The organism is Novosphingobium sp. MD-1 (genome assembly GCF_001014975.1).
Lineage (GTDB): Bacteria > Pseudomonadota > Alphaproteobacteria > Sphingomonadales > Sphingomonadaceae > Novosphingobium.
In genome coordinates, this window is the sequence record NZ_BBXA01000031.1 from 55,717 (window position 1) to 170,493 (window position 114,777).

Below are 114,777 nucleotides of genomic sequence, written 5' to 3' on the forward strand. Positions count from 1 at the left end.
TGGAACACTACCAGGCCATGCTCGAGCACTACGGCGCGGAAACCGGCGTGAAAATGGCGCGCAAGCATCTTGGCTGGTACACCAAGGGGCTGCCCGGATCGGCCGAATTCCGCAACCGGGTGAACTTCATCGATGACCCGCGCGAAGTGCTCGATAGCCTGGCACGCTTCTACGCGCCCGCGGAGCATCGCGCGGCGGCATGACCGGGGCGGCGGACTGGCGCCTGCCCGACGCGGCCAGGCCGGATGCCAAGCGCCTGATCGGCAGCATGCCGATGGCGGTTCTGCTGATCGCGCCCGACCTGTCGATCGTCTCCGCCAACCCGGCCGCCGAACAGTTGACGGGGCAGGGAGCGAGCCGCCTCGTGGGGCGCCGCGTGTCGAGCCTGTTCGAGTTCGACGAACCACTGATCATGAACCGTCTCACGGAAGGCGAGGCGCAGCTTTCCGCGCGCGACGCGCAAGTTCGGATCAACAACCAGCCCGCGCGCAGGCTTGACGTCATGACCGCGCCGGTGGCGCATACCCCGGGCTGGCAATTGCTCGTGCTGCACGAACCCATCGGGGTCGAGGCGCTGGGCGGCAGCGTGGGCGGGGCAAGCGATCAGGGCGGGGTAACGCTGCGCGCGCCCGAAGTCTTGGCGCACGAGATCAAGAATCCGCTCGCGGGAATCAGGGGGGCGGCCCAGCTTCTCAATCGCAAACTGGAAGGAAGCGACCGGGCGCTGACGGAATTGATCACCTCGGAAGTCGACCGCATTGCGAAACTGATCGACCAGATGCAGTCGCTTTCTCGGCGCAGCCAGGAACCGGCGGTGCCGTGCAATCTGCATGAAGCGGTGCGGCGCGCGCAGGCGGTTATCGCGGCAAGCGACCCGGGCCGGGTGGTGATCGAAGAGGAGTTCGACCCGTCGCTGCCGCCGATCATGGCCAATCCCGACGCTCTGGTGCAGGTCCTGCTGAATCTTCTGACCAACGCGCGTGAGGCGTGCGAAGGGCAGACGGACCGCCGCATCGCGGTGCGCACGCGCTTCGCCAGCGGTATCCAGTTGCACACGGGGCCGGAAGGCAAACCCTTGCGCCTGCCGATCGAACTTCGCGTGAGCGATAACGGGCCTGGCATAGACCCCGCGCTGCGCGACCATATTTTCGAGCCGTTCGTCACCGCCAAGAAGCAGGGGCAGGGGCTGGGACTGGCGCTGGTGCAGAAGCTGGTGCGTGAAATGAACGGGCGGATCAGCCATGATCGGGACGAGGCACGGGGCTGGACGCATTTCCGCCTGCATCTGCCGGTGGCGGGAACGGTGAGAGGACAGGCATGAAGAAGTACGTCCTGCTGGTGGAGGACGACGCCTCGATCGCCCTGGTCATCACCGCGGCGCTGGAAGCGGAGGGCTTCCTCGTCGACCGCTGCGACAGCATCGCCGAACGCGACCGGCTGCTGGCCGGCCAGCGCTATGGGCTGATGCTGACCGACGTGATGCTGACCGATGGCGACGGCATCGAAACGCTGGGACGCGTGCGGCAGGGCTATCCGCGGCTGCCGATCATCATCCTGTCCGCCCAGAACACGCTGGATACCGCCGTGCGTGCCAGTGATACCGGCGCCTTCGAATATTTCCCGAAGCCTTTCGATCTTGAGGAACTTGTCCGCACCGTGCGCCAGGCTTTTGCCTCGGCGGCGACCACGGAAACCGAGAACGAGCACGAAGACGTGCCACAGGCGCTGCCGCTGGTCGGGCGCAGCCAGGCCATGCAGGCGGTCTATCGCATGATCACGCGCGTCCTGCGCAACGATCTTACCGTCCTGATCCTGGGTGAGTCCGGAACGGGCAAGGAACTGGTCGCCGAAGCGGTCCATCAACTTGGCAATCGCTCCGCCGGGCCGTTCGTGGCGGTGAACACCGCGGCCATTCCCGGAGAACTGATCGAAAGCGAACTGTTCGGCCACGAAAAAGGCGCGTTCACAGGCGCGGTGGCGCGCCATGTCGGCAAGTTCGAGCAGGCGAGCGGCGGCACGCTGTTCCTCGACGAAATCGGCGACATGCCGATGCAGGCGCAGACCAGGTTGCTGCGCGCGCTCCAGTCCGGGCGGATCCGCCGCGTCGGCGGGCGTGACGAAATCACGCTGGATTGCCGTATCATCGCGGCCACCAACAAGGATCTGCTGCCGATGATCGCGGCCGGGCAGTTCCGCGAAGATCTGTACTACCGCCTTGCGGTCGTGCCGATCGAATTGCCCCCCTTGCGCGATCGGGCGGACGATATCGAGGCGTTGTCGCGGCATTTCCTGTTCCAGGCCGCGTCCGAAGGGCTGCCGCGCCGCCAGCTTTCGCCCGGCGGCGTGGCCTTGCTCGCCCAGCAACCGTGGCGCGGCAACGTGCGTGAACTGCGCAACTTCATCTATCGCCTCGCGCTGCTGGCGCGCGACGAAGTGATTGACGCCAGCGCGATCGAGCCCCTGCTGATCCAGGACGGTCCGGCATCCCCTCGGCCAGTCGAAGACATCGGCGCGCACGCCACGGCCAGCGGCGGCACGACGGGTGAGGGCGGGGCGACCGATTTCGCCTCCGCGCTGGCGCACTGGTTGGAGCAGGCGCGTCCCGCAGCTGGTGCTCTCTATGATGAGGCGCTGGCCGCCTTCGAAAAGCCGCTGTTCCTTCATGCCTTGTCGCAGACCGGCGGAAACCAGCTGCGCGCGGCCCACTTGCTGGGGATCAATCGCAACACCTTGCGCAAACGTCTGGCCGAACTGGGCATCCATCCCGACGAGGCGATCCAGCGCGTCTGATTTCCGGATCGTTCCACTTCCGGCCGAACGGCAGAATTTACTTGCGCTTGTGCAACAGCGGTGTTGTATATGAGCAACTATGGTTGGTGAAGGCAAAGCTGGCGTGAACCGCTCGCCGCGCTGGTGGCGGCGCTTGCTGATCGGCCTGCGGCGCGCCAACGTGTTCTTTCTGTTGGAACTCGTCGCCACGACCGCGCTTGTCGCCATGCTGGCGGTAAGCTGGATGGCGGTCAGCGCCAATACTGCCAGCAACCAGTTGCTGCCTTCGCGGCTGACGTCCACGCTGCTGATCGGCACGCTGGTTCCGGCCATGGCGCTGATCGTGCTTGTGGGCCGGCGGATCGCGCTGCGCCGTGCCAAACAGAGTGGTCTGGGCGCCAGTGGGCGCCTGCACGTCCGCCTTGTCTGGCTGTTTTCGCTGATCGCCGCGATCCCGACCCTGCTGGTGGTGATCTTCGCCTCGCTGCTGTTCCAGTCGGGCGTGGAGTTCTGGTTTTCCGACAACTCGCGCGGAATGCTGGAGAACGCCAACAGTCTGGCGCGCGGATACTACGCGGACAAGCTGCGCGATGTCGGCAACGAAAGCGTAGCCATGGCCAGCGATATGCGCGCCTATCTGAACCAGACGCCGATCACCAGCCAGGACTTTGCCGAGGGGTATTCGTGGCAGGTGATAAGCCGCAAGCTGAACGAATCCGCGCTGATCGAAAAGGGACCGGACGGCAATTTGCGCACCGCCGCCATTGTCGATCCCAACAGCGACGAGAGCCGCGAGCGGATCACGCCCGACGATATGAAACGGCTCAATGCGGGCGAAGCCGTGGTGGTCAAGGCTTCCGCCCAGCGGATCGAGGCGATCTCCACGGTCGATCCCGTGCGGGGCATTTATCTTTATGTCGCGCGCAATTCCGATACCTTGGCGCTCAACCAATGGGCGCGCGCGCAGAGCGTGCTCAAGGCCTATGACATTCTCAGCGGCCGCGCGCGCGCGCTGCAGTTGCGATTCAACCTCGCGCTGCTCACGATCAGCCTGGCGCTCGTGGGGCTGGCGGTGTGGGTGGCGCTGCGCTTCGCCGACCGGCAGGTTTCTCCGCTGGTGGAACTGGTGTCCGCCGCGCGGACGGTGGGTAGCGGCAATTTCTCCATGCGCGTGGCGCATCGCGGTGGCACCGACGAAATCGCGCTGCTTGCGCGCGCGTTCAACCGCATGACCGCGCAACTTGAAGGACAGACGCAGGCGCTGGTCAGCGCCAACAGCCAGCTCGAGGTGCGCCGCGCCTTCATCGAGGCGGTGCTGGAATCAATTACCGCCGGCATTATTTCGGTCGGACCTGACGGGACCATCCAGCTCGTGAACAGTTCGGCGCAAAAGCTCCTGCAGGCGGCGGGCGCGCCCGATCTGCTCGGCCGCCCGCTGGACCGGATCGCCCCGCAGTTCTCCCAGCTTGCCGCCAGCGGCCAGCACGGTGGCATCGTTCAGTATGCCAAGGGCGGCGATCTGCTGACGCTGGCAGTGAAAATCACCGCCGATCGCAACGGCCACGTCATCACCTTCGAGGACATCACCCGCCAGTTGCTGGACCAGCGGCGCGCGGCCTGGTCCGACGTGGCGCGCCGGATCGCGCACGAGATCAAGAACCCGCTGACGCCGATCCAGCTTGCCACCGAACGCCTGCGCCGCCGCTATGGAAGGCAAATCACCACCGACCCGGAGCTGTTCGAGGAACTGACCAGCACCATCATCCGGCAAGTGGGCGATCTGCGGAAGATGGTCGACGAATTCTCGTCGTTCGCGCGGTTGCCCAAGCCCGTGTTCAGGGCCGAGGATGCGAGCGATCTCGTGCGGCAGGCGCTGTTCCTTCAGGAAGTGGCGCATACCGAGATCACCTATAGCTTCAGTTCCGACGGGGATTCGGCCGCTATCCAGTGCGATCGGCACCAGTTCGGCCAGGCGATGACCAACGTGCTCAAGAACGCGGCGGAAGCGATCGACAGCCGGGCGCGCAAGGAGGATGTCGATTTCAGGGGGCGCATCGCCGTGCACCTGGCCAGCACCGATACCGCCGTTACCGTCACCGTCACCGACAACGGGATCGGCCTTCCGGCGGAGCGCGAGCGCATCCTGGAACCGTATATGACCACGCGCGAGAAGGGCACCGGTCTGGGGCTCGCCATCGTGAACAAGATCGTCGAGGAACACGGCGGGGAAATGACGTTCTCATCGGCGGATGAAGGTGGCACGTGCGTCTCCATGCGCTTCGCGCGCGAGCCGCAATCCGAAGCGGCGGCGGCACCGGAACCACCTGGCGTCGTCACGGTCTCCTGAACCGGCGCGTGAAATCAAGATTTACGGAACCTGCTCGATTTACGGAACCCGCACATGGCACTCGATATCCTGATCGTTGACGATGAACGCGATATTCGCGAACTCGTCGCGGGCGTCCTCAGCGACGAAGGCTATGGCTGCCGTCTTGCCGCCGACAGCACCGCCGCGCTGGCGGCGATCGACGAGCGCCGGCCCAGCCTCGTCCTGCTCGACGTATGGCTTCACGGCAGCCCGATGGACGGGCTGGAAGTGCTGGACGAGATCAAGAAGCGCGAGCCGGAACTGCCGGTGATCATCTTTTCCGGTCATGGCGGCATCGATACCGCGGTATCCGCGATCAGCCGCGGCGCGATGGACTTCATCGAAAAGCCGTTCGAGGCGGAACGCCTGTTGTTGCTGGTCGAGCGCGCCACCGAGACCGAAAGACTCCGTCGCGAGAACGCGCGGCTGCGCAGCGGCTTTGCCACCGCTGACGAGTTCACCGGCAACAGTTCCTCGATCAATGCGGTGCGCGCCACGCTGAAGCGCGTGGCCAACACCGGCAGCCGCCTGCTGATTTCAGGCCCGGCGGGATCGGGCAAGGAAGTGGCCGCGCGCCTTCTTCACAGCTGGAGCCCGCGCGCGCAAAGCGCGTTCGTCACGGTCAATTCCGCCCGGATCACGCCCGAACGGTTCGAACAGGAACTGTTCGGGGAAGAAGCCGATGGCAAGCTGGTTCGGGCCGGGCTGCTCGAAATGGCCGATGGTGGCACGCTGTTTCTCGATGAAGTCGCGGACATGCCGCCTTCCAGCCAGGCGCGCATCCTGCGCGTGCTGACGGAACAATCGTTCGTGCGCGTGGGCGGGCATCGCCAGATCCGCGTGGACGTGCGCGTGGTCTCGTCGTCGTCACGTCCGCTGGAAAAGGAAATCGCCGAACGACGCTTTCGCGAGGACCTTTACTACCGGCTCAATGTCGTGCCGGTGACGATTCCCTCGCTGGCGGAACGGCGCGACGATATTCCCGCGCTGGTGGACCATTTCTTCACCCGCTACGCCACCGAGCAGGGAATTACCCCGCCGGCCATATCGCCAGAGGCCATGGCCGCGCTGCAAAGCCACGACTGGCCCGGCAACGTGCGCGAACTGCGCAATGTCGTGGAACGGACCGTCATCCTGGCACCGCGCGACCGGTTGGGACGGATCGATTCCGACATGCTGCCGTCCGAAATCGTCAGCGGCCGCCTGGGGGCGGAAGCGGGTACGCCGGCGCTGATGGGCGTGCCGCTGCGCGAAGCGCGCGAGAACTTCGAGCGGGAATATCTCAAGGTCCAGATCCGGCGCTTTTCGGGCAATATCTCGAAAACCGCGAACTTCATCGGCATGGAGCGCTCGGCGCTGCACCGCAAGCTCAAGCTGCTGGGCATGGTCGACCGGCGCGAAGACGAAATCGACGACTGATTTCCGACGGCGAGGGGGCAATTGCGTTTTCTGTCGGAACTCTTGCGCATTTTCCAAGTTTACGCGCAAGGGTTCCCGCAATAAGAGAGTCATCGAAACCGGCTTGAACGGGTTCCGGCGACGGAGCTTCGAACACGCCAGATCGCGACGCCACAAAGGGCGCGCCAATACGAAGGAGTCACAAGAATGACCGGCAAGACACTTTCCGCACGTCCGCGCGCCAAGGCCGAAGCGGCTCCCGCGGCCGAAACGGCCCCCGCACCCCAGTCCGGCGCGCCGGCAGGCGGGGCCAAGGGCCAGAACCTTCAGGACCTTTTCCTGAACCACCTGCGCAAGAACAAGATCCCCGTCACCATGTTCCTGGTGAAGGGCGTGAAGCTGCAGGGCATCGTGACGTGGTTCGACAATTTCTCCATCCTGCTCCGCCGGGATGGGCAATCGCAGCTTGTCTACAAGCACGCGATTTCCACGATCATGCCGGGTCAGCAGCTTTCCGTGGCGCACTTCCAGGGCGCGAATGACGAAGGCGGCCGCAAGCGGCTGTTGCAGGAAGTGTTCCTGTCGAGCGTGCGCGATGCCGGCGTGCAGGTGACGATGTTCCTCGTCAACGGCGTGATGCTGCAGGGCAAGGTCGCGGCCTATGACCTGTTCTGCATGCTGCTGGAGCGCGAAGGCTACGTCCAGCTTGCCTACAAGCACGCGGTTTCCACCATCCAGCCCGCAGGCCATGTCGACCTGACCGGCGATTGGGACGGCGAAAGCGCCTGACCCGGTGGCTTCGGACGCGTCCTGATGAGTTCGTTCGAGTTCGGGAACCGCTCCGAAGAACAGCGCAATGAAGTGGCCCGCGGCGCCCGCGCGCTTGTCGTCCTGCCGGATATCCGGCAGCGCGGCGGCGGGCTGGGCGACGATACCGAGGCGCGCCTGGAAGAAGGGAAGGGGCTGGCCCTCGCGATCGGAATCGAGGTGGTCGACGCTTTCGTCCTGCCGATCCGCGCGGTGCGTCCCGCCACCCTGTTCGGCGAAGGGCAAGTGGAACGGATGGCGGTTGCCGCCAACCAGTCCGATGCCGAACTCGTCATCGTCGATGGCGCGCTTTCGGCGATCCAGCAGCGCAATCTCGAAGACAAGCTCAAGCGCAAGGTCATCGACCGCACCGGCCTGATCCTCGAGATCTTCGGCGAGCGTGCGGCGACTGCCGAAGGGCGCTTGCAGGTCGAACTCGCCCATCTCGATTACCAGGCGGGGCGGCTCGTGCGCAGCTGGACCCACCTTGAACGCCAGCGCGGCGGCTTCGGCTTCCTGGGCGGTCCGGGCGAGACCCAGATCGAGGCCGACCGGCGCCTGATCCGCAACCGCATGGCGCGCATCCGCCGCGAACTGGAGCAGGTCCGCCGCACGCGCGGGCTCCACCGTGACCGGCGCCAGCGCGCGCCCTGGCCGATCATCGCGCTGGTCGGCTACACCAACGCGGGCAAGTCCACGCTGTTCAACCGCCTGACCGGCGCCGGCGTCATGGCCGAAGACCTGCTGTTCGCCACGCTGGACCCCACGATGCGGGCGATCCGCCTGCCGGGCGTTGAAAAGGCGATCCTTTCCGATACCGTGGGTTTCATTTCCGATCTGCCGACCCAGCTTATCGCCGCTTTCCGCGCCACGCTGGAGGAAGTGACGGCGGCGGACGTCATCGTCCATGTCCGCGATATCGCCAACCCGGCCACGTCCGCGCAGAAGAAGCAGGTCGAGGAAGTCCTCGCCGATCTCGGCGTGATCGGGGAGGAGGGGGCCACCATTCCGATCATCGAGGCGTGGAACAAGTGGGACCTGCTCCCGGCCGACGAGCGCGCGATGCGGCTGGACCTGATCGCGGCCGACGTGCCAGACCGTCCGGTCGTGCCGATTTCCGCGATGACGGGCGAGGGTGTGGACGACCTGCTTGCGAGCCTGGGCACGATGCTGACCGGCGGCGCGACCGAGCTGGAACTCTCGATCCCGATGGGCGACGGCCAGAAGCTGGCGTGGCTCCATGCGCATGGCGAGGTTCTGTCGGAACGTGAAGTCGAAAGCGCAACCGGCGAACCGCAGGTGCGCCTGAAAGTGCGGCTGACGCCGCGCGAACTAGGGCGCTTCAACAGCCTCTGACGCCTTGACCGCCTGCCACAGCGCTTCCTGTTCATCCAGCGTCAGATCGGCAAAGCGCCCCCCCGCCATGGCTTCCATCGCCCGGAAGCGCCGCTCGAACTTTGCGTTGGCGGCCCGCAGCGCGTCTTCGGGCGCAATGCCGTGGCTTCTGACCACGTTGACGGCGGCGAACAGCAAATCCCCCGCTTCTTCCAGCCGTTCCGCATCGTTCCGCGCGGCTTCCAGTTCAGCGGCTTCCTCGGCCAGCTTGACTGCCGGCCCGACGGTGTCGGGCCAGTCGAAGCCTTGCCGCGCGGCCCGTTTCTGGAGCTTTTCCGCACGCATCAGCGCGGGCAGGGCAACGGCCACGCCGTCCATGGCGCTTTGTTCGCCCTTGGCGGCCCGTTCGCCCGCCTTGAGCGCTTCCCACCGGTCCTCGCGGGACTGGTCCGGATCGCCGTCCCCAGTGCTGGCATCGCCGAAGATATGCGGATGCCGTTTCTCCATCTTGTCCGAAATCGCGTTGGCGACGTCGGCGAAGGCGAACAGGCCGGCTTCCTCGGCCATGCGGCTGTGGAACACCACCTGGAACAGCAGATCGCCCAGTTCCTCGCGCAGCGCCGCCATGTCGCCGCGCGTGATCGCATCGGCCACTTCGTAGGCTTCCTCGATCGTGTAGGGGAAGATGGTGGCGAAAGTCTGCGCCCGGTCCCATTCGCACCCCGATTGCGGATCGCGCAACCGCGCCATGATCGCCAGAATGCGGGATATCGCGTCGGCGGGCAGGGGAGTGGATGCTGGCGTTGTCACGGGGAATCGTCCTGGCCGGGGAAGGGCAGTTTGTTCCCTATGCCAGCGCAACGGCGATGTCACCGGCGGCGCATCGATCATCGGATCTGGGGCGGAATGGAGCATTCTCGCCCACCGCTCCCTTGATCCGATCCGGCGCATGTGAAACCGTCGGGGAGCACTTCGGGAAAGGACGTTCGACCATGGCGGAACACGATCAGCAGCGGCGTATGGTTCTGGCGGGCATGGCGTCCATGGCCGTGGCACCCCTGTTCGGCGCAACCGCGCAGGCGCAGGTCCTCGGCAGCGGCCTGACCGGCATTCTCGGCAATGCCTCGGACAGCGCGCTCGACAAGCTGGCTCAGCCCGGCGCGTTCTACAACGATAGCGCGGTGCGCATCCTGCTGCCGCTGGTGGGCAATGCCGGCGGACTGGGCGGTGCGCTGGGATCGGTGTTGGGCGCCGGCGACCGGCTGGGGCTGACGGACGGCATCACCCGCAAGCTCAATGATGCGGCGGGCCTTGCCGCCAAGGAAGCCAAGCCGATCTTCCGCGCCGCGATCAGCCGCCTGTCGCTGAACGACGTTCCCGGCATCGTTTCGCAGAACGACGGGGCCAGCCAGTATCTGCGGCGCAGCGCCGGTGCCGAGCTGACCGGCAAGATGCGCCCGCTGATCAACGCCGCGCTCGGCAAGGTCGGCGCGTTCAACCAGCTCGATAGCCTGTCGCGCCGCTCCAGCCTGATTTCGGCCGCCGGCATCACGCGCGACAAGCTTGGCAATTCGGTGACCGATCAGGCGCTGAACGGCATCTTCAAGTACATCGGCAGCGAGGAAGGCCGGCTGCGCGCCAATCCCGCCGGAACCGCCGGTTCCTTGCTCAAGGGCATTCTCGGAAACTGAGGCACCGGGGGAAGCGATCGGCATCCCCCATCATATCGCCTCATTAAGTGCGATAATAAGTATTATGTAAATTGACGTCGAAGCAGAAGGGCGCTCCGATCACCTCAACCGGCTGAACGCGAGCGCCGCTACAGCGATGATGGCAACCCACGCCAAGGCCATCCAGGCTTTCGTTCCCAGCGGCAATCGTGTCAGCCGACGATTGGAAAGCACCAGGACCAGCGCGGCAAGGATTCCGATAATGCTGATCCATTGATCGGTCACGGTGGCGATCCTTCGGCCTTAGAGTTCGATCTCCATCCCGTCATAACCGGGATCGACATGCGGCGGCGTCTCGTCGCAAAGCGTACGGTAATCCATGCTCTTGTCGAGATGCGTCAGGACGGCGCGCCCGGCGCGGCACGCCTCGACCAGCTCGAGCGCCATGGCCAGATGCGCGTGCGTGGGATGCGGCTGCCGGCGCAAGGCATCGACAACCAGCACGTCCACCCGATCGAACAGCGCCACCATATCCGCATTTATCTCGCTGAAATCTGTTGCGTAACCTATTGATTTTCCGTCTTGATCGAAGCGAAACGCGGTGGATTGCGCGGGGCCGTGCGGCATCTGGCAATGGCTGATGCCGATGCCGGCGATCATGCGCACGCGGTCGAGATTATCGAGATTGCAAATCGTGTGATAGCCGTGCTGGCCGGCAAAGACATAGCCGAAGCGCTGGCGCAGGCGGCGGACCGTTTCTTCGGCTGCATAGCCCGGCAAAGGCCCGCCACGCCCCATGCGCAGCGGTCGCAGATCATCGATGCCATGCGTGTGATCGGCGTGATCGTGCGTCCACAACACGCCGTCGAGCCGGTCAATTCCGGTGGCCAGCAATTGCTGGCGCAAGTCCGTCGGCGTATCGACCAGCAGGCGCGAACCATCGGCGCCTTCCACCACGATCGCCACGCGCGTTCGGCGGTTGCGCGGCTCCTCCGGATCGCATGCGCCCCAGTCGTTGCCGATGCGCGGAACGCCGGTCGACGTGCCGGACCCCAGGACAGTCAGCTTCACGCGGCGGCTTTCACAGGCTGGCCTTGCGGAACAGCCGAAAGAAGTTTTCCCCGGTCACCTCGGCCAGACGCTCGCTGCTGATGCCGCGCAACCCGGCCACGAACGCGCACGTGTCGGACACGAACGCCGGCTCGCAAGTCTTGCCGCGATGCGGCACAGGAGCCAGAAACGGAGCGTCGGTCTCGACCAGCAGGCGGTCTTCAGGCAGTTCCGCCGCAATCGCCTGCAAGTCCTTGGCGTTCTTGAACGTCACGATGCCGGAAAGCGAAATCGTCAGGCCAAGGTCCAGCGCGGTCCGGGCCAGATCGGCCGACGCGGTGAAGCAATGGATCAGCGCGGGGAAGGTCCCCTTCCCCATTTCCTCGGTCAGGATGCGGGCGGTATCCTCCTCGGCATCGCGGGTGTGGATGATCAGCGGCAGCCCGGTTTCGCGCGCCACGCGAATATGCGCCCGGAACAGGTCCTGCTGCACGGCGCGATCCGAATGATCATAGAAGTAGTCCAGCCCGGTTTCGCCGATGCCGATGACCCGGCTGTCGCGCGTCGCCGCGAGCAGCACGCTTTCGCCAAGGTCCGCATGAGCATCGGCTTCGTGGGGGTGGATGCCCACCGTGGCCCAGACATCCGGTTCGCGATGCGCGGTGGCAATGATGTCGGCCCATTCGCGCTCGCGCGTGGCGATGTTGAGAAAGCCCTGCACGCCGGTTTCGCGCGCGCGCGCCAGCACCGCGTCCTGATGCTCGACCAGGCCCTTGTAATTCAGATGGCAGTGGGAATCGATCAGCATCAGGCGTCCGTTTCCGCGCCTTCGGCATCGGCGGGCAGTTCGAGGCGCGGGAACGCGCCGACCGGCTGCGCCAGGCGCTCCCCGGTGGCGACGCGCGCCATGTACCAGTCCGCGTCGGTGAGATTGGCGATGTTGCGTTCGGCCGGCGGAATGCCCAGCTGGTCCAGCACCTTGTTCGCCGCATCGGGAACCACGGGAAGGATCGCGATGGTCAGATCGCGAATGGCCATGAACAGGGTCAGCAGGACGGCGCGCATCCGCTCCGGATCGGTCTTGCGCAAGGTCCACGGAGCCTGCTCGTCGATGTACTGGTTGCAGGCGAACACCGCGCGCATCCAGGCGTCGATCCCGGTCGAGAAGTTCAGATCGGCAAACGCGGCGGGCAGTTCGTCACGGCAGGCGAGCGCCACGATGGCCAGCAAGGCATCGTCCGTCTCGGTGCTCGAAAACGCGCCAAGTTCGCCATCCAGGTTCTTGAAGATCATGGACAGAACGCGCTGGACCAGGTTGCCATAGCTGTTCGCCAGCTCGGCGTTGCAGCGGGTGACGATGGCTTCCGGCGAATAGCTGCCGTCCTGCCCGAACGCGACTTCGCGCAGGAAGAAATAGCGCAGCGGATCGACTCCGAACCGTGCGGCCAGCGCCAGCGGATCGGTGACGTTGCCGAGCGACTTCGATTCCTTCTGCCCCCGGTTGAGCAGGAAGCCATGGCCGAACACCTGGCGGGGCAGCGGCAGGCCCGCACTCATCAGGAAGGCCGGCCAGTAGATCGTATGGAAGCGGACGATGTCCTTGCCGATCAGGTGCAGGTTCGCCGGCCAGTAGGCCTTGAACTCCGCCGTCTCTTCGGGCCAGCCAAGGCCGGTCAGGTAGTTGGTCAGCGCGTCCACCCACACGTACATGACGTGGTTTTCGCTGCCGGGCACCTTGACGCCCCAGTCAAAGCTGGTGCGTGAGACCGACAGATCGCGCAGCCCCTGGCTGACGAAGGCGATCATCTCGTTGCGGCGGCTTTCGGGCCGGATGAAATCGGGATTGTCGCGATAGTGCGCCAGCAATTTCTCGCCATAGGCGGACAAGCGGAAGAACCAGCTCTCCTCCACCGTCCATTCGACCGGCGTTCCCTGCGGCGAGAGCTTCTCGCCCCCTTCCCCCGCCACGAGTTCGCTCTCGTCGTAATAGGCTTCGTCGCGGATCGAGTACCAGCCCTCGTAGCGGCTGAGATAAAGATCGCCGTTGGCCTCCATGCGCCGCCACAGTTCCTGCGTGGCAAGGTGATGCCCCGGTTCGGTGGTGCGCTGGAAGCGATCATAATCGACGTTCAGGGCATCACACATATCAATGAAATATTGTGACATTTCATCGCTAAGCTGCTTTGGTGTCACACCCAGTTCGCGCGCCTTCTGCGCCATCTTCAGGCCGTGCTCGTCCGTTCCGGTCTGCAGGCGCGCATCGCGCCCCATCGATTTCTGGAAGCGCGTGATGACGTCGGCGGCAATCGCCTCATATGCATGGCCGATGTGCGGCTTGCCGTTGGGATAGCTGATGGCAGTGGTAACGTAATAAGGTTCGCCCATCGGGCCGGTCGCTTTCACTCTGGAGACATGCGCTTAATGCGCCCCTTCCCTAGTGCGCGCGACCGATGCCAGCAACCCGCCGATTTCCATCATCAGCAAGGCCGGGTCGAAGTTGTAGGTCGGCGCCTGCCCGGCAAGGCGGACCAGCGCGGCATGGGCATCGGCGATGCGGAAGCGGGAATCGTCGTCCCCATCACGCATATGCTCCACCAGCACCATGCGCGCGCATTCGATCGCGGCGAGCTGGCGCTCCCGGTCGGGCCGCTGCCCCATCGCTCCACTCAAGGCCCCGCGCAGGGCGAAATCGGCATCGCCCTGCGCCACGAGCTTGCGGAACAGGCCGTGCACCTTGCCGAGATCCTGCTCGGCGAAAGCGATGGCCGCGCCCGGCGATCCCCCGGCGACCGCGATCGCGGCCGCACGCGTCGCGCTGTCCAGCCCCGGCGTCGCCGCATCGACCGCCCGCGCGAGTTGGTCCCGGTCGAGCGGGTGGAACCGCATGACAAGGCAGCGCGAACGGATCGTCGGCAGCAGCCGGCCCAGCCCATGCACCACCAGCAGGAAGAAAGTGCCTTGCGGCGGTTCCTCAAGACTTTTCAGCAGGGCATTGACCGCGCTCTTTTCCAGCTGGTCCCCGGCGTCGATGATGACCGCCCGGCGCGCGCCCAGCGTGGGGCGGGTTACCAGGCGCCGCTGCATCTCGCGCACCTGATCGACGGAAATGTTCCGCTTGGTGAGATAGGGCTTGCCGTCCGCCTTCTTCTTCGCCTCGTCATCGTTGGCCGGCAACGGCGACAGCGTGAAAATATCGGGGTGGGAGTCCGGTGGCGGCTGGGGAATGCCCCTTTCCGCGACCAGTTCCGCCGCCGCCATCCGCGCGAAGCTGGCTTTGCCCAGCCCTTCGCGGCCAGCCAGCAGCCAGGCGTGGTGCATCCGGTGCCCGGCCATGGCAGCGCGCCAGGTACGCCAGGGCTCCTCGTGGCCGATCATCGGCGCGTTTGCCGGCACGATCATGGCGAGGGCATCCGGTCGAGCGCGGCAACGATGCGATCGTGCACCGCCTCGGGCGATCCGGCGGCGTCGATCCGAGCAAAACGGGTCGGCTCTTCCTCGGCAAACCGCCGGAACGCGCTGGCCACGCGCGCGTGATAGGGAGCCGCGCGCCCGCCGATGCGATCGGCGCCGTTCGTATCACGCAACGCCAGCCTTCTGTCCGCCTCGTCCGCCGGTAGTTCCAGCAGGAGCGTCAGATCGGGTAGCAGTCCCTCGCTGCCGATCCGGTGCAGGGTGCGGATGTCATCATCCGAAAGCCCGCCACCGCCGCCCTGGTAGGCGCGGCTGCTGTCGAGGAACCGGTCGCAGATCACCCAGGCGCCGCGCGCCAGCGCCGGACGGATCAGCCGTTCGACATGATCGGCCCGCGCGGCGGCGAACAGCAGGGCTTCGGCCCGCGCGCCCCAGCCCTCGCCCTCGGTGGACAGCAACAGCGCGCGGATCGCTTCGGCGCCGGCGGTACCGCCCGGCTCGCGCGTGACGATCACTTCTACCCCGCGCCGGCGCAGCGCCTTGGCCAGCAGACGGGCCTGCGTGGACTTGCCAGCCCCTTCGCCGCCCTCGAATGCGATGAAGCGCCCTGTCATCGCCCGACCAGCGAAAGCAGGCCATCGCGCATTCGCGCTACCGGTCCGCCGGCGTCCACGGCATCCGCCGCGATCAGCGGCAGGCGTTCATCGGGCAGTCCGGGAACCTTGGCGATCAACGTGGCCACTTCCTGCCCCCTCGCGATGGGGGCGCGCAATGGCCCCTTGTAACGGATCGAGAGCGTATAGCCCGCGCGCTCGCCGGCCGGCATCGAAATCGCCAGCGTCCGGGGCGCGATCAGCCGCACTGCCCGGCTTGTCCCGCCGCGCACGCGCGCTTCGCCCACCAGCGCGCCGGGGCCATACAGCGGCCGTTCCCGCCAGGCGGCGAAACCCCATTCCATGAAATCGCGCGACTGCTTCGCGCGCAGGGCCGGCTTGTCATAGCCCCCGACGACCATGATGATGCGCCGGCCGTTGCGGATGGCCGACCCCACGAAACCGTAGCCGGCTTCGTTGGTGAAGCCGGTCTTCACCCCGTCCGCGCCGGCGGTGTAGCCGTAAAGCGGGTTGTGGTTTTCCTGCTCGATGCCGTCCCAGTCCATTTTCGCGTGGCCATAGAAGCGGCGGTAGAGTTGGGGGTGACGCAGGATCAGCGCCTGGCTCAGCGTGGCGAGGTCGGCGGCAGAGACATAAGTCTGCCCCCCGTCGGGCCAGCCGTTGGGGGTGTTGTAGTGCGTATCGCGCATGCCCAGTTTGCGCGCTTCGGCATTCATCATCGCGGTGAAGGCCGGCACGCTGCCGGCCACGCCTTCCGCCAGCACCACGCAGGCATCGTTGGCCGATACGGTGACGATGCCGCGCAGCAGATCCGCCACGGTCACTTCAGCGCCGTCCGCAAGGAACATCGTGCTGCCCACGCCGCGCCACTGTTTGAACGTGTCATGGCGGACCGGCAGCTTGCGATCGAGCGAAAGCTTGCCCTGCGCGACGAGTTCGAAGGCGACATAGCTCGTCATGATCTTGGTCAGCGAGGCCGGAATGAACCGCCGATGGGCATCGCGCTCGAACAGCACGCGCCCGGAACTGACATCGACCATGTAAGCCGTTGGCGCATCGAGCTGCGGCATGGCCATCGCCGGCGGCGCCTGCACCGTGGCGGCTGAAGGCGCCGCGCCAAAGGACAGCACCGTCAGCGTCATCAGCGGTAAAAGATACGGGCGTTCAGGCAATCGGCATCCCCGGAGGCTTGCGGATTCCCTGCCCCTTTCAGGGCGCGCGCAGAATCCGCGCATCCGCATAGCCGGAGCGACGCGCTTTCGCCAAGGCCGCATCTGCTTCCGCCTGTGTGGCGAAGGGGCCGCTGCGCACGCGCCACAGCGATCCCGCGGCCGTCACGCCGCCACCGGCCGCCCGGGCGACCGTTTCGGCCCGTTGCCGCGTGGAAAACGCGCCGACCTGCACGAAGAGGCCGGCGGCCTGGCGCGCGGCGGCGGGTGCCGGCTTGGGCGCGGGTTTCGGAGCCGGCTTGGGTAACGGCGTCGCTGCCGGAGCCGGCCTTGGCGCAGGCGTCGCGCGTGGCGTTGGTGTGGCCACGGGATGCGGTGCGGGTTTCGCTGCCGGGGCCGGCTTCGGCGCGGGCGTTGCAGCCGAGACTGGCACCGGCACGGGCGGAGAGGGGCGCAACACCGGCTTCGGTGCCGGGGACGCCGCCGGCCTTGGCGCCATGGCGGGCGGAGACACGGGGTGCGGCGTGGCCACCGGCGCGGGTGTCGCGGTGGGGACCAGTGTCACGCCGGTCGCGGTGCCCAGTTTGCGGCGCAGCGCGGTGAGCAGGCCCGGCGGCGTATCCATGCGCGCCGGGGCCTGTTCGCCCTGCCGTAGCAAGGCGCGTTCCGGCTCGATCGGATTCACGCGGCGGACGCGCACCGGCGCCTGCGATCCCGGCGCCAACCCCAGTTGCGCCCACGCGGCGGGCGAGAGGTCCAACAGCATTTTGCCCGACATCGGCCCGCGCCGTTCAAGCCGGACGAGGATTGTCTTGCCCGAATCGAGCGCCGTCACTTCCACGTAGCTGGGCAGAGGCAGCGTGCGATGCGCGCCGCTGATGCCTTCGCCTCCGTCCTCGCCGGCATAGCCGACCGCATCGTAGTTCATCGTATCGGCGGGCGTATAGGTAACGCCATCGACCATGAACGGCGCGCCCAGCACCATCGGGTAATCGCCCGCCGGGCCGGCGCGGTCTTCATCGGCTGCGGGCGGGCCTTTCGCCAGCGCCATTTCGCCCATCGCGGGAACCGAAAAGGCAAGGGTGGTCACCGCGATCATCGCGGTGGCGGAAGCGAAGCGGCTAACGGCTGATCTCATCTGCAAGAAGTCCTACGGACAGAGCGTAAAAGTTCGAGCAGTTGTAATCGAGGATAACTCGATAATTTCCGGTTAGCAGATAGGCGGTTCGTCCCCGCCCGTCCGGTTCCAGCAGCGAGGCCAGCACATCGTCGCCCGGCCAGACGCCCGATTTCGGCGCCAGCCCCAGCGCGCGCCATTCGCGCATGGTCTTCCAGCGGCTGTGCCGCGCGAACACCTGGGGGCAGCGCGGGCTGGCCAGCGCCGTGCCCAGCGCGGCGCGGTCAAGCCCGTCCGGCACGCTGACGGCAAGGCCCCACGGCTCGCCCGGACGCCATCCGGCATCGCGGAAATAATTGCCGATCGAGGCCAGTGTATCGGCCCGGCTGCTCCAGATGTCGGCCAGCCCATCGCCATCGGCATCCTGCGCCACGCGCAGATAGACGCTGGGCAGGAACTGCGGATTGCCGAATGCCCCGGCCCAGCTTCCGACCAGCTTGGAGCGCGGCACGCCCCGGTCCATCATCTTCAGCAGCGCGATGAATTCCTCGGTGAACAGATCGCGCCGCCGCCCTTCGTAAGCCAGCGTCGCCAGCGAGCGGGCCAGATCGAAATCGCCGGTATAGCCGCCATAGTGGCTCTCGTGCCCCCAGATGGCGAGGATGATCGGCAGCGGCACGCCATAGCGCCGTTCGAGCGCGCCGGCCTGCCCGGCCACCGCCTCGTACTGCCGCCGGCCACCGCCGATCCGCGCCGCGTCGACATGCTTGCGGCGATAGGGTTCGAACGCCGGAATCGACGAGGACGGGCCGCCGCCGGGCTGGCTCCGGTCGAACGCGATCACGCGCGGATTGAACGTCAGCCCCGGCAGCACGCTGTTGATCGTCGATTCGCGCACCCCTTCGGCGCGCGCCTTGGCGGCGAGAAGCTGGAGATAGCCCTGGAAGCCCGCTTCCTCGCTGCTGTTCTGGGCGCTGGCGGGCGCCCCCAGCGCAAGGGCGGCAACGGCGGCCACGGTCACGCGCCACGATGATCGGATACTGGCAAGAAGCGTCATCCGGCCGACACTCGCACAGGGGGCTGCGATTGGGAATCCCCCGCGGCGCAAATCCTCTTCACGACGGAGCGGTTCGCCGCTATCGCCCCTCCACGCCGCGCGCCCACGGGTCGCGCCGGTGCGGACAGGTGGCCGAGTGGTTTAAGGCAGCGGTCTTGAAAACCGCCGTGGGTGCAAGCTCACCGTGGGTTCGAATCCCACCCTGTCCGCCACATTTCCTCGCAAATTCAACGGCGGCACGCTCTTCAGGGGGCCGGAATGGCGATTTGGACAGGCCAAACATGAACCGGACGAATTCGACGCAAACTTTGCGCGCCTGCTGTCGCCCGCCGCAGGAGCGGCTAGACCGCTCCGAAAGCAGGAGCGATCGATATGCGTCTTGACCCTCTGACTCCCGGCCAGTTGTCTGATACCCAGCGTCCGCTTTTCGAGAGCATGAAGGCAGGCGTCAGCGCCAAGTATTCGAACTTCGTGACGACGCGGGCCGATGGCGCTTTACTCGGCCCCTGGAACGCGTGGCTGCATGATCCGGAGATCGGATCGGGCATCTGGCATCTCTCGCAGACGATGACACAAGCGCGAAGGATCCCGGACCGCGCCCGTCAGGTTGCTATCCTGGTGACCGGTGGGCGGCTGGACGCGGCATACGAAATCTACGCGCATGGCGCCGTTGCGACCGCCATTCACGGGATGAGCGCGGCGCGGGTGGAGGCGATAGCGTCAGGCAATCGGCCGGACGATCTTGACGACGAAGAGGAGGTCGCATTCGAGGTTGCCCATACGCTCGTCAAAGGCGGTGTGCTGCCGCAAGCCCTCTATGATCGCGCTTTGGACGTGTTCGGTCGTGAAGGAGCGACCGAGCTGTTCTACCTCGTCGGCTACTACTGCCTTGTCGCGATTACGCTGAACGCATTCGACATTCGCGTACCCGCTCAACCCTGATCCGTTAGCGGCCCCGCTGACCGGGAGCATCGATCCGGCTTTCCTTCGGGATGGCGGCGGGAAATCGCCATGACGGGCCACGCGCCAGCCAAGGAGGGGTGAATCCCTCCCCCTTCCGGGTGTGAAATGGGCTCCCGCCTTGGGCTATCGCCGAGCCGATGACTGCACCATCATGCAACGATGTCCGTCGGTTTGCATCATAGGATGGCGTTTGCGGCCGATCCGGCAGCTTCAATGGTGGCCGGGACAGGTGTTTCCCGTTCTCTGCCGGTTACGCGGCAGGTTGCGGCGGCCCTTCTCGCCGTGGCAATCTTCTGGGCGGACACTTTCACCGACTTCGGAAGCGCCTTCGCCACTCTTTACGTGCTGGTGCTGCTTCTCGCATGCAATCGGGCGGCGCGAGCGCACATTTTCGGATGGTCCGCCGTCTGCGCGCTATTCACCGTCGCGAGCTTCGCCTTCGTCCATGGCATGACCGCTCACGCCGATGCGACATTGCGCATGGTGATCAGCCTGGGCGCGAATGCGGTAACGACCGCCCTCCTGCTGCATCGGCAAGCGGTGGACGATCGGGCAACTCGCGGCGAGCGCCGTCATGAAGATACGCTCAATTCGCTGGCCGTCGCGATCTGGGAACATGACTTTCGCCCCGTGGCCGCCGCGATCGCCGCGGTGCGAGCGGCCGGGGTCGAGGACCTGCCGGCGTTCCTCGACGAAAATCCCGATTTTGTCGTCTCGGCGCGCTCGCTCGTGCGCATCACCGATGTGAATGAAACTGCCCTCGACCTCATGGGCGTGCCGTCCAAGCAGGCCTTCTTCGAGCATCTGAGCGATTTTCTGCCCGAAAGCGATGCCAGCTTCCGCGAGTGCATCCTCGCGATCGACGAGCGGCGCGATATGTTCCAGGCGGAAACGCAGGTTCGCGCCGCAAACGGGGAGCCGATCGACATCTTCGTCGCCTTCAGCCTGTCGCCCGATCGCGGGCTTGATCGCGTGCCCGGAAGCATTTTCGACATTCGCCAGCGCAAGCGGCTCGAAATGACGGTCGAACGTACGCGATCGGAACTGGACAAGGTGCAGCGCAGCGCCGCGCTCGGAGCAATGTCGGCGATGATCGCGCACGAGATCAATCAGCCTCTGACCGCGGTCCAGGGATTCGCGTTTTCAGCGCAACGCTGGATTGAGCGCGACGTGCCGGATCTGGACGAGGCGCGGCAAGCGCTTGCCGGCCTGCACGACGCGGTGCTCAACGTTCACGAGGTCATGCAGCGCGTCCGGAATCTGGTCGGTAACTCGCAGACCGAAAATGCGCCGGTGAACCTGCATACGCTGATCCGCAATACCGTGTCGTTCGCTTCGCGGGACGTGGAAGCCCAGGGTGCGAGGATAAGCTTTTCCCACTGTGCCCCGGAGGTGATGATCCTGGGGGACCGGGTGCTCCTGAAGCACCTGCTGCTCAATCTCATCGCCAATGCGCTTCAAGCCATGGAAACTCCGTCGCGCGAGGAAAAGCTGATCGAGATCGACCTCAGCCTCGCCGGGAACCAGGCCAGCATCATCGTGCGCGATACCGGACCAGGCTTGCCCGCATCCACGCGCGAGAAGCTCTTTGAACCCTTCTTTACGACGAAACCCGTCGGCATGGGTCTGGGCCTGTCGATATGCAGGTCCATCGTGGAGCTTCACGACGGGCAGATAACGCTGGCGAACCATCCGGAAGGCGGCACGCGGGTTTCTCTAACCCTGCCCGCGCGGGTATGACCTGCCGAGCGGCTTATGCGGGAAGCGCCTGCCGAAGAACCTCGAGAAGCCGATCGGGGTGCAGCGGCTTCTCCAGAAAACCTGCCATCTTCAGCATCCGCGCCTTGGCCCGCACGCCCGGCGATGGAAATGCCGTCATCAGGATCACGGGCACGGAGGACCCCCGTTCCAGAAGGGCAGCACCGAGGTCCAGTCCGGTCAGCCTAGGCATCTGCAGATCGGTCAGAACACAATCGACCGCCGTTTCGGTCGATCCAAGGAAGTCCGCAACCGAGGCATAGGCCATAGCGACACAGCCCAACGAACGCAGCAGGCTGGCCGTGGATGCCCGAACACGCGCATCATCGTCGATGACGGCTATGACTTTATTTCTCAAGCGCATGATCTCCGGCCCTGCCTGCTCCCTCAGAAAGCCTGATGGACCGGATATATGGGCTGCAACCACGCTGTAACCATACGGTAGTCTAAGCCGGCATTTTTGAGCCGTCGGATGCAAATTGTGTTGCGATTGCATCGGCTGCCCGCACCAGATCGGGCACTGTGCGCATTTCCATCTTCCGCATCATGCTGGAGCGGTGCAACTTCACGGTGATCTCGCTGATCCCGATTTTTCCCGCGATCTGCTTGTTCAACAGCCCCCGAACCACCCCATCCATGACCTGCCGCTCGCGCCTCGTCAGCAAGGCATAGCGTTCGCGAAGGGCTTTCGTCTGCTCGCCCGCGCTCCGTTTGACCGTGGCCGACGAGAGGCCCGCGTAGACTGCCTCCAGTATGTCCTGCTCACGGTAAGGCTTGGTCAGGAAATCGACGGCGCCGGCCTTCATCGCCTTCACCGTCATCGGTATGTCTCCATGCCCGGTCAGGAAAATGGCAGGGATGTCGATGCCCCTGTCGAGAAGCTGTCCATGGCATTCGAAACCGCCCATCTGCGGCATCCGCACATCGATGACGAGACAAGCCGGCACGTCAGGCAAATCGGCATCAAGGAGATCGTGGGCGGAGCCAAAGGCAAGGACCGCAAAATCCACCGAACGGAACAGCGATTCCAGCGACCTACGCACGAGGGCATCGTCGTCAACAATGATGACGACGGGGTTGCCGGCCTTGATCTGAATCGTCGCCATGGCGCGTCCTTTCCGGGCAGGAAAGGACAAGGAACGCGCATCCGATACAAGCCCCTGGCGGGTTAATGGCGCACCACCCTATCGAGGGGGTTCGGTATCAGAGGTTGTATACAGTTTTGACATTAAAGGAGAATTTTAGGCTATTGTTTGAGGCGCCGCACGTCGCACCACGGCAGGGGAGTTTCGCTTGCCAAGCTGGACCATGGTTTAATCTTCTCAAACGATGGCGATGATCAACTCAGCCGCCGCTCGATTTCGCACCCTGAAGGATCCGGCGACACTCCCGTCAACCAAGATCGGGAGTCATTATGCTTCAAGAGCTGCAACGCGCGTCCGCGGCGCGCATCCAACCCGCTGGCGTCCAGCAATCGATCTCCCCGCTTCAGGTCGCGTCGCTTCTGGCCGGTGCGCGGCGTTCGCTTGACGACGATCCCGGCCTGGCGCGGCATTATCTGGAGCAGCTCTCGGCCATATTCGACAAGGAGCTCGATGAAGGAACGCCTGACCGGCTTCTCCTTCCGCAGCGTCTTTCGAACGGGATAATCCAGACCAAGGGAGGGCTGGCAAGCTGGCAGGTCCGCCGCGTTACCGATTATATCGACCAGAAGCTGGAAACGCCCCTCATCACGGAGGAACTTGCTGCCGTAGCCAGGCTCAGCACCGGCCATTTCTGCCGCGCGTTCAAGGTGAGCCTTGGGGAGACGCCGCACGCCTACGTCATCCGCCAGCGCCTGCGGCGTGCCCAGACTCTCATGATCCACACGCGCGATACGCTGTCCCAAATCGCGTGCGCTTGCGGCCTGACCGACCAGGCTCATCTGACGCGGCTCTTCCGTCGTATTGTGGGAAAAACTCCGATGTCGTGGCGTCGAGACCACCAATGCGTCGCCTGAGCAGCGCAGGAAGGCTGCTGGGCCGCTGACCGCCCGGTCGCCCGCGACATCGGCCTTTACCGGTTGAGCGTGTAGTTTACCGGGAGCCACTGGTAGGCGCCGTGGGGAAGTTTGGTCACATGCCCGATCCCGGGGAACGATATGTGCGCCGCGGCAACGAGCCACCCCTTGTCGGCTGCTTCGGCCAGGACCGCCTTGCGGGCCGCGATTGCTTCGGGAACGTTCCAGTCATACTTGATCGCGATGTCCGGCTCGGGGAACTGGACCGGCGCCATATGGACGGTGTCGCCCCAGAACAGCATGGTGGCGCTTGCGTCCTGGAGACGGAAGAAGCTGTGACCGGGCGTGTGCCCCGGCGCCGATATTGCTCTCAGCCCTGAACCGAAGTCGGCATCGGGAGCAAAGGGTTTGACGCGCCCGGCAGCGACGTAGGGTTTCAGAACCTTCTGGATCGCCGGGAAGAAGGGCTGCAACAAGGGGCTGACCGATGCCTTGTTGCTGTCGTTGGTCCAGAAATCGAAATCGGCCTGAGAGACGTGGACAATGGCCCTGGGGAAGACCGGCTTCCCGCCCCTGAGCAGCCCGCCGGCATGATCCTCGTGCAGATGCGTAATGTAGATGTCGTCGATCTGGCCCGGGCCGTATCCCGCTGCCGCCAGCACGCCGACGAGTCCGCCACCTTCCTTGCCATAGAGATCCCCCGCCCCCGTATCGATAAGCACCAGGCGATCGCCGAGATTGACCAGAAACGCATTGATCATGCCTTCGAATGGCGCAGGCAGGAACTGGTCGGCGAGAAGGCGCTCGATTTCGCCCGGTCGGGCGTCGACCGCGACCGTCGACGCGGGAAAGGGATGGGTGCCATCGAGCAAAGCGGTCACCTCGAAGCGGCCGACATGCATCCGAAAGAAGCTCGGCGCCTGCCGGATGGGCGATGGCGGCACGGCCGTCGTGGCGGCGAGCGCCGGTGCGTGGGGCGCGGCGGGGGAAAGAGCGAGGCAAGTCGCCATGGCGATGGCCGTCGCTGCTTGCCGATATGGTCCGTTCATCGAGAGGGGCCTCCGGTCGAATAGTGTCCTTATTGGATGGGGATGAACGAACGAAGGCGGGCCGGATTGGACATTAGCCACGCAAACAACAGGTTTTCGACAAGAACGCCGGGACATTCAGGCTGCCCGGCTGGCCTGTGGCGCGCCCGATACGCGGGCGAGATTGGCTCACATATGTCCAAATCCCGTCACTCGGAAACAGGACGCGCGGGGGCTGCGATACGAGTTTGACTGCTTCGCGCGATGAGAATGCCGTGACGGAGGCTGTAAAAAATGGGCGAGATTTCGGCGCGTACATTGGGTGAGCGACGCGGGGTCCGCTTCAAGGTCGCGCAGATCGATGTGCTGACGGAGGATGTCGAACTTCTGGTCGTGGGAATGTTCGAGCACGATGGCAGCAACCTGCCGACCGGCGGCGCCAATCAGCTGGACACCGTCTTCCAAGGCACGCTTAGCCGGCTGCGTGAAGGCGGTATCTTCAAGGGCACGATCGGCGAGACTCTGATGCTGTCGACGCCCCCACCCCCGATCAAGGCGCGTGCGCTGATGCTGATTGGAATGGGCGGCAGCGTGCCCTCCCCGCATTTGTCGATCGGCGGGCTCACCGAACTCGCCATGCGCACGGCGCTACGCATGGACGCCCGATCCGCCGGCTGCTTGCTGACCTGGTCGGAACGGGAAATCCCGTCGGATCTGGTGGAGGAGACCGCCACGGCCATGATGGAAGGGGCGCTCAAGGCAATCGAGGAAGCCGGCAAGGGTGCGTCAGGCGAGATGGACTGGATATTTGATATCCGGAACGGAGACGCCACACGGACGGCCAATGCTCTGGAACAGAGGCTGAAGGGCGGCCGTGCGCAGGATTGAGAGCGCCCGGCGGCGGTCGCTCATGCGCGCCACGCGCAATTCAGGGCGGGCCGGGGCGGGATCGCGGATGACGCGCGGTTTCGCGTGCAGATGCGGGTTGCCATCATTCCGGTCCAAGACGGGTGAAGGCAACCAACCTAGTCTCGGGTGCATGTCAGCCTTCGCCTCTGGAAACGGTGCCGTCGATTTGGCCCGGGCCGGCGCGGCACATGCATGACAATTTTGCCGCGTTGATGCCGCCTCGGCGATTTCCGCGGCCGATCTGAAGTCGTCAGCGTGCTTCGCACGCACCCAGACCGTAGTCGAACGTTGTCCGAAAAGGAAATCCCGCATGACGATCAAAGCCACGCCAACCCCCGGCAGGTCGCTTATCTCGCCCACCGACCATACACTCATCCTGATCGATTTTCAGTCGCAGATGTCCTTCGCGACCAGATCGATAGCGATGGAGGTTTTGCGCAACAACGCGGCCCTGATCAGCCGCGCGGCAAAGGCGTTCAACGTACCGACCATCCTGACCACCGTTGCCGAGAAGAGCTTCTCGGGACCGATGTACAGCGAGATCACCGATGCCTTTCCGGGCCAACCGCTTTTCGACCGGACTTCGATGAATACGTGGGAGGACGCCGCGGTGATCGCGGAGGTCAACCGGATCGGCAAGGAGCGGATCGTGTTCGCCGGCCTGTGGACCGGCGTTTGCATCGTGGGACCGGTCGCCTCGTCGATCGATCAGGGATTCGATGCCTATTTCATCGCGGACGCCTGCGGCGACGTGTCTGACGAGGCGCATGAGCGTGCCTGCCAGCGCATGATCCAGCTGGGTGCGAAGCCGATGACGTCGCTCCAGTATTTGCTCGAACTGCAGCGCGACTGGGCGCGGGCCGACACGTACGACGCCACGACGGGAATCGCGAAGGAATGGGGCGGCGGCTACGGCCTCGGAATTACGTACGCGAAGACCATGTTCGGTGCCTCCGAGGGGCACTGACCTCCCTCGGGACCGGCAGCGCCTTCGCCCCTCTCCCGCCCCCGCGCTGTCGGTCCCGTTCTCTCAACCCAGACAAGAGGAACGCGATTATGAGTTTCGCAACGGCCAAGGACGGCACCCAGATCTACTATCGCGAATACGGCGAAGGCCAGCCATTCGTCTTCTCGCACGGCTGGCCTCTCAACGCCGATGCCTGGGACGGCCAGATGCTGTTTCTCGCGAACAACGGTTTTCGTGTGGTCGCCCATGATCGACGGGGACATGGGCGCTCCGAGCAGCCCGCTAAGAACAACGACATGGACACCTATGCGGACGATCTGGCCGCCGTGATCGAGGCCCTGGATCTTCGGGACGCAATTCTGGTGGGGCATTCCACCGGCGGTGGCGAAGTTGCGCGATATATTGGCCGTCACGGTACGTCACGCGTCGCCAAGGTGGTGCTCGTCGGCGCGGTCACGCCGGTCATGAAGGTTGGCCCCAACAACCCGGATGGTGTCCCGGCGGAGGTCTTCGATGGAATCCGCAAGGCGGTGCTCGACAACCGCTCCGGCTTTTACATGTCGTTTCCGGAAACCTTTTATGGATGGGACATCGGCAAACCAAGGGACGAGAGCCTGCGGTACGCCTTCTGGCAGCAGGGAATGGCAGGCGGCGCCTATGCGCAATATGCCTGCGTGCAGCAGTTTTCCGAAAGCGATTTCACGGAAGATCTCAAGAAGATCGACGTACCGGCCCTGTTTGTCCACGGCGACTCCGATCATGTCGTGCCGATCGATGTCTCCGCGCGCAGGGCGGTCAAGATTGCGCCGCATGCCACGCTTTCGGTGTACGAGGGCAGCACGCACGCGATCCCCACGCTGGATCAGGACAGGTTCAACGCGGAACTGCTCGCCTTCGCGCGCAACTGACGCGGGAATCTGACGGGTCCGCCGGGGAGGAAAGTCCATGAAGCCCTATCTGATCTCGCTGGCCGCCGGCTTGCTGATCGGCCTCATTTACAGCCTCCTCGGCGTCCGCTCGCCGGCGCCCCCGGCGATCGCCCTGCTCGGGCTGCTCGGCATGCTGCTGGGTGAGCAGGCGATCCCGGCCGCCAGGCGGGTCTTCTCCGGGAAAGAAGTCATTCCCTTTCTGCGTTCGGACCACGCCGGGCACGTGCAGGACCTGCCTGCCAACCAGCAGAAGGACGACGTGTGAAGCTCACTCGGCGCAAAACGGTCGTCGGAGCCGGCGCAACCGCGTTTGGCGCCATGCTCCCATCCCCCTTGTTCGGAAGGACTCCTTCGGTGCCACAATCCGACCTTCTTCTCATCAACGCCAAGGTAACGACGCTTGATCGTGCCAATCCGGTTGCGGAGGCCATCGCGATCCGGGATGGCCGGTTTCTGGTGGTGGGGAGCGAAGCGGAAGTCCGCGCCGCGGTCCTGCCCGATGCGCGGGTCATCGACGCCGGGGGCCGCCGCGTCATTCCGGGGCTGATCGACAGCCACATGCACATCATCCGCGGTGGCCTGAACTTCAACATGGAACTGCGCTGGGACGGCGTGCCTTCGCTGGCCGAGGCGATGGCCATGCTGAAGCAGCAGGTCGATCGCACCCCCGCGCCGCAATGGGTGCGCGTGGTCGGCGGGTTCACCGAGCACCAGTTCGCCGAGAAGCGCTTGCCGACGATCGCCGAGCTCAACGCCGTCGCGCCCGATACGCCGGTGTTCATCCTGCACCTCTACGACCGCGCCCTGCTCAACGCCGCCGCGCTGCGCGTGGTGGGCTATACCAAGGACACGCCCAATCCGCCCGGTGGCGAGATCGTGCGCGACGCCGCCGGCAACCCGACCGGCCTGCTGCTGGCCCAGCCCAACGCCACGATCCTCTATTCGACGCTGGCCAAGGGACCCAAACTTCCCGAGGACTATCAGATCAATTCCACCCGTCACTTCATGCGCGATGTGAACAGTCTGGGCGTGACCGGCGTGATCGATGCCGGCGGCGGCTTCCAGAACTATCCCGACGACTACCGGATCATCGAGAAGCTGCACCAGGACGGCGAACTGACCGTGCGCATCAGCTACAACCTGTTCACGCAGAAGCCGAAGGAGGAACTCGCCGACTTCAGCGGATGGGTGAAGCAGGTCAGCCCCGGCCAGGGCGACGACAGCTACCGCCACAACGGCGCGGGCGAGATGCTGGTCTATTCCGCGGCCGACTTCGAGGACTTCCGCGTCGCCCGGCCCGACATGCCGCCCAGCATGGAAGGCGATCTCGAACCGGTGATCCGCCTGCTGGCCGAACACCGCTGGCCCTGGCGCCTCCACGCCACCTACGACCAGACCATCGGCCGCGCGCTCGATGTGTACGAGAAGGTCCATCGCGATATCCCGCTGACCGGGATCAACTGGTTCTTCGACCATGCCGAGACGATCAGCGACCGCAATATCGACCGCATCGCCGCGCTTGGCGGCGGCATCGCCGTGCAGCACCGCATGGCCTATCAGGGCGAATACTTCGTCGAACGCTATGGCGCCAGGGCGGCCGAGCGCACCCCGCCGATCACGAAGATGATCGCCGCGGGCATCCCGGTGGGCGCGGGCACGGATGCCACGCGCGTCGCCAGCTACAACCCGTGGGTGTCGCTGTCCTGGCTGGTCACCGGGCGCACGGTGGGCGGGCTCACGCTCTATCCCGGCGCCAATCGTGTCAGCCGGGAAAAGGCTCTGGCGATGTGGACCTACGAGAATACGTGGTTTTCCAACGAAGTGGGGAAGAAAGGTCAGATCAAGGCGGAGCAGCTTGCCGATCTGGCGGTGCTGTCGGACGATTACTTCAGCGTGCCCGAGCACGCGATCGTCCACATCCGCTCGGTCCTGACGCTGCTGGGCGGCAAGGTCGTCCATGGCGAGGGCGATTATGCGCCGCTCGCCCCGGCCCTGCCGCGGCCGATGCCCGACTGGTCGCCGGTGGCGACCTTCGGCGGCTACCACAAGACGCCCGAGGCACGCGCCAGGCTCGCCTCGGCCTGCGGCTGCCACTCCGCCTGCGGCGTCCATGGCCACGATCACGCCGCCGCGCTGGGCGCGTCCGTGCCGGCGGCCGACGTGCAGACCTTCTGGGGCGCGCTCGGCTGCGGCTGCTGGGCGGTCTGATCCCGGGAATACAGGAGAAATCACATGAGGAAGCTTGCCTATCTTGCTGCTGTCAGCCTGGTTCTGTCCACGCCGGCAGCGTTCGCGCGCGATGCCGCCGGCGCCGACTACGCCGTGGGGCCGCAGTACGACACGACCCATGTCTACGTGCCCGAAGACGCCTTCGACACGTTCGTCGCCAGCTTCGTCGCCACCTTCGGCGGCAGCACCAGCAAGCAGGGCGAATTCCAGGTCACGCCCACCAAGAGCCTGACCAAGTCGCAGCTTGCGCTGACCCCCGCCGGCACGGTGTCCGCCTTCGGCTTCAAGACGCCGATCCCCTACCCCTTCGGCGACGAGCGCACCGGCTATCTGGTCACCGACATGGACGCCGCCATCGCTTCCGCGGTGAAGCATGGCGCGGTGCGCCGGCTCGATGCCTTCCCCGATCCGATCGGGCGCGACGTGGTGATCCAGTGGCCGGGCGGCGTGAACATGCAGCTCTACTGGCACACCGCCAAGCCGAGCTACGCGCCGCTCGCCACCGTGCCTGAGAACCGCATCTACCTGACGGCCGATGCCGCCGACCGCTTCATCGCGAGCTGGACCGGCTTCGCGCACGGCCGGGTCACGGCGGACAATCGCGCCGCGTCGGGGGCCGAGGTGGGCCAGCCCGGCAAGACGATCCGCCGCGTCGCCATCGACAGCGGCTATGGCCGGATGGTGGTGTTCGTCACCGACGGGCAGCTTCCCTGGCCCTATGGCCGCGACATGACCGGCTACGAGACGGCGGATCTGGCCGCCACGCTGACGCGGGCCAAGGCCGCCGGTGTCGAGACGCTGGTTGCCCCGTTCACCGCCAACGCCCGCCAGAGCGCGATCGTGCGCTTCCCCGGCGGCTATATCGCGGAAATCCACGCCGCGGCGGCGCAGTGACATGGCCGCCGATGCTCCGCCGCGCTTCGTGAACCGGTTGCTTGGCTGGGCGCCAACGTGGTTCACCGCCCGCCTGCTGCTGGTCAGCGCCTACCTTCTGGGCGGCGTGACCAAGCTGGCGGACTGGCCGGGCGCGGTGGCCGAGCAGGCGCATTTTGGGTTACATCCCGCTGGTTTATGGGCCGCTCTTACCATTCTTGTAGAGATCATCGGTCCGCTGCTGATCCTTGCCGGCCGCCTCGTCTGGCTGGGCGCCGGCATGCTCGGCGTGTTCACGGTACTGGCCGCGATGGTGGCCAACGCCTTCTGGACCCTGCCCGCCGGCGCGGACCGGTTCATGGCGACCAACGCCTTCTTCGAGCACCTCGGGCTGGCAGGCGGCTTCGTGCTGGTGGCGCTGGTGGCGCGACAGGCGCGGTGACATGGCGCGGTGACATGGCGCGCCGCGTCCTCCTCGCGCTGCTGCTCGCCGTGCTGTCCTTGCTACGGCCCGCCCCAGCGGCCGCCCAGACCGCCGAAGCCTGGCAGGCGCCCACGCTGAGCATCACGCGCTATGACGAGGACTGGTCGGACCTGGCCGACGCGGCAAAGCGCGCCCACCACTGGACCGGCCCCTTCAAATACATCCCGCTGGGCGATGATGCCTGGCTGTCCACGGGCATCGAGGTGCGCCTGCGCAACGAGAACAACCGCAACGCGCTGTGGGGCGGCGCGCAGGCGCCCGACGACAGCTTCCTGTGGGTGCGCGCGCTGCCCTATGCCGATCTCCATGCCGGGCCGGTGCGCCTGTTCGCCCAGCCCATCGTCGCCTATGCCGCCGGCGTCGCTCCCGCCCCCGGGCCGGTCGACCGCACCGGGATCGATCTGCTGCAAGGCTTCGCCGAAGTCGATGCGGGCCCCGTCACGCTGCGCGCCGGACGCCAGATGCTCTCGCTCGGCACCGAACGGCTCGTCGGCACGCGCTATGGCCCGAACGTGCCGCTGGCCTTCGATGGCGTGCGCGCCATCGTTACCCACGGACAGGCCCAGCTCAGCCTGCTGGCGGTGAAGCCGGTGCTCTCGCGCCCCGGCAACTTCGACGATCGCACGTCCCCCGCCAAGGCGCTGTGGGGCGCTTACGCCACGGTGCCGGGCGTCGACCTCTACTATCTCGGCTATTACAACCGCGATGCCCGCTTCGGCGCCGCGCAGGGCCGCGAGCGGCGCCACACGATCGGCGCGCGGCTCCACGGCGCGCGCGCCGACTGGCACTGGAACGTCGAGGGCGTCTACCAGTTCGGCGATTTTGCGGGGCAGCCGATCGCCGCCTGGACGCTGGGCAGCGAAGTGGGCCGCGCCGTGCCGCTGGGCCGCCTCTCGCCCGACGTGACCGTGCGCTTCAACGTGGTCAGCGGCGACCGCAATCCGCGCGATAATCATCTCGGCACGTTCAACGCCCTGTTCCCCAAGGGCAAGTACTTCGGCGAGCTTTCTCCCGTGGGGCCGACCAACATCGTCAGCCTCAACCCCCGGATCAGCACGCCGCTGGGCAAGGGCTGGTCCGCCAGCATCGCCGCCATGGCCTATTGGCGCTACACGGCCGGCGATGGCGTCTATGACATTCCCGGCAACCTGATCCGCGCGCCCGGCACCAGCCACGCCCGCTTCATCGGCAAGGAAGCCGAAGCCACGCTCGCATGGCAAACCACCGCCGAACTGGAACTGTCCGCCTCCCTCTCCGTCTTCTCACCAGGAACTTTCATCCGCCAAACCGGACCCGCTCACAGCATCACCATGATCGGCTTCGAAAGCAATTTCCGCTTTTAGTCCGCCACCGGAACGCCCGGCTTCCATCCGGATGCTTTGGACCGGCGCGATGGGGCTGCCGCCACGCTAGGGCATTTCCCCGGCGGAATCGCCCCAGCCGATCACCCGTTGTTCCTGCATGCCAAGCCCTTCAATGCCCAGCGTCATCACGTCGCCCGGCTTGAGAAAGACCGGCGGCTTATGCCCGAAGCCGACACCCGCCGGTGTCCCGGTTGCGATAAAATCGCCAGCCTCGAGCGCGTAGAAGCGCGACAGGTAGCTTACGATCTGGCGTACTCCGAAGACCAGATTGCCGGTGCTGCCGTTCTGAAACCGATGCCCGTTGACTTCAAGCCAGATGGGCAGGCCGCTGGCGTCGCCCAGCTCGTCGCGGGTGACAAGCCAGGGGCCGATCGGCGCGAAGCCCGGAAAGCTCTTGCCCTTGGTCCACTGACCGCTGTGATCCATCTGGTAGGACCGTTCCGTGAGATCGTTGAACAGGCAGTAGCCGGCGACGTGATCGAGCGCGTCCGCCTCATCGATGTACAACCCGCCTCGCCCGATAACGATGGCGAGTTCGACCTCCCAGTCCCCTTTCTCCGCAGCCATCGGCAGCCGGACCGGATCGTCGGGGCCTGACGGCGCGCAGCCTTTCATGAAAACGGTTGGTTCGCTGGGCAGTGGGAGCCCGACTTCGGCGGCATGATCGGTGTAGTTGAGCCCCACGCAGATGATCTTGCCCGGCCGGCCGATCGCGGGACCATAGCGTACGGGCTGCGCGATGACCGGGAGCGAAGCCGTGTCGATCGCGGCGAGAGCCGCCAGCCCTTCCGGCAAAAGGACGTCGCCCGCAAGATCGGCGACATGACCGGAAAGGTCTCTTAGCCGCCCTTCGCTATCGATCACCGCGGGCCGTTCGCGGCCTGCTTCTCCAACTCGGGCCAGTTTCATCCACACTTCCTTTCGATGCCGGGCGCTTCTTTCGCCGCCGGACGCGGCCGAGGTATTGGCGGATTGAGCGATTGCTTGGACATTCTTCGCGGTGAACGTGAAACAGGAGCCGCCAGCGTGCTTCGCTGCCGTGTATGCGCGCTTCCGCGTTGGCCTTGAAGGCGAGCCGGCGGTCTTTGGTCAGAAACTGCCAAAAGGGCGCAATCCGGGCCAATCGCAAGACACCATGGTCAAGCAATACCGCAGGAGGACCGGGGCGGGATTGGCCTGCCGCCGATTCTGGAACCCGAAATGATCGCACAGACAAGCCATACCTTGCGGGCAAACGGCATTCGGCAAAACTACATCGATGCCGGCGACGGCCCGCCGGTGGTGCTCCTGCACGGTTTTCCAGAAACGAATTTCGCCTGGCGGTTCCAGATTCCCGTTCTTGGCGAGCTCCATCGCGTGATCGCGCCGGATCTTCGGGGCTATGGCGAGACCGACAAGCCGGCTGCCGGATATGACAAGCGGACCATGGCCCGCGATCTCGCGGCGCTGCTCGACACGCTGGGCATCGGGAAAATCGCGTTGGTTGGCCACGATCGGGGCGCGCGGGTGGCAACGCGTTTTGCCAAGGACTATCCCGAACGCGTCGACCGTCTCGTGGTGATGGACAATGTGCCGACCCGCATCGTCGCGCGCGAGATCAACGCCGAAATTGCCAAGGCCTATTGGTTCTTTCTGTTCCACCTCATTCCGGACCTTCCGGAAACGCTGATCGCCGGCAAGGAAGAACAGTGGCTCCGCTGGTTCTTTTCGGACTGGGCCTATGACCCCTCGGCAATCTCGGGCGATGCCTTCGATACTTACGTGCGTGCCTACCGCGCGCCGGGCGCCGTGCGCGGCGCCATGGCGGACTATCGGGCCAACGCCGAGGATGTCGCACAGGACCTTGTCGACGCCGACGTCAAGATCGCCTGTCCCACGCTTGCACTATGGGGCGCGGATTTCGGGGCGGTCGGCAAGATGTTCGACATGCCGAAAGTCTGGGCGGAGATGGCCGACAATCTCCGCGCGGTGCCGATCGAGCGCTGCGGCCATCTGCCGCACGAGGAGCGGCCGGAAGCGGTGAATGCGCTCCTCCTTGAATTTCTCCAGGGCTGGCAAGGCTGAGCCATGGCCAGGATCGATCCCGTGCCGTCCGCCGTCTCTCCGCCAGCAGCCGCGGCACCGGACTTGATCGCCGAACTCGGAGCGATCGTTGGAAGCCGGTATATCCTGACCGGCGAGCGGGAGACCCGGCGTTACCGCACCGGCTTCCGCTTCGGCGGCGGCAAGGCGCTTGCCGTGGTCCGGCCCGGCAGCCTTGTGGAGCTCTGGCGCGCGGTGAATGCCTGTGCGCGAGCACGCACGATCATGATCGTCCAGGCAGCGAATACCGGCCTGACCGGCGGCTCGACGCCGGACGGCGACCGCTATGACCGCGATGTGGTCATCATCAGTACGACGCGGCTCGACGGCATCCAGCTCGTCCGCGACGGCAAGCAGGTCATTTGCCTTCCAGGTTCACGCCTGTTCGAGCTCGAGGACATCGTGGCTGGGATCGGCCGCGAACCGCATTCGCGGATCGGCTCGTCCTGCATCGGCGCGTCCGTGCTCGGCGGCATCTGCAACAACTCCGGCGGCGCGCTGATCCACCGTGGCCCCGCCTATACGCAGATGGCGCTCTACGCCCGGATCGAAGCGGACGGCTCGGTGCGACTGGTCAATCACCTCGGCGTGAGCCTTGGCGTCGAGCCCGAGGCCATGCTGGCACGGCTGGATGCCGGCGAGATTGCGGAGAGCGATATCGTCGACGACGCGACCCGCGTCTGCTCCGATCGGCATTACCAGGATCATGTCCGCGAAGTGGATGCGGACACGCCGGCGCGCTTCAACAACGATCCCCGGCACCATTTTGAAGCGTCGGGCAGCGGAGGCCATGTGGTCGTGTTCGCGGTGCGGCTCGATACCTTTCCGAAGGAAGAGGCCATCGCCGATTTCTATATCGGCACCAACGATCCCGCGGAGCTGACGGCGATCCGGCGCGTGATCCTGAAGAGCTTCACCTCGCTTCCGATCCAGGGGGAGTATATCCATCGCTCGGCGTTCAGGCTGACCGCATCGTATGGAAAGGATACGTTCCTTGCGATCCGGTATCTCGGCGCCAAATACCTCCCGGGCCTGTTCGCGCTGAAGGCGCGGTTCGACGCGTTCTGCGCCAGACTGCCCTGGGCGCCCCACGATCTCTCCGACCGGATCATGCAGACGGTCGCGACGCTTTTTCCTCAGCATCTTCCGGAACGGATGCGCGATTTCGACAACCGGTTCGAGCATCACCTCATCCTGAAAATGGGCGGCCGCGGTATCGAGGAGGCCCGCACCCTGCTCGCCCAGGCGTTCCCCACCGCCCAAGGCGCCTATTTCGAATGCACGAAGGACGAGGGCGATCGCGCCTTCCTGCATCGTTTCGCGGTGGCCGGCGCTTCCATCCGGTATCGCGCGCTCCATCGGGACACAATCACCGATATCGTCGCGCTCGATGTCGCGTTGCGCCGGAACGACGACGAATGGGACGAACACCTCCCTGCCGAACTCGCGAAGCAGATCGTGGGGGTGAGCTATTGCGGGCATTTCTTCTGCCACGTCTTCCACCGCGACTATCTGGTGAAGCAGGGGCACGATCCGGTGGCGTTCGAACAGGCGATGCTGGCGTTGCTCGATGCACGCGGTGCAGAATATCCCGCCGAGCACAATGTCGGGCACCTCTATCCCGCAAAAGCGGCGCTCGCGCGGCATTACCGGGAGCTTGATCCGACAAACAGCCTGAATCCCGGCACGGGCCATCTCTCGCGCAACGCGGATTGGGCCTGACGCAGCCCGTCCAGCCGGGACCCAAACCGCAGGATAACGCAAAAGTGCGCGGAATAGGACAATATGCAAGCCGCGACCGCCGTTAGGTTCCGGGGACATCTCAATCAGGAGTGCCTCCACGATGACCGCATCCCGCACGCAAGAGCCAACCGTTGTCCTCGTGCATGGCGCATGGGCCGATGGTTCCAGCTGGCAGCGCGTGATTCCGATCTTGCTCGACAAGGGGCTGTCTGTCGTTGCCGTGCAGAACCCGACCAGTTCACTCTCCGATGACGTCGCGGCCACGACGCTCGCACTCAACGCGATTTCGGGGCCGGTCGTGCTTGTCGGCCACAGCTGGGGCGGTGCGGTAATCACGCAGGCCGGCACCGATCCCAAGGTGAAGGCGCTGGTATTTGTGGCGGCCTTCGCCCCCGCGGCGGGTGAAACCGTTGGCGAACTGGTCGGAAAATACCCGAATCCACCCGCGCTTGCCAAAATCACCGATGATGGAAACGGAAACCTGAAGCTCAGCGCAGCCGGATGGATCGAGGACGTAGGCCACGACCTCCCCGAGACCGAGGCGCGTGTACTGGCAGTGCTCCAGCCCCCGCTGCCGGCCGCCACGTTCGGCGAGAAGGTCACGCAGGCAGCGTGGGAAACGCGGCCGAACCGGTACATCGTATCCGGCGACGATCGCGTGGTCAGCGTTGATCTGCAACGCGAATTTGCTGACCGGATGAGAGCGATCTCGTCGGAACTGCGGGCCGGCCACCTTTCCCTGCTGTCGCAACCCCAGGCGGTTGCCGATGTGATCATTCAAGCTGTCGAGCAAGTCGCACAGGCGGAAAATCCCGGCATGGCGTGATGGTGGTGGCTAGCCGGACCTGTACCCCGCACCAGGCACAAGGCACGGGAGCGAACCAGCCAATCTGCCGTTCGCTCCCGTAAAGACTCAGGCTCGTCTGGCGCGGTTGTTCAGTTGCAGGACGGACGCAGCCGCCGCCAGCGCGATCCCAAGCGCGCAAACGGCCGGCCAGCCACCGGTGGTCCAGCCCACCGCCGCTGCCGCAGCGCCGCCGGCGCCGCCGAGGAACATCAGGCCCATGAAAATGGTGTTGAGGCGGGCACGCGCTTCGGGGCGCAATGCGAACACGATATGCTGGTTGGATACGAGCACGCTCTGCACGGCAAAATCCAGCAGGATACATCCGGCCACAAGCCCGATGATCGACGGCCACAGACCGAAGATCGTCCAGGCGGCGACCGTCAGCAGCGTGCCGGCAAGGATGACCTTGCGGGGGCCACGCTTGTCCGCAAAACGACCGGCAATCGGCGCCGCCAGGATACCCACCGCGCCCACGATACCGAACAGCCCGGCAACGTCTGCTCCGAGACCGAAGCGCGGCTCTTGCAGCCGCAGCGCGAGGATCGACCAGAACGCGGTGAACGCGGCGAAGAGCAGACCCTGCGTGACGGCGGCAAGACGCAGTTCCCCGAATTCGCGCCAGAGGTGAATCAACGAAACGATAAGGCTGCCATAGCTGTGGTCGGTATCGGGATGGCTGCGCGGCAGCGCAAAAGCCATCAGGCCGCCGGCGCCGAGTGCGAGGGGGATGCCTAACCAGAACATCTCGCGCCAGCCGGCATGGGCGCCGACAAAACCTGACAACGTGCGGCTGAGAAGAATGCCGCAAAGCACGCCGGACATAACCAGACCAACGGTGGCGCTTCGCTTTTCCGGCGCGGACAGGTGCGCGGCAAACGGAACGATCTGCTGGGCGACCGTCGAGGCCACACCCAGCACGAGCGATGCCAGGAGAAGCAGCGGAGCGGAAGGCGCCATCGCCGCGCCGGCGAGGGCAAGACCGAGCACGATGAACTGGATCACGATCAGGCGTCGGCGTTCCACCAGATCGCCGAGCGGAACCAGGGCAAAGAGACCGAAGGCATAGCCAAGCTGGGTCGCTGTCGGGACGAGACCCACCAGCCCCCCGGCAAAGTTCTTCTCCATGATCCCGAGCATCGGCTGGTTGTAGTAGATGTTGGCGACGGCCAGACCGGCCGCGATCGCCATGGCGAAGGTCAGCCCCCGTCCGATTGACGCCGGCGCGGCGTCAGCCCTTCCCTGCACAATGGTGCCGCCCATAAAAAATCCTCACGAAAGCGTGCGCAGCGACGGCAGGTTGGATAAATCTGCGCCAACTGGACGATTGACTTGCGGCGGATATAGAGTTGCAGCATTTCTAGCTGTAGTGTTTCATTCGGTTAAGCCAGCATAACGGAAAATGTGGTAATGGAATTGTCCGACCTGGCGGTGTTCGTCGAGGCCGTGCGGGCTGGCAGCCTGGCCGCCGCCGGCCGCCGGCTGGGCATCAATGCGATGGCCGCGTCGCGCCGGCTCGCCGCGCTCGAGACCGAACTGGGCATTCGCCTGGTCCACAGGACAACCCGATCGCTTTCGCCAACCGCAGAAGGAGAGACGTTCCTCCCGCATGCGCAGGCGATGCTGGATGAGCAGGCAAGCGCCCTCGCGGCGCTACGACCGAGCACATCCGGTGTCTCGGGCCAACTCCGGGTGACGGTTTCCGCCGCTTTCGGACGCAAGGTTGTCGCGCCGATGATCGCTCCGTTCATGCGCGACAACCCCGAACTGCAGGTTGACCTGCTTCTGACGGACGATCAGGTCGATATCGTCGCGCAGGGCATCGATGTGGCGATCCGGATCGCCAAGCTCCGGGACAATCACCTCGTTGCGCGCCGTCTCGCGGACAATCCGCGCCGGCTTGTCGCCTCGCCCGCCTATCTGCGTGCCGCGGGGACGCCCGGCGTGCTGGCCGCCCTGCCCGACCATGCGTGCCTGCCGGCATCGGGTACTTCGCACTGGGTCTTCAACCGCAACGGAAAGACGGTGCGCCAAAGGGTGACGGGCAGATTTACGGCAAGCTCGGTCGAGGCGCTGCATCAGGCTTGCCTGGGCGGCCTGGGCATCGCCAATCTTTCGGCCTGGGACGTGGAGGACGATCTGGGCAGCGGTCGTCTAAGGGAAATCCGGCTTGCGGATGCGGAGCCGGAACCCCTGGCGATCTGGGCGGTCTATCCCACAGCACGCATGGTGCCCGCCAAGGTTCGCGCGTTCGTGGACGCGCTCGAGCAGATCCTGCGCCGTTCCCCTCATCAGGCTGCCGATGGCCAGAGTGCCTAACCGTTTTCGCCCGAGCGACCGAGGGATGCGCAAACCACGGACAACGCCAGAGCAAGGTCACGCGAATGTCGGCGCGGCCTAAAGCTCGATGATGCCGCGGCGCGCGGCGATGGTGACGGCATGGGTGCGATCGGCGGCACCGAGCTTGGAATAGATAACCTTCATGTATCCCTTGATCGTGTCCTCCGAGAGCCCCAGGCGCACCGCGATCTGGCGATTGGAGTTTCCTGCGGCGGCGAGAGTGAGAACCTCTGCTTCCCGCCGTGAAAGCATATCCTCGGTTACATGCAGCGCTATGCCGGTCGCCACCTCGGAGGAGAGATACTTGCCGCCAGCATGAACGCTTCTGATCGTATCCATCAGTTCCTTGCGCATGCTGCTTTTCAACAGATAGCCTGCCGCGCCGGCACGAAGGGCGCGCATGGCCTGGGCGTCTCCGGCATACGTGGTTAGGACGACGATCCGCGATGACGGATGGCTCTTTCTCAGCGCCTCGATCGCGGCGACGCCGCCCATGCCCGGCATCTGAAGATCCATGAGCACGATATCCGGCCGGTGCGCTTCATAGAGAACAAGCGCCTGCTCGCCGGTTTCGGCCTCGGCGACGATATCGAGATCGGCCTGCGTTGCGATAACCGCGCAAACGCCCTCCCGCAGCAGCGGATGGTCGTCGACGATCATTATGCGGATTTTGTCGGACTTGACCATTTCCGTGCGCTTTCCGTGTCTTCGATTCGGCGAGGCTCGCCCTACTGTCCCAGATCGATGGCGGCGCTATACGAAACTATCGAAGCCGTGCTCGCCTGCGCCTTGCCGGTTGCCAAGGATGCCGATCAGGCGCCGAAGCCGGGGCTGGTCATATACGCTGCTTTAGAAATGGTCACGCCGGACGTAAAGGGTGGTGCCGATGACGGAGTTGGGCCATCGCGGTTGCTTCCCCGCTCACGATCTTTCGCCGCTAGTTCGGGAGGAGCCATCCCGCAGGCCCCGTTTCCGGAACCAGTCCCACTGCGTTTGATAAGCGACCCGTGCGGGCACGCGCAGGTGGACCTGGGTTCCGTTTTCTCCATTGGCGGTGAACCGCAGCTTTCCGCCGATGCGGCCTGCCCGCTCCCACATGCCCTGCAAGCCGTAATGGCCACGACGCCCGCCCGACGCGAGGATGGCGGGAGCGATGCCGACGCCGTTGTCACCGACGAAAATGTCAAGCGCGAGCACCCGGTACCGCAGTTCGACCGCGATATGGGTGGCCTTTGCATGCTGCTCGGCATTGGCGATCGCTTCGCCGACGATCGCGAGGATTTCATCGGCCACCGGCGCGCATATGGGGCGCCGATAGCCACTGATGCGCAGCTCGGCGCGATCTTCGGCCAGCGCAGCCATGCGGCCTTCAAGACTACCCGGGTCCGATGCCCGCAAATCGAGAACCCGTTCGCGACTTGCTATCATGAGGTCATCGCCGCGCTCCAGCGCCCGCTCCAGCATGCCGCGCGCGGCCGTGTTTGACGGCGTGATCTCCGCCACTGCCTGGAAGCGCATCATGAGACCTTGCAGCCCTTGCAGCAGTGTGTCGTGAAGCTCCCGCGCGATGCGCTCCCGCTCCTCTACCTGGACCTCAACGCGGCGCCGGGTCCGGTCTGCGGCGGCGCGGGAACGCCAGCGCACGAGCACGATCACGAACAAGAACAACGCCGTCACCAACAGCGCCCGAAACCACCATGTCTGATAGAAATAAGGCTTGATGTAGAAGTCGAGTGCCGCCCCTTGCTCGTTCCACACGCCATCGCCGTTCGCCGCGATTACCTGAAAACGGTATGTGCCCGGGGCGAGGTTGCCGTAATTGGCCTGCCGCCGCTCACCGGCGTCGACCCATTCCTGGTCGAAGCCGACAAGGCGATAGCGGAACTTGTTTGCCGCTGGATCGGTGAAGCTCAGGGCGGTGTAATCGATCGTGATCCGATCGGTCCCCGGGGGAAGAGACTGGCTCGTGCCGTCGGCACCGCTTTCCAGCGCGATGACACGATCGTCCGCGACCATGTTGCGAATGACCACGGGCGGCGGGATCGAGTTGTGGACAAGCTTGCGTGGATCGATCCACGCCAGACCGCGGTTCGTCGCCAGCCACAACAGACCGTCGCGATCCTCGACGATATCGTTCATGTCGTACCAGTTGGACCGCGCACGCAACCCCTGGTCGCGGCCATAGACGAAGGCCGTAAGGCGTTGGGCCGGATTGAGAAAGGCGGCGTCGAGATCGGCGGAACGCACTTTTGCGATGCCTTGGCCGGTAATCAGCCAGGTCGATCCATCGGCGCGTGGCAGGATGCCGGTGACGTTGGCCAGAAAGGGATGCGCCCGATCGTCGATCGTGGCGAACCGGGCGCCGTCATATCGGGCAAGGCCATGCTCTCCCCCGATCAGCATCCCGCCGGGAATCGGCACGACGGTCTTGATGAAACCGACCGGGATGTTCCGCCCCTGCCAGATTTTCGATATGCGCCCCTGCCGGCGTACCGTGAGCGCGCTCAACGCCTGATAGGACAGGATATCGCTCCCTCCCAGGTTCCGCATGAGCATCGCATGACCGAGCGCTTCCGTGCTGTCCGCGACCTCGCTGACCTTTCCCGCATGCAAGCGATACGTACCGTAGGCCGATATGAGCCAGTCACCATTGCCTTCGGATACGCAGGCCGTGGGCGTCGCTCCCTCCGGCGCGAAGAGCGTTCTGGATATGCCATGCCGCGAAATCAGCATCAGGCCTTTCGAGCTGACGACAAGAACATTGCCTTCATGGTCGCTGCATATGTTGAAGATGATGCCCCAGTTGGGCGCCACCATTTCTGTGCGGATCGGATTTCCGTGGATGCGGTACAGCCCTTTGGGCGTGCCGAACAGAAAGGTGCCTTCGCGCCCGATCGGGACAAATCCGGTATTCGTCGTCGGGAAGCTGGACACGAGGTGGACGTCGATTGCCGAAAACCGGTCAAGCCCGTTCGGGCTGCCGACCCAGACGTTGCCTTCGCGATCCTGGAAGGGAGCCAATGACAGCGGACCGAGCACGTCCCGGAGGACTTGCACGGTCGGCCTCGATGCGTCTCCGCGCTCCAGGCGTTGCAACGTTTCGGGTAGCAACCGGATGATTCCCCGCTCCTGCCCCGTCACCCAGAGCCGGCCATCGCGGTCGAACAGCAGTCTGCGCCCAATGTACCCCGTCGTTCCGGGGGTGAGCCTCATGGCGCCTCCCCGGCCGTCAAGACGCCGCAGGCTGTCGTTGTCGATGATCCAGATGTTTCCGGATCTGTCCTTGCCCAAACCAACGGAGACACCTCCGCGGGCGTTCAGCCGGACAAAGCGGCCCGCCGCGGGATCAAAGCGGTGGATCGAGTCGCTCAGCGCGATGATGATAGTGCCATCGCGGTCGGCGATCATATCCTGGGTGTGCTCGTCTGGAAGATCCACGCCCGAGTTGAACACATGCCACTTGCCTGCCTTGTAGTATCGCAGGCGCTGGCTGTTCGAACTTTCGGAGGCGACCCAGATCGCCCCGTCCGAACTTTGCACGATCGCGACCACCGAGCCCCGCGGCGTTCCTTCATTGCGCCCCTGCAGCCTGCCATGCCGATAGACCGCCACGCCGCCGTAGTCATAGCCGACCCACAGGTCACCGTCGCGGGCGGTCAGCAAGGCGGTAACCTGCAACGATCGCGCGGGATCGCCTTCCTGCGCTTCGATATGCTCGAACCGGACTCCGTCGAAGCGATACAGGCCGGTTGCCGTGCCCAGCCAGATGAAACCGTCAGGGGTCTGCGCGATGGCAACGACATTGGCGGGAGCGCCTTCGGCGATCGACCATTTCACATGCCGCATCTCGGTGGTCGGCACGGTAAAATCGAGCGCCTGTCCGGCGCGGGGGGCGACGATCATCATCCCGAACAGCAAGGCCAAGAAGGCCAGCCGATAACGGCTTGCAAGCAGATCAAACACCGGGCGCAAAGAGATCATCGGCGACAATATCCCGCTCCCCTGCCAATCACCAACTCTATCTTGCAGCGAACGACATTGGGCACGCAACGAACACCGCGCGGCAGCCGGGATGCGTCGATCAACGAGGTGGGCTCATCCGCACTTTGGCAGCCTGCTTTCCAAGCCCAAAGATCGCGGGATTGAGCGCCGAAGACAGCAACAGGCCGATGCCGATGCTGACGGTCAACACGAGCGCGGAGATCAGCGCGGCGGCGCTGGCCGCCAGCAAGGCGGCGGGAGCGGCAGGCCCTGCGAGCATGATATCCAGTGCGCCGATCAGCCCGCGAAAGGCATAGGAGCCCGGCACCATCGCGACAACACTGGGAAAGGCCAGCGCCGAAGAGGGGGTGCCAAGCCGGCGCCCGACCAGCCGTGCGAGGACACCGGCAAGAGTGGCGCCAGCCAGGGTCGCGATGGCGATGTCGCTGCCCAGCATCATCAGCGCCGTGCGCAATCCATGGGCGAGAGCGCCGGTCAGCATAATCGTCGGAACCGCCCCGCGCGGTGCGCCGAACAGGATCGCGAAGCCGAAAGCGGCGATGCTGGAGAACAGCAGGTCCCATGCCAGCCCGAGATTCGGCGTGTTCAGCGTGACCGGAAGATGCACGCCCACCGCCAGACTCGTGGCGGCCAGCCCCGCGGCTATCGCGATAACGGTGATGGCGCCATTGGCGATCCGGGCCAGCCCGATCGCGGCGTGCCCCTGCATCAGATCGCGCACGCCGTTGATCAGGGGAACTCCCGGGACCAGAATCATGCCTGCCGCAACCAGAGCGAGCGTAGGGTCCGCGCCACTCGGGCGCGACGCGAGCACAGCGGTCATGCCACTAATGGTCGCCGTTATTCCCGCTGCGGCGGCAGGCCCGACACGTAACCGGGGTAACACGCGCCGCAGCACGGTACTGACTGCGCCGGCAAGGAAAGCCGCGCCGACGACCGGCAAGGTGGCGCTAAAAAGGCGGGCGAGCGCCGCCGCCGTGCCTGCCACCGCCAGTATCGTCAGCCACCCCGGATAAGCGGGCCGGGCTTTGGCGATCACGCTAAGGCGGGCAGCGGCCGCTTCGAGTTCCAGCGTGCCCGCTTCAATCGCGGTCGCGACCTCCTCCAGCGCGACGAGGCGACCGGCGTCAATCCCCATCACGCCCAACGCGTGGCCAATGCGGGTACGATAGACTTGATCGTTTCCCAACATCAGCAGCAGGCGTTCGCTGCCGAGAAACAACTCGGCTGCGAAATCCTGCCGTTCGGCAAGCGCCTCGACGCGCCGGCGGACATGCTCGCTGTCCGCTCCTGCTTCCAGCAGCAGGCGCGCGAGGAGCAACAACACGTGGGCGGCAGCATCGAGGCGGTTTGTGTCAGGCATCGCTATTCAGGCCAGCCCATATGCGGATGCGGCATACCATTGGAGCGTCTCATTCAGGCGCCCGCCAAGCCGTGGCCGACCATGTCGAGCGGGCGGATGGTGTTGTCGAAAAGCGCTGCGTCCACCTTGCCGGAAGCGAGCGCGGCTGCGCGCAGCGTGGTGCCGTCGGCGATCGCCTTTTCGGCGATATGCGCGGCATTCTGGTATCCGATCACCGGCGACAGCGCGGTGACCAGCATCACGCTGCCCTCGACGTAGGACTGGATCTTGTCGCGCAGGATTTCGGTCCCCTCGACCGAGAACTCCCGGAACCGGTCGCACCCATCGGCGAGGATGTGAATCGAGTGCAATACGTTGTTGATGATCACCGGCCGCATCGCGTTGAGCTCGAAATTCCCCTGGCTGCCGGCGAAGGCGACGGCGCTATCGTTGCCAAGAACCTGGATGGCGATCATGACCATCGCCTCGCACTGGGTAGGGTTGACCTTGCCCGGCATGATCGACGAGCCGGGCTCGTTGTCGGGCAGTTTCAATTCGCCCAAGCCGCAGCGTGGACCGGAGGCGAGCCAGCGCATGTCGTTGGCGATCTTCATCAGCGCGACAGCCAGGCCGCGCAGCCCCGCGGAGGCCCTCACCATCGCGTCAAGCGAACCCTGCGCGGTGAACTTGTTGGGCGCCGTGATGAACGGCTTTCCCGTAAGCGCGGCGATCGTCGCCGCGACCTCCTGGGAGAAGCCGGCCGGCGCGTTGAGCCCGGTGCCGACCGCTGTACCGCCCACCGCCAGTTCATAAAGCCCGGCGCGGCTTTCCTCGATCGCGGCGATGCAGGCGCGAATCTGCCCGGCCCAGCCGTGCCATTCCTGGCCGACTGTCAGCGGTACCGCGTCTTCCAGATGGGTGCGGCCGATCTTGACAATGTCGATCCAGCCATCGGCCTTGCGCTCGATCACCTCGGCCAACCGGGTAACGGCAGGCAGCAGTTCGGCGTCGATCGCGAGGACGGTCGCGATGTGCATCGCGGTGGGGAAGGTGTCGTTGGACGACTGGCCCATATTGACGTCGTCGTTTGGCCCAACCGGATGCTGGCTGCCGAGCGTGCCGCCGAGCAACTGGATTGCCCGGTTCGACAGCACCTCGTTGACGTTCATGTTCGACTGGGTGCCGGAACCGGTCTGCCACACGTAAAGCGGGAAATGCTCGTCGAGTTTGCCGGCGATCGCCTCGTCCGCCGCCTGTACGATCGCGTCGCGTTTCCAGTCAGGCAGGCGGCCGGCGGCTGAATTCACCAGCGCACAGGCTTTTTTTACATAGCCGTAGGCGTGGTATACGTCCTTGGGCATGCGGTCGCCGCCAATGTTGAAGTGGTGAAGAGAACGTTCCGTCTGCGCGCCCCAATAGCGATCGGCAACGACGCTGACCGTACCCATGCTGTCGAATTCCTCGCGCATACCGCTGGCGTTGATGCCAATCGCAATCGCCTGGACGGTTGGTATCTCGGTCAATGCAACGCTCCCTTCTTGGCGGCGAATTGCGTGAGTGTTCTGCGGCAGGCTCGCGATCTCCGTCATGGGATCCGCCCTTGAGCCCAGACTGCCCGCAAAACGATCGAGCCGCCAAGCTACCGGCGTCGCCCCCGATCCATCTTGTCGAATTGCGCTGATTTTTGGACGGGTAGTCCTCGCTGCAAAGCCCGTCCGCGTGGTCTTGGGACTTGTTGCAAAGGCGTGATCAGCCGATCACACTCGGCAACTAATGGATAAATGATCCCATTGGCATCCATCCTGTGCAAGCCTGACGGCCGGAAGTGCGGCTATCCATCGGATCGCTTCGCCGCTGAATAATCGAGTTTTCGCAGGCGCTTGCCGAATACCCTGAGGCTGGCGCATCAATCCCGGTAGGTTACGGAGAATACCGTCATGTCCAAACAGACGATCGCAGATCTGGTCGCGGCCACGCTCGCCGACGCCGGCGTCGAGAGAATTTGGGGGGTCACGGGAGACAGCCTCAACGGATTGAACGAAAGCCTTCGACGGCTGGGCACGATTCAATGGATGATGACGCGCCACGAGGAGGTGGCCGCCTTCGCCGCAGGCGCCGAAGCCGGCCTTACCGGCAAGCTGGGCGTTTGTGCAGGGTCGTGCGGGCCGGGCAATCTCCACCTCATCAACGGGCTGTTCGACTGCCATCGCAACCATGTGCCCGTGCTGGCGATCGCGGCGCATATCCCGTCGTCGGAGATAGGCCTGGGCTATTTTCAGGAAACGCATCCGCAAGAGCTGTTCCGAGAGTGCAGCCACTTCGTGGAGCTCGTCAGCAACCCCAAGCAAATGCCGGAGGTGCTTCACCGCGCCATGCGGGCCGCGATCGGAAAGCAAGGCGTCGCTGTCGTGGTGATCCCGGGCGACGTCGCGCTCGCGGAGGCACCCGCCGGGGCCGCGACCGTCTTCCCGGCGCTACGGCCCCCACGGTTGCTTCCGCATCCGTCGGATATCGACCAGCTCGTCGCGCTGCTCGACGAATCGCGAGCAACCGCGCTGCTGTGCGGCAGCGGCTGCGCCGGTGCTCATGACGAAGTCGTCGCGCTGGCAGACAGGCTCGGTGCCCCGGTCGTTCATGCGCTGCGCGGCAAGGAGCATGTCGAATGGGACAACCCTTTCGATGTCGGCATGACCGGTCTGATCGGTTTTTCGTCGGGCTATCACGTCATGGAAAACTGCGACACGCTGCTCATGCTCGGCACCGATTTTCCCTACCGCAACTTCTATCCCGAAAGCGCCAGGATCATCCAGATCGATCGGGACCCCTCGCAACTGGGCAAGCGGGCTCCCCTTGCCTTGGGGATCGTAGGCGATGTCGGTGAAACGGTCCGCCAGTTGTTGCCGCGGTTGGAGCGTCGTGAAGATAGAACGTTCCTGACCCGGTCGCTGGAACACTATGCCAGCGCTCGCAAGGGGCTCGATAGCCTCGCCACCCCTGACAAGCCCGGCCGTCCGGTCCACCCGCAATACATCGCCAAGCTGGTCAGCGATCTCGCGGCCGACGATGCGATCATCACGGCCGACGTCGGGACGCCCACCGTATGGGCCGCGCGGTATCTCAAGATGACGGGGAAGCGGCGCCTGCTCTTTTCGGGCAATCACGGCTCGATGGCCAACGCCCTGCCCCAGGCGATGGGGGCGCAGGCCGCCTTCCCCGATCGGCAGGTCATTTCTCTCTCGGGAGACGGCGGGTTCGCCATGTCGATGGGCGATTTTCTGAGCCTCGCGCAACTCGGTCTGCCCGTGAAGGTCATCGTGTTCGACAACAGCCTGCTGGGCTTTGTCGCGATGGAACAAAAAGCGGGCGGATTCCTTGACGTGAACGTACAGCTGCACAACCCGGACTTTGCCGCGATCGCCGAGGCGTGCGGTGTCCTGGGCCTGCGCGTCGAGGATTCCGACGCGCTCGAGCCCGCCCTGCGCCGTGCCCTGGCGCACCCCGGGCCGGCTTTGGTCGATGTGCGAACCGCTCCCCAGGAACTGGCGATGCCGCCCGCGATAAAACTCGAGCAGGCAAAGGGCTTCAGCCTTTATATGCTCAAAGCGATCATCAGCGGTCGCGGCGACGAGATCATCGAGCTTGCCCGGACCAATCTGCGCTAGTCGATGACAGGGCGACAGTATCAGGAGTCCGTTTCAGCCCCGAATCCCGCAGCGAGGATTTCCGCCCGGCAAGGCCCGAAGCCGATCGGCACGAAGCCATCGGCCCGGGCCTTGCCGCCGAAGGCGATCTCGTCGCCGTCGATCAGGAACGAACGCTCCTCGCCGCCCAGCAGCGTGATCGGCGCTTTGCCGCCACGCGTGATTTCCATGAGGCTGCCGAGGCCCGATGCTGCCGGCGATCGGGTCGCTGCCCATCAGGATCGATGGCCGGGTCATCGGCGCTATCGGTGCGAGCGGTGCGCCGTCCGCGGTGGATGTGGCGGTGATCACTGCGGTTATCGAAGCCGTGGTCAGCCCCATCGGCAGCTGAGGACGACCGAATATGCGTCTCCTCGCTTACCAGGACAGCACGGGTCGCGCGCTCGGCGTGTCGACCGACGGGCTCAGCTTCCACCCGATCGCGGCGCTGGCGCCCGATCTGCCGACCGACATCGAAGCATTGCTTGGTCTCGACGGCGCGCTTGATCGGCTGGCCCGACTGCTCGCGGCAGCCGGTCCTGGCCGCCCGTTGAAGGACGTCACGCTCCTTCCTTTTCTCGGTCGCTCCAATGCTTTCTGGGCGCTCGCACTCAACTTCAAGACGCATATCGCCGAAACGGGTCTCACCACGTCGCTCGACTATCCGCATCTCTTCCTGCGCACGGCTGCCTCCTATGTCGGAAGTGGCGAGCCGATCCTCGCCCAGCCGGAAAACATCGCGAAAGCCTTCGACTACGAGGGCGAACTGGGGGTCGTGATCGGCAAGGCCGGCCGGCATATTCCGGTCGAACGCGCGCTCGAACATGTAGCCGGTTATACGATCGTCAACGAAGGGTCGGTCCGCGAATACCAGATGCACAACCGCCAGTTCGGTCTGGGCAAGAATTTCGAGGCATCGGGCAGCTATGGCCCGTGGATGGTGACACCCGACGAGTTCGGCGATCCGACCCGGCACCCCCTCGAGACACGCCTGAACGGCGTGGTTCGCCAGCGTTTCGGTCTGGATGACCTGCTGGTCGGCGTTGCCGAGACAGTTGCCTATCTCTCGCAAGGCTATCGCCTGCGCCCCGGCGACATGATCGCCATGGGCACGCCCGGCGCGCTGCCGCCGTCCGAGGATGATGCGGAAGGACGCGATCTCTCGCGCCAATATGGTCCCTTCCCAACGCCGGGGCTGGTCCACATGCGGCCGGGCGTCAACTCTCACCCCGCTACCGGCACCTCTTCCGGTGGCAACGGCGCCCTGCCCCGGATCACGTCGGCGATCTTTTCCGCGATCATGATCGTGGGGGCGTTGGTGTTGCCGCCGATCAGGGTGGGCATGACCGAGGCGTCGACCACGCGCAGGCCTTCGAGGCCGATGACCTTCAGGTCCTTGTCCACCACGGCGAGCGGATCGGTGGGCAGGCCCATGCGGCAGGTGCCCACGGGGTGATAGATCGTCTCGCCCTTGGCGCGGATGAAGGCGTCGATCTCCTCGTCGGTCTGCACCTGCTCGCCCGGCGCGAACTCCGCGCCCCGGAACGCATCGAGCGCGGGCTGGGCGACCACCGCGCGAGCCATGCGGACGCCTTCGCGCACCGCGCGGCGGTCTTCCTCGGTCGAGAGGAAGTTGGCGAGGATCGCGGGATCGTCATAGGGGTCGGCCGAGGATAGCGAGACGGTGCCCCGGCTTTCCGGCCGCAACTGGCAGACGTGCATGGTAAAGCCATCCTGCTTCACCGCGACCTTGGCATGGTCCTGCATGATCGCGAGCACGAAGTGGAACTGCAGGTCCGGCCGATCGAGGTCCGGGCGGGATTTGAGGAAAGCGCCCGCCTCCAGCCCGTTCTGCCGCCCCGGCCCCTTGCCGGTGAGCAGGTATTGCAGCCCGACCTTGAGCTGCTTCAGGCCCTTCGTGTCGTTGTAGAGCGTGATCGGCTGCGGGCACGTCCAGTTGAGCGTGACGTCAAGGTGATCCTGGAGGTTGCCGCCCACACCCTTGCGCGCATGAACCGGGCGGATGCCGTGGCGGGCCAGCGCATCGGGATCGCCGATGCCCGAAAGGTTGAGGATCTGCGGCGACTGGAACGCCCCGGCGCAGAGCAGCACCTCGCGCGCGGCGTGCGCGGTTTGCACCGGCTTGCCTTTGCCCAGGCTGTATTCCACTCCCGTCGTCCGGCCGTTCTCGATGACGATGCGGTGGGTGCGCGCGCCGGTCACCACCGTCAGGTTGGGGCGCTGGCCGACGATCGGCTGAAGATAGCCGCGCGCCGCGCTCCAGCGCTGGCCATCGCGGATCGTCAATTGATACCGGCCGAAGCCTTCCTGATCGAAGCCGTTGAAATCCGGAGTGATCTTGTGCCCGGCCTCACCCCCGGCGCGGATCACGCCGGCATAGAGCGGATGGTCGGACCGTTCGCCCCAGCTGACCGAAAGCGGCCCGCCTTCGCCATGATACGTCGATGCGCCATCCTCGAAGTTTTCGGCGCGTTTGAAGTAGGGCAGCGTTTCGGCATAGGACCAGCCGTCCAGCCCAAGCTGCCGCCAGTGATCGTAATCGCGCGCGTGGCCGCGAATATAGACCATGCCGTTGATCGCGGACGAACCGCCCAGCCCCTTGCCGCGCGGATGCCACAGGCGCCGGCCGTCCATGAATGGTTCCGGCTCGCTCCAGAAGCCCCAGTTGAACTTGCTCTTCTGCTTGATCAGCGTGCCCACGCCGGCCGGCATCCGTACCAGCACCGAGGTATTGCGCCCGCCCGCTTCGAGCACCAGCACCCGGACGCCGGGATCTTCGCTGAGCCGCGCGGCCAGAACCGATCCCGCGCTGCCCGCGCCGATGATTATGTAATCGTATTCGCCCGAAGCCATGGCACGCCCATCCCGATACCGTTCTTATTGACATGCTTGTCATCAAGAACGCGCCTGAGCGCAAGCGCATTTAGGCGATCGGTTAAATTACCGTTTTACAGGGCTAGACCGGCGGCCTTGCCGCTGGCCCAGGCCCACTGGAAATTGTATCCGCCCAGCCAGCCGGTGACGTCAACCGCCTCCCCGATCGCATAGAGGCCGGGCACCGTGCGCGCCTCCATCGTCCGGGAGGAAAGGCCCGCCGTATCGATCCCACCGCCGGTGACTTCGGCCTTGGCGAAGCCTTCGGTGCCGTTGGGGTGGAAGCGCCAGTCGGCAAGCCGGGCTTCGGCCGCGCGCAAGGCCTTGTCGGTCATGCCGCCAAGCTCGCCACCGCCGCCTAGCCGTTCGCACAGGGCCGTGGCGAGCCTTTCGGGCAGCGCTTCGGCCAGCACCTTGCGCAGCGCCACGCGGGGCCGGTCACGCTTGGCCGCCAGCAGCCATTCGCGCGGACGGTCGGGCAGGAAATCGACGCCCACCGCTTCGCCATGGCGCCAGTAGGACGAGATCTGGAGAATGGCGGGGCCGGACAGGCCCCGGTGCGTGAACAGCGCGGCCTCGCGGAACGCCGTTTTGCCGGCGCGCGCGGTCACGTCGGCCGAAACGCCCGACAGATCGCGGAACAGGGCCTCATCCCCGCCCAGCGTCAGCGGCACGAGCGCCGGGCGGGGTTGCACCACTTTCAGCCCGAAGCGCCGCGCCAGATCATAGGCGAAGCCGGTCGCGCCCATCCTGGGGATCGACGGCCCACCGGTGGCCAGCACCAGCGACGGCGCGGAAAAGGTGCGGCCACCCGCCTCCACGCGGAACAGGCCATCGGCGTGGCTGACCTCGCCCACCGCCATGGCGCACAGCACCTCGACCTGCCCTGCCGCGCATTCGTCGAGCAACAGGGACACGATCTGCCGCGCCGAACCATCGCAGAACAGTTGCCCCAGCGTCTTTTCGTGCCAGGCGATGCCATAGCGGTCGACCAGCGCGATGAAGTCGGACGGGGTGTAGCGGCTCAGCGCCGATCGCGCGAAGTGGGCATTCTGCGAAAGATAGCGGTCATGCGCGGTGTGGATATTGGTGAAGTTGCACCGCCCGCCCCCGGAAATCAGGATCTTCCGGCCAGGCTCGTCCGCGTGATCGAGCAAGGCCACGCGGCGGCCGTTCTGCCCGGCGGTGGCCGCGCACATCAGCCCCGCCGCACCGGCGCCCAGCACGATCGCATCATGAGTCGCGGTCATGCCGGAACGCCGGGGTGGTCAGGATCAGATATGCAGCGCGCGCCCGTAGGCGGCGAGCACGCTTTCATGCATCGATTCCGAGATCGTCGGATGCGGGAACACGGTGTTGATCAGTTCGGCTTCGGTCGTTTCCAGCGTCTTGCCGACGACGTAGCCCTGGATCATCTCGGTCACTTCCGCGCCGATCATGTGCGCGCCCAGCAGTTCGCCGGTCTTGGCGTCGAACACCGTCTTCACGAAGCCTTCCGGCTCGCCCAACGCGATCGCCTTGCCGTTGCCGATGAACGGGAACGTGCCGACCTTGAGCGCATAGCCCGCTTCCTTCGCCTTGGCCTCGGTCAGGCCGACGCTGGCGATCTGCGGGTGGCAATAGGTGCAGCCCGGAATGTTGCCGCGATCCATGGCGTGCGGATGCACATCCTTGTTGCCCAGTTCCTGCGCGATGGCTTCCGCCGCGATCACGCCTTCGTGGCTGGCCTTGTGCGCCAGCCACGGGCCGGGGGTGACATCGCCGATCGCCCACACGCCCTTCACGTTGGTGCGGCCATGGCCATCGATCTGGATAATGCCGCGTTCGGCCTTCACGCCCAGCGTTTCCAGGCCGATATTCTCGGTATTGGGCGCGATGCCCACGGCGACGATGACGTGGCTGAACTGGCTTTCGACCACCTTGCCGTCCTTGCCCTTGATCTTCGCCTTCACGCCACTGGCGCTCACGTCGAGGCTTTCGACGCCCGCCCCGGTCAGGATCGTCATACCCTGCTTGACCAGCGCCTTTTCGAGGAACGCGGAAACGTCGGCGTCTTCCACCGGCACAACCCGGTCCATCATCTCGACGACCGTCACTTCCGTGCCCATATCGTTGTAGAAGCTGGCGAATTCGATGCCGATCGCGCCCGATCCGATGACCAGCAGCTTGGTCGGCTGTTCCTTAGGCGTCATCGCGTGGCGATAAGTCCACACGCGGTTGCCATCGGCCTTGGCGAACGGCAGATCCCGCGCCCGCGCACCGGTGGCAACGATGATATGCTTCGCGCTCAGCGTCTCCACGCCCTTGTCGCCGGTCACTTCCAGCTTGCCGGGCGCCTTCAGCACGCCGGTGCCCATGTGGACGGTGATCTTGTTCTTCTTCATCAGGTGCGTGACGCCCTGGTTCAGCTGCTTGGCCACCCCGCGCGAACGCGCGACCACCGCTGCGATGTCGGCGCGGATGTTGTCCGCAGCCAGGCCATAGGCCTTGGCGTGCTTCATGTGGTTGTACACTTCGGCCGAGCGCAGCAGCGCCTTGGTGGGGATGCAACCCCAGTTCAGACATATGCCGCCGAGCAGTTCGCGCTCGACGATCGCGGTCTTGAGCCCGAGTTGCGCGGCACGGATGGCCGCGACATAGCCGCCGGGGCCGGATCCGAGGACGATCAGGTCATACTGTTCAGCCATGTTCACTCCACTGCATCGATGGCGCGCGGCCGGCCATCATCGGCCAGCAGCACGAATTTGAATTGCCCGCGCGCGACATCGGTCACGCCTTCGCCATTGCGTTCGCGCCCTTCCCCCCGCGCGACGATCGTCAGCGAGGTGCGCCCCCGCGCAACGATTTCGGCATGGACGGTCAGTTCGTCGCCCACCGCCATCACGCCCGGAAAGGTAAAGTCGGTAGCGGCGACCACCACGGCCTTGCCCTTGCCCCGGCGCGAGGCGAGCGAGCCGGCGCCCAGCGCCAGCTGGCTCATCAGCCAGCCTCCGAACACCCCGCCATAGGGATTGAGGTCGGTTGGCATCGCGGTCACGCGGATAACCAGTTCCTCAGCCATGCGCGTTCTCTCCCACGGGAATCGGCGGAACCGCGCGCGGCTGCCGGCTCTCGTCGATGGCCACGAAGATGAACCGCGCCTGCGTCACCCGCTGCCGCTCGTTCCCCGTGCGCGGCCGCCGCCAGGCTTCCACGTCGATCACCATCGACGTGCGGCCCACCGAGGCGAGATCGGCATAGACCGTCACTTCATCCCCGATGTGAACGGGGTGGTGGAACTTCATGGCTTCCACCGCGATCGTCGCCGCGCGTCCCATCGAATGCCGGGTGGCGACGATGCCCGCCGCCATGTCCATCTGTGCCATCAGCCACCCGCCGAAGATGTCCCCGGCCGGATTGGCGTCCGCCGGCATCGCCGTGATGCGGATCGCCGGCTCCGAACCGGGCAGCGGCGGGTTGTCGACGTCCGACACGGCGGGGTCAGGCGACCAGGCCGAGCGGGTTTTCGATCAGCGCCTTGAACGCCTGCATCAGTTCGGCCCCGTCCGCGCCATCGATTGCGCGATGGTCGAAGCTGCCGGTGGCGCTCATCACCGTGGCGATCGACAGCGCGCCATCGACCACATAGGGCCGCTGCTCGCCCGCGCCGACCGCCATGATCATGCCCTGCGGCGGGGTGATCACCGCATCGAACTGCTTGATGCCGAACATGCCAAGGTTGGACAGCGAAGCCGTGCCGCCCTGGTATTCGTGCGGCTGCAGCTTGCCTTCGCGCGCCTTGTTCGCCAGTTCCTTCATCTCGGTGGCGATCGTGGAGATCGACTTGGCGCCGGCATCGACGATGATCGGCGTGATCAGGCCCGAAGGCGCGGCCACGGCCACCGAGATGTCCGCACGGCTGAAGCTGCGCAGTTCGTCGCCAGCGAAGCTGACGTTGCACTTGGGCACTTGCAGCAGCGCCTTGGCCAGCGCCTTGATGATGAGGTCGTTGACCGAGAGCTTCACGCCCTGCGCTTCCAGCGCCTTGTTGAGCTGGCCGCGCAGCTTGAGCAGCGCATCGAGCTGGATGTCCACCGTGAGGTAGATGTGCGGGATGGTCTGCTTGGCTTCCGTCAGGCGGCGCGCGATCGTCTTGCGGACGTTGTTGAGCTTCTGCGCTTCGTAAGGGATGCCGAAGTCGGGAACGCTGGCGGCAGCGACGGGAGCCGGCGCGGGCGCTGGGGCTGGGGCTGCTGCCGGCGTGGCGGCCGGGGCCGAAGCCACAACAGGCGCGGTCGCAGGCTGTGCGTCCGCGACGTCGGCCTTGACGATCCGGCCATTGGGGCCGGTGCCCTTCACGCTCGCCAGATCGATGCCTTTGTCGGCGGCGATGCGCTTGGCGAGCGGGCTGGCCACGACGCGGTCTCCCTTGGGCGCGGGCGCGGCGGCAGCCACGGGAGCGGGAGCCGGCGAAGGCGCAGGTGTCGCGGCAGGGGGCGGCGTGGTGGCGGGCGCGGGAGCCGGGGCGGCCTTGGGCGCGGGCGCGCTGGCGTCTTCGTCCTCACCCGCGAGCGTGGCGATCACCGTGCCGACCTTCACACCTTCGCTGCCTTCGGCAACGTCGATGGAAACGATCACGCCTTCATCGACCGCCTCGAACTCCATCGTGGCCTTGTCGGTCTCGATTTCGGCCATGATGTCGCCGGACGAAACCGTGTCGCCCACCTTCACCAGCCACTTGGAAAGCGTGCCTTCTTCCATCGTCGGCGAAAGCGCGGGCATCTTGATGGCTATGGGCATGGCGCAGTTTCCATCCTTGGTTATTGATTTGAACAAAAAGCAACCAAATGGGTTATTTCAGGCTGCCTCACCTCTTGTCGCCATTTCAACGGCCTTGCCTTGCGGGTCAAGTGGCTTGAGGCTTGCCCTGCATACGAATTTGCCGGTAGAGAGGTCCGGGAAGGAAAAGGCCATGCTTCAGCAGCGTGTCTACCTGGTCATTATGGACGAAACGGACGAGGCGCGGCAAGCGCTGCGTTTCGCCGCCCGACGCGCCGTTCGCACCGATGGCACCGTTCACATCCTCGCACTCGTTCCGAAGCAGGAATTCGTTGCTTTCGCCGGCGTGCAAGCCACGATCGAGGAAGAGGCCAAGGATCGCGCCGAAGTGCTGGTCACTACCGCGGCCGGCAGCGTGGCGAGCGAATCCGGGCTGACGCCGATCATCTCGGTACGCCAGGGCAACGGCCCGGACGTCGTGCGCGATTACCTGCGCGAACACCCCGAAGTTTCGGCGCTGGTGCTGGGCGCCGCGGCCGACGGCGCGCCCGGCCCGATGATTACCCATTTCAGTACCCACGCCGGGCAACTGCCCTGCCCGCTGATGATCGTGCCCGGCGGCATGGACGACGAGGCGATCGACGCGCTGAGTTAGGGCGTCGCGGACGGGCGGCACCGTGTGAGAATACCTTGAGGAAAATCGCCACGGAACAGATCGCATCAGACTGGATCGCCTATGCACGCTATGACGCCAACAAGGCGCCGGACGAGGTTCATGAACGTGGCTGGCTCATATACGACACATGCCATGCCCAGCCGGTTGTGGCTTGGGAAGTTATCAAGGCGGTTGTCAGCCGCTACTCCGAAGGCGATCTATTCACGGATCGTGACACGGAAGCCAAACGCGTCCTCGCGAACACTGCCGCAGTACCTCTTGAGAGCCTTCTTGCCGAACACGGCGCCGACTTCATTGAGAGCCTGGAGGTTGAAGTACGGCGTGATCGCCGCATGTTCTGGACTGTCGGATGTGTTTGGCGAAACGGCATGACGGAAGAAGTCTGGACACGAGTGCAACGAGCGGCAGGCGGCACTACGCTATAGAGTTACCTTCGCTCCCCACGAGATTGCAGCCGTTCCGCCATTCAAAATGCGCGCTTGAAACGCAGACCGCCCACAAACGGCGATGGTCGCTCCTACTTGCGCTTGCCCTGATGACGGATATTCGACGGCCGCCCGCGCTTTCCGGTCATGAACTTGCCCTTGGGCTTCGGCTTGCCCGGAAGCTTGCCGCCGCGGCGCTCGATGCGGCTGACGCCTTCGGCCACGTCGACCGGTTCGAACTTCAGCGCGCCGGTCAGCGGGTTGGCCTCGGCCAGTCGCAGCTTGAGCATCATGCCCATCGCAAACTGTTCGCCGCTGCTTTCGCCTTCCAGCACTTGCGCCTTTTCGTCATAGACGAAGCGTTCGGCGCCCAGCACGGAAACGGGCACCAGCCCGTCGCCGCCCAGCCCGATGATCGTGGCGAACAGGCCGAACTTCTGGACGCCGGTGATGCGCGTATCGAACACTTCGCCCACCCGACCGGCCAGCCATGCCGCCACATAGCGGTCGATCGTTTCGCGCTCGGCTTCCATCGCCCGCCGTTCGCTGGCGCTGATCGCTTCGCTCACGCGGGCCAGATCGTTGCGGTCGCGGTCGGCAAGGCCACTCGTCGGCGGCAAGTCATGGTCCTGCGGGCGCGGCTGCTCCAGATCATAGGCATCGACCAGCGCGCGGTGGACCAGCAGGTCCGAATAGCGGCGGATGGGCGAGGTGAAATGGGCGTAGCTGCCCAGCGACAGGCCAAAGTGGCCGGCGTTGCGCGGCCCATAGTAGGCCTGCGTCTGGCTGCGCAGCACCGCTTCCATGACCAGCGCCTTTTCCGCCTCGTCGGTCACGTCCTTCAGCATCCGGTTGAACAGCGATGGCGTGATAACCTGCCCCAGCGCCAGCTTGCGATCGAACGTGGCGAGGTAGTCCTTCAGCGCAAGTAGCTTCTCGCGCGTGGGCGGTTCGTGGATGCGATAGACCACCGGCGCGACTTTCGCCTCCAGCGCCTTGGCCGCGGCGACATTGGCGGCGACCATGAAATCCTCGACCACGCGATGCGCGTCGAGCCGTTCGCGCAGAGCCACTTCGGCGATTCGCCCCTGTTCGTCGAGCAGCACGCGCCGTTCGGGCAGATCGAGTTCCAGCGGATCGCGATCCTTCCGCGCCTTTTCCAGCAGACGCCAGGCCTCCCACAGGTGCGCCAGGTGCGGCGCTGCTTCGCTGGCGTCGATCCGGCGCTGCGCTTCCTCGTAGGCGATCACTTCGGCGATCCGCACCCGCGCGCGGGTGAAGCGCCATGACGTCACGCGCCCCTGGGCATCGATGGTCATGTGGCACGCCATCGCCGCGCGGTCCGCGCCGGCCTTGAGCGAGCAGACATCCGCGCTCAGCACTTCGGGCAGCATCGGCACGACGCGGTCGGGAAAATAGACCGAGTTGCCCCGCTTGCGCGCGTCCCGGTCCACCGCACCACCCGGGCGGACGTAGAAGCTGACGTCGGCAATGGCGACCAGCGCGCGGACGCCGCCCTCGCCATCCGGCTCCGCCCAGATGGCGTCGTCATGATCGCGCGCGTCGACGGGGTCGATGGCGACGATCGGCAGGTGGCGCAGATCCTCGCGATGGTCCTCGCTCAACGGCAAGGCCGCCGCCCGCTTCGCTTCCTCGATGGCCTTTTCGCTGAACGCGAACGGGATGCCGTGCTTGTGGATGGCGATCAGGCTGAACGCGCGCGGGGCGAGCGGATCGCCCAGCACCGTCGTCACTTTCAGGCCAGAGCGGGGCGAACGCCCGGCGGGTTCCGCCAGCACCAGCTGCCCGACCTCCGCCTGCCCCAGATCGCTGATCGGCACCGCATTGCGCACGCGCTTGTCCACCGGGGCAAGCCATCCCTTGCCCGCGCCATCGATCTCGACCACGCCCAGCATCTGGTCGGTCTGGGCGGGCAGCTTCTTCATCGGATGGGCGATCCAGCTCTTGCCGGCTTCCTCGGTCCGCGCCAGCACCCGGTCGCCCACGCGCAACGCCTGCTGCCGCTGCTTGCCGCGCTGCTCCACCAGCCGCACGCGCGGCGGCGGCGCGCCGTCATCGGGATGCCAGCTATCGGGAATGGCGACCGCCTCGCCATCATCGATGTCCACCACGCGCAGCACGGTCACGCGCGGAACGCCGCCCATGCGGTGAAACGCGGTGCGGTTGCCGTCGATCAGGCCTTCCTCGGCCATGTCCTTGAGCAACGCCTTGAGCGCGATCTTCTCCTGCCCCTTCAGTCCGAACGCGCGCGCGATCTCGCGTTTGCCGGCGGGCTCGTCGGACCGGGCGATGAAATCGAGAACCTGCTGGCGCGTGGGCATGCCCTGCGGCGGGCGGGAACCATGGGAAGACGTCGAATGAACCATCGCCGGCATGTGGGCGCTTCACCGCGCCTTGGCAATGCGCAATCGCGAAGGCCGGCGCGGACCGGTCAGTGCGCCGAAGGCTCGAAGCCCCCACCGGGCAGGGCGGAAGCAATGGGACTTTCGCTGCCGTCCGCCGCTTTCGCGCTGACCCCGAAAAACCAGTCGTCTCCGCGCACACCATCGAACCGCACGTTGGTGCCGGTCACGCCCTCGCGGACTTTCTCCTGCCATGCGGGCGCATCCGTGCGCCGGCGCCAGACCGTGTAGCTGGCCGCGCCGTCCACCGGCTTCCACGCGATGTCGGTCCAGGTCGATACCGCCGCCTTGACCGTCGCCACGGGCGGCATCGGCGCGGCGGCCAGCGCCGCCAGCCCGCGCACGTTGAGGCGGACGACCTTGGCCAGATAGGGAAAGTCCATCTCGTCGATGGTATCGCCGAACTTCACCCCGTTCTCGGTGCGCAGATCCTGGTGCTGGTGCTCGTAATCCTCGACCGCCACGGTGAAGCGCACGGCGGGATAGCCCTTGTCCGAAAACGGCAACTGGTCCCCGCCACGCCCCATGCGGTCGGCGCGCCAGATCTGGCGGACTTCCAGTCCCGTGGCGTCGCTTGTGGCCAGCCCCGCCAGCCAGCGGGAAAGGTTGCGCGAAGGGCTGTCGTTCTCGCCCCCAAAGCGCCGCTGCGCCGCGCGGAGCGCATCGGTGCTGTCGGCGCGCGGCCCTTCTGAAAGGATGCGGACATGCGTATCGTCCTTCCACCCGTCGGACCCGCGCGATCCGCCGACGATGTCGTTATTGAACACCGCCTTGATCGTCCAGCCATGCTCTGCCGCGTAATCGGCCAGCAGCTTGCCGCCCAGCAGCCCCTGTTCCTCGCCCGAAAGGGCGGCATAGACGATCGTCGAGGGGAATTTCTGCCGTGACAGCACGCGCGCGGCTTCCAGCACCAGCGCGGTGCCCGATCCATCGTCGTTGGCGCCGGGCGCATCGATCGTGGCGTTGAGGACGTCCGACGCGCGGCTGTCGATATGCCCCTGCACGATCACCACCTCGTTGGGGCGTTCAGTTCCACGCTGGATCGCGACAACGTCGACCAGGCGCGTCGGTGTCGGCACGCGTTCGCCCTGCACCATGCGTTCGGGCAGCACGATCTCCAGGCAATTGCCGCAGGCCTTGGACGTCTTGCGGAATTCGGCTTCCGCCCAGGCCCGCGCCGCGCCGATCCCGCGTTTCGGGTCGGTCTGGGTGGACAGGGTGTGGCGCGTGCCGAAGGCCACCAGCTTCGCCACGTCCGCTTCAAGGCGTGCTTGCGAAATGGCGTCTTCGGGCGCCGCGATGGCGGGGGCGGAACAGGTGAGGGCGAGCGGGGCGATAATGGAAAGGCGCTTCATGCTGCGCAGGGTAACCGTTCGCCCCGGCCCCTCGCAAGCACCGGCAGGAAAAAGGGCGGAGAACCCGAAGGTTGCCCGCCCTTTTGGATCAGTACGCCCGCGCGATGAGGATGTGTTCGACCGCCGGTTCGCCCGTGAACGGGCACGGCCCTTCCGGCGGCGCTGCATCCATCGGCGTGTTGCGGATGGTGAGCTTTAGCCCCTTCAGCGTTTCCACGACCTTGTCGAGCGCCGCGCCGGTGGGGCGGGACCAGCCCATTTCCACCCAGCCGGGGAACTTGCGATCTTCGGCGAAATAGGCGGCAAGCCCGTCCAGATCGGTCACGTCGCGCACCACCTGCGCATCGCGCTTCGCCTGCGCTTCAGCGTACAGGCCTTGCTGGATGGCTTCCAACTCGGTCACCGCCGTCGCGACGAAATCGTCCTTGGCCTGCGCCACGAAGTTGGGCTTGCCATCCTCGCGCCACAACCGGTCACGGCGCAGTGCGCTGACCTGCCCGCCTTCGGCATCGCGGCCGCCGATTTCAAGCACCAGCGGCACGCCCTTCTTGACCCAGGCCCAGCGCTTGGCGGTGGCCTTGCCAGGGCGCTTGTCGAGCAGCACGCGCACCCGCTCGCCGAACGCCGATTGCCGCGCCAGCGCCACGCGCAGGCCTTCGCAATAGGCGAGCAGCGCCTCGTCGCCTTCGTTGTCGCGCAGCATCGGCAGGATCACGATCTGCTGCGGCGCCACCTGCGGCGGCACGCGCAAGCCGTCATCGTCACCATGGGTCATGATCACGCCGCCGATCATGCGGGTGGAAACGCCCCAGCTGGTGGTGTGGCACAGCGTCTGCTGGCCTTCCTTGTCCTGATAGCGGATGCCCGCCGCTTCGGCGAAGCCGGTGCCGAGGTAATGCGAGGTGCCGGCCTGCAGCGCCTTGCCGTCCTGCATCATCGCCTCGATCGAATAGGTCGCGACCGCGCCGGGGAAGCGTTCGTTTTCGGGCTTGGCGCCGGCGATGACCGGCATCGCCAGCACGTCCTCGGCGAACGAGCGGTACATTTCGAGCGCGCGCAGCGTTTCCTGCATCGCGTCGGCCTCGTCCGCGTGGGCGGTATGGCCTTCCTGCCACAGGAATTCGCTGGTGCGCAGGAACATGCGCGTGCGCATTTCCCAGCGCACGACATTGGCCCACTGGTTGGTCAGCAACGGCAGGTCGCGCCACGATTGAACCCAGCGCGCCATCGCCGCGCCGATCACCGTTTCCGACGTGGGGCGCACCACCAGCGGCTCTTCCAGCTTCGCTTCCGGATCGGGCACCAGCCCGCCCTTGCCGTCCGCGATCAGGCGATGGTGCGTAACGACCGCCATCTCCTTGGCGAAGCCTTCGACGTGGTCGGCTTCCTTGGCGAAGTAGGACAGCGGAATGAACAGCGGAAAGTAGCAGTTCTCGACGCCCGCTTCCTTGATGCGTTCATCCATGATCTTCTGGATGCGTTCCCAGATGCCATAGCCCCACGGCTTGATCACCATGCAGCCGCGCACCCCCGATTCCTCGGCAAGCTCGGCCTCGGCGATCACCGCCTGGTACCACTGGGCAAAGTCTTCGTCGCGCGTAACGTTCAGCGCGTGCTTGATCTTGGGCTGGTTCATGCCGCGCGGGTTAAGCGGCAATCGACAAAGGGGCAAGACGGTTTGCAGCGGTTCCGCACGGTTCGTGGCCCGGCGATCACGCCACCGGCACCCGCACCGGCCCCGCGCTCGCCGCTATTTCGTGATCTGGTCCAGCTTCTTCTGCATTTCGGCCATCTGCTTGCGCAGTTCGGCCAGTTCGTCACCTTCGCCGGCGGCGGGCTTTTCCGCTTCGCGCGCGGGGGCGCCCGGCACAAACGCGGCGGCTGCGGCCTTGAAGATTTCCATGTTGCGCTGGGCCAGTTGCGCCAGGGGGTTGGCGCCGATGCTATCTTCGATCGCCTTGCGCAGCTTGTTCTGGTTTTCGCGGAAATAGTCCATCGACGCTTCGAGATAGCCAGGCAGCAGCGCCTGCATCGAATTGCCATACATGGAGATCAGCTGGCGCAGGAAATTGGTGGGCAACATCTGTTCGCCCGCCGATTCCTCTTCCATGATGATCTGCGCCAGGATCGAATGCGTCAGGTCCGCGCCGGTCTTGGCGTCGATCACCTGGAAGTCGATGTTTTCCTTCACCATCTGGGCGAGATGGTCCAGCGTGATGTAGCTCGACGTCCGCGTGTTGTAGAGCCGCCGGTTGGCGTACTTCTTGATGATTACGGTATCGCCGTCTTTGGACTGGTTGGCCATCGTGGTGCGCCCTTCATGGTTTATCGGCGTCATTAGCAGATGCAGTATGTGCGGCGCAACACGGGGGCACAAGCCCACTTGCCTCAGGTTTGGCGGAAAAAGCGACGCCCGAGCAGGGTAAAGAGTTCATATTGAGACAATCCGCTGATCGCGGCCGCCGAAACGGGGTCATAATCGACCGTCAGCCAGTCGCCCTCGCCGCAACCGGGCGCATCGTCCAGCGCGACGATGGTGAGGTCCATCGAGATTCGCCCCAGCACCGGGATGGGGATTCCCCGCCATGAAAGGCCGCCCTTGCCCGACCAGCAGCGCAGATAGCCGTCGGCATAGCCCAGCGCGATCACGCCCGCGCGCATCGGGCGCGGCGCGATGAAGGTGGCGTTGTATCCCACGCCCTCGCCCGCTTCGATCCGGCGGACCTGCAGCACTGCCGCTTCGGGATAGGCGACCTGGCGGATTACCCCCGCCATTTCCGCGCGCGCGATCCCGCCATAGAGCGCCAGCCCAGGCCGCGTCAGGTCCGCGTGATAGGCGGTGCCGAGCATGATTCCCGCGCTGTTGGCCAGGCTGTAGCGCAGCGCCGATACCTGCCGCCGCACTTGTCCGAAACGGTTCAATTGCTGCGCGTTCTGGGGCACGTCCTCGTCCGCCGAAGCCAAGTGGCTGATGCAGCAATCGATGCTCAGCGCCTGCAGCACCGGATCGCCCAGATCGCCCATCGCCAGACCCAGGCGGTTGATGCCGGTATCGACCATGACATGACACGCGCCGCCGCCAGCGGCGGACCAGCGCCGGGCCTGCTCCAGCGAATTGAGCACCGGCCGCACGCCGCTTTCGAGGGCGAATGCCACGTCGGCATCGTTCAGCGGTCCATGCAGCACGGCGATCTGCTCCGCCGGCACATGCGGCAACAGCGCCGCCGCCTCGCTCCAGTGCGCCACGAACCAGTTGCGACACCCCGCGCGCGCCAGTTCCGGCACCACTGACGTTGCCCCCATGCCATAGGCATCGGCCTTCACCGCCGCGCCCGCGACCGCCTTGCCCGACCAACCGTCCAGCGTCCGCCAGTTGCGGGCGAGTGCGTCCAGGTCCAACCTCAGGCGAAGCGCGGCGGGCGGAACAGCGAAATGGGTGGGATCAGACGGCATCGTCACCATAGGCTTGTGGAGGACCGCCCTTTAGCCCCCTCATCGCCACGAGGAAAGCCACCGCCACCACGATCCAGGTGTACCAGAGACCCGAATAGGGATCGCCCGTCTTGGCCACGATCAGGCTCGATATGAACGGCAGGAAGCCGCCGAAATACCCCGTGCCGATGTGATAGGGGATCGACATCGAGCTGTAGCGGATGCGTGGCGGGAACATCTCCGTCAGCAGCGCGGCGACAGGGCCGTAGGTGAAGCCGGACAGAGCCATCAGCAGCAGTAACGAGGCGATGATTCCCGCAATCTGCACCGGGCCAGGGCGGACCTTGGTGAAATCATATCCGGCATCGGCCAGCATCGCCTGCAAGGCCTTGGCGCGCGCCGCCTTGTCCGTCCAGGGATAGGCATCGAGCTGCAGGACGCGATCACCCGCCCGCAGCGTCAACGCCGGCGCGGTCTTCAGGCTATAGGGCACGCCCGATCCCGCCAGATCGGCCAGCAGCTTTCCGCACTGCGTCGACTGTTCGGTCGAAAACGCGCTGAAGCTGCAATCCGGGCCAGCCACGGTGACTGGGGCGCGGCGTGCCTGTTCAGCCAGCGCGGGATTGGCGGAGGCGCCCATCAGCCAGAACGCCGGGAACAGCAGCAGCAGCGTGGCGAGATAGCCGATCACGATCGGCTTCTTGCGGCCGACCCTGTCGGAAATGTGGCCCGCCAACAGGTAGAACAGCATACCCACCGCCGCGCCCACGCCGACCACGATTTCGGCCAAGGTATCTTCCACGCGCATCGCCGATTTCAGGAACGAAAGGCCGGTGAACATCGCAGTGTACCAGATCACCGTCAGCCCGGCCGCGATGCCGAACAGCGCGATGAACAGGCGCTTCCTGTTGCCGGGATAGGTCAGGCTTTCGACAAAGGGGTTGCCGGCGATCTCGCCTTGTTCCTTCATCGCCTGAAACACCGGGCTTTCCGACAGTTTCATGCGCATCCACAGCGATACCACCAGCAGTGCCAGGCTGACCAGGAACGGCACGCGCCAGCCCCAGTCCTTCCACACCGCCTCACTCATCAGGCTCTTGCAGGTCAGCACCACGATAAGGCTGAGCACGAAACCGCCCACCACGCTGGCCTGGATATAGCTGGTGAAATAGCCGCGGCGGCCGGGTTCGGAATGCTCCGCCACGTAGACGGCCGCTCCGCCATACTCGCCGCCCAGCGCCAGCCCCTGCAGGATGCGCAGCAGGATCACCAGCACCGGTGCCGCCATGCCGATGGTGGCAGCGGACGGGATCAGGCCGACGCCCGCCGTGGCGATACCCATCAGCGTGACGGTAACGAGGAACGTGTACTTGCGGCCCAGCCGGTCGCCCAGAAAGCCGAACAGGATCGCCCCCAGCGGCCGGAACCCGAAGCCGACCGCGAAGACCAGCCAGAACAGCAGCATTTCCAGCGTGGCATTGCCGGTCGGGAAGAACGCCTTGGACAGGATGGCGCCCAGCGTGCCGTAGATGAAAAAATCGTACCATTCGAACACGGTGCCGGCCGACGACGCGGCGATAACCAGCCGAATGTCCGCCGCGCTTGGTTCAGCGCCCGCTGCTGCCATTGTCCGTCCTCTTCCCCGTTTATAGCCTCGCTCTAGCGAACGCGGCGGGATCGGGAAAGAGCCGTTCAAGCCGCCTGTTCGAGAGCGGAAAGCGCGGCTTCCCAGGCCAGCATGATCGCGCCATGGCGCGCCGGATAGTCGCGGGCAACGGCGACGAGGTCGATACCCGGCCAATCCGGCATCGCGCCATCGCCCGCCAGCCATGCGGCCAGCGCATCGCGCGCGGCCGCGATGGCAGCGGCATCGCGGCCGATCGCGGCTTCGGCGAAAACGGAGGCCGCCGCCTGCCCTACCGCGCAGGCGTGCGGTCGCAGGCCCAGCCCGTTGATCGTGCCATCGGCATCCGTCCGCAGCGCCAGCCCGATCGTGCTGCCGCAGCTGCGCGAGCGCGCCTCGCCCCGCAAGGGCAAGGCTTCGTCCCACGGCCAGTTGGCCAGCCCCGCCGCCGCCGCCAGCATGGCCGGCGTGTAGAGAGCGCGCGCGGAACTGGCCACGGTTCAGTCTTCCTTATCGGCGGACGTGTCGGCCCGATGGCGTGAAGCCGACTTCTTGGCCGCTTTCTTGTGCGCGGCCGCCTTGTCCTTCTTTGCCTTGGCGGCCTCGTCAGCCTTGGCGTCCGCTTCCGCCGCTGCGCGGCGATCCGCGATCATCGTCATCAGTTCCTCGCTGGCCGCGTTAAGGAACGGATAGGTGCGCGCCTGCGAAATCCACATCGGCCGGCCGCTGACGCCCCACACCACGTCATAGCCGAAGACCAGAATCGAAAAGCCCAGAACGACGATGATGAAGCCCTTCACCGCGCCGAAACCGAAGCCGAGCAGCCGGTCGATCGGCCCCAGCACCGAATTGCGGCTGGCGCTTCCGATGCGGCGCGCGATGAAGCGGGTGATCCCGTACGGCACGATCAGCAGCAGCACGAAGGCGAGCACACCGCCGCCGGTCTCGTTCTCCAGATAGGGCGTCAGCAGTTGCGTGAGCGGTTCGTGCAGATAATGCACCGCGAACAGCGAGATGCACCACGCCGCCACGGCGAGGATTTCCTCCACGAAGCCGCGAAAGAATCCACCGATCGCGCCGACCGCGACGATCAGGAATACAACATAGTCGAAGCCGGTCATTACCCGGTGAAATTAGGAGCCGCCCACAATCCGGTCAACGAGATTTGGCAGCAACCGCAACGGCGCATAGCGGAGACCGGCCACCTTCTCGATGCTGCCATCAGGGCCATAGGCGCGGGAAAAGCCCAGTTTCGCGGCTTCCTTGAGCCGGATGGAGCTGTGCGCCACGGGCCGGACCTCGCCCGCCAGCGATATTTCGCCGAACCAAGCCGCCTGCGCCGGCAGCGGCCGGTCGGCCAGCGCCGAAACCAGCGCCGCCGCCACCGCAAGATCGGCGGCGGGATCGGTCAGGCGATAGCCGCCCGCCACGTTGAGATAGACTTCGGCTGCGGAGAAATTCAGCCCGCAGCGCGCTTCCAGTACGGCCAGCAGCATGGCCAGCCGTCCGCTGTCCCAGCCCACCACCGCGCGCCGCGGCGTGGCCCCGCTGGCGAGGCGCACGGTGAGCGCCTGGATTTCCACCAGCACCGGCCGCGTCCCTTCCAGCGCCGGAAACACCGAACTGCCCGGCACCGGTTCGTCCCGGCCGGACAGGAACAGCATGGAGGGGTTGCCGATCTCCTCCAGCCCTGCCCCCGCCATCGCGAAAACGCCGATCTCGTCCACCGCGCCGAAGCGGTTCTTCAGCGCGCGCAGGATGCGGTATTGGTGGCTGCGTTCGCCCTCGAAGCTCATCACCACATCGACCATGTGTTCCAGCACGCGCGGGCCGGCGATCGAACCGTCCTTGGTGACATGGCCCACCAGCACCAGCGCGACGCCGTTCTCCTTGGCATAGCGAATCAGTTCGAACGCACAGCCGCGCACCTGGCTGACCGTGCCCGGCGCGCCTTCGATCTGGTCCGAATGCATCGTCTGGATCGAATCGATTACCAGCAGCGCCGGCGGCTTCATGCCGCCCAGCGTCGTCAGGATGTCACGCACCGAGGTATTGGACGCGAGCCGGATCGGCGCATTGCCCAATCCGAGCCGGTCGGCGCGCAGGCGCACCTGGTCGGACGCTTCCTCGCCGCTGATATAGACCGCCTCCGCGCCCGCCAGCGCGATGCATGCGGCCGCCTGCAGCAGCAGCGTGGACTTGCCGATTCCCGGATCGCCGCCCATCAGTATCGCCGATCCCGGTACCAGCCCGCCACCGAGCGCGCGGTCGAATTCGGCAAGGCCGGTCTTGCGCCGCTCCGGCAGCTTGACCGGCTGATCGAGCGAGACGAACGAGACCAGCCGCCCTCCGCTCGACAAGTCATGCTTGGCCGAAAACACCGTCTCCGGCGCTTCCTCCACCAGCGTGTTCCACTCGCCGCAATCGGCGCATTGCCCCTGCCAGCGGGGTGAAACGCTGCCGCAGGACTGGCAGACATAGCGGCGCTTGGGTTTGGCCATGGCCTGCGCTTAACGGGAACGTATCAGGAACGCAAGCCGCGTGATCGCCGCAACGCTCCTCGCCATCATCCCTTGGGCATCAGCCGCATCGCCTCGCTGGCCAGCGCTTCCGCGCCAGCGGCGATGACCTTGTCCGCCTCCGGCGCCCAGAACGGGCTGTGGAGCGATGGCAGCGCCCGTCCCTCGCGCTTCGCCGCATCCAGTTCGCTGGCCGGGCGGCCGCCAACCCAGAAGATGGTTGCGCCCATGCGGTCGGGATCGGCGCGCCAGAACTCGCCGAAATCCTCGCCCGCCATCACGGGTGGCGTCTGCACCGCGCCCGTATCGCCAAACTGCCGCTTCATGTCGGCCAACACCCGCTGGCTGAACGCGGGCGGATTGAACGTGGCGCGGGTATAGGGATCGAGCACCGAGACGACCGGCATCCGGTCCTGCGGCACGCCTGACGCCATCGCCTCGCCCGCCGCGATGCGGCGGATGCCGTCGAGCAGCAGCTTGCGCTGTTCGTCGCTGTAGCTGCGCACGGTGAGCTGGAGCCTCGCCTCGTCGGGGATGATGTTGTGCTTGGCGCCGGCATGGAAGCTGCCGACGGTGACCACGCCCGGCTCGAACGGGCTGTTCTCGCGGCTGATCAGCGTCTGCAGGCGCATGACGATGGCGCTGGCCAGCACGATCGGGTCTTTCGTGGTCTGCGGATAGGCGCCGTGCCCGCCGAGCCCCTTCACGGTGATGTCTACGCTGTCGACATTGGCAAGCGCGTACCCCGGCGTCACCCCGATAACGCCCGAAGGCAGATCGCCGGTATCGTGAAACGCCAGCGCGAAATCGGGCTTGGGAAAGCGGGTGAACAGGCCGTCCGCCAGCATCGCGCGCGCGCCGAGGCCGATTTCCTCCGCCGGTTGCCCGATCATCACCAGCGTGCCCGACCACGCATCGCGGTGCGCGGCCATCAGCTTGGCCACTTCCATCCACGCGGTCATATGCGTGTCGTGCCCGCAGGCGTGCATGATCCCGCTTTCGACGCCAGCGGTGGACGTGCCGCGATCCTTCGAGGCGAAAGGCAGCCCGGTCTGTTCGACCACCGGCAGCCCGTCCATGTCGGCGCGGACCAGCACGGTCGGGCCGGGGCCGTTGCGCAGCACCGCGACGACGCCAGTGCGGCCCACGTTCTCCGTCACCACGAACCCTGCCTTGCGCGCGGCGGCGGCCAGTTGCGCGGCAGACTTCACTTCCTGGAAGCTGAGTTCGGGATGCGCGTGCAGGGCGCGGTAGGTCTGCAACAGCCCCGGCAGATCGGCAGCGATTTCCGCGCGCAGATCGGGCGCGGCAGCCTGAACGGCGGCGGGGATACAAAGAGCGGCGGCGCCGAGCGCCAGCAGGGAGCGGAACGTCATCGCACTACTCTATCGCCGCGCGGGGCTGGTGCAAACGTCCTTTCCCGGCCCCGAAGAAATGCTTTGTGGCAATGGCGGGCGCAGACCCCACATCGACCGCAGCATTGACACGGCAACAGGACAGGACGGATCATGACGGACGCAGCAACGATCGACACCGCGCGTCGGGCCGCGGCGCAGCACTTGCGCGATGGCGGCTTCGAAACCGAGGCGACGATGGTATCCGAAGGGCGCGGCGACGATTTCGCCGAGGTGCGGATCGCCCTGTCGCTGCTGCGCATCCTGGGCGAGCGGCCCGCGCGCACCGCGCCGCCGGTCAAGCGCAACGGCCGGCGCCTTGTCGGCGAGGAGTGTTGAGTCGGGAGTGTTGAGGGGGGAGCGCTGAGGCTCCCTCGCTTTCAGGAGTGTGGTACGGGCGGCCGGACTCGAACCGGCATGTTGTCACCAACGGCGGATTTTGAATCCGCTGCGTCTACCATTCCGCCACGCCCGCGCGTTCGACGAAAACCCGGACGTGCCGGAGAACGAAGGCGCCCTATAGGGCGCTGTTCCCCGGCAAGCCAGAGCCAATGTGCAAAATTTAGACGCGCCGGTCAGCGAGCCTTGAGCGCGCCAGCCACCAGCTTGTGCAGCTTGGAATGGAGCGCATCGTTGCCGGCCAGGACGGTTTCGTCGCAGATCGGCAGCGAACGGCCCTTGTAGTCCGAAACGAAACCGCCGGCTTCGCGCACCAGCAGGCATCCGGCCGCGCTGTCCCACGGTTGCAGGCTGCTTTCCCAGAACCCGTCGTAACGGCCGGCGGCCACCCACGCGAGATCCAGCGAAGCCGCGCCGAAGCGACGGATGCCGGCCACGCGCGGGCCAAGCTCGTGGTAGATGCGGGTCCATTCGCCCATGTCGCCCCGGCCCGCGAAGGGAACGCCGGTGGCGATCAGCGCCTCGTCCAGATGGCGGCGCGCCGAAACGCGCAGGCGGCGGTCCTGCAACCATGCGCCCCGGGTCTTTTCGGCCCAGAAGCTCTCGTCGGTCACGGGCTGATAGACGATGCCGGCGGTCACTTCGCCCCAGCCCCTGCCGTCCAGCGTCGGTTCCTGCACCGCGATCGAGATCGCGAAATGCGGGATGCCGTGGAGGAAGTTGCTGGTGCCGTCGAGCGGGTCGACGATGAAGCGCGGCTTGCCGGGCTCGCCCGCGATCTCGCCGCCTTCCTCCATCAGGAAGCCCCAGTCCGGCCGCGCCTGACGCAGTTCGTCCCAGATCGTCCGTTCGGCGGCCTGATCCGCCTTGGACACGAAGTCGGCCGGCCCCTTGCGGCTGACCTGGAGATGTTCGACTTCGCCAAAGTCACGGCGCAGGCGCGTGCCGGCCTTGCGGGCGGCACGTTCCATCACGCGGATCAGTCCGGAAATTGCGGCCATCGTGGATCAGCCCGCCTTGCCGACGTAGGAACGTTCGTACACGTCCACGACGATGCGCGTGCCGCTTTCGATGTGCGGCGGCACCATCACGCGCACCCCGTTGTCGAGGATCGCGGGCTTGTAGCTCGAAGAGGCGGTCTGGCCCTTCACCACGGCGTCGGCCTCGACGATCGTGGCTTCGACCTGTTCCGGCAGCTGCACCGAGATCGGGCGTTCGTCGTACATTTCGAGCAGCACGGTCATGCCGTCCTGCAGGAACGCGGCGGCATCGCCGAGAAGATCGCTGGGCAGCGTGATCTGGTCGTAGGTTTCCACGTCCATGAACACCAGGTCATCGCCTTCGGCATAAAGGAACTGGAAGTCCTTGGTATCGAGGCGGACGCGCTCGACCGTGTCGGCGCTGCGGAACCGAACGTTGGTCTTGCGGCCGTCGATGAGGTTCTTCATCTCGACCTGCATAAAGGCACCGCCCTTGCCGGGCTGGGTGTGCTGGGTCTTGGCAACTTTCCAGATGCCCTTTTCGTATTCCAGGATATTGCCCGGACGGATGTCCACGCCGCTGATCTTCATGATGGAAAGAGCCTTACCGTGAGTAGGGAAGCGCGCGCCTTAGCCGCTGTGGCCGATTGCTTCAAGCGGCAGCCGCGTGCTAGCGCGATATCCGTCATGAACCGTCGTCTTTTCCCTGCCTCGCTCGCCGTGATCGGCGCGCTTGTCGTCACGGCTCCGGTTGAGGCCGTTCCGGGCGGCCCGATCCACACCTTGCTGCGCGGGCGCTGGATCTGCGAACTGCCGGGCGATGCCGAAATGCAGCCGACCGCGCTGCCCGGCGACAGCTTCCGCGCAATTCCGGATTCGAGCTACCAGATGGCCGACGGAAAGCGCGGCACCTACGCGCTGTTCGGCCGTATCCTGACGATGACGAGCGGCCCGCTGAAAGGCCGGCGTTATCAGTTGAACAACCGCGCGATGGCGCGGCAGATCGACGCGGCAGGCGAGTTCATCGGGCCACGCTGCATCCACGCGGGCACGCCGACCGGAGTCGACGCGGGCGACGATTCGTCCGGGTCCGACAGCGGCAACTCTGACATCTGACCCGGATCAGCGGGCGGCGCCATCGCGCCGCATCCGCCAGTAGGCATAGCCCACCAGCCCGCCAAACACCGCAATGCCCAGCGGCATGGCCACGGGGTTTGCGTGAACGATCGCCAGCGAATCGGGGTCGTTGGTGGCAGCCACGATCGCGGCATAGGCAATGTTGAACAGGCCATCGCCAACGATCAGGCCGGTGGCGGTCAGCACGCCCATGCGTTCGGCCAGTTCCGGATCGGCCTGCCGCGTGGCCCAGCGGTTGTAGAGATGGCCCAGGATCGCGCCGATCACGACCATCCCGGTGGTCTGCGTGGGCAGGTACATGCCCATGCCGACGGCGAGCGGCGGTAAGGCACCACGGCCCGACCGGCGCAGCGCGCCATCGACCGCCAGCGCCACCACGCCGATTGCCGCACCCAGACCCACGAGGTTCCAATCGAGGCTGCCGCCCAGCACGCCTTGCGCGATGGTGGAGATCAGCGCGGCCTGTGGCGCCGCCAGCGCGTTTTCGCCCGCCCCCGGCGCGCCAAGGAACCCGAAGGTGCCGTTGAGCAGATCAAGGATGGGCGGGATCACCAGCGCGCCGAACAGCACGCCCAGCACGAGCGCGACTTGCTGACGCCATGGCGTCGCCCCGACAAGCTGGCCGGTCTTGAGGTCCTGCAGGTTGTCGTTGGAAATCGTGGCCACGCCGAACACGATCGCGGTGACGAACAGCGCGAAGGCGACCAGCGCCTTGGTTGCCGCCGCATCCCCACCCCGCCCGTACAGCGCCAGCAAGATCAGCGAGATGCCCAGGGCGGCGAGGATGCCAACGCCCGAGATCGGGCTGTTCGACGCGCCGATCAGCCCGGCCATATAGCCGCAAACCGAAGCGATGAAGATACCGGCGACCAGCACATAGAGCACGGCGGCCGCCAGCCCGATCCCGAGCGATTCAGCGACCGGGCCGCCGGCCGCGAAATCGGCCAGCAACAGCGCGATCGGCACCATCGACAGCAGGATCGTGCCGCCCACCAGGCCGATCGGCAGGTCACGCTCGGTGATGTCCAACGAGGCGTAGCCCGCCTGCTTGCGCGCCCGGCTGGCGGCGATGGCTCCGGCCACGCCGCGCACGATCGGGCCGATCACGCGCAGCAGCGTCCAGATCGCCGCCACGCCGATGGCCCCCGCGCCGACGAAGCGGATGCGCTGGCGGAACACGGTGGAGATGAAATCGGCGAGTTCGGTCCCCGTCGGGGGGCCGCCGGCGGTCAACACCGGCAGCAGCACGCCGAAGCTGATGACGATGCCCACCAGCATGGCGATGCCCACTGCCAACCCGACGAGATGCCCGACCCCGACGAGCGCCATCGACAGTCCGCCGCCGAACGCGGTGCCGCCCGCGCCGACGCGGATCAGGGTCGAGGCTTCCTCCGCCACCAGCTTGAGCTTGGCGAGCAGCGGATAGAGCGCCGCCAGCAGCGCCCCGCACATCACCGCCGCCAGCCCGCGCCGGTTTTCTTCCGCGCCGCCGACACCCGCGCCGACCTTGAGCACTTCCGCCGCGGCCACGCCTTCGGGATAGGGCAGGTCCGATCCGGTCACCAGCGCGCGGCGCAGCGGCACTGAATACATCACGCCCAGGATTCCGCCGACCGCGATCACCGCGACGGATTCCCAATAGGGAAAGCCCGTCCACCACCCGATCATGACCAGGCCCGGCAGCACGAACACGATGGCCGAAAGCGTGCCCGCCGAACTGGCGATCGTCTGGACGATGTTGTTTTCCTGGATCGTCGCGCCCGAAAGCAGCCGCAGCACGGCCATGGAAATCACCGCGGCCGGGATCGAGGTGGCGAACGTCAGCCCGATGCGCAGGCCAAGATAGACGTTGGCCGCCGTGAACACGACCGTCAGCACCGCGCCAAGCACCACGCCGCGCAGGGTCAGTTCCCGGACCGGCCCCGTGCCCGATTCGCCTGCGCTCATGCTCGATCTCCGTTCAGGAAACTCCGCCTTTTCCTGACGAAGTTGACAAAGTTGACACGGTCCAGCGGAAAGGATCGCCCCTTCCCCGCGCGGACTTCGCAGGCCCTGTCTGGCATGGTGCGGCGGATTAGGAAAGCGGGGCGCCGTTAGCCGTGCTGGCCCCCATGTTGACGGCGCACTTCCTCGACTCGTCCGTCGAGCATCGTCACGCGCACATCAGCCACCTCGGCAATGCCGGTATCGTGGGTGACGCAGACCACCGCCCGGCCCTGTTCGTGCGCCAACGTGCGGAACAGGTCGACCACGCGCGCCGAATTGGTGGAATCGAGATTGCCGGTCGGCTCGTCGCCCAGGATCAGCGCGGGATCGTTGGCCAATGCGCGCGCGATGGCGACGCGCTGGCGTTCGCCGCCGGAGAGCTTATCGGGGGACTTCAGCACCTTTTCGCCCAGGCCCACGTCAGCGAGCAGCGTCCGCGCGCGCGCATCGGCCTCGGCGCTGGACAGCGTCCCGAGCCGGCGGATCGGCAGCATCACGTTTTCCAGCGCGTTGAATTCGGGCAGCAGGAAATGGAACTGGAACACGAAGCCGAAGTGTTCGAGCCGGATGCGCGCACGCTCGTCGCCCGAAAGCGGCGTCATGTCTCGTCCTTCGAACAGCAGCCGTCCCTGCGTAGGCCGGTCGATCAGGCCCAGCAGGTACAGCAGCGACGACTTGCCGCAGCCCGAAGGCCCGACGATGGCGGTGAAGCACCCGGGCTGGATGGCAAGGTCCGCGCGGTCCACCAGCGTCACCGGGGGATCGACCGGCAGCCGACGGGTAAGTCCTTCGGCGACAAGGACGGGCCGGTCCGGGGCGGGCGCGTTCACATCGCCCCCCGCAGGATGTCCACGGGATCGACCTTGGCCGATTTGCGCGCGGGCAGCCACGCCGCCACGCCGCCCGCCAGCAGCGAGGCCGCCGCCGCGATCAGGTATTGCCGGGGACTGCGGTCGATCGGGATCGACTGGTCCTCGCCCCCGATGGAAAAGCGCAGCGAACCGAGAATGCTCATCAGCGCATAGCCGAGCAACCAGCCCAGCAGCACGCCGATCACCGCCAGCGCAAGCCCTTCGACGACGAACACGATCTGCAGGTCCGCTTCCGAAAAGCCCATCGACCGCAGGATCGCGATGTCGCGCCGCTTGTCGGCCACGCTGTTGGAAACGGCGGTGTAGATGCCGAAGCTCGCCACCAGCAGGATCGCGGAAACCACGGTGTACATGATGATGTTGCGCGTCACCAACAGCGAGAGGAAATCGGACGAGCGTTCCTGCCAGCTTTCCGCCTTGTAGCCATAGCGTTGCTCCAGCGTGCGGGCGACATCCTGCGCGGTATAGGGATCGCTCAGCTTGATGCCGATGCGGTTGATGATGAACGGGCGGCCGAGCAGCGATTGCGCCTCGCGCAGCAGCATGTAGCCGTTGGACGAGCCGAGCTGCGAATTGCCCTTCTTGACCAGGCCGACGATGCGCAGCGAGCGCGTGGTGCCCGATGCCGCCGTCGCGCCGACGATGTCGCCCATGTTGAGGCCGAGCCGGCTGGCCAGTTCCTCGCCGATGATAACGCCACCCTGCACGCGCTCCAGATCGTCGAGATGCCCGGCGCGCAGCTTGTCGGAAATGGTGCTGACGCGGGATTCCAGCGCAGGATCGATGCCGATCACGCCCAGCGGCTCCTCGCGCCCGCCAAGCCGCAGCGTGACCGCACCCGAAAGGCTGGGCGAGACGACCGCGCCGGGGATGGCGGCGGCGCTGGCCATCACCGCCTGCCAGTCCTTGATACCGCGCACCTCGTTGCGGACCTTGTAGCCGTGCAGCACCACGGCGCCGTCGGGAAAGGCGCGCCGCCCCGGCTGCGGCGCCGGGCTGCGCAATTCGTCGGAAATGATGATGTGCGGGGCCACGTCGATCAATTGCCGCACGAAGTCGGCCTGGCTGCCGACCATCAGCGCCGACACCGCCAGGAAGAATCCGACGCCCACCGCCACGCCGCTGGTCGCCACCAGCGTTTGCCGCTGCCGCATCAGCAGGTGGCGCGAGGCGATGTGCAGCAGCAGGAGCAGGCGGCCGATCACGGGGTCTTGATCCTGACCTTCCGTCCTTCCGCGAGGTCGGCCGGCGGGGCGACGACCACCGTCTCGCCCGCGCGCAGCCCGCTCACGATCTCCACCATGTCGTTAGCCTCGATCCCGCGCCGGATGGTACGAGCATGGACCTGTCCGTCCGTCACCACCCACAGGCGATCGCCGGCCAGCGCGGTTGCCGGCACCAGCACCGCGCGTTGCGTGCTGCGCGTGACGACGTTGACCTCCAGCGTGATGCCCAGCGGCAGGTCGCCCGCGCTTTCGGGCAGCAGGCGCACGCGGAAGGCGCGGGCGTTGGGATCGCCGCTCGGGGTGACTTCATGGACGCGCGCATGGATCACGCGGCCGGGCCAGGCATCGCTGGACATCAGCGCGTCCTGGCCGACGCGGACCCGCGTGATGTCGCGTTCGTCCACTGTCGCGGTGATGCGGATGCGCGCCGGATCGCCCAGCAGGATCAGCACGCGCGTGGGCGTGGCGAGATCGCCCGGCTCGACATCGCGCTTGGTAACCACGCCGTCGGTATTGGCGCGCACGACAAGCTGGTCGCGCCGGGCAACGGCGGTGCGTTCGCCGGCGCGGGCTGCATCGGCGCTGGCGACGGCCTGATCGCGCGCGGCGCGGGTCATCCAGCCCTGGCGATAGAGCGTTACCGTGCGGCGTTCGGTTTCCTCGGCCGCGCGCCGCTGCGCCGCCGCCTGATCGAGCAGGCCGCGTTGTTCGTCATCGACAAGGAGAACCAGCGGCTGGCCGCGCCGCACCCGGTCCCCTTCGGACACGAGCACTTGCGCTACTGGCGCGGTGATGCGGGCGGCGACCGATACCGGCTGCTGAGCCTCGACATAGCCGGTGGCATAGACGAGGTCCGCCGCCGGCCCGATCCGCGCCTTGGCGACCTCCACCGCGGGTGGCCGGGCCCGCCACGCCAGTCCGCCGGCAATCGCGCCCGCCAGCAGCAGTACCACCACGATCCAGACCAGCCAGCGCTTCCGTCCCACGCACCGTACCCCATGTCCGCCAGGGCCCACGCGCCCTTCGGATTTCCGGTCATTGGCGTGCTACGTGCGCCCGCGCCTTGCGTTGGGTCAAGCGCGGAACGGTGTCCGCTGCTTATTCGTCTTCTTCACGCCGGGGCGCGGCTGCGATGGCCGCCAGCAGGTCGCGCACGCCCTGCGCCTCGTCCCCGCCCCACACGGCGTGACTCACCGCGAGAAAATCGGCACCAGCGGTTACCAGCGGCGCGCAATTGGCGGCGGTGATGCCACCGATGGCGACGCAGGGCAGTTCGAACAGGGTGGACCACCAGGTCAGCAGGTCCGGTTCGGGACGATGCTCGGTTTCCTTGGTGGTGCTGGGGAAGAATGCGCCGAACGCGACGTAGTCCGCCCCGGCCTCGCCCGCTTCCATGGCGAGGTGGCGGCTGGCGTGGCAGGTCACACCGATCTGTGCGTCACGCCCCAGGCGCTGGCGCGCTTCCTGCGGATCGCCGTCCTTCTGGCCCAGATGCACGCCATCGGCGCCGAGCCGCTTTGCCAGGCTGACCGAATCGTTGACGATGAACGCCACGTCGCGGTCGGCGCAGATGCGCTGGAGCGGTTCGGCCAGCCGCGCGGCGGCATGATCGTCCACGTCCTTGACGCGAAACTGGAACGCGGCGACCGGCCCGGCGTCCAGCGCGCGGACCAGCCGTTCGGGAAAAGTGCCCGAGACATCGAGCGGGGAGATGAGATACAGTTCGCTGGCGGGTTGCGTCATCGGCGCGCTCTACCGCCGTTGCGGGGCGGCGGCAATCACAAGGTCAATCTTCGAAACGCACGCCCTGCGCGGCCAGCACGGCATCGAAAGCGGCGGGATCATCAAGCCTGATCATGACCGCATGAACCGGGCGCCGATCCGCCAGCGGCGGCGAGAGCACCAGCATCCGGTTCGGATAGGCCAGGGGCACGAGATTGCGCACACCCGCTTCCTTGTGCGCGCCCGACGGCCAGCTTCTGCGCACAACCGCAATAGCACCCAGCGGCACGCTGATCTGCCGCAGCGAGCCGGCGCGGAGCAGCAAGCTCCCTTCGGCAAGCACATGGGGCAGCCGCGCCATCGACCGTATCCACCGCACGATCCAGGCGAGAGACGCCGCGGTCAGCGCGGTCAGTGGCCAGGCCAGCCATGGCCAGCGCAGCGCAACGAGAAGATGGACCACGACAAGCTCGATCGACGCCAGCCCGAACAGCACCCATGCCATGGGCGCCACGCCGCGATGATAGGCAAAGGTGGACGATGAACATGCCGGTCCGGTCATGGCTTCTCCCCGGCTATCGGTCTCCCGACAGCAAGACGCCCCTCCCCCGCTTTGCGGGGCGAGGGGCGGCCTTTCCCATCCTCTGCAATCGATAGATCGTCAGGCGGACTTGACGGTCGAACCCGTAAAGATTTCGTCAATGGCGCCGGCCAGCGAGGCATCGAATTCCGCGTCGGTCATCTGATGGCGCAGGTCTTCGAGCAGCGCACGGCTGAAGCTGGCGATGATCCCCGCGTTCTTCGCCAGTTCGACGCAGGCTTCGGGGCGCTTGTAGCCGCCCGACAGCGCGACGACGCGCAGCACCTTGGGATGGGCGACGAGCGGATCGAACGTGCCCGGCACGATCGGCAGGGACAGCTTGAGCATGACCTGCGTGCCTTCGGGCAGTTCGTACAGGTTCTTGAGGATTTCCGCGAGCAGGATCGTGTCGCACTCGGCGCGGGTCTCGCTCTTGATGTTCACTTCGGGTTCGATGATCGGCATCATGCCATGCGCGAGCACCTGCTTGCCGACTTCGAACTGCTGCTTCACCACGGCGGCGATCCCGGCCGGGTTGGCCGAATTGATCACCGAACGTTCCTTGGTCCCATAGACGCCCAGCGCCTTGCTGCGTTCGAGCAGCGCATCGAGTTCGGGCATCGGCTTCATCAGCTGGACGCCGTCCTTCTCGTCCTCAAGCCCCTTGTCGATCTTGATAAAGGGCACCACGCCGCGTTCGATCAGCGCGGCGGGAACGGGCTTGCCGCCGGCATCGCCGTCCATCGTGCGTTCGAACAGGATCGCGCCGATCACCTTTTCGCCGGTGAACGCGGCCGACGTGATGATGCGCGTGCGCATCTGGTGGATCAGGCCGAACATTTCCTCGTCCGTGCTCCACGCGCCTTCCTCAATGCCATAGCCCTTGAGCGCCTTGGGCGTCGAACCGCCGCTCTGGTCGAGCGCGGCGATGAAGCCCTTGCCGGAAGCCATCTTGGCGGTCATTTCAGTGACGTTCATGATCCCATCCTGTCCTGTGGCGCCTTCGGAAATCCAAGGATTTTCAAAAGCGCATACCTATGCACAAACTTCATTTGAAAAGGCGTCCGTCTTGCAACGGACGCCTTGGAAAAGGTTTACCGGCCGAGCGCGGCGACGCCTGGCAGTTCCTTGCCTTCCATCCATTCGAGGAAAGCCCCGCCGGCGGTCGACACGTAGCTGAAGTCGCCACCGACGCCCGCGTGATTCAGCGCGGCGACGGTATCGCCCCCGCCCGCCACCGAGATCAGCGATCCTTCGCGGGTCAGCGCGGCGGCGGTCTTCGCCAGCGCAACCGTGGCTGCGTCGAACGGTTCGGTCTCGAACGCGCCCAGCGGACCGTTCCAGACCAGTGTGCGGCAGGTCTTGAGCACGTCGGCCAACGCCTCGACCGCGGCCGGGCCGACATCGAGAATCATCTCGTCCGCGGCGACTTCGTGCACGTTGCAGGTGCGCAGGCTGGGCGGATTGGCGGCGAATTCCTTCGACACCACCACATCGTAAGGCAGGTGGACGGTGCAGTTGGCCTTGTCGGCATTGTCGAGGATTTCCTCGGCGGTGCCGGTAAGGTCATGCTCGCATAGCGATTTGCCCACGTCCACGCCACGCGCGGCCAGGAAGGTGTTGGCCATGCCGCCGCCGATGATGAGGTGATCGACCTTGCCGACGAGGTGCTTGAGCACATCGAGCTTGGTCGAGACCTTGGCCCCGCCGACCACGGCCGCGACCGGCGACTGCGGATTGCCCAGCGCCTTTTCCAGCGCCTCAAGCTCGGCCTGCATTGCGCGGCCGGCAAAGGCCGGCAGAACGTGCGCCAGCCCCTCGGTGGACGCGTGGGCGCGGTGCGCGGCGGAAAAGGCATCGTTCACGTAGAGATCGCCAAGGCTGGCAAAGCGTTCGACCACGGCGGGATCGTTCTTTTCCTCGCCACCGAAGAAGCGGGTGTTCTCCAGCACGGCAATGTCACCGGGTTGCAGCGCCGAGACGGTGGCCTTGTCGCCTTCCCAGTCCACGTACTTGACCGGGCGGCCCAGCACGTGCGCGAGCGGCGCGACGACCTGCTTCAGCGAGAACTCTGCCGAAGGCTGGCCCTTGGGGCGGCCGAAGTGGGCGAGAACCAGCACCACGGCGCCCTTGTCGGACAGTTCGGTCAGCGTCGGCACCGCCGCGCGCAGGCGGGTATCGTCGGTCACCGCGCCGCCAGCCATCGGCACGTTCAGATCCTCGCGGACCAGCACGGCCTTGCCGGAAACGTCACCGATATCGTCCAGCGTCTTGAACACGGTCATTCTTCGGTCCTCGCGTCATCGCCCCAAGCGCTCACCGCCGTTCGTGTCGAGCCCTTCGACTGCCCGCAGGGCGGGCGCTCAGGGCTCGAACCGAACGGGGGTTGATACGATACTTGACTAGAGCAGCTTCCCCATCACGCCGGCGGTATCGAGCATCCGGTTCGAGAAGCCCCATTCGTTGTCGTACCACGACAGCACGCGCACCAGCTTCCCTTCGAGCACCGCGGTTTCGAGGCTGTCGATCGTCGACGAGTGCGGATCGTGGTTGAAGTCGATCGACACCAGCGGTTCGTCGGTGAAGCCCAGCACGCCCCTCAGCGCGCCTTCGGCGGCGGCCTTGAGCAAGCCGTTCACTTCCTCGACCGTGGTATCGCGCTTCGGCGTGAAGGTCAGGTCCACGACCGAGACGTTCGGGGTCGGCACGCGGATCGACGAACCGTCGAGCTTGCCCTTGAGATCGGGCAGAACCTCGCCCACGGCCACGGCGGCGCCGGTGCTGGTGGGGATCATGTTCATCGCGGCGGCGCGGGCGCGGCGCGGGTCCTTGTGGATCTGGTCGAGGATCTTCTGGTCGTTGGTGTACGAATGAATCGTGGTCATCAGGCCACGCTCGATGCCGATCGATTCATGCAGCACCTTGGCCATCGGCGCGAGGCAGTTGGTGGTGCACGAGGCGTTCGAGACGATCTTGTGATCGGCGGTCAGCTTGTCGTGGTTCACGCCAAAGACGACGGTGAGGTCTACACCCTTGGCCGGAGCCGAGATCAGCACACGCTTCGCGCCCGCGTCGAGGTGCTTCTGGCCGCCGGCGCGATCGGTGAAGAAACCGGTGCATTCCAGCGCGATGTCGATGCCGTTGGCGGCGTGCGGCAGGTTGGCCGGGTCCTTTTCGGCCGTCACCTGGATGCGCTTGCCGTTGACGATCAGATCGCTGCCGTCGACCGACACATCGCCCGAGAAAGCGCCGTGGACGCTGTCGCGCTTGAACAGCAGCGCGTTGGCCTTGGCATCGGCCAGGTCGTTGATCGACACGAGTTCAAGGCCGCAGTCAGGCCGTTCGAGGATGGCGCGCGCGACATTACGCCCGATACGTCCGAAACCGTTGATCGCAACCTTGATCGCCATGTCAGCTTCTCCTGATAAATTACGAAATTCGTGAAAGAATCTTGGGAACGATCTTGTCGACCGCAAAGCCGAAGTGATCGAACAGCACTTCGGCCGGAGCGGAGGCGCCGAACGTGTCCATGCCGATGGTCAGGCCATCGCCGACATATTTCTGCCAGCCCAGCGTGACGCCGGCCTCGATCGATACCTTCAGCACATCGGCCGGTAGCAGGTCGGTGCGGTAGGCGGCGTCCTGTTCGTCGAACAGTTCCCAGCACGGGACCGAAACGACATCGGCGCCGATGCCCTGCGCTTCGAGTGTGGCAGCCACGTCCTTGGCAAGCGCGACTTCCGAACCGGTTGCCAGCAGCACGACCTTGCGCGCGGCTTCGGCGGAAACGAGGCGATAGGCGCCCTTCGCGCTCTTCATCTCGGTATCGAACCGCAGCGGCGGCAGGTTCTGGCGGGTGAGCGCGAGGACGGTGGGGCGATCCTTGTTGGCCAGCGCGATCGCCCAGGCTTCCGCCGTTTCGATGGCGTCGGCCGGCCGGAACACCAGAAGGTTCGGGATCATGCGCAACGACATGACGTGCTCGACCGGCTGGTGGGTCGGGCCGTCTTCGCCCAGGCCGATCGAATCGTGCGTGAACACATAGACCACGCGCTGATGCTGGAGCGCCGAAAGGCGCACCGCGTTACGGCAGTAGTCCGAGAACACCAGGAATGTGCCGCCATAGGGGATCACGCCGCCATGCAGCGCCATGCCGTTCATCGCGGTGGCCATGCCGAATTCGCGGATGCCGTAATAGACGTAGCGGCCGGCGTAATTGTCCGCGTTGAACGGCGCGGTCGACTTGGTCTTGGTGTTGTTCGAACCGGTCAGATCCGCCGAGCCGCCGACCATTTCGGGAATCGCGGACGTCAGGGCTTCCAGCGCCATTTCGCTGGCCTTGCGGGTCGCGACCTTGGGCGGGTTGGCGATCAGCGACTGGATATAGGCGTCGAAGCCGGTCTCGGCGGGCAGTTCGCCGGCCATGCGGCGGGCGAGTTCGGCGGCCTGCGGATGGCTGGCGGCGCGGGCTTCCCAGTCCGCGCGGGCGGTCTTGCCCGCCGCGCCGGCAGCGCGCCAGTTTGCGAGGATGTCCGCCGGAATCTCGAACGGCGCCGCCGTCCAGCCGAGGTACTCGCGCGCGGCGGCGATTTCGTCGGCACCCAGCGCCGCGCCATGCACGCTGTGGCTGCCCTGCTTGTTGGGCGCACCCTTGCCGATGATCGTGCGGCAGGCGACCAGCGAGGGGCGCGGATCGGCAGCGGCTTCCGCCAGCGCGCGGGCGATGTCGGCGAAATCGTGCCCGTCGCACGAACCGACATGCCATCCCGTGGCGGCATAGCGGGCAAGGATGTCCTCGCTCGTCGACAGCGAGGTATCGCCGTCGATGGTGATCTTGTTGTCGTCCCACAGCACGTTGAGACGGCCCAGCTTCAGCGTGGCGGCAAGGCCGATCGCCTCGTGGTTGATGCCTTCCATCAGGCAGCCATCGCCCGCCACCACCCAGGTTCGGTGATCAACCAGGTCATCGCCGAACGTGGCGTTGAGATGGCGCTCGGCCATCGCCATGCCCACGGCCATGGCCAGACCCTGCCCCAGCGGGCCGGTAGTGCATTCCACGCCTTCGAGCAGGAAGTTTTCCGGGTGCCCGGCGCAGGGGCTGGTCATCTGCCGAAAGTTGCGGATGTCGTCCATCGTCGGCGCTTCGTACCCGGTCAGGTGCAGCAGCGCGTAGATCAGCATCGACCCGTGGCCGGCCGACAGCACGAAACGGTCACGATCTGACCATTTTGGCTGGGACGGATCGTGCTTGAGGAACTGCGTCCACAGCACGGTGGCGACGTCGGCCATGCCCATGGGCATACCGGGATGGCCTGAGTTGGCTGCCTGAACCGCGTCCATGGCAAGCGCACGGATCGCGTTGGCCATGGGAGCCAGCGCGGAGGGATCGCGTGTCATCGCTTGAAAAAGGCCCTTCCCTGTCGCGCCATCGCGCGAATTCCTGATGATTCGGAGCGGGGCCTCTTTGATCACGGGACCGTTGCAGGTCAAGCGAACGGTCGCACAATGATACAGTTGGGGAACAATTCCCGCGATATATTGCGACGCCAACCATTTATGCTAGCGCTTGTTCATGGCGACCGAAGCATTGAACGCAGCGCTCGACCAGATCGAGCAAGCCTTGGGCCGGCTGGAAGCGGGAGTCGTCGCGCTGCGCACGGCCGCTTGCGCCGAAGGTGAGGCCACCGTTGAACTGAAGGCCTTGAAAACCCGGCATCGCAAGCTGAAGGACAAGGTGGCGGAAGAGCTGCAACAGCTCGATCTGCTGCTGGCAGGCATTCCCAAATGAGCAACGTATCGCTCCAGATCGGGGGCCGCCCGTTCACCGTCGCCTGCGCCGAGGGCGAGGAAGCGCATCTCGAAATGCTGGGGCGGATGATCGACGAGCGCGTGCGCAAGCTGGGCGCGGCCGCCGGACAGAGCGAATCGCGCATGATGCTCTATGCCGCTCTCTTCCTGGCCGACGAGCTGCACGAGGAGCACCGCAAGGCGCCTCCTCCTGCCGGGGAGGTCCCTTCCGCAGAAGCACCCGCCAGCGTGGTCGCGCGGGTGCAGGCGCTGGCCGAGCGCGTGGAAAAACTGGCGCAGCAGATCGAACAGCCATCTTGAGCCCGGAGCACGGACGCCCTACATCAGGGGCGACGGGATCTGCCCGGCACGAGCCGCATGAAACATCCCTGAGGCTATAAGCAATCCACGGGGGCTGTCCCTGCCCTGGCCCTGGCCAGTGGTACATGGTCCCCACCTGACGTTGAGGCGTCAGAGGATTTTCCCGGAAACCGACCCATGGTGGACCCGTCACCCCCATCCCGTCCATGACCCAACCGCCTTCCCCCGCTGAAACCGCCATGGCCAAGACGGCCTTGCGCAAGGAACTGCGCGCCGCGCGCCGCGCGCATGTCGCCGCGCTGGACCCGCGCGTGCGCGCGCTGCTGCTGATGCGGCCGCCGCGCCCCGTGGCCGATCTGGTGCAGCCGGGGCAGGCCGTGGGCCTCTACATGGCCAACGCGGAAGAGGCGCCGGCAGGTGGCTACGCCCGGTTCTTCCACGATGCCGGCCACACTATCGCCCTGCCCCACTTCGCCACGCGCGCAGCGCCCATGCGCTTTCGCGCCTGGGCCAGCCCCCACCTCGATGATTTGCTGGAGCCGGGGCCTTACGGCACGCTCCAGCCCACGGACACGGCGCCGATCGTCGTGCCTGATGTCCTGTTCGTGCCGCTGGTGGGCTTTACCGCCGACGGCGGTCGGCTGGGTCAGGGCGGCGGGCATTATGATCGCTGGCTGGAAGCGCACCCCGGAACGAAGGCGATCGGCCTTGCCTGGGATTGCCAGCTGGCCGACGACCTCCCGCGCGAACCGCATGATCGGCCCTTGCTCGCCGTGGTCACGCCGACACGGCTCTATGGCCCGTGGGAGGAGCATCGATGAAGCCGGGCGAGACAAAACCGACGTGGCGCAAGCCTGTGGGGATTCTGGCGCTATTCATCGCGCTGCTGGTTTATGCCGTGATCGTGGCCGGGCTTTCGACGCCGATCGGCAGGCTGCCGGTGCTGGTGCAGACGCCGATCTACATTGTGCTGGGCACGATCTGGCTGTTGCCGCTGCGGCGCTATCTGATCTGGATGGAAACCGGCCGCTGGGGCTGAGGCCCCGCGCCGCCGCAAAGCGGCTTCATGCGCTAAAAATGAAGTGAAATGGTCGGGGAGAGAGGATTCGAACCTCCGGCCCCTGCCTCCCGAAGACAGTGCTCTACCAGGCTGAGCTACTCCCCGACCGATCCGCCGCCGGTCACCCGGCTGCGAGGCAGGCGCGCCCTATAGGCGGCGGTTCCACGGGTGGCAAGCGGGCAATCGAAAAGTTTTTCCACATTCCCGCCGGCCAAAATTCAGCCTCCCTTTGCGCCCGCCGCGATCGCGGCCTAGGTTCGGCCCATGGCTTCCGTCCTCCGTTCCGATTCCCCGCCTTCGCGCGAAGCGCCGCATTACGAATGGCAGTATCTCGACCTGATGCGCCGCATCTGGGAACAGGGCGACGAGCGGGTGGATCGCACCGGAATCGGCACGCGATCGGTGTTCGGTGCCGAACTGCGGTTCGATCTCTCGGACGGACGCGTCCCCCTGCTGACCACCAAGCGCGTGTTCTGGAAGACTGCCACGCGCGAATTCCTGTGGTTCCTGACCGGCGACACCAACATCCGCGCGCTCTGTGCGCAAGGCGTGGAAATCTGGACCGACTGGCCGCTCGACCGTTATCGCCGCGAAACGGGTGATCCGATCAGCCGAGCCGATTTTTCCGCACGGATCGTGGCCGACGAAGCCTTCGCCGCGCGGTGGGGCGATCTCGGCCCGGTCTATGGCAAGCAATGGGTCGACTGGCCGGTATATGAGCCGGACGGCCAGGGCGCGTTCCGGCGGCGCGATCAGGGCGTCAACCAGGTGGCCGATGTGGTGCGCAGCCTGCGCAGCAATCCCGGCAGCCGCCGCCATATTGTCGAAGGCTGGAACGTGGCCGAGCTTGACGCCATGGCCCTGCCGCCGTGCCACAAGACCTACCAGTTCCACGTCTCGGGCAACCGCTTGTCCGCCCTGCTCTACCAGCGCAGTTGCGACGTGGCGCTGGGGCTGCCATTCAACCTGTGGGGCGCGGCGCTGTTCCTCCGCATGCTGGCGCAGCAGTGCGATCTGGAGCCGGGCGAGCTGGTGTGGATGGGCGGTGACGTGCATCTCTACCTCAACCATGCCGATCTGGTGGAGGCGCAGATCGCGCGGACGCCTGCGGGCGATCCCCGGCTGGACATCACGCGCCGGCCGGATTCGATCTTCGACTACCGCATCGAGGACTTCGTGGTGCGCGATTACCAGCCCGCCGCGCACATCGCGGCACCGGTCGCGGTATGAGGTGACATGAAGTCGTACTTGTTTCTCTTGTGCGCAGCTTTGAAATAAAATAACATCATTGAGTAATTTTGCACCGGACGGATCGCGACCGCGAGTCGCGCGTTCAAGCGTGCGGGAGAGACATCGATGCTGGATCTGCGAGCATGACCGACGCGGGCGCCCCCGGGGCGACGGGAACCCAAGGGCACGGCAACCTGCCGCCCTTGTCGCTACACGTACCCGAGCCGAAATTCCGGCCGGGTGACACGGTCGATTATAGCCACATCAAGGTTCCACCGGCGGGTGCGCAGCCCCGGCCCGACGAAAGCTGCGCCGCGTCCGAAACGCATCCGCTGTGCCTCGACCTCGTGCGCGTGCTCGATGACGAGAACCGCGCGGTGGGGCCTTGGAACCCGAAGCTGGATGCCGAAACGCTGCGGCGGATGCTGCGCATGATGGCGCTGACGCGCGCGTTCGACGATCGCATGTATCGCGGGCAGCGACAGGGCAAGACCAGCTTCTACATGAAGTGTACCGGCGAGGAGGCCACCTCGATCGCCCCGGCGATGGCGCTGGCGCACGATGACATGGTGTTCCCCAGCTATCGCCAGCAGGGCATCCTGATTACGCGCGGTTATCCGCTGGTCGAGATGATCAACCAGATCTATTCGAACCGCGCGGACAAGCTGAAGGGGCGCCAGCTTCCGATCATGTATTCGGCGCCGGAGCATGCGTTCTTCACGATCTCCGGCAACCTCGCCACGCAATACCCGCAGGCGGTGGGCTGGGCCATGGCCAGCGCGATCAAGGGTGACACCCGGATTGCTGCCACCTGGATCGGCGAAGGATCGACGGCGGAGGGAGATTTCCATTCCGCGATGACCTTCGCCGCCGTTTACAACGCGCCGGTCATCTTCAACGTCGTGAACAACCAGTGGGCCATTTCCAGCTTCTCGGGCTTTGCCGGGGCGGAACGGACCACCTTTGCCGCGCGGGCCATCGGCTATGGCATCGCCGGGCTGCGCGTGGACGGTAACGATCCGCTGGCGGTCTATGCCGCGACGCAATGGGCCGCGAACCGCGCGCGTGCCAACGCCGGCCCGACGCTGATCGAACATTTCACCTACCGTGCCGAAGGGCATTCGACCTCGGACGATCCCACCCAGTACCGGTCCGCGCAGGAACGCGAGGAATGGCCGCTGGGCGATCCGGTCACGCGCCTGCTGCGCCACCTGATCGCGCTGGGCGAATGGTCGGAGGAACAGCACGCGGCGATGGACCGCGAACTGGTCGATCTGGTCAAAGCCGCCACGCGCGAGGCGGAAAAGAACGGCGTGCTGGGCCACGGCTTGCACCACCCGTTCCATACGATGTTCGAGGACGTGTTCGAGGAACTGCCCTGGCACCTCAGGGAACAGAGCGAGCAGGCGATCCGCGAACGGCGGATCAAGTGGCCGGAATGGTCGGACGAAAGCTGGCGGGAGAATGGCCGGTGAGCGAACCGATGATCGAGGAAGCGCCCGTGTCGCTTTCCGAAGCGCCGACGCGGCGGCTGAACATGATCGAGGCGATCAATGACGCGCTCGACCTGATGATGGAACGCGATCCCGATGTGGTCGTGATGGGCGAGGACGTCGGCTATTTCGGCGGCGTGTTCCGCGCGACGGCGGGCCTGCAGAAGAAGTACGGCAAGACGCGCGTGTTCGATACGCCGATCAGCGAATGCGGGATCATCGGCGTGGCCGTGGGCATGGGCGCCTATGGCCTGCGCCCGGTGCCGGAAATCCAGTTCGCCGACTATATCTATCCGGGTCTGGACCAGCTCGTCTCGGAAGCGGCGCGGCTGCGCTACCGCTCGGCCGGCGGCTTCATCGCCCCGCTGACGGTGCGATCGCCCTTCGGTGGCGGCATCTTCGGCGGGCAGACCCACAGCCAGAGCCCCGAGGCGCTGTTCACCCACGTCGCCGGGATCAAGACGGTGGTGCCCAGCACCCCGCACGATGCCAAGGGCCTGCTGATCGCCGCGATCGAGGACAACGACCCGGTGATCTTCTTCGAGCCGAAGCGCATCTACAACGGCCCCTTCAACGGCTATTACGACAAGCCGGTGGAGCCGTGGAGCCGCCATCCCGACAGCGCGGTGCCCGAAGGGTACTACTCGATCCCGCTCGGCAAGGCGCGCATTGTACGCCCTGGTGAGGCGGTGACGGTGCTGGCCTATGGCACGATGGTCCACGTGGCCGAGGCGGTGCTGCGCGAAAAGGGCGTCGATGCCGAGATCATCGACCTGCGCACGCTGGTGCCGCTCGATATCGACACGATCGAGCAATCGGTGCGCAAGACGGGCAAGTGCCTGATCGTCCACGAAGCGACGCGCACCTCCGGCTTTGGCGCCGAGCTCTCCGCGCTGGTGCAGGAACGCTGCTTCTATCATCTCGAGGCGCCGATCGAGCGCGTGACGGGTTTCGACACGCCTTATCCGCACAGCCTTGAATGGGCCTATTTCCCCGGTCCCGTCCGCACGCACCGGTTGCGCAACCTGCGCGGCCAGCGGCGCGGCGACCGCTACAGCCCCGACCATCGAAGCCCCCGTCCTGAAAATCATCACTATCCCCCGGCGCACCCCCTGTGCGCCCGTCCGGGGATCATGCTAGCCGGCAGCGCCTAAAGCTTGGTTAACGCGCCCTAAATGCGCGAAATGACGCAGGTCGAAAGGGGATATCCGGCTGTGGAAAAAAACTGGCGACGAGACCTGTTGACAGCCTCGGCCCGCTCGCATAGAGGCGCGGCTCCCAAGGGAACGCGGGTGTAGCTCAGTTGGTTAGAGCGCCGGCCTGTCACGCCGGAGGTCGCGGGTTCGAGCCCCGTCACTCGCGCCATTTCCTTCATTCAGAAGGAAAATAGGCCGCCCGCTCCCTGGGAATTTCCACCAAGTTCGCGTTTTGCGCCCATCATCCGCCGCGCAGCAATTGCACGCCCCAGTCGCGCTCGAACAGGTAAAGTAGCACGCGCGCCGCTTCGCCGCGCGGCGAAGCGAGGCCGCCATCGCGTTCCATCAGCAGGCGCGCATCGTCGTGCGCCAGCGGCAGCAGGCGGGCGATCTGTTCGAAATCGGCGACACGAAACGGGGTGTCGCCCGACTGGCGCGTTCCCAGCAATTCGCCGCCGCCGCGCAGGCGCAGGTCCTCCTCCGCGAGGCGGAAACCATCCTGCGTCTCGCGCATCAGCGCCAGCCGCTCGCGGCCCGTTTCGGACAGCGCATCGCCGCGCAGCAAAAGGCAGGTGGAGCGTTCGCTGCCCCGCCCCACGCGCCCGCGCAACTGGTGCAACTGGGCAAGGCCGAAGCGCTCCGCCTGCTCGATCACCATCAGCGTGGCGTTGGGCACGTCGACGCCGACCTCGATCACGGTGGTCGCCACCAGCAGCTTCGCCGCGCCGCCGGCGAACCGCTCCATCGCGGCGTCCTTGGCTTCGGGCCGCAACTGGCCATGGACGAGCACGACATCGTCTCCGAAGCGCTCGCGCAGCAGGGCGAAGCGCGCCTCGGCCGCGGCCAGATCCTCGTTTTCCTGCTCGCGAACCATCGGGCAGACCCAATAGGCTTGGCCGCCTTTCGCGATATGGCGGCCGATCCCGTCGATCACCTCCGCCATGCGCTCGACCGCGACGACGCGGGTATCGATCGCCTGCCGGCCCGGCGGCATCTCATCGAGCCGCGAGACGTCCATCTCGCCATACTGGGCCAGCGTAAGCGTGCGGGGAATGGGCGTGGCCGTCATCGCCAGGCAATGCGGCGTGCGCCGCGCCTTCTGCGTCAGCATCAGGCGCTGGCCAACACCGAAGCGGTGCTGTTCGTCGATCACCACCAGCGCGAGATTGCGATAGCTGACCGCCTCCTGAAAGATCGCATGGGTGCCGACGCAGATGTGGATGGAACCGTCTATCAGCCCCATCAGGATCGATTCCCGCGCCCGGCCCTTGTCGCGCCCGGTCAGCAGCGCGATTTCCACACCGGTGCCGGCGGCCATGCGCGTCAAGGTGGCGTGATGCTGGCGCGCGAGGATTTCGGTGGGGGCGAGCAGTGCGGCCTGCCCGCCCGCTTCCACCGCGATCAGCATGGCGTGGAGCGCCACCGCCGTCTTGCCCGAGCCGACATCGCCCTGCAGCAGCCGCAGCATTGGCGCGCCCTGCGCCACATCGCATTCGATCTCGGCAATCGCCCGCTTCTGCGCGCCGGTCAGCTCGAACGGCAGGTGCAGCTTGGCGCGCAAATGCCCGTCGCCCTGAAGCGGCGTGCCCGCGCGCTCGCGGTTGCTGGCGCGCACCAGCATCAGTGCCAGGCTGTTGGCGAGCAGTTCGTCGTAGGCGAGCCGATCGCGCGCGAGGACGTTCTCGCCGCGATGCGCCTCGGTCAGCGCCGCTTTCCACGCCGGCCAGTCCATCTTCTGCATCAGGCCGGGCTCGATCCATTCGGGCAGATCGGGAAGCAGGCCGATCGCCTGATGGACCAGCGCCTGCACCCGCCCCTGCGTCAATCCTTCGGCCAGCGGATAGACCGGTTCGTTCAATTGCCCGAGCGCGCCAGCGCTTTCCTCGCTGACATGATCGGGGTGGACGATCTGCAGCGTCTGCCCGAACTGGTCGAGCCGGCCCGCGATCCAGCGCGTCTCGCCCGGAGGCAACTGTTTGCGCGCGGTATAGGACGAGCGGCCGAAATAGGTGAGCGCGACGACATTGCCCAACACGTCCTCCGCCATCACGCGGAAGGGGCCGCGGCCGGCCGAGGCACGGTGTTCGCGCACGGTCAGCGCCACCACGATCTGTTCGCCCACGCTCGCCTCGTCGAGATTGGCGACCGCGCGGCGCAGCACGAACCGATCGGGCAGGTGATAGGCGATATCGCGCACGCGCGTCAGCGCGAGGCGCTCCAGCGGACGGGCCAGCCCCGGCCCCACGCCTTTCAGGCTGGCGGCCTCGGCAAACAGCGGGTTGAGCAGATCGGGGCGCATCGCTGCCGACATAGTCGGCGTGAAGCGGGAGCGCCAGCGTGGCGGCAGGCCTTCCGCCGGACCGGTCGGCTTTTGCCCCCAGTCCGCGCAATTTTGACCCAGCGCATGGAAACGATCGCGATCCGCGCGCTTGTTCACTCCCGATAACAAAGGGAGTCGAAAACCAATGCTGCTTCCCCATGGTGCCGTGATCGTGCTTGCCGATGGCAAGGCATGGGAGATTTACCGCAACGCCGGGAACGAGGCCGCGCCGGAACTCACTGCCCTGCCCGTGCCGCATCTGGTGGAGCAGAATCACGGCTCCGGCACCCGGCACGGTTCCAGTTCCGGCAATCCTTCGGGCCACCAGTTGGACGAGGACGCCCACGCTGCCGCTGTCGCCGCATGGCTCAACGCCAAAGTCGCCAGCCGTCAGATCGAACACGCGGTGGTAATCGCCGCACCGCGCACGCTGGGCGAACTGCGCCACCACTATTCGCCCCAGACCCGGCAGGTTCTGACGGGCGAATTGTCGAAAGACCTGATCGGCAGGCAGCCGGGCGACATCCTGGCGGCGCTGCGCGCCCGCTGAAGCCCACATTCGCACCCTTCCAGATCACGGGGGCAAGGACCCGTGTGGCACCCGGCGGTATGGGGGAAGGACGCCGCCGGGTGCTTTCGTGCGCGAACATGCATCGATCGCCGGGATTCTTTTCCAGCATTGGCCGAATACGGCGCTCAAAACGCCCGCCGCGCTTGAGTCCTGCGCGGCGATGGCCTAACCGCCCGCATCATGACTGACGACGCCCGCCTCCGCCGCCTGCAGTTCCGCGCCTGGCATCGCGGCACGCGCGAGGCCGATTACATGATCGGCTGCTTCTTCGATCGCTTCCACGCCAGCTGGAGCGAAACCGAAATCGCCCTGTTCGAGCGCCTGATCGACGAGGACGACGTGGACATCATGGCCTGGGCGCTGGGCACGCAGATCATTCCCGACGAATATGCCGGCCCCATGATGGAAGCCATGCGCAAGCTCGACTACGTCGACATTCCGCGCTGATCCGCTCTTCCCCTAGCGCCGCTGCTCTTCCATGCCCGATCTGAACCGCATCCTTTCCGCCACCGTTCCGCTGACGCTCGCCTCGGTCGCGCGCGGGGCGCAGCCGCTGGTGCTGGGCGATCTGGCGCGCGCGGCGAAGGGCCGCGCGGTGTTCATCGCGCCGGACGACGCGGCGATGCGCGCGATCGCCGAAAGCGCACCTTTTTTCGCGCCCGACCTTGAAGTCGTCGAATACCCGGCGTGGGACTGCCTGCCATTCGACCGCGCCTCGCCCGCGCTCTCGGTCAGCGCGCGGCGGCTGGCGGCATTGCAGAAGTTGCAGCAGAAACGCGGCGGGCCGCAGCTGATCGTCACCACGATCAACGCCGTCCTGCAACGCGCGCTGACGCCCTTCCGCATCCGCGAATCCACCCGCCTGCTGACGCCGGGCGTAGAGATCGGGCGCGAAAGCCTGATCGCGCTGCTCCAGCGGCAGGGCTATTCGCGCACCGATACGGTCGTCGATGCCGGCGAGTATGCCGTGCGCGGATCGATCTTCGACATTTTCCCGAGCGGGCTCGACCACGGGCTGCGGCTCGATTTCTTCGGCGACGAGCTGGAAACGCTGCGGCTGTTCGATCCGAACACGCAGCGCAGTGTGCAGCCGGTGGAAACGCATCTGCTGCTGCCGGCCAGCGAGGCGCTGCTCGACGAGGACAGCATCAAGCGTTTTCGCGGGCGCTATCGCGAACTGTTCGGCGCCAACGCCACCGGCGATCCGCTCTATCAGGCGGTCAGCGAGGGCCGGCGGCTGGCCGGCATGGAGCACTGGCTGCCGCTGTTCGAAGACCGGCTGGTCACGCTGTTCGATCATCTGGGCGACGATGATCTCGTGCTGATCGACGGAGCGGCGGCCAAGGCTGCGGAAACGCGGCTGGCCGACATCGCCGACTACCACCAGGCGCGGATCGATAGCGCCCAGCGCAGCCCCGGCACCTATCGCCCGCTGGCCGAGGACGCGCTGTACCTGACGCGCGACGAGTTCGACCGCGCGCTGGCCGGCTGGCCGGTCCACCGCACCTCGATCTTCGCCGAGCCGGAATCGAAACAGGTCGTCGATTTCGGCTTTTCCAGCTCGCGCGATTTCACGCCCGAACGGGCGCAGGCCGGCTCTGGCCAAGCGGGCGCGGCATCGAGCGGCAACATCTACGAGGCGGCGGCGAAGCACCTTGCCGCGCTGGGCACGCGCGGGCTGAAGCCGGTCATCGCCGCCTATACCGCCGGATCGCGCGCGCGTCTGGCCTCGCTGCTGGGCGAAGCCGGCAAGGCGCCGCCTGCGCTGGCGGAAAGCTGGCAGGAAGCGCTGGGCATTGCCGCCTCCGGCCGCCCCGTCGCCGTGGTGCTGCCGCTGGAGCAGGGCTTCGCCAACGCCGAACTGGAGCTGCTGACCGAGCAGGACATTCTCGGCGACCGGCTCGTGCGCCGCAAGAAGAAGCGCAAGGACGCCGACGCGTTCCTGGCCGAACTGTCCGCGCTCAACCCCGGCGATCTGGTGGTCCACATGGACCACGGCATCGGCCGCTATGAGGGGCTGGAAGCGATCAAGGTGGGCGACAGCCCGCACGATTGCGTCCAGCTCACTTACGCCGGCGGTGACAAGCTCTATATCCCGGTCGAGAACCTCGACGTCCTTTCGCGCTATGGCAATGAAAGCGACGGCGTCGCGCTCGACAAGCTGGGCGGCGAGGCGTGGCAGCGGCGCAAGGCGCGGATGCGCGAGCGCATTCTGGAGATGGCCGGGCAGCTGATGGCCACCGCTGCGGCGCGCGCCCTGCGGCAGGCGGACGTGTTGCCGACCGATCCCGCCAGCTACGGTCCCTTCGTCGACCGCTTCCCGTGGGACGAGACCGAGGACCAGGAACGCGCCATCGACGACGTGCTGGGCGATCTGGTGGAAGGCAAGCCGATGGACCGGCTGGTCTGCGGCGACGTGGGCTTCGGCAAGACCGAAGTCGCGCTGCGCGCCGCCTTCGTCGCGGCGATGGCGGGCAAGCAGGTCGCCGTGATCGCGCCGACCACGCTGCTGGCGCGCCAGCACTATGCCAATTTCGTCGAACGCTTTTCCGGCTTCCCGCTCAACATCGGCCGCCTTTCGCGCCTCGTTCCCGAAAAGGAAGCGCGCGAGACCCGCGCCGGGCTGGCAGACGGCACGACCGATATCGTGATCGGCACCCACGCGCTGCTGTCCAAGCAGGTGCAGTTCAAGCGGCTGGGCCTGGTGATCGTGGACGAGGAACAGCGCTTCGGCGTGGGCCACAAGGAAAAGCTCAAGGAGCTGAAGACCGACGTCCACGTTCTGACGCTGACCGCCACGCCCATCCCACGTACCCTGCAGATGGCAATGTCGGGCCTGCGCGAACTGTCCACGATCCAGACCCCGCCGGTCGATCGCCTGGCCGTGCGGACCTATGTGATGCCGTGGGACGACGTGGTGATGCGCGAGGCGCTGATGCGCGAACACCAGCGCGGCGGGCAGAGCTTCATCGTGGTGCCGCGCATCGCCGACATGCCCGAGCTGGAGGAGTGGCTGCGGCTGAACGTGCCCGAGATCCGCTTCGTCACCGCGCACGGCCAGATGAGCCCGACCGAGGTCGAGGACCGGATGGGCGCGTTCTACGAAAAGAAGTACGAAGTGCTGCTTTCGACCACCATCGTCGAAAGCGGGATCGACATTCCAAGCGCCAACACCATCGTCTTGCACCGCGCCGACCGCTTCGGACTGGCGCAGCTGTACCAGCTTCGTGGCCGGGTGGGGCGCGGCAAGCTGCGCGCCTATGCCTATCTCACTTATCCCGAGGACATGGCGCTGTCCGAAGTCGCGGAAAAGCGGCTGAAGGTACTGGGCGATCTCGATTCGCTCGGCGCCGGCTTCCAGCTCGCCAGCCACGATCTGGACCTGCGCGGCGCGGGCAACCTGCTGGGCGACGAGCAATCGGGCCATATCAAGGAAGTGGGCTTCGAACTCTACCAGTCGATGCTGGAAGACGCGATCCTGGCCGCCAAGGCGGGGGACATCGGCCTGGCGCGCGAACGCGAGGCGCTCTCCCCGCAGATCACGGTCGATGCGCCGATCATGATCCCCGAGGACTACGTGCCCGATCTGGCGGTGCGCATGGCGCTCTATCGCCGCATGAACGATGCCGAGGGCGCGGACGCGGTGGAAGCGCTGGCAGCCGAAATGATCGACCGCTTCGGCCCCCTGCCTGGCCCCACGCAGAACCTGCTCAAGCTGATCGAGATCAAGCGGCAGGCGATCGCGGCGCAGATCGCCAAGATCGACGTCGGCCAGAAGGGCGCGCTCGTCTCGTTCCACAATGACAGCTTCCCCGATCCGGCGGGCCTTGTCGCCTATGTCGAACGGCTGAAGGGCACGGCCAAGCTGCGGCCGGACATGAAGCTGGTGATTTCGCGCGCATGGGGCAACGCCGAAGCGCGGCTGAACGGGCTGGTGCAACTGACCAAGGGCCTGTCCGCGATCGCCCGGCGCGCCGCGAAGGGCTGAAGCCCTGCGTCAGTCGCGTGCCATGGCCACCAGCGCCGCGCCATCGACCGGGCCGGAACGCAGGAAGCCCTGGAACACCGCGCAGCCTTCCTCGTTCAGCACCGCCAGTTGCGCCGCGTCTTCCACGCCTTCGGCCACGACCTTCAGATCAAGCGCGCGGGCCATCGCCACGATCGCGCGCAGGATCGCCCGGTCGCGCGGGTCCTGCGCGATATCGCGCACCAGCGACTGATCGAGCTTCAGCGCATCGAGCGGCAGCGCGCGCAGGGTGCGGAAATTGGCGAAGCCGGTGCCGAAGTCATCCAGCGCGACGCGCATGCCCATCCCGGCCAGTTCGCGCAGCGTTTCGGCGCAGGCCTCGAAGTCGGCGATCAGCGTCTGTTCGGTGATCTCCAGCGTCAGCCGTTCCGCCGGAAAGCCCGATGCGGCGACAAGCGCGCGCATCGCGGCGGCCAGATCGCCTACCGCGAAGTCCTCGGCCGTGACGTTGAGCGAGAGGCGCAGGTCGTCCGGCCAGTCCGCCGCCTCGGCCAGCGCGCGTTCGGCGATGTGGTGGGAAAGCTGGCTGATGTGATCGCCACGCTCCGCGATCGCGAACAGCGTTTCGGCACCGACCAGCCCGAGTTCAGGATGGCGCCAGCGCGCGAGCGCCTCGGCGCCGATAAGGCGGCCGTCGGCCACGGTAAACTGCGGCTGGAACAGCAGCGATATCTCCGACCGGTCGAGCGCGCCGATAAGGTCCGCTTCCAGCCGGGCCGCGCTGCGGCCGCGCACCGCGTGGGAGCCATCCGCCCACAGGATGCGCCGCCCCGCGCCGCGTTGCAGGCTGAGCAGCGCCTGATCGAGCCGGTCGAGCATCGGCGCGCCGCGTTCGCCCGGCTGCCCGCGCAGCAGCGCCGTGCGCGGGGCAAGCCGCAACTGGTCGCCGGCCAGCGGTATCGGCCGCGCGATCGATCGCGCCAGGGCTTCGGCCTGCCATTGCCAACGCTCCCGGCTGGCGGCGACGGTGGAAGCCACCAGGAACTCGCCGCCGCCCATCCGCGCAACGAAGCTCTGCGCCCCCAGTTCCTCGCGCGCGAAATCAACGATCCGCCGCGCAATCTCCGCCAGCACGCGATCGCCCGCCGCCTTGCCATAGGCCAGGTTCACCGACTGGAACCGGTGCAGGCCCACCAGCATGGCCTGGGCAAAGCCATCCTGCCCCGTGCGATCAAGCCACGCGCAGGCGGCATCGACGCCGGGCAGTCCGGTCAGCATGTCGCGATCGTCGACCGGTGCGGGAAGCGGTTTGGGAAAAGCGTCCATTGCCCGGCTTGTGCCCGAACAATCTTGCCAAACCGTTCCGATCCTGCGGCGACCCGTCCGTTTTGCATTGCAACAAGAGGCCGCGCTCCATATCACGCGCAGCGAGAGAAACCGGGGATCGAGGACCAATGTCGGAATCCGCTCGACTCGCGCTTTGCGCGTCGCCTACCGACCGTGCTCAGGAAGCCGAACGCGATCTGCGCGCGCTGTGCGAATGGGTGCCCTTCGAGGAAGCGGACACGGTCGTCGTGCTTGGCGGCGATGGCTTCATGCTCCAGACGCTGCATCACATGCTCGATACCGGCCGCGTCGTTCCGGCCTATGGCATGAACCTGGGCACCGTCGGCTTCCTGATGAACCGCTACAAGAGCAGCCGCCCGCTGGAGGAACGCATCGCCCGCGCGCGCCGCATCGCGGTCTCCCCACTGAAGACGAAGGCGATCACCAACGCCGGTACCGAACACGAATTCTGCGCCATCAACGAAGTCTCGCTGTTGCGCGAAACGCGCCAGACCGCGAAGCTGGAAGTGACGGTGAACGGCAAGGTGCGGATGCAGGAACTGGCGTGCGACGGCGTGCTGGTGGCCACGCCCGCAGGCTCCACCGCTTACAACCTTTCCGCCAACGGCCCCATCCTGCCGCTCGGCTCGAACATGCTGGCGCTTACCCCGATCAGCCCGTTCCGGCCCCGCCGCTGGCGCGGCGCGATCCTGCCCGACAACGCCCGGATTTCGTTCCGCGTGCTCGAATCCGTGAAGCGCCCGGTGGCCGTGGTGGCCGACCAGAAGGAACTGCGCGACGTGGCCCACGTGGAGGTGCGCGCGTGGCCCGAACACCAGTTGACCCTGCTGTTCGACCGGGGTCGCTCGCTCGACGAGCGAATTTTCGCGGAGCAGTTTCTCGCCTAAAAAACATCAATCGAGCGCTTGCAAAACCGGGATCGCCTGCTATTAGCGCGCTCCTGCCCCGGGCAACCGGGGCTGCTCCCTGATAGCTCAGCGGTAGAGCTCTCGACTGTTAATCGAGCGGCCGTAGGTTCGAATCCTACTCAGGGAGCCATTTCCCCTTCCTCGCGCCAGAGCGCCGGAAGGGAGAAACAGCGAAGCCACACAAACCGCGTTTACACCTCCATTGCCAATTCGGTCGCTTGCCGGATCGCGCGCTTGGCATCGAGCTCCGCCGCTTCACAGGCGCCGCCGACAAGGTGCGAGCGGATGCCCGCCGCCGCCAGGTCATCGTGCAATCCGCGCGCCGGTTCCTGGCCGGCGCATACGATCACGGTATCGACATCGAACAACACCGGCTGCCCTTCGACCAGCGTGTGCAGCCCGGCATCGTCGATGCGCAGGTATTCCACGCCGCCGACCATGCGCACGCCCCGGCGCTGAAGCGTAAGACGATGGGTCCAGCCCGTGGTGCGGCCCAGACCCTTGCCAACGGTGGTCGCCTTGCGCTGCATCAGCGTGACCTCGCGATCGTTGCGCGCCACTACCGGTTCCACCCCGGTCACGCCGCCGCGCGGATGATTGCGGAAATCGATGCCCCATTCGCGGGCGAATACATCGATATCGAGCGCGGCGGACGTGCCCTGGTGGGTGATCAGTTCCGCCACGTCGAAGCCGATGCCGCCCGCCCCCATGATCGCCACCTTGCGGCCGACCTGTGCCGCGCCCGCGATCACATCGATGTAACGCACGGCCTTGGGATGATCGATGCCGGGCAGATCGGGCCGGCGCGGCGCGATACCCGTGGCGATCACGATCTCGTCGAAGCCGCCGTCCGCCAGCATCGCGGCATCGACGCGCGTACCCAGTTTCAGCGTGACCCCATGCACATCGATCATCCGGCGAAAATAGCGCAGGGTCTCGTGGAACTCCTCCTTGCCGGGGATGCGCTTGGCGAGATTGAACTGCCCGCCGATTTCGTCCGCCGCATCGAACAGAGTGACGTCGTGCCCGCGTTCCGCCGCGAGCGTCGAGAAGGCGAGGCCGGCCGGCCCCGCGCCGACCACCGCGATCCGCTTGCGCGGCTGCGCCGGGCGCATCACGATCTCCGTTTCGCGGCAGGCCCGTGCGTTGACGAGGCATGAGGTCAGCTGGCGGGTGAAGGTATGGTCAAGGCAGGCCTGGTTGCAGCCGATGCAGGTGTTGATCTCGTCCTCGCGCCCTTCGCGCGCCTTGTTGACCAGATCGGGATCGGCCAGCATCGGCCGCGCCATCGAAACGAGATCGGCATCCCCCCGCGCAAGGACGGCTTCCGCCACATCAGGCATGTTGATGCGGTTGCTGGTGATGAGCGGGATCGACAATTCCTTGCGCAGCCGCCCGGTCACCTGCGTGAAGGCTGCGCGCGGCACCATCGTCGCGATCGTGGGCACGAAGCTTTCATGCCAGCAGAAATGCGTGCTGATGACGTCGACGCCTTCGGCTTCCAGCGCCTTCGCCAGCGAGACGACCTCGTCCCACGCCAGTCCGCCCTGGAGCATGTCCATGGCGGAGATACGGAAGATCAGCAGAAAGTCCGGGCCAACCGCCACGCGCACACGCCGCACCACTTCCAGCGGAAAGCGCATCCGGTTTTCCCACGAACCGCCCCAGCGATCGGTGCGCTGGTTGGTCTTTTCGACGAGGAAGGTGGAGATCAGGTAGCCCGCCGAACCGATGATCTCCGCGCCGTCGTAGCCCGCTTCCCGCGCCAGCTTCGCGCAATTGGCGAACGCGGCGATCATCTCCTCGATCCCCGCTTCATCCAGTTCGCGCGGGACATAGGCGCCGATGCGCGACTTTACCGGCGATGGCGCGACGCAATCCGGGGTATGGGCCAAGGGGCCAGTATGGAGGATCTGCATGCAGATCTTCACGGCGGGATCGGCCGCGTGGACGGCGTCGGTTACGTGCCGGTGCAGCGGTACTTCGGACGGTTCGGATAGTTTCGCGCCGACGCCGCCCGTGACGTGCGGCGCAATGCCGCCGGTGATGATCGTGCCGACTCCCCCCTTCACGCGGTCGACGAAATAGGCGGCAAGCCGTTCGGCGGCATCCGGCACGTCTTCCAGGCCGGTATGCATCGATCCCATGATGATCCGGTTCTTGAGCCGATGCGGGCCGATCGCCAGCTCGGAGAACACGTGCGGATAGCGGACAGGTGCGTTCATGGAATCCTTCCTCCCGGATCATTGCTAAACACTGTTTAGCAATTGCATAATAAACGTCGTTTAGTATCGCAAGGGCCATGGCCGTATCGTTGACAGAGGAACAGGTTGGTGCGGTGCGCGAACGCATCCTGCGCACGACCGAACGCCAGATCGCCACGCGGGGCATCGACGGCACCTCGCTGCGCTCGATCGCGACGGAGATAGGCTGGACGGCGGCCTCGCTTTACCGCTATTTCGCCAGTAAGGGCGAACTGCTGGCCGCCGCGCGCGCCGCCGCGCACGACCGCTTTTCGGACCGGATCGAGGCCGCCTATGCCAGTGCGGACGATCCGTGGCAGCGCTCGCGCGCGATCGGCGACGCCTATGTCGCCTTCGCCTTTACCGAGCCGGCGGCGTATCAGCTCATCTTCGCCTACAACCAGCCCGACAGCGAACGCACCGACGACCTGCGCCGCGCCGAAGCGCGTTCGCGGATGACGATGACAGGCTATGTGCGCGACATGGTGACCGAAGGACTGCTGGAAGGCGATCCCGACGCAATCGCGCAGTCCTACTGGGCGGCGCTGCACGGGCTGATCGTGCTCCACATGGCGAACAAACTGGGCGACGCGCCGGGGTTCGAACGGATGCGGCACGAAGCGGCGCGCCTCATCACGCGCGGCGCCCGCCCCCTCCTATCCCGGCAGTCGGATGGGTAGCCCGTCAGCCTAGGGCAACGACCTCGTCCACCAGAGACTCGTCCGCCGGCACCTGTCCGTCGAGCATCAGCATGGCAAGCCCGTGGACCAGGCTCCACGCCCAGATCGAACGAACCTCGGCCGCGCGACTGTCCGGCGCGGCGCCCGCCGCCTGTGCGGCGTTGGCCCGCAGGAACGCCATCGCGTCGGTGCCATCGACATGATCGGCCGACGGCGGAGCCGACGTGAAGATCATGCGGAACAGCGCCGGGTGCGCCAGCGCGAAGCGGACGTAAGCCCGCCCCGTCGCCGCAAAGCCAGCCGCTCCGCCGCCCGCTGCCACAGCCGCCTGCCGTTGCGCCGCGCCGAGCCGCTCCAGCCCGTCCGCCGCGAGCGCCGCCAGAAGGGCAGCCTTGTCAGGAAAATGGCGATAGACGGAGGTCGCGCTGACCCCCACGGCGCGCGCCACTTCTCGAAGCGAGAGATCGTCCGCCGCGCGCGTTTCAAGCAAGCGCAGGCCCGCCTCGATCAGTGCCGCGCGCAGATCGCCGTGGTGGTACTTCCGATCCATGTTGACACTGTTATCATTATTCGCCATGTTCACACCGTAAACATAGGGAGACGATCATGGCCACCAAAATCGACGAGGAACTGGCCTGTGCCCCCGTTCCCGTTTCCGACCATCCCTTCCTTTCCGGCATCCACCGCCCGATGACGGCGGAACACACGATCACCGACCTCGCCGTGGACGGCACGATCCCCGCCGCGCTCGACGGCTGCTACCTGCGCATCGGCCCCAACCCGATCACACCCGATCCGGCCAATTATCACTGGTTCTCCGGCGATGGCATGGTCCACGGGCTAAAACTCGCGAACGGCAGCGCGCAGTGGTATCGCAACCGCTGGATCCGGTCGGAACGGGTGGCCGAGGCGCTTGGCGTGCCCAAGGCCCCCGGCCCGCGCAACCTGTTCGACACCGTGAACACCAATGTCCTTGCGATCGGCGGACAGACTTACGCGCTGGTCGAAGCCGGCAGCTATCCGGTGAAGCTTGGTCCCACGCTGGGCGACCAGCAGTACGATGCCTTCGGCGGCACGCTGCTCGGCTCCTACACCGCGCACCCGCATCTCGACCCGCTGACCGGAGAGAACCACGCGATCTGCTACAGCGCGCATAATCCGGGCGAAGTCCGCCATGTCGTCGTCGATGCTCACGGCAAGGTGACGCGCGAACTGGCGATCCCGGTTGAACACGGCCCGATGATCCACGATTGCGCGATCACCGCGCGCTACGTGGTGATTCTGGACCTGCCCGTGACCTTCTCGCTGCCAGCGGCGATGGCGGGCAAGCCCTTCCCCTACCGCTGGAACCCGCAGCACCGCGCGCGCGTGGGCCTGCTGCCGCGAACCGGCGCGGCGTCGGACGTGATCTGGTGCGACGTGGAGCCATGCAGCGTGTTTCACGTAGCCAACGCCTACGACCGGGCGGACGGCGCGGTGATCATGGATGTCTGCGCCTATGGCACGATGTTCGGCCCGGAAGCCGTCGGCCCCGACGGCGCGGCGCGCGGGCTGGAGCGCTGGACGATCGATCCCGTGACCGGGACGGTGGCGATCGCCACGATCGACGCTACCCCGCAGGAATTCCCCCGTCCCGACGAACGCCGCTTCGGCCAACCCTATCGCTATGCCTATGCCATGGCCGTGCCCACCGATCCGGCGGCGGAATTCATCGGTGATACCCGGCTGTTCCGGCACGATCTGGTGGAGGGCACGCGGCAGGTTCACGATTTCGGTCCGCGCCGGCATCCGGGCGAATTCGTGTTCGTCCCCGCATCGGAAGACGCGGCGGAAGGCGAAGGCTGGCTGGTGGGCTTCGTCGTCGACATGGCGAACGACACCACCGACTTCGTGGTGCTGGACGCAATGCGCTTCGAGGAACCGCCGGTCGGCGTGGTCCACCTGCCGCATCGCGTGCCGGCAGGCTTCCATGGCAACTGGGTGCCGGGCTGACATCACCGCACGCGGAGATTTCGTCTCGTAAAAGCGCCAGCAAGATCGTGGATCACAGTGATCGGGGAAATCCGCGAGACTTTCGCAGCGGCCAACCCCATCATGAACGCATGAAACAGATCGAAAACGCCATCGCCTTGCCCGTGCGGCAGATCGTGCCCCCCGCGCAGCTTGCCATTGGCGGGCTGATTGCGCTGACCGGCGCGGTCATCGCGCTGGCGCCGCTGGTCACGCCGGGCTGAGAACACAGCCCGAGCGCGTGATCCTAACGCGCGTGCGCCGGTTTGCCCTTGCGGTGCGGGCGCTTTTCGGAGCCTGGGCCGCCTGGCCGATGCGGTTTGGGCGCGCCGTGATTGCCGCGCGGGCCGTTCGGACGGGGCCTGTCGTTGGGTCCATCGTTGGGGCCACCCCGCTGCTGGCGCGCGTTGCGCCGGGCGGTATCGCGCGGCGGCTCGGCCGCCAGTTCGATCGTGACGCCGCTCTCATCGCCGGCATCCTCGCGCGCGGTGCGCTTCACTGCAGCGACGAAGCGCGCTTCCAGCGTTCGAGGAATCTGGAACCAGGTCTCGTTGGCGGCGATGCGGATCGCGCCCACCTCGTTGCGGGTGATATGTCCGCGGCGGCACAGCAGCGGCAGAATCCAGCGCGGATCAGCGTTCTGGCGGCGGCCGATATCCATGCGGAACCACACGATATCGTCGAAGCCTTCGCGGTGATGCTCCTTGCCCCGCTCCGGCTTCCCTTCGCGCGTGGAGATGTCGATCAATTCCTCGGGCTCGGGCATCGCCTTGCGGTGCGCCTGCACCAGCGCGGCGGCAATCTCGATCGCGTCGCGGCGGGACAGCAGTTCGCCGGCCAGCGCGAGATCGGCGTCGCTCGCTTCCACCGGTTGCGTGAGAATTTCAAGCAGGCGTTCGCGGTCGCGCTGGCGGATCACCTCGGCATCGGGCACCGCGATCCAGTCGGCGGAAATGCGCGCGGCGCGCAACATGCCTTCCACCCGGCGGCGGCGCGGATAGGGCACGATCAGCACGGCGGTGCCCTTGCGCCCGGCGCGGCCGGTACGGCCGGACCGGTGCTGCAGCACTTCGGCATCGCGCGGCACCTCCACGTGGATCACCAGGCTGAGCGTGGCGACATCGATGCCGCGCGCGGCGACGTCGGTCGCCACGCAGACACGTGCGCGGCCGTCGCGCAGCGCCTGTAGCGCATGGTTGCGCTCATTCTGGCTGTGCTCTCCTGAAAGCGCCACGGCGGCGAAGCCGCGTTCGACCAACGTAGCGTGAAGATGGCGCACGTTGTCGCGCGTGGCGCAGAAAAGCATCGCCGTTTCCGCTTCGTGGAAGCGCAGCAGGTTGATGACAGCGTGTTCGATGTCGGCCGGCGAAACGGTCACCACCTCGTAGGCGATGTCGCCATGGCCCTGCCGTTCGTCGATCGTCGAGACACGCAGTGCATCGCGCTGGTAGCGCTTGGCCAGCGCCTGGATCGGCTTGGGCATCGTCGCCGAAAACAGGAAGGTGCGGCGGCCTTCGGGCGTGGCGTCGAGCAGTTCCTCGAGATCGTCGCGGAAGCCCATGTCGAGCATCTCGTCCGCTTCGTCGAGCACCGCGAAGGCGGCGGCAGAGAGGTCGAGCGCGCCGCGCTCCAGATGATCGCGCAGGCGGCCGGGCGTGCCAACGACGATGTCCGCGCCCTGGAACAGCGCGCGCCGTTCGCGCACCGGGTCCATCCCGCCGACGCAGGTGACAATGCGCAGCCCCGCCTTGCCGAACAGCCAGGCGAGTTCCTTGCTGACCTGCAGCGCCAGTTCGCGCGTGGGGGCGATCACCAGCGCGCGCGGCGCCTTCGCGCCATCGGGAATCCCGCGGGCGGCGAGCAGGTCTTCCGCCATGGCGACGCCGAACGCCACCGTCTTGCCGGAACCGGTCTGCGCGGACACGAGCAGGTCGCGCCCCTGCGCCTCCGGCTCCAGCACCGCTGCCTGCACAGGGGTGGGCGCCTGATAGCCACGCTCGGCAAGCGCGGCGGCAACGGATTCAGGAAGGGTCGAAAACGGCATGGAACAGGGCTTCTCGGCTGGATTGGGAGCAGTCCGCGGGCGACGTGCTCTAACGATCCGCCGGATGAACTGGGTATGAAAGCGCGCGGTAGGTGGCCGGGCACGAAAGTCAATCAAAACCGCGTATTTCAAGCCGCAGGCACCCGGCGTTTTGCCAACGGATCAATTCCGTGCCGTATCGAGGAATGCTTGTGCCGCGCGGCTGACGCGCCGTGCGCGATGCCGCAGCAGCAGGAAATCGCGCTCGACCAGCGCGCAATCGAGTTCGCGAACAAGGCCCGCGGCCACGCGTGGCCCGGCGGCCAGATCGGATACTGCCGTCACCAATCCGCCCGCGCCCAGCGCTTCCAGCACCGCGCCGTTGGAAGGAAGCTCCAGCCGCACGTCGAGATCGGCCAGCGTCAGGCCGAACCGCGCGTGCAGGCTGTGCTCCAGGTGGTTGCGCGTGCCCGATCCCTGCTCGCGCAGCACCCAGCACGCGGTCGCGATGTCCTCGCGCGCGAGCGGGCGGCCGGCGAGCGGGTGTGCAGGCGCTGCATAGAGCGCGAGGCGGTCCCCACCGATCCGCTCGACGGCAAGAATATCTTCGTCCACCCCGCCCTCGACGAAGCCGAGATCGGCCGCGCCCGCCAGCAGCGCCGCCACCGCCTGCGCGGTGTTGCCGACTTCGAGATGCAGCGTGACTCCGGGGTGTGCGGCGGCAAAGGTGGCCATGCGGCAGGGCAGCCAGTACGTCGCGACCGTCTGGCTGGCGGCGATGCGCAGATCGCCCCGCTTCAGCCCGGCCAGATCGTCGAGCACGCCCAGCGCATCGGCCGCCTGTGCCAGCACCGCGCGCGCTTCGGGCAGGAAGGCGCGGCCCGCGTCGTTCAGTTCCAGCCCGCGCCCCACGCGATCGAACAAGCGCGTGGCGTGGCGTTCCTCCAGCGCGGCGATGGCGGCGCTGACCGCGGGCTGCGTCAGATGCAGGCGTTCCGCCGCCGCGCGCATGTTCAGCGTTTCGGCAACGGCGACGAAAATGCGCAACTGTTCGAGCGTCATGCAGCGGCCGCTATTCAGGCGTGATGCGCAGCACCGGCTTGACCACGCTGCCGGTCTCGCTGGCGTGCACCGCCGCGTCGATGGCGTCGAAATCGAAATAGCCGATCAGGCGCTCGAACGGAAAACGGCCGGCAACGTGCAAATCGATCAGTTCGTGCAGGAACGGACCGATGTCGCTGTCCCCGCCCAGCACACCCATCACGGTGCGCCCCTGCCCCATGAACGCCGTTTCGTTGAAGGCGAGCGTGGCTTCGGGTCCGGACGCGCCGACCATCGCCAGCTTGCCCTTGGGCGCCAACAGATCGAACGCTCCTTCGATCACCCGGGCGATGCCGGTCGTGTCGAGGGCATAGCCAAGCCCGGCCGGGCAGGCCGCGCGGATCGCGGCGGCCACATCGTCGCGCGCATTCACCGTGTGCGTCGCGCCCAGTTCGCGGGCCAGCGCCAGGCGATCGTCGTTGATGTCGATCGCGAAGATCGGATTGGCCCCGGCGATCCGCGCCGCCATGATCGCGGCGATGCCGACCGTGCCCGTGCCGAACACCGCGACCGGCATGTCGGCGCGCACCTTCATGCTGCGCAGCACGGCACCCGCGCCCGTCATCAGACCGCAGCCCAGCGGGGCCAGTCTTTCCAGCGGGATCGCGGCGGCGCTTTCGGGCACGACCACCACGTTGCGCTGGTGCGCGATGGCATGGGTGGCAAAGCTCGACTGGCCAAAGAAATTGGCGTGGAGCGGCGCACCATCGCGAAAGAGCGTCGGCGAACCGTCGGCCCGCGTACCGGACCAGTTGTGCGGAAAGAAGTTGTAGCAATAGGTCGGCGCCTCGACCGCGCAACTGGGGCAATCGCCGCAGCTGTTGAAGCTCATCAGCACGCGGTCGCCCGGTTTCGCGGCGGTGACCGCGCTGCCCACGGCCTCGACGATCCCGGCTCCTTCGTGGCCCAGCACGATCGGCAGCGGCACGGGCAGCTGCCCGTCGCGCACCGCCAGATCGGTGTGGCACACGCCGCAGGCCACGATCCGCACGCGCAGTTCGTCAGGCCGCAGCGCGTCCAGCGTGGCGTCCTCAATCGTGAACGGGGCGTCCTTGCCCCGGCAGACGGCTACTTTCGCCGATACGGTCATGTCCCCTCCGTTATCCGTTTCCGCTTATCCGGCTTCACCTGTCATGGCTTTGCGCCACCCCGGATGATGCTCAGCCACGGGTTGAGATCGGCCTCGCCCACCTTGACCAGCTTGTTGCGGTCGCGGTGCGCGAACGGCTCCTTGCCGCGTACCACCAGCGTGGTGTCGCTGATGTAGCTCCATGATCCGTCGGCGTTGAAGGTCACGTCGATCTGGTAACGATCGGTGCGGAACGCCTCTTCCAGAAAGGTCGTCGAACAGATGCCGTAGTCGGTCCTGCCCCGTTCGGCGGAGAGCGAAAGGCGCGTGTCGTCCTTTCCGGCGTGGCCCGAAGCCATGGCGATCTGCCCGCGCGGGATGGCCAGCGTCTGCATGATCAGGCCGGTAGCCGGTTCCCACAGCCAGAACCCCACCTGGTCGTGGAAGGTGATGTCCTCCTCCACGGTGTTGATGTGCTGGTGATAGCGCAGCCCGTAGAGCAGCTGGGGGCCATTGGCCTGCGGATCGATCGGCTGCATCTCGATCCGCTCGTAATAGGCGCGCCGTTCTGGACCGTCGGCCTTCGGCGCGATGTCGATGCCACCGCGCCCTTCCCAGATGCCGGCCAGATGGCGCAACGGCCCCAGATTGGCCAGCGCGTCAGGATCGACGTCCTCGGGTTCGGTAAAGATGTCATCGGGAATGGCCATGCGTCTCCTCTTTCGGTCACGGTCCGCGTGGTGCTGTGCGGTGCGGCATTTATCCTAGCGCCGAACCACGGCACGAACAGCGCGAAATTGCGGGATCGTGGCGAGAGGTGGAAGAAACGCATAATGGTTGTAACACCCGATAGTATGAAGTATTTTTAAGTTCTGCATACAATGGGGCGGAATGAGCGGGCAGTGGGCAAAGCAATGCGAGCCGGGCAAAACGGTGTGCCCGAAACGACCATGGCCGCTATTGCAGCGGTCTTGTGCCTTGCGTGCACGCACGCCGCGCTTGCCGCCGAGGAAGCGCCCCCGCCGGGCGACGACATCGTCGTCTATGGCCGCGCCCTGCCCCAGATCGGCACCGCGATCTCCGGATCGCAGGGCGTGGTGGGCTACCAGGATTTCGAGAACAAGCCGCTGAGCCGGGTGGGCGAACTGGTGGAAAACGTGCCCGGCGTGATCGCCACGCAGCATTCGGGCACGGGCAAGGCCAACCAGTATTTCCTGCGTGGCTTCAACCTGGACCACGGCACCGATTTCGCCGGCTTCGTCGATGGCGTGCCGGTCAACATGCGCACGCATGGCCATGGGCAAGGCTATCTCGATCTCAACTTCCTGATCCCCGAACTGGTCGAACGGATCGATTACCGCAAAGGCCCCTATTTTGCCGACGTGGGCGATTTCTCGTCAGCCGGCACCGTGCAGTTCACCACCGCCAGCCGCCTTGCCCGTCCCATCGCCGAAGCGACCGTGGGCATGTACGGCTATTATCGCGCGCTCGCCGCCGGCAGCGCGGGCGTGGGCAATGGCGATCTGCTGGTGGCGATCGACGGCACCCGCTCCAACGGACCGTGGGATCTCAACGAGGATCTCCGGAAAGTGAACGGGCTGGTCAAGCTTTCGCAGGGCACGACGAATCATGGCTGGAGCCTCTCCTTCACCGGCTATCACGCCACCTGGAACGCCACCGATCAGGTGCCCGAACGCGCCATCGCCAGCGGGCTGATCAGTCGCTGGGGCAATATCGATCCAGCGCTGGGCGGCCGCACCACGCGGCTGGGGCTGACCGCCAACGCCACGCTGGGCGGCACAAGGCTGAACGCCTATGCGCTCTATTACGATTTCCGCCTGACCTCGAACTTCACCTATTTCCTGAATGATCCGGTCAACGGAGACGAATTCCAGCAAGCCGACCGGCGGGGCGTGTTCGGCGGTTCGGTACGGCACGATTTCGCGCCCGCCACGGTCGGCAGCGTGCCAGTAACGTTCGCGGTGGGCGGCGATGTCCGCTGGGACCATATTGGCACGATCGGCCTCTACAGCTCGATTGCCGGCACGCGCAGCGGCACCGTGCGGCAGGACAAGGTCGATGAATATTCCGGCGCGCTCTATGCCGAAGGCACCGCTGCGCTGACCGGCCGGCTGCGCCTGACGCTGGGGCTGCGCGGCGATGTCTATGGCTACGATGTCGATGCCCGCACGCTGCCGGTCAATTCGGGCAAGGGAACGGATGCGCTGCTCAGCCCCAAGGTGGCGCTTGCCTGGCGCGCGGCGGACCATCTCGAATTCTACGCCAACTATGGCGAGAGCTTCCATTCCAATGACGTGCGCGGCGCGTCGATCCGCGTCGATCCGGCCACCGGCGATCCGGCGGAGCGGGTGCAAGTGCTGGTCAAGGCGCGCGGCGCGGAACTGGGCGCGCGCGTGGAAACCGCGCGCTTCACCGCCTCGCTCGTCGGCTTCTGGCTGAGCCTCGGCTCCGAGCTGGTGTTCGTGGGCGATGGCGGCACGACCGAGCCGAACGACGCCACCCGCCGCTACGGCGTGGAAGGCAGCCTGTTCTGGCGGCCGACCGACTGGCTGACGCTCGATGCTTCGGCCGCCGCAACGCGCGCACGGTTCCGTGGCGTCGCGCCCGGCGCCACGTTCATTCCCAACGCGGTCAGCAACGTCATCTCGGCCGGCGCGGCAGTGGATTTCGGCAAGGGTTTGAGCGCCTCGCTGCGGTTGCGCCATTTCGGTGCGGCGCCGCTGATCGAAGACGATAGTGTGCGCTCCGATCCGACCACGCTGGTCAACCTGGGCGCCTATTACGCGCGCGGCCGGATCAAGCTGGGGCTGGACGTGCTCAACCTGTTCGACGCCAAGGACGCCGACATCACCTATTTCTATGCCTCGCGGCTGCAGGGTGAACCCGCCGGCGGCGTCGAAGACCGGCACATCCACCCGGTCGAGCCACGCCAGGTGCGCGCCTCGATCCGTTTCGCGTTCTGACAGAACCGCCGTCGGGTCCGCTGGACTGCTATTCCTCGCCCATGCGCAGCGCGGCGATGAAGGCTTCCTGCGGAATCTGCACGTTGCCGTATTCGCGCATCCGGGCCTTGCCCTTCTTCTGCTTTTCCAGAAGCTTCTTCTTGCGGGTGATGTCGCCGCCATAACACTTGGCGGTGACGTCCTTGCGCAGCGCGGCAATCGTCTCGCGCGCGATGACCTTGCCGCCGATCGCAGCCTGGATCGGAATCTTGAACAGATGGCGCGGGATCAGGTCCTTCAGGCGCTCGCACATGCCGCGCCCGCGCTCCTCGGCCACCGCGCGGTGCACGATCATGCTCAGCGCGTCGACCGGCTCGTTGTTGACGAGGATGCTCATCTTGACGAGATCGCCCTCGCGCAGTCCGATCTGTTCGTAGTCGAAGCTGGCATAGCCGCGGCTGATCGATTTCAGCCGGTCGTAGAAGTCGAACACCACCTCGTTCAGCGGCAGCTCGTAATTCACCTGCGCGCGCCCGCCGACGTAGGTCAGCCCCGTCTGGATGCCGCGCCGGTCCTGGCACAGCTTCAGGATCGACCCGAGGTATTCGTCGGGGGTGTAGATCGTTGCCTTGATCCACGGCTCGTCGATCTGCTCAATCCGGTTCGGATCGGGATAATCGGCGGGATTGTGCAGCAGTATCTCACGCGCGTCGTCGGTCTTGCTCGCGCGCAACTGGATGCGATAGACCACAGACGGGCTGGTGGTAATCAGGTCGAGGTCGTATTCACGGCTCAGGCGCTCCTGGATGATTTCCAGGTGAAGCAACCCCAGGAACCCGCAGCGGAAGCCGAAGCCAAGCGCCGCGCTCGATTCCATCTCGAACGAGAACGAAGCGTCGTTCAGCCGCAGCTTGGCGATGCTTTCGCGCAGCTTGTCGAAGTCGGCGGCGTCGACCGGGAACAGGCCGCAGAACACCACCGGCTGCACTTCCTTGTAGCCCGGCAGGGCCTCGGTGGCGCCCGCCTTCACCGTCGTGATCGTGTCGCCGACCTTGGCGGTTTCGACCTCCTTGATCTGCGCGGTGATGAAGCCGATCTCGCCCGGCCCCAGTTCCGGCAGTTCCTCGCGCTTGGGCGTGAAGCAGCCGACGCGGTCGATCAGATGCTCGGTGCCGCCCTGCATGAACTTGACCTGCAGGCCCTTCTTGATCACCCCGTCGACCACGCGCACCAGGATGACGACGCCGAGGTACGGGTCGTACCAGCTGTCGACCAGCATCGCCTTGAGCGGGCGGGTTCGGTCGCCCTTGGGTGGGGGGATGCGGGCGACCACGGCGTCGAGCACGTCCTCGATGCCGATGCCGCTCTTCGCGCTGGTGAGCACCGCCTGGCTCGCGTCGAGACCGATTACTTCCTCGATCTCGGCCTTGACCTTCTCGGGCTCGGCCGCGGGCAGGTCGATCTTGTTGATCACCGGCACGATCTCGTGGTCGTGCTCGATCGACTGGTAAACGTTGGCCAGCGTCTGCGCTTCCACGCCCTGCGCCGCGTCCACCACCAGCAGCGCGCCTTCGCAGGCGGCCAGGCTGCGGCTGACCTCGTAGGCGAAGTCGACGTGGCCCGGGGTGTCCATCAGGTTCAGTTCGTAGGTCAGCCCGTCCTTAGCCTTGTAGTTCAGGCGGACGGTCTGGGCCTTGATGGTGATCCCGCGCTCTTTCTCGATATCCATGTTATCGAGCACCTGCGCGCTCATCTCGCGGTCGGTCAGGCCGCCCGTGAACTGGATCAGGCGGTCGGCCAACGTCGATTTGCCATGGTCGATATGGGCGATAATCGAGAAGTTACGGATCAGTGCAAGCTCGGTCATGCGCCGCCGTTAGCAGCGGCGGGCGCACAAGTCAGCCACCTTCGTCATCCCACCTTGCGCAGGCCCGCCGGCTCGGTCTGCACGGCCGGTACCGCCTTCACCGCCACCGCCGCGATCCGCCCGTTTTCGTCAAGGTGCAGCGGTTCTGCGAACTCCACGCCCATGCGCTCTCCCTCGCTCCACTTGCAGATCGCGGTGACGGCATAGGTTTCCGACAGATAGAACCGGAAGCTCGTCTCGGGCGGCACGTTCCACAGCCCTTCGATCAGAGCGCCCGATTGCGAAATGTTGCGAACCGTGCCGTTGTAGCGGTGGCCGCCATGTTCCAGCACCACCTTGCGCAGCATGGCCTGGCGCGGCGCGCGGGCGGAACGGGGGCCGTGCGCCACCGCGATCAGGCCGGTCGACAGCCGCGCCGCGGCGTCCAGCGCGGACAGCGGCCGTTCGTAGATATAACCCTGCACATGGCTGCACCCGAGTTCGCGCACGAGGTCCAGCTCGTCGAACGTCTCGACGCCTTCCGCCGTGGTTTCCATCCCCAGCGCTTCGGCCAGGCTGACGATCGAGGCGATGATGGCGCCGTTGATGCTGCCTGGCTGCGTTGCGCCGCGCACGAAGCTCTGGTCGATCTTGATCTTGTCGAACGGGGCCTTCTTAAGATAGCCGAGCGAGGAATAGCCGGTGCCGAAATCGTCCAGCGCCATGCGCACGCCGATCGCCTTCAGCGCGCGGAACATCTGTTCGGTGCCCTCGTCATCGTTGATGAACACGCTTTCGGTGATTTCCAGTTCCAGCCGCTGCGGATCGACCTGCGCGTGGGCCAGCGCCTGCGTGACGATAGACGGCAGCGCAGGATTGGCGAACTGCAACGCCGAAACGTTGACCGCCACGCGCACGTTCGCGGGCCAGCGGGCCAGATCCTTGCATGCCGTGCGCAGCGCCCATTCGCCGATTGCGGCGATCATCCCGGTATCCTCGGCGATCGGGATGAACTTGGCCGGCGAAACGAACCCGTGCTGCGGATGGTTCCAGCGCAGCAGTGCCTCGAATCCGGTGATCTTCTCGGTCGCCGTCTGCACGACCGGCTGGTAATAGAGTTCGAGCCCGCCGTTCGCCACGGCGTCGCGCAGATCGTTTTCCATCTTGCGACGCTCCTCAGCGTCGCTGTGCAGGTCGGCCGCGTAGAAATGATAGCGGCCTCGCCCGCCGTCCTTCGCCGCATAAAGCGCAAGGTCGGCGTTGCGGATCAACGCCTCGCTGGTCACGCCATCGCCGGGCGCCAGCGCGATGCCGATCGACGCGCCGATCGTGACCCGGCTGCCTTCCAGCGAATAGGGCTGCGAAAGCGCCTCGATGACCCGCGCGGCGAGATGCCCCAATTCGTCACGATCGATCTTGCCGGGGAAGATGACCTGGAACTCGTCGCCGCCGAGGCGGCCAACGCGCCCCATCGCACCCACCGTGCTCTCCAGCCGCTGCGCCACCTGCTTGAGCAGCGCATCGCCGGCGGGGTGCCCCATGGTATCGTTGACCTGCTTGAAGCGGTCGAGATCCAGCAGGAACACGCTGCACTCCCGATGCTGCTCCTGCGGCGCGTTGAGAATCTTCTCCAGCGTCTGAGAGATGCGGAAGCGGTTGGACAGCCCCGTAAGCGAATCGAAATGCGCCAGGCGCGATGCATGTTCCTGCGACCGGCGCTTTTCGGTCAGATCCGCGCCCGAACCGCGAAAACCCTGGAAGTTGTTGAAGGTGTCATAGGTCGGCCGGCCCGTGATGGACCACCAGCGCTCGTCGTCGCGGCACACCGCGCGCACCGCCAGTTCGCTGAAGCTGGAGCGCGCCGAAAGGTGGAAGGTGAGCGTGCGCTCGCCGTCGCCGGACTGTTCGGACAAGTCGAACAGGTCGGTGAAAGGCTTG

Annotated in this window: 102 protein-coding genes, 5 tRNA genes and 1 pseudogene (2 of these 108 cut by a window edge); 48 read left to right on the forward strand and 60 right to left on the reverse strand. The window is 66.1% G+C overall.

From position 1 onward, the window contains the following. The 7 genes from dusB to hflX form a co-directional block, all read left to right on the forward strand. Positions 1-203, forward strand: partial view of a tRNA dihydrouridine synthase DusB gene (gene dusB, locus NMD1_RS16165; RefSeq protein ID WP_125955552.1) — the 3' portion only. 814 nt of this gene lie to the left of the window's left edge; 203 of the gene's 1,017 nt are visible here — the last part of the coding sequence; its start codon lies beyond the left edge, outside the window; it ends in the stop codon at positions 201-203. Then, positions 200-1,321 carry a nitrogen regulation protein NR(II) gene (locus tag NMD1_RS16170; RefSeq protein ID WP_124807371.1) on the forward strand — a complete coding sequence of 374 codons (1,122 nt, stop codon included), beginning with the start codon at positions 200-202 and terminating at the stop codon, positions 1,319-1,321. The genes dusB and NMD1_RS16170 overlap by 4 nt, the downstream gene beginning before the upstream one ends. Next, entirely contained in the window at positions 1,318-2,790 is a 1,473-nt protein-coding gene (locus NMD1_RS16175) for a sigma-54 dependent transcriptional regulator (protein ID WP_125955555.1), read from the forward strand. The genes NMD1_RS16170 and NMD1_RS16175 overlap by 4 nt, the downstream gene beginning before the upstream one ends. Before the next feature lie 79 nt (positions 2,791-2,869). Then, positions 2,870-5,116: an ATP-binding protein gene (locus NMD1_RS16180; RefSeq protein ID WP_124807369.1), complete on the forward strand. Its 2,247-nt coding sequence runs from the start codon at positions 2,870-2,872 to the stop codon at positions 5,114-5,116. Between the two features lie 54 nt (positions 5,117-5,170). After that, the gene (locus NMD1_RS16185; protein WP_124807368.1) at positions 5,171-6,556 is read left to right on the forward strand and encodes a sigma-54 dependent transcriptional regulator; all 1,386 of its coding nucleotides are present in this window, start codon (positions 5,171-5,173) and stop codon (positions 6,554-6,556) included. Between the two features lie 186 nt (positions 6,557-6,742). After that, positions 6,743-7,324 carry an RNA chaperone Hfq gene (gene hfq / locus NMD1_RS16190; RefSeq protein ID WP_124807367.1) on the forward strand — a complete coding sequence of 194 codons (582 nt, stop codon included), beginning with the start codon at positions 6,743-6,745 and terminating at the stop codon, positions 7,322-7,324. Between the two features lie 24 nt (positions 7,325-7,348). Further along, positions 7,349-8,698 (forward strand): GTPase HflX, encoded by a 1,350-nt coding sequence (hflX, locus tag NMD1_RS16195; RefSeq protein WP_125955558.1) that lies wholly within the window; start codon positions 7,349-7,351, stop codon positions 8,696-8,698. Here the strand turns inward: hflX and mazG are convergent. Beyond that, positions 8,675-9,487: a nucleoside triphosphate pyrophosphohydrolase gene (gene mazG / locus NMD1_RS16200; protein WP_255352112.1), complete on the reverse strand. Its 813-nt coding sequence runs from the start codon at positions 9,485-9,487 to the stop codon at positions 8,675-8,677. The two genes, hflX and mazG, sit on opposite strands and share 24 nt — an antisense overlap. Positions 9,488-9,669: 182 nt before the next feature. On the opposite strand from mazG, the gene NMD1_RS16205 reads away from it, so the two are divergent. Then, the gene (locus NMD1_RS16205) at positions 9,670-10,368 is read left to right on the forward strand and encodes a DUF4197 domain-containing protein (RefSeq protein ID WP_233497725.1); all 699 of its coding nucleotides are present in this window, start codon (positions 9,670-9,672) and stop codon (positions 10,366-10,368) included. Between the two features lie 99 nt (positions 10,369-10,467). Here the strand turns inward: NMD1_RS16205 and NMD1_RS21265 are convergent, their stop codons facing one another. The 9 genes from NMD1_RS21265 to NMD1_RS16245 are packed head-to-tail and all read right to left on the reverse strand — an operon-like array spanning position 10,468 to position 18,765. Further along, entirely contained in the window at positions 10,468-10,632 is a 165-nt protein-coding gene (locus tag NMD1_RS21265; protein WP_158453984.1) for a hypothetical protein, read from the reverse strand. Positions 10,633-10,650: 18 nt separating this feature from the next. Beyond that, entirely contained in the window at positions 10,651-11,418 is a 768-nt protein-coding gene (locus NMD1_RS16210; protein WP_124807365.1) for an MBL fold metallo-hydrolase, read from the reverse strand. 10 nt (positions 11,419-11,428) lie between these two features. After that, positions 11,429-12,205: a TatD family hydrolase gene (locus tag NMD1_RS16215; RefSeq protein WP_125955560.1), complete on the reverse strand. Its 777-nt coding sequence runs from the start codon at positions 12,203-12,205 to the stop codon at positions 11,429-11,431. Continuing rightward, entirely contained in the window at positions 12,205-13,782 is a 1,578-nt protein-coding gene (metG, locus tag NMD1_RS16220; RefSeq protein ID WP_125955563.1) for a methionine--tRNA ligase, read from the reverse strand. Before metG ends, NMD1_RS16215 begins: the two co-directional genes overlap by 1 nt. 33 nt (positions 13,783-13,815) lie before the next feature. Then, positions 13,816-14,796, reverse strand: a complete 981-nt coding sequence (locus NMD1_RS16225; RefSeq protein ID WP_233497726.1) for a DNA polymerase III subunit delta' — start codon at positions 14,794-14,796, stop codon at positions 13,816-13,818. Further along, positions 14,793-15,422, reverse strand: a complete 630-nt coding sequence (gene tmk, locus NMD1_RS16230; RefSeq protein WP_125955565.1) for a dTMP kinase — start codon at positions 15,420-15,422, stop codon at positions 14,793-14,795. Before tmk ends, NMD1_RS16225 begins: the two co-directional genes overlap by 4 nt. After that, complete coding sequence (locus NMD1_RS16235) at positions 15,419-16,594, reverse strand: D-alanyl-D-alanine carboxypeptidase family protein (protein ID WP_233497728.1); 1,176 nt, start codon at positions 16,592-16,594, stop codon at positions 15,419-15,421. The genes tmk and NMD1_RS16235 overlap by 4 nt, the downstream gene beginning before the upstream one ends. Before the next feature lie 37 nt (positions 16,595-16,631). Continuing rightward, positions 16,632-17,729 carry an SPOR domain-containing protein gene (locus NMD1_RS21720; RefSeq protein WP_147457755.1) on the reverse strand — a complete coding sequence of 366 codons (1,098 nt, stop codon included), beginning with the start codon at positions 17,727-17,729 and terminating at the stop codon, positions 16,632-16,634. After that, entirely contained in the window at positions 17,713-18,765 is a 1,053-nt protein-coding gene (locus NMD1_RS16245; protein ID WP_124807361.1) for a lytic transglycosylase domain-containing protein, read from the reverse strand. Before NMD1_RS16245 ends, NMD1_RS21720 begins: the two co-directional genes overlap by 17 nt. Positions 18,766-18,887: 122 nt before the next feature. On the opposite strand from NMD1_RS16245, the gene NMD1_RS16250 reads away from it, so the two are divergent. The 3 genes from NMD1_RS16250 (at position 18,888) to NMD1_RS16260 (ending at position 21,468) form a co-directional block, all read left to right on the forward strand. Continuing rightward, positions 18,888-18,977, forward strand: a tRNA-Ser gene (locus NMD1_RS16250). A gap of 160 nt (positions 18,978-19,137) precedes the next feature. Continuing rightward, positions 19,138-19,707 (forward strand): carboxymuconolactone decarboxylase family protein, encoded by a 570-nt coding sequence (locus NMD1_RS16255; protein ID WP_125955567.1) that lies wholly within the window; start codon positions 19,138-19,140, stop codon positions 19,705-19,707. A gap of 204 nt (positions 19,708-19,911) precedes the next feature. Beyond that, positions 19,912-21,468 (forward strand): sensor histidine kinase, encoded by a 1,557-nt coding sequence (locus NMD1_RS16260; RefSeq protein ID WP_158453985.1) that lies wholly within the window; start codon positions 19,912-19,914, stop codon positions 21,466-21,468. A 13-nt stretch (positions 21,469-21,481) separates the two neighbouring features. Here NMD1_RS16260 and NMD1_RS16265 read toward each other — a convergent pair whose 3' ends face one another. Then, entirely contained in the window at positions 21,482-21,913 is a 432-nt protein-coding gene (locus NMD1_RS16265) for a response regulator transcription factor (protein WP_158453986.1), read from the reverse strand. Between the two features lie 19 nt (positions 21,914-21,932). Then, the gene (locus tag NMD1_RS16270; RefSeq protein ID WP_125955573.1) at positions 21,933-22,592 is read right to left on the reverse strand and encodes a response regulator transcription factor; all 660 of its coding nucleotides are present in this window, start codon (positions 22,590-22,592) and stop codon (positions 21,933-21,935) included. Positions 22,593-22,900: 308 nt separating this feature from the next. Here NMD1_RS16270 and NMD1_RS16275 point away from each other — a divergent pair, with 308 nt between their 5' ends. Then, a complete protein-coding gene (locus NMD1_RS16275; RefSeq protein WP_125955575.1) occupies positions 22,901-23,485 on the forward strand; it encodes a helix-turn-helix domain-containing protein in 585 nt (194 codons plus the stop codon). A gap of 56 nt (positions 23,486-23,541) precedes the next feature. On the opposite strand, the gene NMD1_RS16280 is transcribed toward NMD1_RS16275, so the two are convergent. Next, positions 23,542-24,534 carry an MBL fold metallo-hydrolase gene (locus NMD1_RS16280; RefSeq protein ID WP_233497729.1) on the reverse strand — a complete coding sequence of 331 codons (993 nt, stop codon included), beginning with the start codon at positions 24,532-24,534 and terminating at the stop codon, positions 23,542-23,544. A gap of 273 nt (positions 24,535-24,807) precedes the next feature. Here NMD1_RS16280 and NMD1_RS16285 point away from each other — a divergent pair, with 273 nt between their 5' ends. The 8 genes from NMD1_RS16285 (at position 24,808) to NMD1_RS16320 (ending at position 32,247) form a co-directional block, all read left to right on the forward strand. Beyond that, on the forward strand, positions 24,808-25,401 hold the full coding sequence (locus NMD1_RS16285; RefSeq protein WP_125955578.1) for a M17 family peptidase N-terminal domain-containing protein: 594 nt from the start codon (positions 24,808-24,810) through the stop codon (positions 25,399-25,401). A 331-nt stretch (positions 25,402-25,732) separates the two neighbouring features. Further along, positions 25,733-26,389, forward strand: coding sequence for a hydrolase (locus NMD1_RS16290; protein ID WP_125955580.1), 657 nt, complete (start codon positions 25,733-25,735; stop codon positions 26,387-26,389). A gap of 89 nt (positions 26,390-26,478) precedes the next feature. Continuing rightward, entirely contained in the window at positions 26,479-27,297 is an 819-nt protein-coding gene (locus NMD1_RS16295) for an alpha/beta fold hydrolase (protein ID WP_125955582.1), read from the forward strand. 37 nt (positions 27,298-27,334) lie between these two features. Then, positions 27,335-27,583, forward strand: a complete 249-nt coding sequence (locus NMD1_RS16300; RefSeq protein ID WP_125955584.1) for a DUF1427 family protein — start codon at positions 27,335-27,337, stop codon at positions 27,581-27,583. A 53-nt stretch (positions 27,584-27,636) separates the two neighbouring features. After that, positions 27,637-29,526, forward strand: a complete 1,890-nt coding sequence (locus NMD1_RS16305) for an amidohydrolase (protein ID WP_125955586.1) — start codon at positions 27,637-27,639, stop codon at positions 29,524-29,526. Positions 29,527-29,550: 24 nt separating this feature from the next. Further along, positions 29,551-30,441 (forward strand): glyoxalase, encoded by an 891-nt coding sequence (locus NMD1_RS16310; RefSeq protein ID WP_125955588.1) that lies wholly within the window; start codon positions 29,551-29,553, stop codon positions 30,439-30,441. A 1-nt stretch (position 30,442) separates the two neighbouring features. Then, a complete protein-coding gene (locus NMD1_RS16315) occupies positions 30,443-30,862 on the forward strand; it encodes a DoxX family protein (protein ID WP_125955590.1) in 420 nt (139 codons plus the stop codon). 14 nt (positions 30,863-30,876) lie between these two features. Next, positions 30,877-32,247, forward strand: a complete 1,371-nt coding sequence (locus NMD1_RS16320; protein WP_125955592.1) for an alginate export family protein — start codon at positions 30,877-30,879, stop codon at positions 32,245-32,247. A gap of 66 nt (positions 32,248-32,313) precedes the next feature. Here NMD1_RS16320 and NMD1_RS16325 read toward each other — a convergent pair whose 3' ends face one another. Further along, a complete protein-coding gene (locus NMD1_RS16325) occupies positions 32,314-33,177 on the reverse strand; it encodes a fumarylacetoacetate hydrolase family protein (RefSeq protein WP_125955594.1) in 864 nt (287 codons plus the stop codon). A gap of 291 nt (positions 33,178-33,468) precedes the next feature. Here NMD1_RS16325 and NMD1_RS16330 point away from each other — a divergent pair, with 291 nt between their 5' ends. The 3 genes from NMD1_RS16330 (at position 33,469) to NMD1_RS16340 (ending at position 36,919) form a co-directional block, all read left to right on the forward strand. Continuing rightward, the gene (locus tag NMD1_RS16330) at positions 33,469-34,332 is read left to right on the forward strand and encodes an alpha/beta fold hydrolase (protein ID WP_125955596.1); all 864 of its coding nucleotides are present in this window, start codon (positions 33,469-33,471) and stop codon (positions 34,330-34,332) included. A 3-nt stretch (positions 34,333-34,335) separates the two neighbouring features. Beyond that, positions 34,336-36,072 (forward strand): D-lactate dehydrogenase, encoded by a 1,737-nt coding sequence (dld, locus tag NMD1_RS16335; RefSeq protein WP_125955598.1) that lies wholly within the window; start codon positions 34,336-34,338, stop codon positions 36,070-36,072. A gap of 121 nt (positions 36,073-36,193) precedes the next feature. After that, on the forward strand, positions 36,194-36,919 hold the full coding sequence (locus NMD1_RS16340) for an alpha/beta fold hydrolase (protein ID WP_125955600.1): 726 nt from the start codon (positions 36,194-36,196) through the stop codon (positions 36,917-36,919). 87 nt (positions 36,920-37,006) lie between these two features. On the opposite strand, the gene NMD1_RS16345 is transcribed toward NMD1_RS16340, so the two are convergent. Then, complete coding sequence (locus tag NMD1_RS16345; RefSeq protein WP_125955602.1) at positions 37,007-38,200, reverse strand: MFS transporter; 1,194 nt, start codon at positions 38,198-38,200, stop codon at positions 37,007-37,009. Positions 38,201-38,347: 147 nt separating this feature from the next. Here NMD1_RS16345 and NMD1_RS16350 point away from each other — a divergent pair, with 147 nt between their 5' ends. After that, on the forward strand, positions 38,348-39,256 hold the full coding sequence (locus NMD1_RS16350) for a LysR family transcriptional regulator (RefSeq protein WP_125955604.1): 909 nt from the start codon (positions 38,348-38,350) through the stop codon (positions 39,254-39,256). A 78-nt stretch (positions 39,257-39,334) separates the two neighbouring features. On the opposite strand, the gene NMD1_RS16355 is transcribed toward NMD1_RS16350, so the two are convergent. The 4 genes from NMD1_RS16355 to fumC all read right to left on the reverse strand — a co-directional run bounded on the left by NMD1_RS16355 (position 39,335) and on the right by fumC (position 46,090). Beyond that, positions 39,335-39,964: a response regulator transcription factor gene (locus NMD1_RS16355; RefSeq protein WP_125955606.1), complete on the reverse strand. Its 630-nt coding sequence runs from the start codon at positions 39,962-39,964 to the stop codon at positions 39,335-39,337. Positions 39,965-40,198: 234 nt separating this feature from the next. After that, positions 40,199-43,258, reverse strand: coding sequence for a triple tyrosine motif-containing protein (locus NMD1_RS16360; protein WP_125955609.1), 3,060 nt, complete (start codon positions 43,256-43,258; stop codon positions 40,199-40,201). A 100-nt stretch (positions 43,259-43,358) separates the two neighbouring features. Next, positions 43,359-44,642 carry a threonine/serine exporter ThrE family protein gene (locus tag NMD1_RS16365; protein ID WP_125955611.1) on the reverse strand — a complete coding sequence of 428 codons (1,284 nt, stop codon included), beginning with the start codon at positions 44,640-44,642 and terminating at the stop codon, positions 43,359-43,361. A gap of 53 nt (positions 44,643-44,695) precedes the next feature. After that, positions 44,696-46,090 carry a class II fumarate hydratase gene (gene fumC, locus NMD1_RS16370; protein ID WP_199558153.1) on the reverse strand — a complete coding sequence of 465 codons (1,395 nt, stop codon included), beginning with the start codon at positions 46,088-46,090 and terminating at the stop codon, positions 44,696-44,698. Positions 46,091-46,558: 468 nt separating this feature from the next. On the opposite strand from fumC, the gene poxB reads away from it, so the two are divergent. Further along, positions 46,559-48,283 (forward strand): ubiquinone-dependent pyruvate dehydrogenase, encoded by a 1,725-nt coding sequence (gene poxB / locus NMD1_RS16375; RefSeq protein WP_125955615.1) that lies wholly within the window; start codon positions 46,559-46,561, stop codon positions 48,281-48,283. Positions 48,284-48,303: 20 nt separating this feature from the next. On the opposite strand, the gene NMD1_RS16380 is transcribed toward poxB, so the two are convergent. After that, a complete protein-coding gene (locus NMD1_RS16380) occupies positions 48,304-48,492 on the reverse strand; it encodes a hypothetical protein (protein ID WP_307546472.1) in 189 nt (62 codons plus the stop codon). Between the two features lie 17 nt (positions 48,493-48,509). Here NMD1_RS16380 and NMD1_RS16385 point away from each other — a divergent pair, with 17 nt between their 5' ends. Further along, positions 48,510-48,653: a heme-binding protein gene (locus NMD1_RS16385; RefSeq protein ID WP_233497730.1), complete on the forward strand. Its 144-nt coding sequence runs from the start codon at positions 48,510-48,512 to the stop codon at positions 48,651-48,653. Between the two features lie 12 nt (positions 48,654-48,665). Beyond that, a pseudogene (locus NMD1_RS16390) lies at positions 48,666-49,412 on the forward strand (fumarylacetoacetate hydrolase family protein); the annotation flags it as partial. A gap of 113 nt (positions 49,413-49,525) precedes the next feature. Here NMD1_RS16390 and NMD1_RS16395 read toward each other — a convergent pair. The 6 genes from NMD1_RS16395 to NMD1_RS16420 all read right to left on the reverse strand — a co-directional run bounded on the left by NMD1_RS16395 (position 49,526) and on the right by NMD1_RS16420 (position 55,975). Continuing rightward, on the reverse strand, positions 49,526-51,175 hold the full coding sequence (locus tag NMD1_RS16395) for a choline dehydrogenase (RefSeq protein WP_125955618.1): 1,650 nt from the start codon (positions 51,173-51,175) through the stop codon (positions 49,526-49,528). A gap of 95 nt (positions 51,176-51,270) precedes the next feature. Next, positions 51,271-52,446, reverse strand: a complete 1,176-nt coding sequence (locus tag NMD1_RS16400; RefSeq protein ID WP_125955620.1) for an NAD(P)/FAD-dependent oxidoreductase — start codon at positions 52,444-52,446, stop codon at positions 51,271-51,273. A 24-nt stretch (positions 52,447-52,470) separates the two neighbouring features. Then, positions 52,471-53,883 (reverse strand): dihydrolipoyl dehydrogenase, encoded by a 1,413-nt coding sequence (gene lpdA / locus NMD1_RS16405; protein WP_125955622.1) that lies wholly within the window; start codon positions 53,881-53,883, stop codon positions 52,471-52,473. A gap of 2 nt (positions 53,884-53,885) precedes the next feature. Beyond that, on the reverse strand, positions 53,886-54,257 hold the full coding sequence (locus NMD1_RS16410; protein WP_125955624.1) for an acyl-CoA thioesterase: 372 nt from the start codon (positions 54,255-54,257) through the stop codon (positions 53,886-53,888). Next, entirely contained in the window at positions 54,250-54,609 is a 360-nt protein-coding gene (locus NMD1_RS16415; RefSeq protein WP_125955833.1) for an acyl-CoA thioesterase, read from the reverse strand. The genes NMD1_RS16410 and NMD1_RS16415 overlap by 8 nt, the downstream gene beginning before the upstream one ends. 67 nt (positions 54,610-54,676) lie before the next feature. After that, positions 54,677-55,975 (reverse strand): pyruvate dehydrogenase complex dihydrolipoamide acetyltransferase, encoded by a 1,299-nt coding sequence (locus NMD1_RS16420; RefSeq protein WP_125955626.1) that lies wholly within the window; start codon positions 55,973-55,975, stop codon positions 54,677-54,679. Positions 55,976-56,147: 172 nt separating this feature from the next. On the opposite strand from NMD1_RS16420, the gene NMD1_RS16425 reads away from it, so the two are divergent. Continuing rightward, complete coding sequence (locus NMD1_RS16425) at positions 56,148-56,609, forward strand: universal stress protein (protein ID WP_124807354.1); 462 nt, start codon at positions 56,148-56,150, stop codon at positions 56,607-56,609. A gap of 35 nt (positions 56,610-56,644) precedes the next feature. Then, complete coding sequence (locus NMD1_RS16430) at positions 56,645-57,055, forward strand: DUF6869 domain-containing protein (RefSeq protein WP_125955628.1); 411 nt, start codon at positions 56,645-56,647, stop codon at positions 57,053-57,055. A 92-nt stretch (positions 57,056-57,147) separates the two neighbouring features. Here the strand turns inward: NMD1_RS16430 and NMD1_RS16435 are convergent, their stop codons facing one another. From NMD1_RS16435 to NMD1_RS16480, 10 genes are all read right to left on the reverse strand, one after another. Next, complete coding sequence (locus NMD1_RS16435) at positions 57,148-59,451, reverse strand: ribonuclease R family protein (RefSeq protein WP_125955630.1); 2,304 nt, start codon at positions 59,449-59,451, stop codon at positions 57,148-57,150. Between the two features lie 56 nt (positions 59,452-59,507). After that, positions 59,508-60,833, reverse strand: coding sequence for a M20/M25/M40 family metallo-hydrolase (locus NMD1_RS16440; RefSeq protein ID WP_125955632.1), 1,326 nt, complete (start codon positions 60,831-60,833; stop codon positions 59,508-59,510). An 88-nt stretch (positions 60,834-60,921) separates the two neighbouring features. Then, positions 60,922-62,469 carry a proline--tRNA ligase gene (proS, locus tag NMD1_RS16445; RefSeq protein WP_125955634.1) on the reverse strand — a complete coding sequence of 516 codons (1,548 nt, stop codon included), beginning with the start codon at positions 62,467-62,469 and terminating at the stop codon, positions 60,922-60,924. 114 nt (positions 62,470-62,583) lie between these two features. Further along, complete coding sequence (phaR, locus tag NMD1_RS16450) at positions 62,584-63,138, reverse strand: polyhydroxyalkanoate synthesis repressor PhaR (RefSeq protein ID WP_125955835.1); 555 nt, start codon at positions 63,136-63,138, stop codon at positions 62,584-62,586. 83 nt (positions 63,139-63,221) lie between these two features. Then, positions 63,222-64,286, reverse strand: coding sequence for an alanine racemase (locus tag NMD1_RS16455; protein WP_125955636.1), 1,065 nt, complete (start codon positions 64,284-64,286; stop codon positions 63,222-63,224). Beyond that, entirely contained in the window at positions 64,276-65,892 is a 1,617-nt protein-coding gene (locus NMD1_RS16460; protein WP_125955638.1) for an MFS transporter, read from the reverse strand. The genes NMD1_RS16455 and NMD1_RS16460 overlap by 11 nt, the downstream gene beginning before the upstream one ends. A 65-nt stretch (positions 65,893-65,957) precedes the next feature. Further along, on the reverse strand, positions 65,958-66,386 hold the full coding sequence (locus tag NMD1_RS16465) for an iron-sulfur cluster assembly scaffold protein (RefSeq protein WP_307546481.1): 429 nt from the start codon (positions 66,384-66,386) through the stop codon (positions 65,958-65,960). A 3-nt stretch (positions 66,387-66,389) separates the two neighbouring features. After that, on the reverse strand, positions 66,390-67,010 hold the full coding sequence (locus NMD1_RS16470; RefSeq protein ID WP_125955641.1) for a CvpA family protein: 621 nt from the start codon (positions 67,008-67,010) through the stop codon (positions 66,390-66,392). 12 nt (positions 67,011-67,022) lie between these two features. Further along, positions 67,023-68,390, reverse strand: a complete 1,368-nt coding sequence (radA, locus tag NMD1_RS16475; protein ID WP_125955643.1) for a DNA repair protein RadA — start codon at positions 68,388-68,390, stop codon at positions 67,023-67,025. Positions 68,391-68,455: 65 nt separating this feature from the next. After that, complete coding sequence (locus NMD1_RS16480) at positions 68,456-69,784, reverse strand: amidohydrolase (protein WP_125955646.1); 1,329 nt, start codon at positions 69,782-69,784, stop codon at positions 68,456-68,458. Between the two features lie 132 nt (positions 69,785-69,916). Here NMD1_RS16480 and NMD1_RS16485 point away from each other — a divergent pair, with 132 nt between their 5' ends. Then, positions 69,917-70,141 carry a hypothetical protein gene (locus NMD1_RS16485; RefSeq protein ID WP_124807345.1) on the forward strand — a complete coding sequence of 75 codons (225 nt, stop codon included), beginning with the start codon at positions 69,917-69,919 and terminating at the stop codon, positions 70,139-70,141. A 50-nt stretch (positions 70,142-70,191) separates the two neighbouring features. On the opposite strand, the gene NMD1_RS16490 is transcribed toward NMD1_RS16485, so the two are convergent. The 3 genes from NMD1_RS16490 to efp form a co-directional block, all read right to left on the reverse strand. Then, positions 70,192-70,277 (reverse strand) — tRNA-Leu (locus NMD1_RS16490). Positions 70,278-70,377: 100 nt separating this feature from the next. Next, positions 70,378-71,202, reverse strand: a complete 825-nt coding sequence (locus NMD1_RS16495) for an inositol monophosphatase family protein (RefSeq protein ID WP_125955647.1) — start codon at positions 71,200-71,202, stop codon at positions 70,378-70,380. A 6-nt stretch (positions 71,203-71,208) separates the two neighbouring features. Further along, the gene (gene efp, locus NMD1_RS16500) at positions 71,209-71,772 is read right to left on the reverse strand and encodes an elongation factor P (protein WP_124807343.1); all 564 of its coding nucleotides are present in this window, start codon (positions 71,770-71,772) and stop codon (positions 71,209-71,211) included. Positions 71,773-71,868: 96 nt separating this feature from the next. Here efp and NMD1_RS16505 point away from each other — a divergent pair, with 96 nt between their 5' ends. After that, complete coding sequence (locus NMD1_RS16505) at positions 71,869-72,297, forward strand: hypothetical protein (RefSeq protein ID WP_125955649.1); 429 nt, start codon at positions 71,869-71,871, stop codon at positions 72,295-72,297. Between the two features lie 6 nt (positions 72,298-72,303). Here the strand turns inward: NMD1_RS16505 and NMD1_RS16510 are convergent, their stop codons facing one another. The 10 genes from NMD1_RS16510 to tkt form a co-directional block, all read right to left on the reverse strand. Next, positions 72,304-74,265 carry an OPT family oligopeptide transporter gene (locus tag NMD1_RS16510; RefSeq protein WP_125955652.1) on the reverse strand — a complete coding sequence of 654 codons (1,962 nt, stop codon included), beginning with the start codon at positions 74,263-74,265 and terminating at the stop codon, positions 72,304-72,306. A 146-nt stretch (positions 74,266-74,411) separates the two neighbouring features. Then, entirely contained in the window at positions 74,412-75,134 is a 723-nt protein-coding gene (locus NMD1_RS16515) for an ABC transporter ATP-binding protein (protein WP_125955654.1), read from the reverse strand. Then, complete coding sequence (locus tag NMD1_RS16520) at positions 75,131-76,381, reverse strand: ABC transporter permease (protein WP_125955657.1); 1,251 nt, start codon at positions 76,379-76,381, stop codon at positions 75,131-75,133. Before NMD1_RS16520 ends, NMD1_RS16515 begins: the two co-directional genes overlap by 4 nt. Then, positions 76,378-77,388: an efflux RND transporter periplasmic adaptor subunit gene (locus NMD1_RS16525; RefSeq protein WP_125955659.1), complete on the reverse strand. Its 1,011-nt coding sequence runs from the start codon at positions 77,386-77,388 to the stop codon at positions 76,378-76,380. The genes NMD1_RS16520 and NMD1_RS16525 overlap by 4 nt, the downstream gene beginning before the upstream one ends. Positions 77,389-77,500: 112 nt before the next feature. Next, a complete protein-coding gene (thiE, locus tag NMD1_RS16530; RefSeq protein WP_125955661.1) occupies positions 77,501-78,145 on the reverse strand; it encodes a thiamine phosphate synthase in 645 nt (214 codons plus the stop codon). A gap of 43 nt (positions 78,146-78,188) precedes the next feature. Then, positions 78,189-78,686: a hypothetical protein gene (locus NMD1_RS16535; protein WP_125955663.1), complete on the reverse strand. Its 498-nt coding sequence runs from the start codon at positions 78,684-78,686 to the stop codon at positions 78,189-78,191. Positions 78,687-78,785: 99 nt separating this feature from the next. After that, the gene (locus NMD1_RS16540; protein ID WP_125955666.1) at positions 78,786-79,682 is read right to left on the reverse strand and encodes a fructose bisphosphate aldolase; all 897 of its coding nucleotides are present in this window, start codon (positions 79,680-79,682) and stop codon (positions 78,786-78,788) included. A gap of 116 nt (positions 79,683-79,798) precedes the next feature. Continuing rightward, positions 79,799-80,989, reverse strand: coding sequence for a phosphoglycerate kinase (locus NMD1_RS16545; protein WP_124807334.1), 1,191 nt, complete (start codon positions 80,987-80,989; stop codon positions 79,799-79,801). A 117-nt stretch (positions 80,990-81,106) separates the two neighbouring features. After that, a complete protein-coding gene (gene gap / locus NMD1_RS16550) occupies positions 81,107-82,114 on the reverse strand; it encodes a type I glyceraldehyde-3-phosphate dehydrogenase (protein ID WP_125955669.1) in 1,008 nt (335 codons plus the stop codon). Between the two features lie 19 nt (positions 82,115-82,133). Continuing rightward, positions 82,134-84,101, reverse strand: coding sequence for a transketolase (gene tkt, locus NMD1_RS16555; protein ID WP_125955671.1), 1,968 nt, complete (start codon positions 84,099-84,101; stop codon positions 82,134-82,136). Between the two features lie 175 nt (positions 84,102-84,276). Between tkt and NMD1_RS16560 the strand changes: the two genes are divergently transcribed. From NMD1_RS16560 to NMD1_RS16575, 4 genes are all read left to right on the forward strand, one after another. Further along, positions 84,277-84,492 carry a hypothetical protein gene (locus NMD1_RS16560; RefSeq protein WP_124807331.1) on the forward strand — a complete coding sequence of 72 codons (216 nt, stop codon included), beginning with the start codon at positions 84,277-84,279 and terminating at the stop codon, positions 84,490-84,492. Beyond that, positions 84,489-84,812, forward strand: coding sequence for a cell division protein ZapA (locus NMD1_RS16565; protein ID WP_125955673.1), 324 nt, complete (start codon positions 84,489-84,491; stop codon positions 84,810-84,812). The genes NMD1_RS16560 and NMD1_RS16565 overlap by 4 nt, the downstream gene beginning before the upstream one ends. A 239-nt stretch (positions 84,813-85,051) precedes the next feature. Then, entirely contained in the window at positions 85,052-85,633 is a 582-nt protein-coding gene (locus tag NMD1_RS16570) for a 5-formyltetrahydrofolate cyclo-ligase (protein WP_125955676.1), read from the forward strand. Continuing rightward, entirely contained in the window at positions 85,630-85,851 is a 222-nt protein-coding gene (locus tag NMD1_RS16575; RefSeq protein WP_124807328.1) for a DUF2842 domain-containing protein, read from the forward strand. Before NMD1_RS16570 ends, NMD1_RS16575 begins: the two co-directional genes overlap by 4 nt. A gap of 49 nt (positions 85,852-85,900) precedes the next feature. Here the strand turns inward: NMD1_RS16575 and NMD1_RS16580 are convergent. Next, positions 85,901-85,977: transfer RNA gene (locus tag NMD1_RS16580), tRNA-Pro, on the reverse strand. Between the two features lie 159 nt (positions 85,978-86,136). Between NMD1_RS16580 and thyA the strand changes: the two genes are divergently transcribed. The 4 genes from thyA to NMD1_RS16600 all read left to right on the forward strand — a co-directional run bounded on the left by thyA (position 86,137) and on the right by NMD1_RS16600 (position 89,960). Further along, positions 86,137-87,102 (forward strand): thymidylate synthase, encoded by a 966-nt coding sequence (thyA, locus tag NMD1_RS16585; RefSeq protein ID WP_125955679.1) that lies wholly within the window; start codon positions 86,137-86,139, stop codon positions 87,100-87,102. A 143-nt stretch (positions 87,103-87,245) separates the two neighbouring features. Further along, positions 87,246-88,577, forward strand: coding sequence for a 3-methyl-2-oxobutanoate dehydrogenase (2-methylpropanoyl-transferring) subunit alpha (locus tag NMD1_RS16590; RefSeq protein ID WP_125955681.1), 1,332 nt, complete (start codon positions 87,246-87,248; stop codon positions 88,575-88,577). A gap of 8 nt (positions 88,578-88,585) precedes the next feature. Continuing rightward, entirely contained in the window at positions 88,586-89,749 is a 1,164-nt protein-coding gene (locus NMD1_RS16595; protein WP_233497749.1) for an alpha-ketoacid dehydrogenase subunit beta, read from the forward strand. 134 nt (positions 89,750-89,883) lie between these two features. Then, positions 89,884-89,960 (forward strand) — tRNA-Asp (locus tag NMD1_RS16600). A 72-nt stretch (positions 89,961-90,032) separates the two neighbouring features. Here NMD1_RS16600 and recG read toward each other — a convergent pair. After that, positions 90,033-92,090, reverse strand: a complete 2,058-nt coding sequence (gene recG / locus NMD1_RS16605; protein WP_125955840.1) for an ATP-dependent DNA helicase RecG — start codon at positions 92,088-92,090, stop codon at positions 90,033-90,035. A gap of 166 nt (positions 92,091-92,256) precedes the next feature. On the opposite strand from recG, the gene NMD1_RS16610 reads away from it, so the two are divergent. The 3 genes from NMD1_RS16610 to mfd all read left to right on the forward strand — a co-directional run bounded on the left by NMD1_RS16610 (position 92,257) and on the right by mfd (position 96,670). Next, complete coding sequence (locus NMD1_RS16610) at positions 92,257-92,661, forward strand: host attachment protein (protein WP_124807323.1); 405 nt, start codon at positions 92,257-92,259, stop codon at positions 92,659-92,661. A 201-nt stretch (positions 92,662-92,862) separates the two neighbouring features. Then, entirely contained in the window at positions 92,863-93,129 is a 267-nt protein-coding gene (locus NMD1_RS16615) for a succinate dehydrogenase assembly factor 2 (protein ID WP_124807322.1), read from the forward strand. 31 nt (positions 93,130-93,160) lie between these two features. After that, a complete protein-coding gene (mfd, locus tag NMD1_RS16620) occupies positions 93,161-96,670 on the forward strand; it encodes a transcription-repair coupling factor (protein ID WP_125955683.1) in 3,510 nt (1,169 codons plus the stop codon). Positions 96,671-96,679: 9 nt separating this feature from the next. Here the strand turns inward: mfd and NMD1_RS16625 are convergent, their stop codons facing one another. Next, positions 96,680-97,975, reverse strand: coding sequence for a bifunctional diguanylate cyclase/phosphodiesterase (locus tag NMD1_RS16625; protein ID WP_125955686.1), 1,296 nt, complete (start codon positions 97,973-97,975; stop codon positions 96,680-96,682). Between the two features lie 128 nt (positions 97,976-98,103). Here NMD1_RS16625 and NMD1_RS16630 point away from each other — a divergent pair, with 128 nt between their 5' ends. Together NMD1_RS16630 and NMD1_RS16635 are read left to right on the forward strand one after the other, a co-directional pair. After that, positions 98,104-98,883 (forward strand): NAD kinase, encoded by a 780-nt coding sequence (locus NMD1_RS16630; RefSeq protein ID WP_125955689.1) that lies wholly within the window; start codon positions 98,104-98,106, stop codon positions 98,881-98,883. A 76-nt stretch (positions 98,884-98,959) separates the two neighbouring features. Next, positions 98,960-99,034: transfer RNA gene (locus tag NMD1_RS16635), tRNA-Asn, on the forward strand. A 61-nt stretch (positions 99,035-99,095) separates the two neighbouring features. Here NMD1_RS16635 and NMD1_RS16640 read toward each other — a convergent pair. Further along, complete coding sequence (locus NMD1_RS16640) at positions 99,096-101,129, reverse strand: NADPH-dependent 2,4-dienoyl-CoA reductase (protein ID WP_125955692.1); 2,034 nt, start codon at positions 101,127-101,129, stop codon at positions 99,096-99,098. Positions 101,130-101,206: 77 nt separating this feature from the next. On the opposite strand from NMD1_RS16640, the gene NMD1_RS16645 reads away from it, so the two are divergent. Continuing rightward, complete coding sequence (locus tag NMD1_RS16645) at positions 101,207-101,827, forward strand: TetR/AcrR family transcriptional regulator (protein ID WP_125955695.1); 621 nt, start codon at positions 101,207-101,209, stop codon at positions 101,825-101,827. Positions 101,828-101,831: 4 nt separating this feature from the next. Here NMD1_RS16645 and NMD1_RS16650 read toward each other — a convergent pair whose 3' ends face one another. After that, entirely contained in the window at positions 101,832-102,377 is a 546-nt protein-coding gene (locus NMD1_RS16650) for a TetR/AcrR family transcriptional regulator (RefSeq protein WP_125955697.1), read from the reverse strand. A 56-nt stretch (positions 102,378-102,433) separates the two neighbouring features. Here NMD1_RS16650 and NMD1_RS16655 point away from each other — a divergent pair, with 56 nt between their 5' ends. Together NMD1_RS16655 and NMD1_RS21680 are read left to right on the forward strand one after the other, a co-directional pair. After that, positions 102,434-103,819: a carotenoid oxygenase family protein gene (locus tag NMD1_RS16655; protein WP_125955700.1), complete on the forward strand. Its 1,386-nt coding sequence runs from the start codon at positions 102,434-102,436 to the stop codon at positions 103,817-103,819. A 110-nt stretch (positions 103,820-103,929) separates the two neighbouring features. Then, the gene (locus NMD1_RS21680) at positions 103,930-104,061 is read left to right on the forward strand and encodes a hypothetical protein (RefSeq protein WP_255352114.1); all 132 of its coding nucleotides are present in this window, start codon (positions 103,930-103,932) and stop codon (positions 104,059-104,061) included. Between the two features lie 23 nt (positions 104,062-104,084). On the opposite strand, the gene NMD1_RS16660 is transcribed toward NMD1_RS21680, so the two are convergent. The 4 genes from NMD1_RS16660 to NMD1_RS16675 all read right to left on the reverse strand — a co-directional run bounded on the left by NMD1_RS16660 (position 104,085) and on the right by NMD1_RS16675 (position 108,740). Beyond that, positions 104,085-105,881 (reverse strand): DEAD/DEAH box helicase, encoded by a 1,797-nt coding sequence (locus NMD1_RS16660; RefSeq protein WP_125955702.1) that lies wholly within the window; start codon positions 105,879-105,881, stop codon positions 104,085-104,087. A gap of 162 nt (positions 105,882-106,043) precedes the next feature. Continuing rightward, a complete protein-coding gene (locus NMD1_RS16665) occupies positions 106,044-106,922 on the reverse strand; it encodes a LysR family transcriptional regulator (RefSeq protein WP_124807314.1) in 879 nt (292 codons plus the stop codon). Between the two features lie 10 nt (positions 106,923-106,932). Continuing rightward, entirely contained in the window at positions 106,933-108,051 is a 1,119-nt protein-coding gene (locus tag NMD1_RS16670) for an NAD(P)-dependent alcohol dehydrogenase (protein ID WP_125955705.1), read from the reverse strand. 41 nt (positions 108,052-108,092) lie between these two features. Next, positions 108,093-108,740, reverse strand: a complete 648-nt coding sequence (locus NMD1_RS16675; protein ID WP_125955708.1) for an FABP family protein — start codon at positions 108,738-108,740, stop codon at positions 108,093-108,095. Between the two features lie 240 nt (positions 108,741-108,980). Here NMD1_RS16675 and NMD1_RS16680 point away from each other — a divergent pair, with 240 nt between their 5' ends. Further along, positions 108,981-111,014: a TonB-dependent receptor gene (locus NMD1_RS16680; protein WP_233497731.1), complete on the forward strand. Its 2,034-nt coding sequence runs from the start codon at positions 108,981-108,983 to the stop codon at positions 111,012-111,014. 28 nt (positions 111,015-111,042) lie between these two features. Here NMD1_RS16680 and lepA read toward each other — a convergent pair whose 3' ends face one another. After that, positions 111,043-112,860 (reverse strand): translation elongation factor 4, encoded by a 1,818-nt coding sequence (gene lepA / locus NMD1_RS16685; protein WP_124807310.1) that lies wholly within the window; start codon positions 112,858-112,860, stop codon positions 111,043-111,045. Between the two features lie 44 nt (positions 112,861-112,904). Further along, on the reverse strand, positions 112,905-114,777 hold the 3' portion of the coding sequence (locus NMD1_RS16690; RefSeq protein WP_375600807.1) for an EAL domain-containing protein. It continues 719 nt past the right edge of the window; 1,873 of the gene's 2,592 nt are visible here — the last part of the coding sequence; the start codon falls outside the window, past its right edge; the stop codon is at positions 112,905-112,907.

Coding starts and splice junctions, on each gene's coding strand:
- NMD1_RS16440 (WP_125955632.1), bottom strand. CDS start 60,833: ATGAAGCGCCTTTCCATTATCGCCCCGCTCGCCCTCACCTGTTCCGCC.
- NMD1_RS16410 (WP_125955624.1), bottom strand. CDS start 54,257: ATGGCTGAGGAACTGGTTATCCGCGTGACCGCGATGCCAACCGACCTC.
- NMD1_RS16505 (WP_125955649.1), top strand. CDS start 71,869: ATGAACCGTCGTCTTTTCCCTGCCTCGCTCGCCGTGATCGGCGCGCTT.
- NMD1_RS16575 (WP_124807328.1), top strand. CDS start 85,630: ATGAAGCCGGGCGAGACAAAACCGACGTGGCGCAAGCCTGTGGGGATT.
- NMD1_RS21720 (WP_147457755.1), bottom strand. CDS start 17,729: ATGAGATCAGCCGTTAGCCGCTTCGCTTCCGCCACCGCGATGATCGCG.
- NMD1_RS16570 (WP_125955676.1), top strand. CDS start 85,052: ATGGCCAAGACGGCCTTGCGCAAGGAACTGCGCGCCGCGCGCCGCGCG.
- NMD1_RS16670 (WP_125955705.1), bottom strand. CDS start 108,051: ATGACCGTATCGGCGAAAGTAGCCGTCTGCCGGGGCAAGGACGCCCCG.
- recG (WP_125955840.1), bottom strand. CDS start 92,090: ATGCGCCCCGATCTGCTCAACCCGCTGTTTGCCGAGGCCGCCAGCCTG.
- NMD1_RS16480 (WP_125955646.1), bottom strand. CDS start 69,784: ATGACGTTCCGCTCCCTGCTGGCGCTCGGCGCCGCCGCTCTTTGTATC.
- NMD1_RS16320 (WP_125955592.1), top strand. CDS start 30,877: ATGGCGCGCCGCGTCCTCCTCGCGCTGCTGCTCGCCGTGCTGTCCTTG.
- dld (WP_125955598.1), top strand. CDS start 34,336: ATGGCCAGGATCGATCCCGTGCCGTCCGCCGTCTCTCCGCCAGCAGCC.
- NMD1_RS16245 (WP_124807361.1), bottom strand. CDS start 18,765: ATGACGCTTCTTGCCAGTATCCGATCATCGTGGCGCGTGACCGTGGCC.
- proS (WP_125955634.1), bottom strand. CDS start 62,469: ATGAACCAGCCCAAGATCAAGCACGCGCTGAACGTTACGCGCGACGAA.
- poxB (WP_125955615.1), top strand. CDS start 46,559: ATGTCCAAACAGACGATCGCAGATCTGGTCGCGGCCACGCTCGCCGAC.
- NMD1_RS16610 (WP_124807323.1), top strand. CDS start 92,257: ATGCTGCTTCCCCATGGTGCCGTGATCGTGCTTGCCGATGGCAAGGCA.
- NMD1_RS16535 (WP_125955663.1), bottom strand. CDS start 78,686: ATGACCGGACCGGCATGTTCATCGTCCACCTTTGCCTATCATCGCGGC.
- NMD1_RS16400 (WP_125955620.1), bottom strand. CDS start 52,446: ATGACCGCGACTCATGATGCGATCGTGCTGGGCGCCGGTGCGGCGGGG.
- NMD1_RS16655 (WP_125955700.1), top strand. CDS start 102,434: ATGGCCACCAAAATCGACGAGGAACTGGCCTGTGCCCCCGTTCCCGTT.
- NMD1_RS16315 (WP_125955590.1), top strand. CDS start 30,443: ATGGCCGCCGATGCTCCGCCGCGCTTCGTGAACCGGTTGCTTGGCTGG.
- NMD1_RS16295 (WP_125955582.1), top strand. CDS start 26,479: ATGAGTTTCGCAACGGCCAAGGACGGCACCCAGATCTACTATCGCGAA.
- NMD1_RS16260 (WP_158453985.1), top strand. CDS start 19,912: ATGGCGTTTGCGGCCGATCCGGCAGCTTCAATGGTGGCCGGGACAGGT.
- NMD1_RS16510 (WP_125955652.1), bottom strand. CDS start 74,265: ATGAGCGCAGGCGAATCGGGCACGGGGCCGGTCCGGGAACTGACCCTG.
- NMD1_RS16325 (WP_125955594.1), bottom strand. CDS start 33,177: ATGAAACTGGCCCGAGTTGGAGAAGCAGGCCGCGAACGGCCCGCGGTG.
- NMD1_RS16330 (WP_125955596.1), top strand. CDS start 33,469: ATGATCGCACAGACAAGCCATACCTTGCGGGCAAACGGCATTCGGCAA.
- NMD1_RS16350 (WP_125955604.1), top strand. CDS start 38,348: ATGGAATTGTCCGACCTGGCGGTGTTCGTCGAGGCCGTGCGGGCTGGC.
- NMD1_RS16180 (WP_124807369.1), top strand. CDS start 2,870: ATGGTTGGTGAAGGCAAAGCTGGCGTGAACCGCTCGCCGCGCTGGTGG.
- NMD1_RS16645 (WP_125955695.1), top strand. CDS start 101,207: ATGGCCGTATCGTTGACAGAGGAACAGGTTGGTGCGGTGCGCGAACGC.
- NMD1_RS16205 (WP_233497725.1), top strand. CDS start 9,670: ATGGCGGAACACGATCAGCAGCGGCGTATGGTTCTGGCGGGCATGGCG.
- radA (WP_125955643.1), bottom strand. CDS start 68,390: ATGGCCAAACCCAAGCGCCGCTATGTCTGCCAGTCCTGCGGCAGCGTT.
- tmk (WP_125955565.1), bottom strand. CDS start 15,422: ATGACAGGGCGCTTCATCGCATTCGAGGGCGGCGAAGGGGCTGGCAAG.
- NMD1_RS16185 (WP_124807368.1), top strand. CDS start 5,171: ATGGCACTCGATATCCTGATCGTTGACGATGAACGCGATATTCGCGAA.
- gap (WP_125955669.1), bottom strand. CDS start 82,114: ATGGCGATCAAGGTTGCGATCAACGGTTTCGGACGTATCGGGCGTAAT.
- NMD1_RS16345 (WP_125955602.1), bottom strand. CDS start 38,200: ATGGGCGGCACCATTGTGCAGGGAAGGGCTGACGCCGCGCCGGCGTCA.
- NMD1_RS16285 (WP_125955578.1), top strand. CDS start 24,808: ATGGGCGAGATTTCGGCGCGTACATTGGGTGAGCGACGCGGGGTCCGC.
- NMD1_RS16310 (WP_125955588.1), top strand. CDS start 29,551: ATGAGGAAGCTTGCCTATCTTGCTGCTGTCAGCCTGGTTCTGTCCACG.
- NMD1_RS16680 (WP_233497731.1), top strand. CDS start 108,981: ATGGCCGCTATTGCAGCGGTCTTGTGCCTTGCGTGCACGCACGCCGCG.
- NMD1_RS16290 (WP_125955580.1), top strand. CDS start 25,733: ATGACGATCAAAGCCACGCCAACCCCCGGCAGGTCGCTTATCTCGCCC.
- NMD1_RS16385 (WP_233497730.1), top strand. CDS start 48,510: ATGCTGCCGGCGATCGGGTCGCTGCCCATCAGGATCGATGGCCGGGTC.
- lepA (WP_124807310.1), bottom strand. CDS start 112,860: ATGACCGAGCTTGCACTGATCCGTAACTTCTCGATTATCGCCCATATC.
- hfq (WP_124807367.1), top strand. CDS start 6,743: ATGACCGGCAAGACACTTTCCGCACGTCCGCGCGCCAAGGCCGAAGCG.
- NMD1_RS16565 (WP_125955673.1), top strand. CDS start 84,489: ATGAGCAACGTATCGCTCCAGATCGGGGGCCGCCCGTTCACCGTCGCC.
- NMD1_RS16175 (WP_125955555.1), top strand. CDS start 1,318: ATGAAGAAGTACGTCCTGCTGGTGGAGGACGACGCCTCGATCGCCCTG.
- NMD1_RS16225 (WP_233497726.1), bottom strand. CDS start 14,796: ATGATCGTGCCGGCAAACGCGCCGATGATCGGCCACGAGGAGCCCTGG.
- phaR (WP_125955835.1), bottom strand. CDS start 63,138: ATGGCCAACCAGTCCAAAGACGGCGATACCGTAATCATCAAGAAGTAC.
- thyA (WP_125955679.1), top strand. CDS start 86,137: ATGGCTTCCGTCCTCCGTTCCGATTCCCCGCCTTCGCGCGAAGCGCCG.
- NMD1_RS16675 (WP_125955708.1), bottom strand. CDS start 108,740: ATGGCCATTCCCGATGACATCTTTACCGAACCCGAGGACGTCGATCCT.
- NMD1_RS16460 (WP_125955638.1), bottom strand. CDS start 65,892: ATGGCAGCAGCGGGCGCTGAACCAAGCGCGGCGGACATTCGGCTGGTT.
- NMD1_RS16270 (WP_125955573.1), bottom strand. CDS start 22,592: ATGGCGACGATTCAGATCAAGGCCGGCAACCCCGTCGTCATCATTGTT.
- NMD1_RS16615 (WP_124807322.1), top strand. CDS start 92,863: ATGACTGACGACGCCCGCCTCCGCCGCCTGCAGTTCCGCGCCTGGCAT.
- NMD1_RS16560 (WP_124807331.1), top strand. CDS start 84,277: ATGGCGACCGAAGCATTGAACGCAGCGCTCGACCAGATCGAGCAAGCC.
- efp (WP_124807343.1), bottom strand. CDS start 71,772: ATGAAGATCAGCGGCGTGGACATCCGTCCGGGCAATATCCTGGAATAC.
- NMD1_RS21680 (WP_255352114.1), top strand. CDS start 103,930: ATGAAACAGATCGAAAACGCCATCGCCTTGCCCGTGCGGCAGATCGTG.
- NMD1_RS16665 (WP_124807314.1), bottom strand. CDS start 106,922: ATGACGCTCGAACAGTTGCGCATTTTCGTCGCCGTTGCCGAAACGCTG.
- NMD1_RS16300 (WP_125955584.1), top strand. CDS start 27,335: ATGAAGCCCTATCTGATCTCGCTGGCCGCCGGCTTGCTGATCGGCCTC.
- hflX (WP_125955558.1), top strand. CDS start 7,349: ATGAGTTCGTTCGAGTTCGGGAACCGCTCCGAAGAACAGCGCAATGAA.
- lpdA (WP_125955622.1), bottom strand. CDS start 53,883: ATGGCTGAACAGTATGACCTGATCGTCCTCGGATCCGGCCCCGGCGGC.
- NMD1_RS16340 (WP_125955600.1), top strand. CDS start 36,194: ATGACCGCATCCCGCACGCAAGAGCCAACCGTTGTCCTCGTGCATGGC.
- NMD1_RS16590 (WP_125955681.1), top strand. CDS start 87,246: ATGACCGACGCGGGCGCCCCCGGGGCGACGGGAACCCAAGGGCACGGC.
- NMD1_RS16360 (WP_125955609.1), bottom strand. CDS start 43,258: ATGATCTCTTTGCGCCCGGTGTTTGATCTGCTTGCAAGCCGTTATCGG.
- NMD1_RS16470 (WP_125955641.1), bottom strand. CDS start 67,010: ATGACCGGCTTCGACTATGTTGTATTCCTGATCGTCGCGGTCGGCGCG.
- NMD1_RS16395 (WP_125955618.1), bottom strand. CDS start 51,175: ATGGCTTCGGGCGAATACGATTACATAATCATCGGCGCGGGCAGCGCG.
- NMD1_RS16365 (WP_125955611.1), bottom strand. CDS start 44,642: ATGCCTGACACAAACCGCCTCGATGCTGCCGCCCACGTGTTGTTGCTC.
- metG (WP_125955563.1), bottom strand. CDS start 13,782: ATGGGCGAACCTTATTACGTTACCACTGCCATCAGCTATCCCAACGGC.
- NMD1_RS16545 (WP_124807334.1), bottom strand. CDS start 80,989: ATGACCGTGTTCAAGACGCTGGACGATATCGGTGACGTTTCCGGCAAG.
- NMD1_RS16640 (WP_125955692.1), bottom strand. CDS start 101,129: ATGAACGCACCTGTCCGCTATCCGCACGTGTTCTCCGAGCTGGCGATC.
- NMD1_RS16485 (WP_124807345.1), top strand. CDS start 69,917: ATGACGGACGCAGCAACGATCGACACCGCGCGTCGGGCCGCGGCGCAG.
- fumC (WP_199558153.1), bottom strand. CDS start 46,090: ATGCGCGAGGAATTCGACAGCATGGGTACGGTCAGCGTCGTTGCCGAT.
- tkt (WP_125955671.1), bottom strand. CDS start 84,101: ATGACACGCGATCCCTCCGCGCTGGCTCCCATGGCCAACGCGATCCGT.
- NMD1_RS16355 (WP_125955606.1), bottom strand. CDS start 39,964: ATGGTCAAGTCCGACAAAATCCGCATAATGATCGTCGACGACCATCCG.
- NMD1_RS16425 (WP_124807354.1), top strand. CDS start 56,148: ATGCTTCAGCAGCGTGTCTACCTGGTCATTATGGACGAAACGGACGAG.
- NMD1_RS16495 (WP_125955647.1), bottom strand. CDS start 71,202: ATGGCCGCAATTTCCGGACTGATCCGCGTGATGGAACGTGCCGCCCGC.
- NMD1_RS16625 (WP_125955686.1), bottom strand. CDS start 97,975: ATGGACGCTTTTCCCAAACCGCTTCCCGCACCGGTCGACGATCGCGAC.
- NMD1_RS16595 (WP_233497749.1), top strand. CDS start 88,586: ATGATCGAGGAAGCGCCCGTGTCGCTTTCCGAAGCGCCGACGCGGCGG.
- NMD1_RS16415 (WP_125955833.1), bottom strand. CDS start 54,609: ATGCCGGCGGACGCCAATCCGGCCGGGGACATCTTCGGCGGGTGGCTG.
- NMD1_RS16630 (WP_125955689.1), top strand. CDS start 98,104: ATGTCGGAATCCGCTCGACTCGCGCTTTGCGCGTCGCCTACCGACCGT.
- NMD1_RS16170 (WP_124807371.1), top strand. CDS start 200: ATGACCGGGGCGGCGGACTGGCGCCTGCCCGACGCGGCCAGGCCGGAT.
- NMD1_RS16540 (WP_125955666.1), bottom strand. CDS start 79,682: ATGAACGTCACTGAAATGACCGCCAAGATGGCTTCCGGCAAGGGCTTC.
- NMD1_RS16215 (WP_125955560.1), bottom strand. CDS start 12,205: ATGCTGATCGATTCCCACTGCCATCTGAATTACAAGGGCCTGGTCGAG.
- NMD1_RS16435 (WP_125955630.1), bottom strand. CDS start 59,451: ATGCCGGCGATGGTTCATTCGACGTCTTCCCATGGTTCCCGCCCGCCG.
- NMD1_RS16380 (WP_307546472.1), bottom strand. CDS start 48,492: ATGGAAATCACGCGTGGCGGCAAAGCGCCGATCACGCTGCTGGGCGGC.
- NMD1_RS16455 (WP_125955636.1), bottom strand. CDS start 64,286: ATGCCGTCTGATCCCACCCATTTCGCTGTTCCGCCCGCCGCGCTTCGC.
- NMD1_RS16275 (WP_125955575.1), top strand. CDS start 22,901: ATGCTTCAAGAGCTGCAACGCGCGTCCGCGGCGCGCATCCAACCCGCT.
- thiE (WP_125955661.1), bottom strand. CDS start 78,145: ATGACGCAACCCGCCAGCGAACTGTATCTCATCTCCCCGCTCGATGTC.
- NMD1_RS16305 (WP_125955586.1), top strand. CDS start 27,637: ATGCTCCCATCCCCCTTGTTCGGAAGGACTCCTTCGGTGCCACAATCC.
- NMD1_RS16420 (WP_125955626.1), bottom strand. CDS start 55,975: ATGCCCATAGCCATCAAGATGCCCGCGCTTTCGCCGACGATGGAAGAA.
- NMD1_RS16255 (WP_125955567.1), top strand. CDS start 19,138: ATGCGTCTTGACCCTCTGACTCCCGGCCAGTTGTCTGATACCCAGCGT.
- NMD1_RS16650 (WP_125955697.1), bottom strand. CDS start 102,377: ATGGATCGGAAGTACCACCACGGCGATCTGCGCGCGGCACTGATCGAG.
- mfd (WP_125955683.1), top strand. CDS start 93,161: ATGCCCGATCTGAACCGCATCCTTTCCGCCACCGTTCCGCTGACGCTC.
- NMD1_RS16280 (WP_233497729.1), bottom strand. CDS start 24,534: ATGAACGGACCATATCGGCAAGCAGCGACGGCCATCGCCATGGCGACT.
- NMD1_RS16660 (WP_125955702.1), bottom strand. CDS start 105,881: ATGCCGTTTTCGACCCTTCCTGAATCCGTTGCCGCCGCGCTTGCCGAG.